This window comes from Lysinibacillus sp. ACHW1.5 (genome assembly GCF_022014815.1).
Lineage (GTDB): Bacteria > Bacillota > Bacilli > Bacillales_A > Planococcaceae > Lysinibacillus > Lysinibacillus capsici.
On the sequence record NZ_CP091777.1, the window covers coordinates 4,265,634 to 4,380,976 of the forward strand.

General features: G+C 38.1%; 121 protein-coding genes, 6 tRNA genes, 3 rRNA genes, 7 pseudogenes and 1 riboswitch (2 of these 138 cut by a window edge). Of the genes and pseudogenes, 26 read left to right on the forward strand and 111 right to left on the reverse strand.

All coding sequences use genetic code 11. From position 1 onward, the window contains the following. From L6W14_RS21425 to L6W14_RS21440, 4 genes are all read right to left on the reverse strand, one after another. On the reverse strand, nucleotides 1-483 hold the 5' portion of the coding sequence (locus L6W14_RS21425; RefSeq protein WP_237898846.1) for an ABC transporter permease. It extends 225 nt beyond the left edge of the window; only the first 483 of its 708 coding nucleotides appear in the window; the start codon lies at nucleotides 481-483; its stop codon lies beyond the left edge, outside the window. Continuing rightward, entirely contained in the window at nucleotides 480-1,391 is a 912-nt protein-coding gene (locus tag L6W14_RS21430) for an ABC transporter ATP-binding protein (protein WP_131520974.1), read from the reverse strand. The genes L6W14_RS21425 and L6W14_RS21430 overlap by 4 nt, the downstream gene beginning before the upstream one ends. A 110-nt stretch (nucleotides 1,392-1,501) precedes the next feature. Further along, nucleotides 1,502-2,875, reverse strand: a complete 1,374-nt coding sequence (locus L6W14_RS21435; RefSeq protein ID WP_237898847.1) for a HAMP domain-containing sensor histidine kinase — start codon at nucleotides 2,873-2,875, stop codon at nucleotides 1,502-1,504. Further along, on the reverse strand, nucleotides 2,872-3,540 hold the full coding sequence (locus L6W14_RS21440) for a response regulator transcription factor (RefSeq protein ID WP_016992630.1): 669 nt from the start codon (nucleotides 3,538-3,540) through the stop codon (nucleotides 2,872-2,874). Before L6W14_RS21440 ends, L6W14_RS21435 begins: the two co-directional genes overlap by 4 nt. A gap of 428 nt (nucleotides 3,541-3,968) precedes the next feature. Between L6W14_RS21440 and L6W14_RS21445 the strand changes: the two are divergent. Continuing rightward, nucleotides 3,969-4,838 (forward strand): annotated as a pseudogene (locus L6W14_RS21445) (LysR family transcriptional regulator). A 56-nt stretch (nucleotides 4,839-4,894) separates the two neighbouring features. Here L6W14_RS21445 and L6W14_RS21450 read toward each other — a convergent pair. Then, entirely contained in the window at nucleotides 4,895-5,335 is a 441-nt protein-coding gene (locus L6W14_RS21450) for a VOC family protein (protein ID WP_131520976.1), read from the reverse strand. 331 nt (nucleotides 5,336-5,666) lie between these two features. Here L6W14_RS21450 and L6W14_RS21455 point away from each other — a divergent pair, with 331 nt between their 5' ends. Then, entirely contained in the window at nucleotides 5,667-6,512 is an 846-nt protein-coding gene (locus L6W14_RS21455; RefSeq protein WP_131520977.1) for an aldo/keto reductase, read from the forward strand. A gap of 55 nt (nucleotides 6,513-6,567) precedes the next feature. On the opposite strand, the gene L6W14_RS21460 is transcribed toward L6W14_RS21455, so the two are convergent. Further along, on the reverse strand, nucleotides 6,568-6,951 hold the full coding sequence (locus L6W14_RS21460) for a winged helix-turn-helix transcriptional regulator (protein ID WP_131520978.1): 384 nt from the start codon (nucleotides 6,949-6,951) through the stop codon (nucleotides 6,568-6,570). A 110-nt stretch (nucleotides 6,952-7,061) separates the two neighbouring features. Between L6W14_RS21460 and L6W14_RS21465 the strand changes: the two genes are divergently transcribed. The 5 genes from L6W14_RS21465 (at nucleotide 7,062) to L6W14_RS21485 (ending at nucleotide 12,931) form a co-directional block, all read left to right on the forward strand. After that, on the forward strand, nucleotides 7,062-8,246 hold the full coding sequence (locus tag L6W14_RS21465) for an MFS transporter (protein WP_131520979.1): 1,185 nt from the start codon (nucleotides 7,062-7,064) through the stop codon (nucleotides 8,244-8,246). Between the two features lie 158 nt (nucleotides 8,247-8,404). Then, nucleotides 8,405-9,355: an ABC transporter substrate-binding protein gene (locus tag L6W14_RS21470; RefSeq protein WP_131520980.1), complete on the forward strand. Its 951-nt coding sequence runs from the start codon at nucleotides 8,405-8,407 to the stop codon at nucleotides 9,353-9,355. Between the two features lie 465 nt (nucleotides 9,356-9,820). Further along, nucleotides 9,821-11,392: a helix-turn-helix domain-containing protein gene (locus L6W14_RS21475; protein WP_237898851.1), complete on the forward strand. Its 1,572-nt coding sequence runs from the start codon at nucleotides 9,821-9,823 to the stop codon at nucleotides 11,390-11,392. 118 nt (nucleotides 11,393-11,510) lie between these two features. After that, entirely contained in the window at nucleotides 11,511-11,915 is a 405-nt protein-coding gene (locus L6W14_RS21480; RefSeq protein WP_227744935.1) for a YuzC family spore coat inner layer protein, read from the forward strand. An 81-nt stretch (nucleotides 11,916-11,996) separates the two neighbouring features. Then, nucleotides 11,997-12,102, forward strand: a riboswitch (SAM riboswitch). A 91-nt stretch (nucleotides 12,103-12,193) separates the two neighbouring features. Continuing rightward, nucleotides 12,194-12,931 carry a cyclase family protein gene (locus L6W14_RS21485; RefSeq protein WP_237898853.1) on the forward strand — a complete coding sequence of 246 codons (738 nt, stop codon included), beginning with the start codon at nucleotides 12,194-12,196 and terminating at the stop codon, nucleotides 12,929-12,931. Between the two features lie 30 nt (nucleotides 12,932-12,961). On the opposite strand, the gene L6W14_RS21490 is transcribed toward L6W14_RS21485, so the two are convergent. Together L6W14_RS21490 and L6W14_RS21495 are read right to left on the reverse strand one after the other, a co-directional pair. Further along, nucleotides 12,962-13,558, reverse strand: coding sequence for a DedA family protein (locus tag L6W14_RS21490; RefSeq protein ID WP_237898855.1), 597 nt, complete (start codon nucleotides 13,556-13,558; stop codon nucleotides 12,962-12,964). A gap of 61 nt (nucleotides 13,559-13,619) precedes the next feature. Next, on the reverse strand, nucleotides 13,620-14,393 hold the full coding sequence (locus tag L6W14_RS21495) for a Cof-type HAD-IIB family hydrolase (RefSeq protein ID WP_131520985.1): 774 nt from the start codon (nucleotides 14,391-14,393) through the stop codon (nucleotides 13,620-13,622). Nucleotides 14,394-14,726: 333 nt separating this feature from the next. On the opposite strand from L6W14_RS21495, the gene L6W14_RS21500 reads away from it, so the two are divergent. The 3 genes from L6W14_RS21500 (at nucleotide 14,727) to L6W14_RS21510 (ending at nucleotide 17,339) form a co-directional block, all read left to right on the forward strand. Beyond that, nucleotides 14,727-15,410, forward strand: a complete 684-nt coding sequence (locus tag L6W14_RS21500) for a DUF2225 domain-containing protein (RefSeq protein ID WP_131520986.1) — start codon at nucleotides 14,727-14,729, stop codon at nucleotides 15,408-15,410. Nucleotides 15,411-15,432: 22 nt separating this feature from the next. Further along, nucleotides 15,433-15,786, forward strand: a complete 354-nt coding sequence (locus tag L6W14_RS21505) for a hypothetical protein (RefSeq protein ID WP_131520987.1) — start codon at nucleotides 15,433-15,435, stop codon at nucleotides 15,784-15,786. A gap of 140 nt (nucleotides 15,787-15,926) precedes the next feature. Beyond that, nucleotides 15,927-17,339, forward strand: coding sequence for an erythromycin esterase family protein (locus L6W14_RS21510; protein WP_237898857.1), 1,413 nt, complete (start codon nucleotides 15,927-15,929; stop codon nucleotides 17,337-17,339). Nucleotides 17,340-17,388: 49 nt separating this feature from the next. Here L6W14_RS21510 and L6W14_RS21515 read toward each other — a convergent pair whose 3' ends face one another. The 3 genes from L6W14_RS21515 to L6W14_RS21525 all read right to left on the reverse strand — a co-directional run bounded on the left by L6W14_RS21515 (nucleotide 17,389) and on the right by L6W14_RS21525 (nucleotide 20,882). After that, nucleotides 17,389-18,564 carry a DUF4272 domain-containing protein gene (locus tag L6W14_RS21515; protein ID WP_237898858.1) on the reverse strand — a complete coding sequence of 392 codons (1,176 nt, stop codon included), beginning with the start codon at nucleotides 18,562-18,564 and terminating at the stop codon, nucleotides 17,389-17,391. A 1-nt stretch (nucleotide 18,565) separates the two neighbouring features. Next, entirely contained in the window at nucleotides 18,566-19,867 is a 1,302-nt protein-coding gene (locus tag L6W14_RS21520) for an SMI1/KNR4 family protein (protein ID WP_237898860.1), read from the reverse strand. A 184-nt stretch (nucleotides 19,868-20,051) separates the two neighbouring features. Next, nucleotides 20,052-20,882, reverse strand: coding sequence for a MerR family transcriptional regulator (locus tag L6W14_RS21525; RefSeq protein WP_131520991.1), 831 nt, complete (start codon nucleotides 20,880-20,882; stop codon nucleotides 20,052-20,054). A gap of 86 nt (nucleotides 20,883-20,968) precedes the next feature. On the opposite strand from L6W14_RS21525, the gene L6W14_RS21530 reads away from it, so the two are divergent. Continuing rightward, on the forward strand, nucleotides 20,969-21,436 hold the full coding sequence (locus L6W14_RS21530; RefSeq protein WP_131520992.1) for a GNAT family N-acetyltransferase: 468 nt from the start codon (nucleotides 20,969-20,971) through the stop codon (nucleotides 21,434-21,436). Continuing rightward, entirely contained in the window at nucleotides 21,423-22,766 is a 1,344-nt protein-coding gene (locus tag L6W14_RS21535) for an MATE family efflux transporter (RefSeq protein WP_131520993.1), read from the forward strand. Before L6W14_RS21530 ends, L6W14_RS21535 begins: the two co-directional genes overlap by 14 nt. A 42-nt stretch (nucleotides 22,767-22,808) precedes the next feature. Here L6W14_RS21535 and L6W14_RS21540 read toward each other — a convergent pair whose 3' ends face one another. The 3 genes from L6W14_RS21540 to L6W14_RS21550 form a co-directional block, all read right to left on the reverse strand. After that, the gene (locus L6W14_RS21540) at nucleotides 22,809-23,840 is read right to left on the reverse strand and encodes a S66 family peptidase (protein ID WP_237898862.1); all 1,032 of its coding nucleotides are present in this window, start codon (nucleotides 23,838-23,840) and stop codon (nucleotides 22,809-22,811) included. Nucleotides 23,841-24,068: 228 nt separating this feature from the next. Then, nucleotides 24,069-24,602 carry a GNAT family N-acetyltransferase gene (locus L6W14_RS21545; RefSeq protein WP_237898864.1) on the reverse strand — a complete coding sequence of 178 codons (534 nt, stop codon included), beginning with the start codon at nucleotides 24,600-24,602 and terminating at the stop codon, nucleotides 24,069-24,071. Between the two features lie 64 nt (nucleotides 24,603-24,666). Further along, the gene (locus tag L6W14_RS21550; protein WP_048394009.1) at nucleotides 24,667-25,719 is read right to left on the reverse strand and encodes an AI-2E family transporter; all 1,053 of its coding nucleotides are present in this window, start codon (nucleotides 25,717-25,719) and stop codon (nucleotides 24,667-24,669) included. Between the two features lie 422 nt (nucleotides 25,720-26,141). On the opposite strand from L6W14_RS21550, the gene L6W14_RS21555 reads away from it, so the two are divergent. After that, entirely contained in the window at nucleotides 26,142-26,531 is a 390-nt protein-coding gene (locus L6W14_RS21555; RefSeq protein WP_131520996.1) for a RidA family protein, read from the forward strand. An 86-nt stretch (nucleotides 26,532-26,617) separates the two neighbouring features. Here L6W14_RS21555 and L6W14_RS21560 read toward each other — a convergent pair. Beyond that, a pseudogene (locus L6W14_RS21560) lies at nucleotides 26,618-26,836 on the reverse strand (TetR/AcrR family transcriptional regulator); the annotation flags it as partial. Here L6W14_RS21560 and L6W14_RS21565 point away from each other — a divergent pair. After that, a pseudogene (locus L6W14_RS21565) lies at nucleotides 26,819-27,028 on the forward strand (MFS transporter); the annotation flags it as partial. The pseudogenes L6W14_RS21560 and L6W14_RS21565 sit on opposite strands and share 18 nt — an antisense overlap. 48 nt (nucleotides 27,029-27,076) lie before the next feature. Here L6W14_RS21565 and L6W14_RS21570 read toward each other — a convergent pair. The 5 genes from L6W14_RS21570 to L6W14_RS21590 all read right to left on the reverse strand — a co-directional run bounded on the left by L6W14_RS21570 (nucleotide 27,077) and on the right by L6W14_RS21590 (nucleotide 30,149). Continuing rightward, on the reverse strand, nucleotides 27,077-28,015 hold the full coding sequence (locus L6W14_RS21570; protein ID WP_193767365.1) for a ring-cleaving dioxygenase: 939 nt from the start codon (nucleotides 28,013-28,015) through the stop codon (nucleotides 27,077-27,079). A 75-nt stretch (nucleotides 28,016-28,090) separates the two neighbouring features. After that, nucleotides 28,091-28,684 carry an NADPH-dependent FMN reductase gene (locus L6W14_RS21575; protein WP_004231581.1) on the reverse strand — a complete coding sequence of 198 codons (594 nt, stop codon included), beginning with the start codon at nucleotides 28,682-28,684 and terminating at the stop codon, nucleotides 28,091-28,093. A gap of 137 nt (nucleotides 28,685-28,821) precedes the next feature. Further along, a complete protein-coding gene (locus tag L6W14_RS21580) occupies nucleotides 28,822-29,166 on the reverse strand; it encodes a YunG family protein (RefSeq protein ID WP_131520998.1) in 345 nt (114 codons plus the stop codon). A 22-nt stretch (nucleotides 29,167-29,188) separates the two neighbouring features. After that, entirely contained in the window at nucleotides 29,189-29,713 is a 525-nt protein-coding gene (locus tag L6W14_RS21585; RefSeq protein ID WP_237898866.1) for a GNAT family N-acetyltransferase, read from the reverse strand. Between the two features lie 16 nt (nucleotides 29,714-29,729). Continuing rightward, nucleotides 29,730-30,149, reverse strand: a complete 420-nt coding sequence (locus L6W14_RS21590; RefSeq protein ID WP_131521000.1) for an Lrp/AsnC family transcriptional regulator — start codon at nucleotides 30,147-30,149, stop codon at nucleotides 29,730-29,732. 110 nt (nucleotides 30,150-30,259) lie between these two features. Between L6W14_RS21590 and L6W14_RS21595 the strand changes: the two genes are divergently transcribed. Next, a complete protein-coding gene (locus L6W14_RS21595; protein WP_131521001.1) occupies nucleotides 30,260-30,664 on the forward strand; it encodes a carboxymuconolactone decarboxylase family protein in 405 nt (134 codons plus the stop codon). A gap of 40 nt (nucleotides 30,665-30,704) precedes the next feature. On the opposite strand, the gene L6W14_RS21600 is transcribed toward L6W14_RS21595, so the two are convergent. Together L6W14_RS21600 and L6W14_RS21605 are read right to left on the reverse strand one after the other, a co-directional pair. Further along, nucleotides 30,705-31,124 (reverse strand): Rrf2 family transcriptional regulator, encoded by a 420-nt coding sequence (locus L6W14_RS21600; protein WP_131521002.1) that lies wholly within the window; start codon nucleotides 31,122-31,124, stop codon nucleotides 30,705-30,707. A gap of 103 nt (nucleotides 31,125-31,227) precedes the next feature. Next, nucleotides 31,228-31,755 carry a cupin domain-containing protein gene (locus L6W14_RS21605; RefSeq protein WP_048393994.1) on the reverse strand — a complete coding sequence of 176 codons (528 nt, stop codon included), beginning with the start codon at nucleotides 31,753-31,755 and terminating at the stop codon, nucleotides 31,228-31,230. Nucleotides 31,756-32,000: 245 nt separating this feature from the next. Between L6W14_RS21605 and L6W14_RS21610 the strand changes: the two are divergent. After that, nucleotides 32,001-32,303, forward strand: a pseudogene (locus L6W14_RS21610) (SMI1/KNR4 family protein); the annotation flags it as partial. A 29-nt stretch (nucleotides 32,304-32,332) separates the two neighbouring features. Here L6W14_RS21610 and L6W14_RS21615 read toward each other — a convergent pair. The 5 genes and pseudogenes from L6W14_RS21615 to L6W14_RS23225 form a co-directional block, all read right to left on the reverse strand. Further along, on the reverse strand, nucleotides 32,333-33,454 hold the full coding sequence (locus L6W14_RS21615; protein ID WP_237898868.1) for a serine hydrolase: 1,122 nt from the start codon (nucleotides 33,452-33,454) through the stop codon (nucleotides 32,333-32,335). 13 nt (nucleotides 33,455-33,467) lie between these two features. Beyond that, a pseudogene (locus tag L6W14_RS21620) lies at nucleotides 33,468-33,605 on the reverse strand (hypothetical protein); the annotation flags it as partial. Nucleotides 33,606-33,679: 74 nt separating this feature from the next. Next, nucleotides 33,680-34,123, reverse strand: a complete 444-nt coding sequence (locus L6W14_RS21625; RefSeq protein ID WP_237901020.1) for an SRPBCC family protein — start codon at nucleotides 34,121-34,123, stop codon at nucleotides 33,680-33,682. A gap of 123 nt (nucleotides 34,124-34,246) precedes the next feature. Then, a complete protein-coding gene (locus tag L6W14_RS21630) occupies nucleotides 34,247-35,695 on the reverse strand; it encodes an Msr family ABC-F type ribosomal protection protein (RefSeq protein ID WP_237898870.1) in 1,449 nt (482 codons plus the stop codon). 273 nt (nucleotides 35,696-35,968) lie between these two features. Continuing rightward, nucleotides 35,969-36,013 carry an erythromycin resistance leader peptide gene (locus L6W14_RS23225; RefSeq protein ID WP_112118014.1) on the reverse strand — a complete coding sequence of 15 codons (45 nt, stop codon included), beginning with the start codon at nucleotides 36,011-36,013 and terminating at the stop codon, nucleotides 35,969-35,971. A 203-nt stretch (nucleotides 36,014-36,216) separates the two neighbouring features. Between L6W14_RS23225 and L6W14_RS21635 the strand changes: the two genes are divergently transcribed. Then, the gene (locus L6W14_RS21635; protein WP_036079667.1) at nucleotides 36,217-37,056 is read left to right on the forward strand and encodes a YitT family protein; all 840 of its coding nucleotides are present in this window, start codon (nucleotides 36,217-36,219) and stop codon (nucleotides 37,054-37,056) included. Nucleotides 37,057-37,244: 188 nt separating this feature from the next. Here L6W14_RS21635 and L6W14_RS21640 read toward each other — a convergent pair whose 3' ends face one another. The 4 genes from L6W14_RS21640 to L6W14_RS21655 form a co-directional block, all read right to left on the reverse strand. Then, nucleotides 37,245-38,153 carry a D-alanine--D-alanine ligase gene (locus L6W14_RS21640; protein ID WP_131521006.1) on the reverse strand — a complete coding sequence of 303 codons (909 nt, stop codon included), beginning with the start codon at nucleotides 38,151-38,153 and terminating at the stop codon, nucleotides 37,245-37,247. A 4-nt stretch (nucleotides 38,154-38,157) separates the two neighbouring features. Further along, the gene (locus L6W14_RS21645) at nucleotides 38,158-39,606 is read right to left on the reverse strand and encodes a MocR-like pyridoxine biosynthesis transcription factor PdxR (RefSeq protein ID WP_131521007.1); all 1,449 of its coding nucleotides are present in this window, start codon (nucleotides 39,604-39,606) and stop codon (nucleotides 38,158-38,160) included. A gap of 176 nt (nucleotides 39,607-39,782) precedes the next feature. Continuing rightward, entirely contained in the window at nucleotides 39,783-41,237 is a 1,455-nt protein-coding gene (locus L6W14_RS21650; RefSeq protein ID WP_131521008.1) for a sodium/proline symporter, read from the reverse strand. 86 nt (nucleotides 41,238-41,323) lie between these two features. Next, nucleotides 41,324-42,205 carry a LysR family transcriptional regulator gene (locus tag L6W14_RS21655; RefSeq protein ID WP_131521009.1) on the reverse strand — a complete coding sequence of 294 codons (882 nt, stop codon included), beginning with the start codon at nucleotides 42,203-42,205 and terminating at the stop codon, nucleotides 41,324-41,326. A 137-nt stretch (nucleotides 42,206-42,342) separates the two neighbouring features. Between L6W14_RS21655 and L6W14_RS21660 the strand changes: the two genes are divergently transcribed. Together L6W14_RS21660 and L6W14_RS21665 are read left to right on the forward strand one after the other, a co-directional pair. After that, complete coding sequence (locus L6W14_RS21660) at nucleotides 42,343-43,038, forward strand: L-2-amino-thiazoline-4-carboxylic acid hydrolase (RefSeq protein ID WP_131521010.1); 696 nt, start codon at nucleotides 42,343-42,345, stop codon at nucleotides 43,036-43,038. 4 nt (nucleotides 43,039-43,042) lie between these two features. Then, nucleotides 43,043-44,254 carry a Zn-dependent hydrolase gene (locus tag L6W14_RS21665; protein ID WP_131521011.1) on the forward strand — a complete coding sequence of 404 codons (1,212 nt, stop codon included), beginning with the start codon at nucleotides 43,043-43,045 and terminating at the stop codon, nucleotides 44,252-44,254. A gap of 47 nt (nucleotides 44,255-44,301) precedes the next feature. Here L6W14_RS21665 and L6W14_RS21670 read toward each other — a convergent pair whose 3' ends face one another. Next, nucleotides 44,302-44,826, reverse strand: a complete 525-nt coding sequence (locus tag L6W14_RS21670; protein ID WP_131521012.1) for a GrpB family protein — start codon at nucleotides 44,824-44,826, stop codon at nucleotides 44,302-44,304. Between the two features lie 220 nt (nucleotides 44,827-45,046). Here L6W14_RS21670 and L6W14_RS21675 point away from each other — a divergent pair, with 220 nt between their 5' ends. After that, nucleotides 45,047-45,829 (forward strand): ABC transporter ATP-binding protein, encoded by a 783-nt coding sequence (locus tag L6W14_RS21675; RefSeq protein ID WP_066037934.1) that lies wholly within the window; start codon nucleotides 45,047-45,049, stop codon nucleotides 45,827-45,829. Beyond that, entirely contained in the window at nucleotides 45,826-47,448 is a 1,623-nt protein-coding gene (locus L6W14_RS21680; RefSeq protein ID WP_066037933.1) for a hypothetical protein, read from the forward strand. The genes L6W14_RS21675 and L6W14_RS21680 overlap by 4 nt, the downstream gene beginning before the upstream one ends. 63 nt (nucleotides 47,449-47,511) lie before the next feature. Here the strand turns inward: L6W14_RS21680 and L6W14_RS21685 are convergent, their stop codons facing one another. The 23 genes from L6W14_RS21685 to L6W14_RS21795 all read right to left on the reverse strand — a co-directional run bounded on the left by L6W14_RS21685 (nucleotide 47,512) and on the right by L6W14_RS21795 (nucleotide 71,986). Next, on the reverse strand, nucleotides 47,512-48,792 hold the full coding sequence (locus L6W14_RS21685; protein WP_131521013.1) for a histidine--tRNA ligase: 1,281 nt from the start codon (nucleotides 48,790-48,792) through the stop codon (nucleotides 47,512-47,514). Nucleotides 48,793-49,043: 251 nt separating this feature from the next. Continuing rightward, nucleotides 49,044-49,475, reverse strand: coding sequence for a MarR family winged helix-turn-helix transcriptional regulator (locus L6W14_RS21690; protein WP_048393972.1), 432 nt, complete (start codon nucleotides 49,473-49,475; stop codon nucleotides 49,044-49,046). Beyond that, nucleotides 49,465-49,746: a transporter suffix domain-containing protein gene (locus L6W14_RS21695; protein ID WP_131521015.1), complete on the reverse strand. Its 282-nt coding sequence runs from the start codon at nucleotides 49,744-49,746 to the stop codon at nucleotides 49,465-49,467. The genes L6W14_RS21690 and L6W14_RS21695 overlap by 11 nt, the downstream gene beginning before the upstream one ends. 145 nt (nucleotides 49,747-49,891) lie before the next feature. After that, nucleotides 49,892-51,526, reverse strand: coding sequence for a DUF4179 domain-containing protein (locus L6W14_RS21700; protein WP_237898873.1), 1,635 nt, complete (start codon nucleotides 51,524-51,526; stop codon nucleotides 49,892-49,894). Further along, complete coding sequence (locus tag L6W14_RS21705; RefSeq protein ID WP_048393966.1) at nucleotides 51,513-52,046, reverse strand: RNA polymerase sigma factor; 534 nt, start codon at nucleotides 52,044-52,046, stop codon at nucleotides 51,513-51,515. Before L6W14_RS21705 ends, L6W14_RS21700 begins: the two co-directional genes overlap by 14 nt. Nucleotides 52,047-52,298: 252 nt before the next feature. Further along, nucleotides 52,299-52,535 carry a small acid-soluble spore protein Tlp gene (locus L6W14_RS21710; RefSeq protein WP_131521017.1) on the reverse strand — a complete coding sequence of 79 codons (237 nt, stop codon included), beginning with the start codon at nucleotides 52,533-52,535 and terminating at the stop codon, nucleotides 52,299-52,301. A gap of 153 nt (nucleotides 52,536-52,688) precedes the next feature. Continuing rightward, nucleotides 52,689-53,900 carry an MFS transporter gene (locus L6W14_RS21715; RefSeq protein ID WP_237898875.1) on the reverse strand — a complete coding sequence of 404 codons (1,212 nt, stop codon included), beginning with the start codon at nucleotides 53,898-53,900 and terminating at the stop codon, nucleotides 52,689-52,691. Nucleotides 53,901-54,042: 142 nt separating this feature from the next. Next, nucleotides 54,043-55,044 (reverse strand): LacI family DNA-binding transcriptional regulator, encoded by a 1,002-nt coding sequence (locus tag L6W14_RS21720; protein ID WP_131521019.1) that lies wholly within the window; start codon nucleotides 55,042-55,044, stop codon nucleotides 54,043-54,045. 74 nt (nucleotides 55,045-55,118) lie between these two features. Further along, on the reverse strand, nucleotides 55,119-56,117 hold the full coding sequence (gene allD / locus L6W14_RS21725) for an ureidoglycolate dehydrogenase (RefSeq protein ID WP_131521020.1): 999 nt from the start codon (nucleotides 56,115-56,117) through the stop codon (nucleotides 55,119-55,121). Nucleotides 56,118-56,132: 15 nt separating this feature from the next. After that, nucleotides 56,133-57,140 carry a zinc-binding alcohol dehydrogenase family protein gene (locus L6W14_RS21730; RefSeq protein ID WP_237898876.1) on the reverse strand — a complete coding sequence of 336 codons (1,008 nt, stop codon included), beginning with the start codon at nucleotides 57,138-57,140 and terminating at the stop codon, nucleotides 56,133-56,135. Further along, entirely contained in the window at nucleotides 57,128-58,393 is a 1,266-nt protein-coding gene (locus L6W14_RS21735; RefSeq protein WP_237898878.1) for a mannitol dehydrogenase family protein, read from the reverse strand. The genes L6W14_RS21730 and L6W14_RS21735 overlap by 13 nt, the downstream gene beginning before the upstream one ends. Nucleotides 58,394-58,405: 12 nt before the next feature. Beyond that, nucleotides 58,406-59,905 (reverse strand): UxaA family hydrolase, encoded by a 1,500-nt coding sequence (locus tag L6W14_RS21740; protein ID WP_131521023.1) that lies wholly within the window; start codon nucleotides 59,903-59,905, stop codon nucleotides 58,406-58,408. Between the two features lie 21 nt (nucleotides 59,906-59,926). Continuing rightward, nucleotides 59,927-61,192: an MFS transporter gene (locus tag L6W14_RS21745; RefSeq protein WP_112116856.1), complete on the reverse strand. Its 1,266-nt coding sequence runs from the start codon at nucleotides 61,190-61,192 to the stop codon at nucleotides 59,927-59,929. Between the two features lie 36 nt (nucleotides 61,193-61,228). Next, entirely contained in the window at nucleotides 61,229-62,062 is an 834-nt protein-coding gene (locus L6W14_RS21750; protein WP_131521024.1) for an SDR family oxidoreductase, read from the reverse strand. Next, on the reverse strand, nucleotides 62,055-63,077 hold the full coding sequence (locus L6W14_RS21755) for a zinc-binding alcohol dehydrogenase family protein (RefSeq protein ID WP_131521025.1): 1,023 nt from the start codon (nucleotides 63,075-63,077) through the stop codon (nucleotides 62,055-62,057). The genes L6W14_RS21750 and L6W14_RS21755 overlap by 8 nt, the downstream gene beginning before the upstream one ends. Nucleotides 63,078-63,086: 9 nt before the next feature. Next, nucleotides 63,087-64,151, reverse strand: a complete 1,065-nt coding sequence (gene uxuA, locus L6W14_RS21760; protein ID WP_131521026.1) for a mannonate dehydratase — start codon at nucleotides 64,149-64,151, stop codon at nucleotides 63,087-63,089. Between the two features lie 13 nt (nucleotides 64,152-64,164). After that, the gene (locus tag L6W14_RS21765) at nucleotides 64,165-64,785 is read right to left on the reverse strand and encodes a bifunctional 2-keto-4-hydroxyglutarate aldolase/2-keto-3-deoxy-6-phosphogluconate aldolase (RefSeq protein WP_237898880.1); all 621 of its coding nucleotides are present in this window, start codon (nucleotides 64,783-64,785) and stop codon (nucleotides 64,165-64,167) included. A gap of 12 nt (nucleotides 64,786-64,797) precedes the next feature. Further along, nucleotides 64,798-65,751: a sugar kinase gene (locus L6W14_RS21770; protein WP_237898881.1), complete on the reverse strand. Its 954-nt coding sequence runs from the start codon at nucleotides 65,749-65,751 to the stop codon at nucleotides 64,798-64,800. 183 nt (nucleotides 65,752-65,934) lie between these two features. Further along, nucleotides 65,935-67,293: a TraB/GumN family protein gene (locus tag L6W14_RS21775; RefSeq protein WP_237901021.1), complete on the reverse strand. Its 1,359-nt coding sequence runs from the start codon at nucleotides 67,291-67,293 to the stop codon at nucleotides 65,935-65,937. Nucleotides 67,294-67,506: 213 nt separating this feature from the next. Beyond that, entirely contained in the window at nucleotides 67,507-68,199 is a 693-nt protein-coding gene (locus tag L6W14_RS21780; protein ID WP_237898884.1) for a stalk domain-containing protein, read from the reverse strand. Between the two features lie 164 nt (nucleotides 68,200-68,363). Beyond that, nucleotides 68,364-70,034 carry a helix-turn-helix domain-containing protein gene (locus L6W14_RS21785; RefSeq protein ID WP_131521031.1) on the reverse strand — a complete coding sequence of 557 codons (1,671 nt, stop codon included), beginning with the start codon at nucleotides 70,032-70,034 and terminating at the stop codon, nucleotides 68,364-68,366. Nucleotides 70,035-70,169: 135 nt separating this feature from the next. Next, a complete protein-coding gene (locus L6W14_RS21790; protein WP_237898888.1) occupies nucleotides 70,170-71,162 on the reverse strand; it encodes an ABC transporter substrate-binding protein in 993 nt (330 codons plus the stop codon). Nucleotides 71,163-71,497: 335 nt separating this feature from the next. Then, nucleotides 71,498-71,986: a VOC family protein gene (locus L6W14_RS21795; protein ID WP_237898890.1), complete on the reverse strand. Its 489-nt coding sequence runs from the start codon at nucleotides 71,984-71,986 to the stop codon at nucleotides 71,498-71,500. 693 nt (nucleotides 71,987-72,679) lie between these two features. Here L6W14_RS21795 and L6W14_RS21800 point away from each other — a divergent pair. Further along, nucleotides 72,680-72,934 (forward strand): GlsB/YeaQ/YmgE family stress response membrane protein, encoded by a 255-nt coding sequence (locus L6W14_RS21800; protein WP_016991561.1) that lies wholly within the window; start codon nucleotides 72,680-72,682, stop codon nucleotides 72,932-72,934. A gap of 248 nt (nucleotides 72,935-73,182) precedes the next feature. On the opposite strand, the gene L6W14_RS21805 is transcribed toward L6W14_RS21800, so the two are convergent. The 15 genes from L6W14_RS21805 to L6W14_RS21875 form a co-directional block, all read right to left on the reverse strand. Continuing rightward, the gene (locus tag L6W14_RS21805) at nucleotides 73,183-73,947 is read right to left on the reverse strand and encodes an SDR family oxidoreductase (protein ID WP_237898891.1); all 765 of its coding nucleotides are present in this window, start codon (nucleotides 73,945-73,947) and stop codon (nucleotides 73,183-73,185) included. 222 nt (nucleotides 73,948-74,169) lie between these two features. After that, a complete protein-coding gene (gene glmS / locus L6W14_RS21810) occupies nucleotides 74,170-75,972 on the reverse strand; it encodes a glutamine--fructose-6-phosphate transaminase (isomerizing) (protein WP_237898892.1) in 1,803 nt (600 codons plus the stop codon). A gap of 594 nt (nucleotides 75,973-76,566) precedes the next feature. Next, nucleotides 76,567-77,082 (reverse strand): type 1 glutamine amidotransferase domain-containing protein, encoded by a 516-nt coding sequence (locus L6W14_RS21815; protein ID WP_054549732.1) that lies wholly within the window; start codon nucleotides 77,080-77,082, stop codon nucleotides 76,567-76,569. A gap of 127 nt (nucleotides 77,083-77,209) precedes the next feature. Continuing rightward, nucleotides 77,210-78,562 carry a phosphoglucosamine mutase gene (glmM, locus tag L6W14_RS21820; RefSeq protein ID WP_131521036.1) on the reverse strand — a complete coding sequence of 451 codons (1,353 nt, stop codon included), beginning with the start codon at nucleotides 78,560-78,562 and terminating at the stop codon, nucleotides 77,210-77,212. A 213-nt stretch (nucleotides 78,563-78,775) separates the two neighbouring features. Then, the gene (locus tag L6W14_RS21825; RefSeq protein WP_131521037.1) at nucleotides 78,776-79,852 is read right to left on the reverse strand and encodes a CdaR family protein; all 1,077 of its coding nucleotides are present in this window, start codon (nucleotides 79,850-79,852) and stop codon (nucleotides 78,776-78,778) included. After that, entirely contained in the window at nucleotides 79,845-80,681 is an 837-nt protein-coding gene (gene cdaA, locus L6W14_RS21830) for a diadenylate cyclase CdaA (RefSeq protein WP_009370548.1), read from the reverse strand. Before cdaA ends, L6W14_RS21825 begins: the two co-directional genes overlap by 8 nt. A 149-nt stretch (nucleotides 80,682-80,830) precedes the next feature. Beyond that, entirely contained in the window at nucleotides 80,831-81,457 is a 627-nt protein-coding gene (locus L6W14_RS21835; RefSeq protein ID WP_004225400.1) for an anti-sigma factor family protein, read from the reverse strand. A 13-nt stretch (nucleotides 81,458-81,470) separates the two neighbouring features. Continuing rightward, the gene (gene sigW / locus L6W14_RS21840; protein WP_004225410.1) at nucleotides 81,471-82,034 is read right to left on the reverse strand and encodes an RNA polymerase sigma factor SigW; all 564 of its coding nucleotides are present in this window, start codon (nucleotides 82,032-82,034) and stop codon (nucleotides 81,471-81,473) included. A gap of 133 nt (nucleotides 82,035-82,167) precedes the next feature. Continuing rightward, nucleotides 82,168-83,073: an arginase gene (gene rocF, locus L6W14_RS21845; protein ID WP_131521039.1), complete on the reverse strand. Its 906-nt coding sequence runs from the start codon at nucleotides 83,071-83,073 to the stop codon at nucleotides 82,168-82,170. A 184-nt stretch (nucleotides 83,074-83,257) separates the two neighbouring features. Then, a tRNA-Lys gene (locus L6W14_RS21850) sits at nucleotides 83,258-83,330 on the reverse strand. A gap of 13 nt (nucleotides 83,331-83,343) precedes the next feature. Next, nucleotides 83,344-83,418, reverse strand: a tRNA-Gln gene (locus tag L6W14_RS21855). Between the two features lie 14 nt (nucleotides 83,419-83,432). Continuing rightward, nucleotides 83,433-83,516, reverse strand: a tRNA-Tyr gene (locus L6W14_RS21860). A gap of 18 nt (nucleotides 83,517-83,534) precedes the next feature. Next, nucleotides 83,535-83,610 (reverse strand) — tRNA-Val (locus tag L6W14_RS21865). 56 nt (nucleotides 83,611-83,666) lie between these two features. Further along, a tRNA-Glu gene (locus tag L6W14_RS21870) sits at nucleotides 83,667-83,741 on the reverse strand. Nucleotides 83,742-83,853: 112 nt separating this feature from the next. After that, nucleotides 83,854-83,930, reverse strand: a tRNA-Asn gene (locus tag L6W14_RS21875). A 269-nt stretch (nucleotides 83,931-84,199) separates the two neighbouring features. Here L6W14_RS21875 and mbcS point away from each other — a divergent pair. Continuing rightward, nucleotides 84,200-85,786, forward strand: coding sequence for an acyl-CoA synthetase MbcS (gene mbcS / locus L6W14_RS21880; protein ID WP_131521040.1), 1,587 nt, complete (start codon nucleotides 84,200-84,202; stop codon nucleotides 85,784-85,786). A 122-nt stretch (nucleotides 85,787-85,908) separates the two neighbouring features. Here the strand turns inward: mbcS and rrf are convergent. From rrf to L6W14_RS21895, 3 genes are all read right to left on the reverse strand, one after another. Next, nucleotides 85,909-86,024 (reverse strand): 5S ribosomal RNA (gene rrf / locus L6W14_RS21885). A 191-nt stretch (nucleotides 86,025-86,215) separates the two neighbouring features. Then, nucleotides 86,216-89,143, reverse strand: a 23S ribosomal RNA gene (locus tag L6W14_RS21890). 180 nt (nucleotides 89,144-89,323) lie between these two features. After that, nucleotides 89,324-90,876, reverse strand: a 16S ribosomal RNA gene (locus tag L6W14_RS21895). Together the 16S, 23S and 5S rRNA genes form the textbook arrangement of a ribosomal RNA operon. Nucleotides 90,877-91,146: 270 nt before the next feature. Here L6W14_RS21895 and L6W14_RS21900 point away from each other — a divergent pair. Further along, nucleotides 91,147-91,803: a hypothetical protein gene (locus tag L6W14_RS21900; RefSeq protein ID WP_237898893.1), complete on the forward strand. Its 657-nt coding sequence runs from the start codon at nucleotides 91,147-91,149 to the stop codon at nucleotides 91,801-91,803. Nucleotides 91,804-91,844: 41 nt separating this feature from the next. On the opposite strand, the gene L6W14_RS21905 is transcribed toward L6W14_RS21900, so the two are convergent. Further along, on the reverse strand, nucleotides 91,845-92,519 hold the full coding sequence (locus L6W14_RS21905) for a KinB-signaling pathway activation protein (protein WP_131521826.1): 675 nt from the start codon (nucleotides 92,517-92,519) through the stop codon (nucleotides 91,845-91,847). Between the two features lie 151 nt (nucleotides 92,520-92,670). Here L6W14_RS21905 and gerD point away from each other — a divergent pair, with 151 nt between their 5' ends. Next, complete coding sequence (gene gerD / locus L6W14_RS21910; protein ID WP_131521825.1) at nucleotides 92,671-93,279, forward strand: spore germination lipoprotein GerD; 609 nt, start codon at nucleotides 92,671-92,673, stop codon at nucleotides 93,277-93,279. Between the two features lie 55 nt (nucleotides 93,280-93,334). Here the strand turns inward: gerD and L6W14_RS21915 are convergent, their stop codons facing one another. From L6W14_RS21915 to L6W14_RS21925, 3 genes and pseudogenes are all read right to left on the reverse strand, one after another. Then, the gene (locus L6W14_RS21915) at nucleotides 93,335-94,390 is read right to left on the reverse strand and encodes a P-loop NTPase (RefSeq protein WP_004233758.1); all 1,056 of its coding nucleotides are present in this window, start codon (nucleotides 94,388-94,390) and stop codon (nucleotides 93,335-93,337) included. A 72-nt stretch (nucleotides 94,391-94,462) separates the two neighbouring features. Further along, nucleotides 94,463-95,176 (reverse strand): N-acetylmuramoyl-L-alanine amidase, encoded by a 714-nt coding sequence (locus tag L6W14_RS21920; protein ID WP_004233756.1) that lies wholly within the window; start codon nucleotides 95,174-95,176, stop codon nucleotides 94,463-94,465. Nucleotides 95,177-95,307: 131 nt separating this feature from the next. Further along, nucleotides 95,308-96,174 (reverse strand): annotated as a pseudogene (locus L6W14_RS21925) (DUF4822 domain-containing protein); the annotation flags it as partial. Nucleotides 96,175-96,715: 541 nt separating this feature from the next. Between L6W14_RS21925 and L6W14_RS21930 the strand changes: the two are divergent. Further along, nucleotides 96,716-97,321: an ankyrin repeat domain-containing protein gene (locus L6W14_RS21930; protein WP_237898895.1), complete on the forward strand. Its 606-nt coding sequence runs from the start codon at nucleotides 96,716-96,718 to the stop codon at nucleotides 97,319-97,321. A 319-nt stretch (nucleotides 97,322-97,640) separates the two neighbouring features. On the opposite strand, the gene rpsI is transcribed toward L6W14_RS21930, so the two are convergent. The 34 genes and pseudogenes from rpsI to rplD all read right to left on the reverse strand — a co-directional run. Next, on the reverse strand, nucleotides 97,641-98,033 hold the full coding sequence (rpsI, locus tag L6W14_RS21935; protein ID WP_004233744.1) for a 30S ribosomal protein S9: 393 nt from the start codon (nucleotides 98,031-98,033) through the stop codon (nucleotides 97,641-97,643). Between the two features lie 25 nt (nucleotides 98,034-98,058). After that, nucleotides 98,059-98,496, reverse strand: a complete 438-nt coding sequence (gene rplM / locus L6W14_RS21940) for a 50S ribosomal protein L13 (protein WP_004233742.1) — start codon at nucleotides 98,494-98,496, stop codon at nucleotides 98,059-98,061. Nucleotides 98,497-98,674: 178 nt separating this feature from the next. Further along, complete coding sequence (gene truA, locus L6W14_RS21945; RefSeq protein ID WP_131521822.1) at nucleotides 98,675-99,415, reverse strand: tRNA pseudouridine(38-40) synthase TruA; 741 nt, start codon at nucleotides 99,413-99,415, stop codon at nucleotides 98,675-98,677. A 13-nt stretch (nucleotides 99,416-99,428) separates the two neighbouring features. After that, entirely contained in the window at nucleotides 99,429-100,226 is a 798-nt protein-coding gene (locus L6W14_RS21950; RefSeq protein WP_004233739.1) for an energy-coupling factor transporter transmembrane component T family protein, read from the reverse strand. After that, entirely contained in the window at nucleotides 100,223-101,095 is an 873-nt protein-coding gene (locus tag L6W14_RS21955; RefSeq protein ID WP_131521821.1) for an energy-coupling factor ABC transporter ATP-binding protein, read from the reverse strand. Before L6W14_RS21955 ends, L6W14_RS21950 begins: the two co-directional genes overlap by 4 nt. Further along, a complete protein-coding gene (locus tag L6W14_RS21960; RefSeq protein WP_131521820.1) occupies nucleotides 101,071-101,916 on the reverse strand; it encodes an energy-coupling factor ABC transporter ATP-binding protein in 846 nt (281 codons plus the stop codon). The genes L6W14_RS21955 and L6W14_RS21960 overlap by 25 nt, the downstream gene beginning before the upstream one ends. 426 nt (nucleotides 101,917-102,342) lie before the next feature. Next, nucleotides 102,343-102,723: a 50S ribosomal protein L17 gene (gene rplQ / locus L6W14_RS21965; RefSeq protein WP_008181938.1), complete on the reverse strand. Its 381-nt coding sequence runs from the start codon at nucleotides 102,721-102,723 to the stop codon at nucleotides 102,343-102,345. A gap of 57 nt (nucleotides 102,724-102,780) precedes the next feature. Continuing rightward, nucleotides 102,781-103,725: a DNA-directed RNA polymerase subunit alpha gene (locus tag L6W14_RS21970; protein WP_004233733.1), complete on the reverse strand. Its 945-nt coding sequence runs from the start codon at nucleotides 103,723-103,725 to the stop codon at nucleotides 102,781-102,783. A 139-nt stretch (nucleotides 103,726-103,864) separates the two neighbouring features. Further along, nucleotides 103,865-104,254 (reverse strand): 30S ribosomal protein S11, encoded by a 390-nt coding sequence (gene rpsK, locus L6W14_RS21975; RefSeq protein ID WP_004233731.1) that lies wholly within the window; start codon nucleotides 104,252-104,254, stop codon nucleotides 103,865-103,867. Between the two features lie 25 nt (nucleotides 104,255-104,279). Next, nucleotides 104,280-104,645, reverse strand: coding sequence for a 30S ribosomal protein S13 (gene rpsM / locus L6W14_RS21980; protein WP_004233729.1), 366 nt, complete (start codon nucleotides 104,643-104,645; stop codon nucleotides 104,280-104,282). Nucleotides 104,646-104,669: 24 nt separating this feature from the next. Next, nucleotides 104,670-104,783 (reverse strand): 50S ribosomal protein L36, encoded by a 114-nt coding sequence (rpmJ, locus tag L6W14_RS21985; protein WP_000868344.1) that lies wholly within the window; start codon nucleotides 104,781-104,783, stop codon nucleotides 104,670-104,672. A gap of 37 nt (nucleotides 104,784-104,820) precedes the next feature. Then, nucleotides 104,821-105,039, reverse strand: a complete 219-nt coding sequence (infA, locus tag L6W14_RS21990) for a translation initiation factor IF-1 (RefSeq protein WP_004233690.1) — start codon at nucleotides 105,037-105,039, stop codon at nucleotides 104,821-104,823. 86 nt (nucleotides 105,040-105,125) lie between these two features. Next, nucleotides 105,126-105,203, reverse strand: a pseudogene (locus L6W14_RS21995) (type I methionyl aminopeptidase); the annotation flags it as partial. A 249-nt stretch (nucleotides 105,204-105,452) separates the two neighbouring features. Then, nucleotides 105,453-106,106, reverse strand: a complete 654-nt coding sequence (locus tag L6W14_RS22000) for an adenylate kinase (RefSeq protein ID WP_004233689.1) — start codon at nucleotides 106,104-106,106, stop codon at nucleotides 105,453-105,455. Nucleotides 106,107-106,176: 70 nt separating this feature from the next. Then, entirely contained in the window at nucleotides 106,177-107,472 is a 1,296-nt protein-coding gene (gene secY / locus L6W14_RS22005) for a preprotein translocase subunit SecY (protein ID WP_004233672.1), read from the reverse strand. Further along, a complete protein-coding gene (gene rplO / locus L6W14_RS22010) occupies nucleotides 107,472-107,912 on the reverse strand; it encodes a 50S ribosomal protein L15 (RefSeq protein WP_004233670.1) in 441 nt (146 codons plus the stop codon). The genes secY and rplO overlap by 1 nt, the downstream gene beginning before the upstream one ends. A 34-nt stretch (nucleotides 107,913-107,946) precedes the next feature. Beyond that, the gene (rpmD, locus tag L6W14_RS22015) at nucleotides 107,947-108,129 is read right to left on the reverse strand and encodes a 50S ribosomal protein L30 (RefSeq protein WP_004233668.1); all 183 of its coding nucleotides are present in this window, start codon (nucleotides 108,127-108,129) and stop codon (nucleotides 107,947-107,949) included. Nucleotides 108,130-108,142: 13 nt separating this feature from the next. Next, on the reverse strand, nucleotides 108,143-108,646 hold the full coding sequence (gene rpsE / locus L6W14_RS22020) for a 30S ribosomal protein S5 (protein ID WP_004233664.1): 504 nt from the start codon (nucleotides 108,644-108,646) through the stop codon (nucleotides 108,143-108,145). 21 nt (nucleotides 108,647-108,667) lie between these two features. After that, complete coding sequence (rplR, locus tag L6W14_RS22025) at nucleotides 108,668-109,027, reverse strand: 50S ribosomal protein L18 (RefSeq protein ID WP_004233662.1); 360 nt, start codon at nucleotides 109,025-109,027, stop codon at nucleotides 108,668-108,670. 32 nt (nucleotides 109,028-109,059) lie between these two features. Further along, on the reverse strand, nucleotides 109,060-109,599 hold the full coding sequence (rplF, locus tag L6W14_RS22030; RefSeq protein ID WP_004233660.1) for a 50S ribosomal protein L6: 540 nt from the start codon (nucleotides 109,597-109,599) through the stop codon (nucleotides 109,060-109,062). A 30-nt stretch (nucleotides 109,600-109,629) separates the two neighbouring features. Beyond that, nucleotides 109,630-110,028 carry a 30S ribosomal protein S8 gene (rpsH, locus tag L6W14_RS22035; protein WP_004233658.1) on the reverse strand — a complete coding sequence of 133 codons (399 nt, stop codon included), beginning with the start codon at nucleotides 110,026-110,028 and terminating at the stop codon, nucleotides 109,630-109,632. Between the two features lie 29 nt (nucleotides 110,029-110,057). Beyond that, the gene (locus tag L6W14_RS22040; RefSeq protein ID WP_004233656.1) at nucleotides 110,058-110,243 is read right to left on the reverse strand and encodes a type Z 30S ribosomal protein S14; all 186 of its coding nucleotides are present in this window, start codon (nucleotides 110,241-110,243) and stop codon (nucleotides 110,058-110,060) included. A 21-nt stretch (nucleotides 110,244-110,264) separates the two neighbouring features. Continuing rightward, a complete protein-coding gene (rplE, locus tag L6W14_RS22045; protein WP_004233654.1) occupies nucleotides 110,265-110,804 on the reverse strand; it encodes a 50S ribosomal protein L5 in 540 nt (179 codons plus the stop codon). Between the two features lie 28 nt (nucleotides 110,805-110,832). Further along, on the reverse strand, nucleotides 110,833-111,141 hold the full coding sequence (gene rplX / locus L6W14_RS22050; protein ID WP_004233652.1) for a 50S ribosomal protein L24: 309 nt from the start codon (nucleotides 111,139-111,141) through the stop codon (nucleotides 110,833-110,835). A 35-nt stretch (nucleotides 111,142-111,176) separates the two neighbouring features. Continuing rightward, nucleotides 111,177-111,545, reverse strand: coding sequence for a 50S ribosomal protein L14 (gene rplN / locus L6W14_RS22055; protein ID WP_004233650.1), 369 nt, complete (start codon nucleotides 111,543-111,545; stop codon nucleotides 111,177-111,179). Nucleotides 111,546-111,588: 43 nt separating this feature from the next. After that, on the reverse strand, nucleotides 111,589-111,852 hold the full coding sequence (gene rpsQ / locus L6W14_RS22060; RefSeq protein WP_004233648.1) for a 30S ribosomal protein S17: 264 nt from the start codon (nucleotides 111,850-111,852) through the stop codon (nucleotides 111,589-111,591). An 18-nt stretch (nucleotides 111,853-111,870) separates the two neighbouring features. Continuing rightward, nucleotides 111,871-112,071 (reverse strand): 50S ribosomal protein L29, encoded by a 201-nt coding sequence (gene rpmC, locus L6W14_RS22065; RefSeq protein WP_004233646.1) that lies wholly within the window; start codon nucleotides 112,069-112,071, stop codon nucleotides 111,871-111,873. Further along, complete coding sequence (gene rplP, locus L6W14_RS22070) at nucleotides 112,061-112,495, reverse strand: 50S ribosomal protein L16 (RefSeq protein ID WP_004233644.1); 435 nt, start codon at nucleotides 112,493-112,495, stop codon at nucleotides 112,061-112,063. The genes rpmC and rplP overlap by 11 nt, the downstream gene beginning before the upstream one ends. A gap of 1 nt (nucleotide 112,496) precedes the next feature. Then, a complete protein-coding gene (gene rpsC, locus L6W14_RS22075; RefSeq protein ID WP_004233642.1) occupies nucleotides 112,497-113,150 on the reverse strand; it encodes a 30S ribosomal protein S3 in 654 nt (217 codons plus the stop codon). Nucleotides 113,151-113,153: 3 nt separating this feature from the next. Continuing rightward, nucleotides 113,154-113,498, reverse strand: coding sequence for a 50S ribosomal protein L22 (rplV, locus tag L6W14_RS22080; RefSeq protein ID WP_004233639.1), 345 nt, complete (start codon nucleotides 113,496-113,498; stop codon nucleotides 113,154-113,156). Nucleotides 113,499-113,520: 22 nt separating this feature from the next. After that, nucleotides 113,521-113,799 (reverse strand): 30S ribosomal protein S19, encoded by a 279-nt coding sequence (gene rpsS, locus L6W14_RS22085; RefSeq protein ID WP_004233637.1) that lies wholly within the window; start codon nucleotides 113,797-113,799, stop codon nucleotides 113,521-113,523. A gap of 60 nt (nucleotides 113,800-113,859) precedes the next feature. After that, nucleotides 113,860-114,690, reverse strand: a complete 831-nt coding sequence (gene rplB / locus L6W14_RS22090) for a 50S ribosomal protein L2 (protein WP_009373990.1) — start codon at nucleotides 114,688-114,690, stop codon at nucleotides 113,860-113,862. A 47-nt stretch (nucleotides 114,691-114,737) separates the two neighbouring features. Further along, nucleotides 114,738-115,022, reverse strand: coding sequence for a 50S ribosomal protein L23 (gene rplW, locus L6W14_RS22095; protein WP_004233628.1), 285 nt, complete (start codon nucleotides 115,020-115,022; stop codon nucleotides 114,738-114,740). After that, on the reverse strand, nucleotides 115,022-115,343 hold the 3' portion of the coding sequence (rplD, locus tag L6W14_RS22100) for a 50S ribosomal protein L4 (protein WP_004233626.1). The gene runs 302 nt beyond the window's last position; 322 of the gene's 624 nt are visible here — the last part of the coding sequence; its start codon lies beyond the right edge, outside the window; its stop codon occupies nucleotides 115,022-115,024. The genes rplW and rplD overlap by 1 nt, the downstream gene beginning before the upstream one ends.

A 115,343-nucleotide genomic window follows, 5' to 3' on the forward strand; every position in this document is an offset into this window, starting at 1 on the left:
CCACAATTGAAGTGCCAAGATAGGTAATGCTGCAAACGCAGGGAAATAGCTATATTTTGCAAGCTCCATGTAAGGTACCGTGTCACCTAATTCTAAAAACAGCCCGTAGCTCAGCGTAAAAAACATTAATAACGTTGAAGCGAAAAATAGTAAGATAGCTAACAGCGTAAATTTAGACAAATATACGGTTATTTTGGAAACAGGTAATGCAATGAGTTGTTTCCAAGCATTGGTCTCATTTTCAATGCTTGCTATGAATGACGTAAGAATGGCAATACCCAAGACTATGGCAAGCGGTGTAAATGAATGCACATTTAATAAGAAATAGCCCCAATCATCCTCACTTTGCTGTAAGAGGTACTCCTTTCTTACGCCATAATTGACCATTTGCAGAGCAACCACTCCTAAAGGGCCGATAAGCGTTAGAAGCCATAATCCTTTACGTTTGATTTTTAAGAAATCAGCAGTTAAAAGCCCCATCATATCCCCTGCTCTCCCATCGTCATTTGCAAGAATATATCCTCCAATGAGCGTTTCTCTTCCTCGACTCGGAATACGGATATACCCTCCTGAACAAGAACTTGGACAATATGAGCAACCTTTTCATCCGAGCACTCTTCTAAGAAAATCACACCACCCTGATAATCTGCCTTAATACCATTTGCTAATAAGAAACGCCATCCTTTTTCACCATTGCTTACTTTAAAGATAACCTTTGGTTGGGCAAATCGACGCATAGCTTCAATAGAATCTTGGAAAATTAATTTCCCTTTCAAAACAATCCCCACTTGTGTTGCCATTTGATCAATCTCTGATAATAAATGGCTGGAGATTATAATGGTCATGCCATATTCCTCTGGTAATCTTTTAATTAAATTACGAATCTCTATAATGCCTGAAGGATCGAGGCCATTCGTTGGTTCATCTAAAATAAGTAATTCAGGACTATGTAGTAAAGAAGCAGCAATACCAAGACGTTGCTTCATTCCTAAAGAGAAACCTTTGACCTTTTTATGGGCAGCTTCCTTCAAACGGACAATTTCCAAAACTTCATCGATTCGAGTTTTCGGTACACCTAGTATTTTTCTTAGTGCCTCTAGATTCTCATAAGCCGTTAAATGTGGATAATAAGAAGGGTTTTCCACCAACGAACCAATCTTAGCTAAAATTTGGATACGTTCCTTCGTAATATTCTTTTCAAAGACTTTAATTGTTCCAGAAGATGGCTTCATTAAACCTAGAAGCATTCGAATTGTAGTCGTTTTACCTGCCCCATTCGGACCTAAAAATCCATATATTTCACCTTTGCGAATTTGCAAGTTCAAATTTGATACAGCTTGCTCTTTCCCAAAGCTTTTTGATAAGTTTTGTGTTTGTACGATATACTCCAATGTCCTCACCTCTTTAACTATCTTAAAAAGGGAAGTTTAAAAAAAGTATGGGCTAAGTTTAAATTTTGTTTAAAAATTCATTTCTATCATAAAAAAAATCTGCGAGGCATTTATTTCTTAAGCTTCGCAGATTTTTTTATGATAATTTTTGTACCAGAGTGATCGGAATGAATATCCCATTCAAGATGCATGCCCTTTATCATGACATCAACAATTGATAAGCCAATACCAGCGCCCTTTGCATTCGACTCATTTTTCATCCCTTGCCCATGATCCTCCACAATAAATGCTGTATAATACTCCGTCGATTGCGTTCTCACACTTATATACTTACCACTATTCGCGTGGCGCAGTACATTTTGGAAAATATTATCAAATACTCTCCCTAACCATAATGGATCAACACGCCATTCAACAGGTTCAAATGGCTGTAGCTCAATATCGATTATGAAACCTTCTCGCTCGAAAACTGGATACCATGTCGTTAGATGTTCCCTTACAAATCGGATAACATTGATGTCGTTCGGTTCAAATTTATATTTACTTGCCATAAGCAATGTGTAGGACATCAAATTTTCAATTAAAGCATCAATATTCACTATGGATGCGTCCATAGCCTTTAATGCCTGCTTCCCTTCCTCAGATAACACTTCTTTGCTAATTGTATAGGATTGAGCTCTTACCTTCGTTAAAGGCGTCCGTAAATCATGTGATAGATTAGCAATCAGTTCACGTCTTAGCTGTTCTTCCTTCTGTTGACGTTGTTTACTGTCTCGCAGTTCACAAACCATTCTGTTAAAACTATGCTCCAATTGCCCAATCTCATCTCGTTTTTTCACCTGAATTTCAATAGGTAGACCATCTACATCACGTATTTCCATAGCCTCTTGCAGATGTAATAGTCTTTTTCGAATTCCCTTGAAAAATAAAAGCGACACTACAATAAAAAATAAAATAACTGCAATAACACCAAAAAATAAAAAGTTACCATAGTTATCATAGACCTTTATAAGTGGAGGATTAAATGCTACCCTTGGAATCTCTAATACAATAAAGCCATTTGATATGTCATCACCTAAGAAGGCTATAACAGTAAATGGATCATCTCCATAACGTTCTTTTATAAATTGAGTTGTATAGGCTGGTGTCCATTTTGCTGGTAACTGATCCTTCACATTCAATGTAGTCAGTAAGTTCCCCTCTTCACTTACCCAAAACATAGAAGCCGTTGGAAATTGCTCCTGCCACTTTTGAAATAACTGCGTAATCGCATCATCTGTTGCATTGGTCATATTTTTAGCCTGTGCATGCCATTGCTCTTCAATATCACTTTCTACAAGTACTCCACTTGAAAATTCTCCTGTCCCTGTCTTTGTAATGCCTAATACGAAAATAGCAACACCCAGATAGGAGATTTGTACAATAGATATGGCTAATACAATAATCAGCATATATTTTGCTAATAATGATCGAAAAAATATCATTGTTTCACCCTATAGCCAATGCCTCGGATTGTTTCAATAATCATAGGCTTTGCAGGATTGATTTCTATTTTTTCTCTTAAGTAACGAATATGCACCATGAGTGTTTTATCACCCTCTATATAGCTCTCACCCCAAACACCCTCATAGAGTTGTTCCTTCGTTAAAATTTGATTTAAATGACGAATAAAATACTGTAATAAATAAAATTGTTTTCCTGTCAAAAGAATTTCTTCTTCATCAATCGTATTGATTATTTGCATATCTTTCGTATCAATTTTAAGGTGCTGCAATGTCAGTACATCATCACTTTTTTGATATCTTCTTAATAATACTTCCAGTCTTGCTACGAGCTCATCAGGGTGAAATGGCTTTGTTAAGTAATCATCAGCAAAATGCAGCCCTTCAATTTTATCTTCAACAGCTGTTCGTGCTGATAACATTAGAATTGGCAGGTCTTTATTTTCCCGTTTAATTCTTTTACCTATGGAGAAACCGTCCAATCCAGGTAGCATCACATCTAATATAGCAATATCTTTTGAGTTAATATGTTGTTCAAGCCCCTCCCCTGATTCTAGCCATGTCACATCATAGCCTCGTTCAGTTAATTCTTTGCTTACCCATTGTCCGATTTCTTTTTCATCTTCTATGTATAATATACGAATCAATGTTCATCCTCCTTGATACATTTAACTTGTAATAAAAAATTTATAATTTCCATACATGGTTATTATAGGGGAACTGTTATTTATTTTCTTAGGAAATTCAAAAACGTTGACTAATTAAAAAAAGCAACTACTAAAAGTTGCTCTTTTATAGTATACGCTGCTACTTTATCACATGCTTCAAATTCATTTAAAAAGGTGTTGGAAATCTGTATTACAAGGCAAGCCTCAAAGCATGGGAAGAATCATATACCCCTAAAATGGAAATATCTTTCCATCAATGTTGCTCGCTTCACATTTAGGTGCTGGAAAAAAAGAAACTTCACTTCTTGTTTTTTTGATAAATATGCTAACATGGCCCTAACTATATTGGAGTATTAGAGAAATATAATTTACTTAGGTTTTCCTTATAATAGAGGGGGTGTTTATGTTTGGATATTAGACAGCTAATCTATTTTATAGCAATTGTGGAGGAAAAAAGATTTCTGCTGCGGCTGAAAGGTTACATATTTCTCAACACCATTAAGTCAGCATTTCAAAACGATGGAGGAAGAACTCGGTTCAAAGTTGGTAGAAAGGAGCGGCAAGTATTTTGAAGTAACTGAAGCGGGAAATACGTTATATAAATATGCATTGCAGGTTGCACAATTAATGGAAGAGGCAGAAGCAGAGGTCAAGGATATTGGATCAGGCCTTCATGGTTTATTGACATTGGGCATTAATACATTTTCAGTTGTTGAGCTACCTCAATTACTACAACAATTTCAACAATATTATCCAAAGGTGACTTATAAAATTCAACAAAACGAATCTTCTTTAGTAAGGGACCGTGTTTAGAACTTGCCATCATTCGCTTACCTTTAGAATTAGATGATTTCTCTGTTCTTCATATGTACACTGAACCATTTTACTTTATACAATCCAAAAAATCCGACTTCTTAGAACACGATGTATCTTTAGCTGACATGCAAAATTGGCCAATCCTTTTACCAAGACCAAGCACTGAAGGCTTAGGCGTACATTATTCGATATTAGAAGCATTTTCTCGCTGCCAGTTGCAGTCCCACATTGTTGGAGAATGCTCAGATACGGCACTGTTAATGAACTTAATCGCTTCTGGCTTTAGCTCCTCTATCATACCTGAAACTATTTTAAAGCATTATGGAGATTTACCACTTCATGCATATAAAATTCCATCAGCAGAATTATCCACCTCAGTAGGACTCGTATGGCTGAAGAATCATTATTTATCTAAAGCCGCTCAAAACTTTGTGAATTTAATGAGGGAGCATTATTGTTAATGATTAATAAAAAAGAGAACAAATTAGAAACCTTCGTTTGCTCTCTTTTTGAACAGTTATTGAATAATCAGCATATCATTCTCATCAAACTGCCACATGTCGCCATAGGCAACTTCCCAATAGTAGCCATTTGGATCTTGAAAATAGCCACTATAGCCACCCCAAAATACAGTTACGGGCTCCTTAACAATTTTAGCACCCGCCTTTTTTGCTAATGCAAAGACTCGATCTACTTCTTCTTTTGATTTACCATTATAGGCAAGCGTGATTCCACCAAAGCCTTGGCTAATTTCTGGTGGATTGGATGCATTGATATCTTTGACTAAACGTTCAATTGGAAATAACGATATTTTTGTTCCTCCATTATTAAAGAACATGACATCGGGATTCGTCTCCTCTCCGTATACCACCACTTCAAAACCCAGTCCCTCTCGGTAAAAATTGAGAGATTCCACCATATCTTTCACACCTAATGTAATTAAATTTAAACGATTCATCTTCAAAATCCCCTTTTTAAAGTATTACTACTTTAATTCTCTACCGAACGTATATTTCCTTTTATTACCGCAAGAAAAATATTTGTTTAATTGTCTCCAAAGCCTTTTGTAGACTACTCGATATTTTTACTAGTAGTTAAGACCAATCAGGTGTGACATTTTTATTTAATCGTTCATCATCAATAAATATTTTTATTCCTCTAATCATTGCCAGCTCACAAAAGTTACCTCTACGTTTCTATGACACAAAAAAGTACGTACTTTTTTTGAGAGTTTATTAGCAGCATAATGAGTAAGCAATCCAATAATCACAAAACATGGAGGACTAAAAATGATTACTCATTTACAAGATACAATCACTTTAAATAATGGCCTACAAATGCCTGGTATGGGTTTAGGGGTTTTTCAAGTAGAAAATGACGCTACTGCAGAAATGGTTAAAAATGCTATCGAGGTTGGCTATCGAAGCATCGATACTGCTGCTATTTATGGCAATGAAGCAGGTGTAGGAGAAGGTATTAAACAAGGTCTAGCATCTACTGGCTTACGTCGTGAAGATTTATTTATCACATCTAAAGTATGGAACGATGGTTTAAGCTATGATGAAACAATTGCAGCCTATGAAGAGAGCCTAAAAAAATTAGGATTAGATTATTTAGACCTTTATCTAATTCATTGGCCTGGTAAAGATAAATATGCTGAATCGTGGAAAGCACTTGAAGACTTATATGAACAAGGCAAGATCAAAGCAATCGGTGTATGTAACTTTACTGTGGCACACTTGGATAACTTATTATCATTTGCTCATATTAAACCTGTTGTGAACCAAGTGGAATTCCACCCACGCTTACAACAAGTGGAGCTTCGTTCATTCTGTGACAAGCACCAAATTCAACTTGAAGCATGGGCACCTTTAATGCAAGGTGGACTTCTTGAAGATGAAACAATTTCAAAAATCGCAACAAAATACGGAAAATCAAATGCTCAGGTTATTTTACGCTGGGATGTACAAAATGGAGTGATTACAATTCCAAAATCAGTACGTAGAGAGCGTATGATGCAAAACGCTGATATCTTTGACTTTACTTTAACAGACGAAGAAATGGCATTAATCAATGAGATGAATCGTGAACAACGTGTTGGACCAAATCCAGATGAATTTGACTTTGCTCTATAAGCATTAAAAAGAGGAAAGAGACTGTCTTGTATATGACAGTCTCTTTCTCCCCTCATTATGATGTTTGCTGCATGGCAATATCATCATCACGTTGTTTTAACAGTACATCTTCACCTTTATCCTGTAATAATTCAACATGTTTTTCACCCCACGTACAAAGCATGTTCAGAATTGGTTCCATTCCTTGTCCATAGGCTGTTAATGAATATTCAACTTTTGGTGGTACTTGATTGAAGACCTTTCGATTGATTAACCCAGCCTGCTCCAGTTCCCTTAATTGGTTTGTGAGCATTTTTTGCGAAATACCTGGGATCAATCGTCGAAATTCGTTTGTTCGAATTTTACCATGGTGGTTTAAATGACAAAGAATAACTGGTTTCCATTTACCACCAATAACTTCTAGTGTAGCTTCAACACCAATATTATAAATTTTTTGCATCGTAAACCTCCTGTAATATCCAAAAGTAACTAAAAGTACTCTACATATCTTTTTGGTATGTATGAATATTACTACACATCATAAAAAAAATCAAAGGAGATAGTAGTAAAATGTCAAAATCAAAAAAGCCAAATGCTAAACTTACCTTACTAGCACTTGCTATCAGTGCATTTGGTATAGGGTCCACTGAATTTATCAGTGTGGGACTTTTACCATTAATTACAGATGACTTTGGTATTTCTCTTAGCACAGCTGGCTTAACCGTTTCTATATATGCACTAGGGGTAACTGTTGGGGCTCCCTTACTAACAGCTTTAACATCCCGCCTTAGTCGAAAAACCGTATTATTGCTTGTCATGTCCATTTTTATAGTGGGTAACCTAGCAGTCGCTTTAGCTCCTAATTTCGCATTACTATTAATCGGACGTATTATTTCAGCATTAGCACATGGTGTGTTTATGTCCATCGCTTCTGTTATAGCAGCAGATGTAGTGGAACCAAATAAACGAGCAAGTGCTATCGCCTTTATGTTTACTGGCTTAACATTAGCTACTGTAACAGGTGTCCCACTCGGTACATTTATTGGACAAGTAACAGATTGGCGTATGTCATTCATTTTTATTGTTGTCATTGGAATTGTCGGTTTAATTAGTAATGCATTGTTAGTACCTAGCCAATTATCGAAAGGCAATCCCATCTCTATTCGTGATATCGGCAAAGTTTTAGGCAATATTCGTATGATCTTAATACTATTCATTACCGCAATTGGATACGGCGGTGCTTTTGTTGTCTACACATATGTTTCACCTATTTTAGAACAATATATGGGGTATTCCCCACATACAGTCGTCATTATTCTAGTTGTCTATGGTATTTGTGTAGCTATCGGTAATACTCTTGGTGGTCATTTTGCTAATCATAATCCACTACGTTCCATCTTTATTATTTTTGTTGGACTTGCATTGTCATTGCTTGGCATTGGCTTTACCCTAGAATCACCTATTATGGGATTAATAATGGTGCTAACAATGGGATTGTTCATGTTTATGAATGTCCCAGGATTGCAGCTATATGCTGTTCTACTATCTGAAAAATATGTACCATCAGCCATTTCAATGGCCTCGGCATTGAATATTTCTGCTTTCAACATTGGCATATTTTTAGGCTCATATATCGGAGGCTTTATTATTCGCCACCAATCGTTGGCGCATACGCCTATATACGGATTCCTGATGGTTATGCTAGCAGCAATTGTTACACTTTTATGGTTACTTTTCGATAACAAAAAACAATAACTCTCTAAATTTCATTTTGTATAAAAAATTAGTAGAGAATGTGTATTGTTTGTTAATATGTTGTATCCTATAATTTATTTGAGTCAAACGAGAATGATTATCATTCTAATTTAAGGGTATACCCTTACTGTTTTAGTAAATCTATAGGAGTGAATAAAATGCGTAGAGGTCGATATTTTTCATTTGTAGTTTTCATTGCACTAATGTTCGTATTAAGTGCCTGTGGCTCAAATGAAGTAAAAGAGGATACAGCTACAGAAGAACAATCATCTAAAGATACAAGAATTGTAGAAGACGAGTTTGGAAAAGTAGAAATTCCTACAAATCCACAGCGTGTAGCTGCTATCTATTTGGAAGACTATTTAACAGCTTTGGATGTAAAACCCGTTGTGCAATGGTATCACCCATCTTGGGGAAAACAGGACTATTTAGGATTAGATGTTCCTGAGTTCGACATTACCGGTAGCATGGAAACATTATTACAAGCCAAGCCTGATTTAATCATTGTAGATGGTGCCGCGGACCAGGCAAAGTATGAGGAATACTCAAAGGTAGCGCCTACTTACCGCTTGAAAGAAGATATTCTACAAGATCCACGTGAAATTACAAAAACAATAGCTGATGTTTTAAATATTCCCGATAAGGCAAAAGAAATGGTTGATCGATATGAGCAACGTGTTGCCGATTTAAAAGCAAAACTAGATGAATCAATTGGAGACGAAACAGTTGCCGTTGTACGACTAAATGTAGCAGATAATACATTAGCATTATTTGGCATTAAAAATCGCTACTCTGGCTATATTTACACAGAGACAGACTTAACACCACATCCATTAGCCCGTGATATGACAGAGTTCCACGAGGTTTTATCAGAAGAGGCTATCACGGAATTAGATGCGGATCATATTATCCTTTTCCCTTCAAACGGTACATGGGAGTCTAAAGAAAACCAAGAAGCCATTAAATGGTTAGATAGTACACTATGGAAAACACTCCCTGCTGTAAAAAATGGGCATGTCTATATTGCTGATCGCACATATTGGCAATCTGGCGCAATTACAGCCAACTTGCTAAAGTATGATGATTTAGAGAAATGGTTCGTCAAATAATTTTCCAAAGAAAGCTCTTAATGAGGGCTTTCTTTGGCTTAGTGTTAAAAAACAAAATAATCAATAGCACTTTTGTGAAGGAGAAAATGGATAGGTGTTGTCACTCATCACTTCTTCACATTGAAATAAGTGCCTATCCTCTCTTTAATAGACTTTTTTGTTCCCTACTGCTAGTACGAAAGAAGAAAAGACACGTTAGCAGCATGGTTGATTGGAGTGGAGCCAGCGTCACTCCTAGGGGATTTAGCGTCACAGGTGAGACCCTGGAGCGAACGCAAGTGAGTGAAGCGGCTCATCAGACGCCACCTGAAAAGGACGCTGGCGGAGGGGAAATCAACCCCTTGCCTTGCTAAAGGGGCTTTTTCTACTAGTCACATGATCTTTTTTCAACAACATGAAAGGAAGCTCTTAATGAGGGCTTTCTTTGTGTTGTTCTGCCAATTCAAAAAAAGGGGTGAATTATCAATGGGTAACTTAACACATGTTTATACGTTACAAAATATCTCTTATTCAATTCAATCATCAAAAAAGTTATTGATTAGTAGTGACTTCTATACACTTTTCATCGTAATGAATGGTAGCGGAAAGCTAGAAATAGATCATGACATCATTCATTTTAGTGAAGAAAAGTACATATTGATTCCGCCAAATAACACGGTTAGTATCCATATTCAAAGTGAGCACCTTTGTTTTTATCAATTACAATTCAACATTGTCAATCTCAGCAATAGTCAGAATTCATATAGTCATTTTACAAGTATCAGCGAACGACATCTTCTCCCCTTTTCACAATGTCATAGACTGCTAGAAGTCATCTATCAGAACAGGTTAGCGGAGGATGAACACACGATTTTTGAACAGCATGTACACTTTCAAGAGCTGATGTTATTACTCCTACATCCAACCATACCCAAGCAGATGCAAAAAAATGATCGACAATCTGTTGAGCAGTCCATTAACCATTTACATAAACATTTTGAAAAAGAGTGGACGGTTGAGCAGCTAGCACAGCTAGCTGACGTACCAAGATGGAATTATACGCGCATTTTTAAAGATATTACGGGACAAATTCCTCTTCACTATTTAACTAAACTTCGTATTGAAAAAGCTAAGCATTTATTAATGACAACAAATGATCGAGTATTTGAAATTAGCCAGTCTGTCGGATTTAATAATGAGTATTATTTCAATCGTCGCTTTAAGGAACATGTCGGCATCTCTCCAGGACAATATCGAAGAAATCAAAGCAGCCATCTACGTGTATTTGCACCATTCTTAGAAGATTTCTTTGTTGCGCTTGGGATTACGCCAATTGCTCAATTCAGTCATTCAAAATGGGGAAAACAAGACTATTTAGGTCTACAGAAAGTGCCAGATATTGATGTACAAAATAGAGAAATGGATCGACTCCTTTACTATAAGCCAACTTTAATTATGTTAGATTCTGGTGTAGAGCGTTGGGAATCCTTTCAGCACTTAGATGAAGTAGGACCCGTCTGTCATCTTTCACACCCTGGAGAGAATTGGCAATCTACGTTATTTAAGATTGCAGATCTAACAGGAAAAACCTCCTTGATACAAGACGTAATCCTACAATATGAAGATAAAGTACAACAAGCAAAAGGAATTCTTAGCAAATCAGTTTATGGGCAAAGTGTGGCATTTCTCCGTATTTCAGCCATTAGCATTACTCTATACGCGGGTCCTGAATGTGGCTATACGGGCCCCATTTTATATCGTGACTTAGGTTTAATGCCACATTCACTAGTATGGGGTATTCCGCACAATCAACGTAAAGCACAACTGACATTTGATCAATTGTTGCAATTAGATGCGGATCATTTATTTATTACATTTGATAAGCAACATTCCATTTATGAAAATGAGGAACGTGCTATTTTAAAAACTCCTACTTGGAAAAATCTAGCTGCCGTTAAAAGCAGCTGTGTCTATGAAGTAGACTTTTTAACATGGATGAATTATGGCATTTTATCACATAGTAAAAAAATTGATGATGTCTTGAATGTACTTGGCTAAAAAAAAGCTTACTTTAGCTTCCTTTTTAAATGGTGAGGAGGACAAACATTGCACCGCAAAATAACACCGAATGTAGTTTGGCTACATAAGATAGGATATCAGTTATAGGATAGGAGGAATGACCTTGTATTACAATCCTTATCCGTATTTTGTGCATCCCTATCATTATCCAACATCGCCTATCGCTAATCATTTTGCCATTAGACCCTTTTCGCAACATTTAGCAATGCCGACCAATAATCCTTTTCCACCTGTCGATACACACAAATTAAAAGCTTCAGCAACACGGATAAAGGCGATGATGCAGCAAGCCCAATTACTTACGGATAAAATAGATAGCTCCCAACAATTCGCACATGATTTAATGAATGCTGCTCAACTTTCAAATAAAACAGAGGTTGAAAAATTAATCACATCAACAGGCATTACGATGAAATTTGAAACGAACTATACACCAGACAGTTTTAGAATACGTCTGATTGATAATGATTGTTGTGGAGTCACCTTGAATTTGAATTGGTGAAAATTCCTAGTGAACTTGTAAACTATAAAAAACTATGCTAAAGTGTTTGTATTGTTATTTCTGAAAATTCTTATATTACTTTTCTTATCAAGAGAGACGGAGGGATTGGCCCGAGGAAGTCTCAGCAACCAGCTAACAGTATGGTGCTAATTCCAATTGGCAAAATGATCAGCCTTGAAGATGAGAAGAAGAACTACCGTTGTTTCAAGCAGGAGTCCTCTTCTATTAGGGGACTCCTTTTTATTTACCACTATTTTTTACAGAAAGCAGGGAAATCGATGTCTAATGAACTTTTGCAAGCATTGCAATTACTAAAATCGAAACAGTGGGTTGATTTAACACATACATTCGGCCCTAATTCTCCACATTTTTTTATGTTTGAGGACGCTAAATTTGAAACGTTATTTTCTCATAAGGATGGTTTCTTCGCTCAACAATTCACGTTCCCTGGTCAATATGGCACACATATCGACCCACCCATTCATTTTGTGCGAGATACTCGCTACTTAGAAGAATTAGAACTAAAAGAGCTTGTTCTCCCCCTTGTTGTTATTGATAAATCACAGGAGGCTGCGAGCAACCATGATTTTTCATTAAGTGTTCAAGATATTCTTGATTTTGAGGACAAGCATGGAGAAATTGAAGCAGGAACATTTGTAGCATTACGTACAGATTGGAGTAAGCGCTGGCCAGATAAAGAGGCTTTCAGTAATAAGGATGCAGATGGACATAACCATATCCCTGGCTGGGGTTTAGAAGCTTTACAGTTTTTACTACAAGAACGCAAGGTAAGCGCAATTGGTCATGAAACATTCGATACGGACTCTGCTGCTGATTTTCGTAAAAATGGCAAGCTAGATGGCGAATATTTTGTGCTTGACCAAGACACCTATCAAATTGAGCTAATGGCTAATTTGGACAAGCTACCTGCGAAAGGCGCTATCATCTTCAATATCGTACCTAAGCCAGAAAAAGCATCTGGCTTCCCTGTGCGATCTTTTGCTATTTTGCCATAACATAAAAGTCGGTATAGCGTATACCGACTTTTATTTTTGTCCATTTCTTTTTTTAAATAAAAAATAAACAATGAGCATCCCTATAATAAATAAAAGAATAAGATAGATACTGTAATGGGTTAAATAGTATCCAACAAATCGCCATTTCTCTCCAAGCATCTTTCCTAATGATATAAATGTGAACGTCCAAATAAATGCCCCTGTATAGGCAAAAAGAGCAAACTTTCTATAAGGATAATTATTAATAGCCGCAATATAAGCTGTCAAATGGCGTACCCCTGGAATAAAATAGCCAATTAATAATAGGGTAGGTCCTATTTTTGTAAACATCTTTTTCGTAAAGTCAATTTTTTGCTCGGTAATATGAATTTTAGGGCCATATTTCTGCAATAACGGTAAGCCAAAACGATAACCAATATAGTAGCTTAAGGTAATGCCTCCAATCGCACCAATCATTGCACTGACTAAAGCAGGAATGTGTTCAAGACTTTCTCGGTAAACACTATAGCCTACATAAGTCAGAAACACCTCATCAGGAAGTGGCACCCCAACAATACCTCCAATTAGAATCACGATAATCCCAAAATATCCGTAATGTTCAATTAGAGACTGCACGTGATGTGCCATAAATCATCCCACCTAAAATTTATTAAAATCTACCTGCTATATATAGTGTAGCCTCAGCGCTCTAAATGACTTGAAGCTGACGTAAAGCAAAATTGATACCGCCATCCGTAGATTTCTTTGTAACAAAATTGGCAGCACTTTTTAGAGCTTTACTGCCATTTCCCATGGCAATTCCTACTCCTACATACTCCAACATATCAATATCATTATCCCCATCCCCAAAGGCAATCGCATTCTCAGGGTCAATGTTAAAATGATCAAGCACCGCTTTAATAGCTATAGACTTCGAAACATCCTGCTGTAAGACATTCACAATATAAGGATGCCAACGCTGCAAAAATATATTCGAAAATTGGCTAGTATATCTTTTTTCAGCCAGCTCATCCGCATATAAACACATGAGAAAAACCTCTTCATCTACAATTTTTTCATTTATAAGTGGAAAATCCCGTAAAGATAAAGTTTCTTGCATCGCTCTTAAAGCTACTGGACTTTGTATGCTATTCATAGATAACTCCTCTGTAAAAAATGTTAGGCTATGCTGCTGTTCCTGTGCAAAAGCCTGTATATTGTAGACAATTTCTTTGGCAATCGGAGTTTTATGTATGACAAGTTCCTTATGTTTCACATAGGCCCCATTTGCTGTAATAAAGGTTTCAATCCCCAGCGCTTTTAATTCATAGCACATAGATAAGGGTCTTCCAGTAGCCGCTACAAGATGAATTCCCTTTTCTTGCAATAGCTGAATAGCTTGTTTTGTACTTTCTTCCACACAGCCATCCTCGTAATTAATCAATGTGCCGTCTACATCAAAAATCACGATATTACACTTCATTTTGAGCACCTCCATCATAGTCTTTTAGAACCAATTGATTTAAATTTACAATTCTTCTCTCTTGAAATATGTGAAAGTATTTTGACAAACTTTAAGCAAACTATATAACTTCCATTTACACCTCCGATAAAAACTATTACAAGCGTATTTATAATAATATTTAAATAAAAATTCTTTGAATATATTTATTTTAATAATTCTAAAGGAGTATACCAAAGAACACAAAATTGTTAAAATAAAAGATAATATCTTAAATACATTGAACGATAAAATCTTACGTATAAATAGAACAAAAGAAATAAAATTTTAGAGTACGCAAAGGAGTTGATTCTTATGGCATTTAACATTTACTACTATGAAAGTAGTGTGGATTGTAAATTTTGCAAAAAGCAGTTTACAACATATAAAGTTCGCCCTAATCGATATAAAATTATCGAAGAACAAACGGATTTCATGCCTGTTTACGATGGCCTAAACCCTTTGCTATATGAAGTTGCCGTATGTCCACATTGTGGCTATGCCTACCATAAATCTATGACACGGACATACGGACCTTTCATGCTACTCATTGATGAACTATACATTAAAGAGCTCCAGAAACCTATGGATATCTGTCAGGAACGTACAATTGATGATGCCATTATCAGTTTTAAGCTCGCCTATTTAGTATCCCGTGCGTCAATGGAAGAATCTCTTTTAATGGCGAATTTCGCTTTAAAAATCGCTTGGCTCTATCGTTTAAAAAAAGACGAAGAATCCGAAAAGCGCTATCTTTTTGCAGCGAGAGACTTTTATAGTAAATCCTTTGCCTCTAATCAAGAAGGTGGAGAGAGAATTCAGTTTTTACATGCTGAATTAAGCCTTCGACTTGATGATATTCCTGAAGCTAAAAAAGGATTTTCACGCTTAATCGCTGATCGAAATGTTTCGCCGAAATATCGCAAGCTTGCACGCAATCGTTGGGAAAATTATAAATATGACGAACAACCTATAACAATTAATGAAATCATTCATTAATGGGACGAGGAGATGATTAATTATGTTGCTATTTCAAAGGAAAATTGATGTGAGAGAAGAGGATATATTTTCAGAGCTGCATCATTTTTTATTAAGAAAAAATAATCGCTACCTAACAAACGATGAAGTTGTCGCTTTAACAGGCGTGTCATCTGAGTTGCTTTACAAATGGGTAAAAGCAGGAAAATTAAAGAACTCCATTTTTCCTAATTTAGGGGCTCCATGCGAACGATGTGGACAGATTACCCAGGCTAAAATTTGCGTAAGCTGCTCTTCCTCCATTGTTGGGACATTAAAACAAGAAGAAAAGGATCGTGCATGGTTTAACCAAATTCAACGTAACCATGTAAGAGCAAGTACTTATCACTATAAATAGCATTCCAACATCTCCATCAATTGGAGGTGTTTTTCTTTTTTTACATACTAAATTTAAACTAATTTTAAACAAATTCTTCCTAAACTTTAAACTTCCCTTCCTATAATTAGTATCAATATAAAGTGAAGGGCTGATAACTAATGAGGAAAGCTAGGAAGCATAAGGTTTTATTAAGTTTTGCACTGGCCAGTTTAATGACAATAAGTGGAGTAGTGAATGTCTCTGCTGCTGTCCCTGTAAATGAGCAGATTACGGAAAACGATTCTGCTGTCAAACAAGCTAGGACTTCTAATGAAACATTACTTGATTGGAAAAAATGGGCGAATGACCATGCATACAGCCTGGCATCCATCCAGCCTGAAACGTTTAATGGACAAAAAATTCCCGCTAACAAATTTGAGGATTTAGAGATGCTAAAACCTTTATTACATGATAAACGTATTGTCTTTTTAGGGGAAAGCTCTCATGGAGTGGCACAATTCAATCTAGCGAAAACACGTTTAATACAATTTTTACATCAAGATATGGGCTATAATGTCCTTGCCTTTGAAAGTGGTATGGGTAATGTGATGAATGCTCAAGGACAAATTGATAAACAAGCAGCTCTACAAACAATGAAAGATGCCATTTTCGGCGTTTGGTGGACAAAAGAAACTTTGCCTCTGTTTGACTATGCAAAATCAACTCAAGCAACAGAGCAACCTCTTGTACTTACTGGCTTTGATATTCAACAGCAAGGAGCATTTACGAACGGAGATTGGCTGCAAAACCCCAAGTTGGCTCAGCAATTCAATGAAGCTGAGAAGCAGCTTGCTGAATGGAGCTCGGGGAAAGATTTGAAGGGCTATCAAAAAGTAAAAACTACTATAATTGATGTGTATAAACAGGTAAAATCACAAATACAAATCAAAGAAAAAGAGCTACAGGTAGCTTATCCAAAAGAGCCTCATATTGTAAAACTAATGGATCGCACTCTAGCAGATCGTATTCGACTAGCAGACGAATATATAGAGTTAACAATTCAGTCCAATATCGACATTGAACAAAATAATATAGAATCATTTTTGCAAACTATGGAATGGCGAGATCAAGCAATGATGGAGAACTTACTTTGGCTAGCTGAAGAGGTGTATCCAACAGAAAAGTTTATTGTATGGGCTCATAACGATCATATTCGTAAAGCACAATCGAATGTAATGGGATCTCCTTACCCAGTTAAATTAATGGGGGAACGTTTACCTGATATCTATAAGAAATATAGCTATGTATTAGGTCTATACATGGCTAGTGGAGAGACAGCAAATAATATGGGAGAACCTATGCCTGTTTTACCTCCTGTCAAAGGATCTATTGAAGATATTCTGTCTTCAACAAATAACCCTTACACATTCATCGATTTACGCAATCGTCAAAATGAACGAGGCAACTCATGGATGTTTGAACCACGCTTATCCTATAGTTGGGGAATGATCCAGGAAAGTCTTGTTCCGCGCGACCAATACGATGGTATACTTTTAATAGATCAGGTGGATAAACCAACCTATATCAAATAATCTCTCTTATTAAACAATAGCAAACTAGGAAATCTAGTTTGCTATTGTTTTAAGTATTCATCGATATAGTATCCCATTCTTCGCCTTGATATCCAATCATCCAAAATAAGCCTCTACGTCTTTCCATCACAACACTTTCATTTAATGCTAAAGGAGCTTCTTGTCCATTGATGCGGCTATCTACACAAGCCCAATGTAATCTGTAAATTTTATCCGCCTCATCCACTATATCTTCCTTACTGCGCAATACCGTTTGACCATAAAATTGCTCAAATGTCTCACAACGAGAAACTACTTGAATTGCATATTCACAATCACATACATCGTCAGGGAAATTTAGCTCTTCCACAAGTCCCAATGCCCAAATAAGTGTCCAATAGGCTTCATATTGCCATGATATATTGACTGCTTCTTGAGCACCAGGATGCTGAGCCTCAAGAAAGAATTTTTCATGCTCCGTTAAAAATTCATGCACCTCATATGTACGTAGCATATTGGTAAAGAACTCTCTAGACTCCTCAATATCACCCTTCTGTGCTACATCACAAGCAAATTGAATAACAATCAACAGGGCAACCGCTCTTCTTGCAATATCCTCTTGGCTTTTAAATTGGAGATTTTCTACTGGTGGTAGCTGAGGAAGCGATGACGCATAAGGTATCTCCTTCTCTGTTAAAAAAGCTATCGTTCTATTTTTTCGTGCCTCTCCCTGTGCTGATGTGACCTCTTGTGCATGTATCTTTCTTGTGCAAGCATGTGGTTGAAAATCAGATGGACCTGATTCTCCATTAGGATAAACAATAACCATACCGTTCTGATCCAACAAAGTACCATCTGATAGGAAACCAATCCCCCCTATGCTTGCTAGTAATTTTATAAATTGCTGCATATGGTCTTCTGTCATCTCTTTGTCCATTTCGATTGCAACGACCGTATTGAGCACTGATATTTGAATCATTATGCGTTCTTTTAGCTGTTCATCTTTAAATGGAATTTTATCGTAAAAGCCCATCATCCCAGGTATATTTTTTGCAAAATAATCAGGGTTCGTATCTTCAGTTAAAATGTTTATAGAGCATTTATATTTATTAAATAAACCTCTTGATTTTAATAAATATTCGTTTTCATCTTTTTCAATAATGAAGCTTTTTGCCAATACATCGGATAGTTTATCCTGAATATCATCTGTATCATTTTTGGAAGCGAATATCGTAAACTGGTTCAATCTACTCTCTCCTTAGTCGCATATAGCATTTTAATAACCAATTTTCCAAACAACTAAGCGCTTGGCTAAACAGCTGTTTATTTTTCTGTAGCACCTCATGTTCAACCCAATACGCCAGCAAAGGACGCCATTTTTCTTCGTCTATCATAGTTGTAGGTGTGATTCCCCGCTGCATCATTTGACAAATAGCTCGGATGGATGTTAGCCTCTCTACTTCGTTGCCATTTAACCACTCATATAACGTCTCTGCACTTGGCTGTGACTCAGCCAAAAGTGTATCCCACCCATCAATAGGAAACGTGACATAGGGTCTCATCCAGTCTATAATATTTGGATGGTGAAATTGGCGTAGACGATATAGAGCAGTATAGGCATCAATTCTATCTTTTTCGATATCCATTAAGATGAAAGATTGTCCCTCATTAACTGGCAAACAATGTACTGTTACATAATCACGCAGCCAGTCTGGTATGTCACTCTGTACTTGCCAAAGTTCTCTTGCCCAATTTCCCGCCTCACTCGGACATATCTTGACTAAAACTTCACTCCACGCCTTTTGTTCTGATGGAGATTGAGCTCGCTCTAATTTATGTTGAAGTGCCTGATACACCTGTACTCCATCAAAATGCAAAAATGCCTCCTGCACGCTTGTTTTTTTGACACCATGCATGGAAACATAATGAAGTAAAGATGCTAAGCTGGATTGAGCCTGCTGTAAATTAGAGCTTAAATATTGTTCTAGCCAAGTTAGCCATAATTGTGAGCGATCCAATTCAATATCCAATCCATTTTCACTACAAAATTGACGATGCTGTCCGCAGTCTACTCCAATACAGCCTAAAGCCGTCATATTATCAACGTACGAATGAAAGCTGGCAGCAAGCAAATCAAGCTCATCTTCTTCATGGCTCCAATACCAAACGGTTTCGTCGTCAAGCTTAAGAAGAAGAGCATCTCCATTACCAGCCGTAAAAAATTGTAAATATTGCTGTTCATACGATTCATCATTTTCTCCAAAGTAAGGAAAGTCTAGAGCTTTTAGGCTCCAGCCAAACTCACCAGAAGGCGTATCTAGCAATTCAGTGGGAAGTATCGCCTCATCTGGTAATGACCAATAAATACTTACTTGCTTTGAGCAATTTTGCAACAGTTGACGAAACCCATTAGGGATTTGTACACCAAGTCTTTCCTCAACCTGCTGTAACTCTTGCTCGGTAGCGACTGGCCGTATTTCAATCGGATGTACACAAGCTCCCTGCTGCTTCAATTGCTCTACTAAATGATTCCAACGCTCAATCCACATTGTCTCTAACCTCCATATAAGGCTCATGTGATGTCATACTTCTTATTTATCGTCAGGAAATCATTTACTGATTAGGCTAACTTTAAAAAGAATGACAAAATGCTATTATTTTACTGCCATCTAAACCTTCGTATATGATAAATGTCTCAGCTATATTCATTCTTTTCTATTACGTCTTAATGAATTATTTTACTTTCTTTACTTCCATCATAATTTTGGTTACATAGTCTTCTTCTCGATTTTTCATTACGGCATCATAAATGTATTCCTCGTATACATACTGACCTAGCTCATAACCCTTTTCATGCATGACATTAAATAGCCGTGTGTATGTCTCACCAAGTTTTGAGGAGGGGCCTACATGATAACCAATCACAAATTCACCCTCTATCGCCTTAAAATAAGGATGCCCTTCTCTTGGATGAGGCTGCTCAATATACAAATAACTATAGTTATCGTAATTCCCAGCTAACACTTGCTCTCTTCTTGTTATCCCTCCAATGGGATACCCTGTATCTAACTGAGAGCGATCCAATTCCTCAATAAAGTCAGATACAGCCTTCACAAACTGCTCTTCTGTAGAATTCTCAATATTTTTACTCAAATATAATGTGTCTTCAGGAAAATACTCAATCGTGATGTCCTTAAAATTTAGATGCAGTGCTTCCTCTGTCATTTTGATTTTGACATCAATAATATTCTCAATCATTTCTAGTTCTCTACGTTTCTTCGCAACATGCTCTTTTTGTTGGTGCATCAATTCTAAAAAATTTTCAGGTGATTTCTCTTCCATATAATGCTGAATATCCTTTAAGGACATCCCTACTGCCTTTAATAATTCAATAACACCGAAAAAATCATATTGAGCAAGTGAATAATACCTATAATCCTTACTATCCTTCATGATGGGAGATAATAAACCAATTTGATCATAATAAATAAGTGTCTGTTTATTCACCTTACATAATTTAGCAAATTCACCAGTTGTAAAATACTTTACATTTTTATTAAGCATTTTTTGAGTTTCCTCCCTTGACTATATAGTTACTATATACTTTAGATTGTACCTATTCAAAATAAAAATAGAAAGGTTTTGACATTATGTTCACGGAGATTCGTGACATTACAGCTTTTAACAAGAAAGAAATTTTAGCATTACGTATCGCTGACAATCAGCAACATTTTATTGAATCTACAGAACAATGCTTAGCAGAGGCGGAAATGGATCGACACTTTACGCCTTTAGGTCTGTATAAAGATAACACCGCTATAGGCTTCGCTATGTACGGCTTATTCCCTCATGATGATTATAGTCAACGAGTATGGCTTGATCGCTATCTAATAGCAGAACAATACCAAGGACAAGGTTTGGGAAAACATTTTTTACAGCAACTTATTCAATATTTAACAGTAAAGTTCAACTGTCTTCAGATATATTTAAGTGTTTATGACAATAACGCTGTAGCTATCCAGCTGTATAAACAATTCGGTTTTATATTTAATGGTGAGCTAGATGATAAAGGGGAAAAAGTAATGGTTTTGGAGGTGCATGGTTATGACAACCATTAATCCAATTGAAACAAAGCCACTGAAACCATTATTTTTATCATACTTATTCCCTGCCATGATCGGGATGCTTTTAATGTCCGTCAATATATTGGTAGATGGCATTTTCGTTAGTCACGGCGTGGGACCTACAGCTTTAGCTGGGGTTAATATAGCTGTTCCTATTTTCTCTATTTTGCTTTCTATTTCTCTATGGATTGGTATGGGAGGAGCTACTCTTTTCTCGATTTCTCTAGGAGAGGCAAATAAGCAACGAGCCCATCAACTATTTACATTGGCGTTTTCTACAATGCTTGTGGTTGTGATCACGATTATTGGATTTCTCGCATTAAATCTAAAGGATATTTCTTATATATTCGGAGCGAGTGATGATACGTATCCTTATGTGCAGGAGTATTTACATGTAATTTTGCTCTTTGGGATATTTTACACAATTGAAAATTTATTAAGCATCTTTATTCGAAATGATGGCAATCCAAAATTGGCTATGCTGGGCTTAATTACAACATCGGCTTTGAATATACTCTTAAATTATGTTTTCATCTTTGTACTAGACTATGGTGTGACTGGCTGTGCCTTAGCGACAGCAATAGCTACAATTATAGGTACGTCTGTGCTATGTCTCCATTTTTTCCGTCCTCAATCTGAGTTAAAATTTGTCACTTCATTTTTAAATCTATCAGATTTGAAAAAAATTTTTGCTATAGGTTTACCTAGCTTTATTGTTGAAGCCTCCGTTGCAGTTATCGTTATTTTGTATAACGTTACATTTTTACATTATTTAGGTGCGAATGGCGTTACTGCCTATGCAATGGTCAATTACATCCATACTGTCTTACTGACTATTTTCCTTGGCGTCGGTATGGCTCTACAACCCTTAGTTAGCTATCACCACGGGGCAAGATTACTAGAAAGATTAACAGCTTTATTGAAAATCGGTTTAGCTACCGCGTTTATTTTAGGATTAACAACAGCTCTTATAGCTCTTCTTTTCCCTTCTCAATTAATGGCGTTATTCGGAGATAGCTCATTGGAAATTCGCAGTATGGCAGCACAGGGCTTTGTTCATTTTGCCATTGGCTATGTATTTTTAGGGATCAACATGGTGTTCGCAGAATTCTTTCAATCCATTGAAAAAATTCGTATTGCTACAACAATTATGTTACTACGCAGTATTATCTTATTTATCCCTACTCTCATCATACTACCCAAGATACTTGGCTCGCAGGCTATTTGGTGGACCTTCCCAGTAGCAGAAGGAATTACAGCATTGCTTATTTACTTGTTCATTAGGAAAAATCCAAGAACGCTTTCATCTCCTGACCATGCTTAAATGAAAGGGGACCTCATCAAGGTCCCCTTTTAATATGTTTGCCTAACAAAATTGCATTTTTAGCGTACCTCTTCCTTCTTCTACTATTACTTCCCCAACTGCTCCATTCACTAGAATTAATTGAGGGGGGACATGTCCAATATCTACTTCATAGAAAACTGGTATTCCCATCTCGTCAAAAATATCCCCTAATGCATCCACCAATGTAAAGTCCCCTAGATTTTCATATAGTCCTGCTCGCCCGATTAGAACACCATTACATTTATTGAACCAACCATTATACTTTAATTGCCACAAAGCTCGGTAGATTTTTGCTGCATCCATACCAACACTTTCTAAATACCATATTGTTCCTTCCTCAGAGCAATATTCGTTAATAAATGATTGAACGTAATCGAAGGGCGTACCTATAAGAATTTGCAATGTATTTAAACAGCCACCTATCAACCTACCTGTCATACGATTACTACGCTCTTGGTTTAGAACTTTCCATTCGGTTGCACTGTCAAAATAAAATCCTGTAGCAGGATTTTTATAAACTTGCTCCCAGCTCGATTGAAAATAGTGAGAAGAGCTTTGAGTTATTGAATGACCAGTCTTACAAGTAATTACGTCTATCCATTTAGAAGTAAGTTCATCCCATTGAGGTGCAGATAATTCAGTAAAATTTACCCCATGTGCGGATGCGTACCCCGTCATGGTTGTGTATACAAAAGATAAAGTACTAATATCTGAATACCCTAATATCCATTTGGGTCCCGCTTTTTTTAATTCGTCCCAATCGATTAAAGGTAATAACTCCATTAAAAAACTGCCTCCCCACGGTGGCATGACGACATCTATACGCTCATCTAATAAATAGTCCATAAGTTCAGAGACTCGCTTTTCTTTTGTTGTACTTCTACCTTTAAGCTGCGTCCAGGTAGTATTTCCAATAATAACTTTCATTCCTCTTTGTATTAATTGTTTTTCAGCTTCTGTTAGTAATAGATGGAGATGCTGTTCGACTCCACTAGAGGGTGCTGTCACGCCAATCGTAAGAGGTGTTTTTAAAGTAGGATATTGTATTTTCATTTACCATCTCTCCTTTGTGCCTTCAAAAAATAATTGTTTTACAACAACAAGACGATTTTGGGTCTCTTAATTAGTTTCGTATATCATTTTTAGAATACATTTTAACTAAAAATACAGCTATGTAAGTTTCAACACTATTTCTGTCCTTCACACAGAAACAGAAATTTTTACCAATTATACTTGTGTTCAGAAAAAAAACCAACACAAAAATCTGCGCTGGTTAAATTTCTACTTTTGAATTTTCATATACTCATCACGCAACAGACTCATAATGATTTCATCAGAAAACGTATTATTCATAAACAAGGCCTGCCTCAAAACACCTTCTTTTTTAAAGCCGACCTTTTCATAGGATTTAATTGCTCTACTATTGTGTGAATATACCTGTAATTCTAAGCGATTCAGATTTAGCTCCTCAAATGTAAATCTTTGAGCAAGCCTAACTGCTTCTGAACCCATACCTCTGCCACAGTTCTCTATATTATGTAAAGCTATACGGAACACTGCCTTTTTATTATCTAAATCAACCTCCATAATCGCCAAATCACCAATTACCTGATCATTATCAACTAAACAAATAGCAAAATCATAGCGAGAAGAATCTACTGTAAAGCGTTTGATTGCCTCTTTGATTTGTTCCTTTGTTAAGATGTTCCGTGTTCCTGTCATATACATGATTTCTTCATTTTGAAAGCATCTTATAATACTATCACAATCATCTTCACGTATTTCTCTTAAATAGACCTGTTGACCTTTTATCAATATAAACACCTCTTGTGCATTAAATAAGGAATCATCATGTATGTAGATGATTCCTTTGTTAGAACTATTCCATTTGTTTTTCAGTGTGTACCTTCACCGATTTCTTCGCAGGGTCTTCCGAGGAGGTTACACCTAGAATATCAAGCAGGAACATAAATAGTGGAATACCTATGATTAGTCCCCATACACCAAGGAAATGCTCAGAAAAGAGAATGACCATAAACGTATAGAAAATCGGTAAATCTGTTTTGGCAGACATAAGCTTTGGATTTAAGAAATACGCTTCAATGGCATGTAAAACCATAACAATAACTAAAATATAGACGATGTACATCAAACCACCAATGCTATATGCAATAATACTTAATGGTATTAATGAGATGATAACGCCTGCGACTGGAACTAAGCCTAAAATAAAGAGCATAATCCCAAGTGCAATCAAATGTGGGAAGCCCATAATAGAAAGGGCGATGACGGATAACACACAGTTAACAGCAGCAATAATAAATTGTGCTTCAATTACTTTACCAAATGAGCGGATGAATATTCTTGAGAAATAATGAAGCTCATCGTAAAGCGGTCCAATTTTACTATCCTTAAACTTAGCTGTAAACTCAATAATACGATTCTTTTCTAACAAGATGAATAAACTCAAAATTAGAGAAATCAATATTTGCATAATGATTTTACCAATATTCGTAATATTTTTAAGAGTTAAATCCACACCTTGCTCTAAATATTTCCCGAGCTCTATTTTCTCAAAAGTCGGTGCTAAGTATCTCGCAATCTCATTGTCATCTGGGTCGAGATTAAAACTTGCAATGAGGTCAAAAAGCTGTGTGATCTGCTGGGTCACAATCGGTAAATATTTGTAAATAACAGCTACAATACCCGCAACAAGTAAAAGATATAATGTTACCGTCACAGCTTTTTCATTCATCGGCGTATATTTTCTAATGCTTTTCGTTGTCTTGGTAGTAAGCTGGTTCATCAAATAAGTAATAATAAACGTAAGTAAAATTAGATTGATCATACTACGCATTAAATATAATGCAAGAGCAATCCCAACTAGAATAATAAAACGCTTAAATCCATTACTCCGAAAGAAATTATTCATTTATTCACTCCTTCTACAAAACGGCCTCGCTGCCTCTGCTACCTAGGGCTACACTATAAAATTGATTTATAACAATACGCATCATTCTTATGTAAAAATTTCCCTCTCATTTACTGAGTATAGCCATCTACCTTCAAAATAAGACGAAATATATGTTTCTTTTAGAAGTGTCTGTATAAAACCTAAGGCGGGGTTGAAGTGAATTGTATGTCTTGTCAAATTAAAAAGTCGAAACTCTTATCCTTTGTGAAAGCTTTACCAGCGTATTAGCCAAAATTCTATAAATCTATTATAACCCTTTAAACCAGCATATCCAATTTGTATGTTCTTTTATAATGGTATTTGTATAGAACTTTTATCAACTATTACTTTATGCTATTTTGATTAGAGATATAAATTAAACAGAGACAAGGACTGATTCTATGAAAATTGCGAGAAACCCTCAGAACATTCATCCACCCGTTGCTCCTTATGTTCATCAAATTGAGGTGACGGGGCCTCAGAGATGGTTAACACTATCTGGACAAATCGGCATGATAGCTGATGGATCTATACCTGAAGATGCAATAGCTCAATTGAAGATAGCACTTGAAAATATTAAAAGAAATCTAGATAGTGCCGATATGGAAGTTCAAGATATTACAAAGCTCGTCTTTTATTTAGTGGGGGATATGGATGCTATTCAACGAAAGGAAATTATCAGTGACTTCTTGGGGGAACATCTTCCATGTACAACATTAATGTATGTCGTTGCACTCGCTACGCCAGCTTTAAAGGTTGAGATTGACGCATGGGCTTGTAAGGATTTATAAATTCATCCTATGTTTTATAAACTAAATTTGTGCATTTTTTTTATTTTTCAATACCCCTTTAGCAGTGCTAAAGGGGTATTGCCTTATTATTTAAGTAATGTCAGCGTCGTTGCAATAGCGTTATCAGCAAACGAGCGTTGTGGCTGCGATTTCAGCATAACTGTTAACCCTATTAACGCAACAATTAATCCTTGCGCTAAAGACTTTGAATCCGTGTTCGCCTCTAGTTCTCCTGATTGAATTCCCCGTTCAATTGTCTCCTGAAAAATTACTGATAGATAGAGTTGATGCTCACTGCAAATGAGGCGATTCATATAAATCAATCATCTTCTATATCCCGCGCTGTAACATTATTATTCGCTACAGCCTGCGGAATGTCTGTTGCCAATATTTATTTTGCTCAGCCGCTGCTAGATGAATTATCGAATGATTTTGCTATTGATCAATCAATTATTGGTTTGATTATTACTATCACACAAATTTTTTATGGGCTAGGCTCTCAAAAATCTCTCCAACTTTAGCTTAGTTTGATCCTGCAAGCCTGCTTAATCAAGCTCACGTACTTTAATCGGAATTAATGTTCTTTCTAATTGTTCACGGTGCTGCTCGTACTGAGGTGGCAACATTAATTGACTACCCATTGTCTCTTTTGTCTCGTCATGAGCAAATCCAGGAGGATCTGTAGCGATTTCAAATAAAATTTCGCCAGGTTCACGGAAATAAATCGCATTAAAATAATTACGATCTTTTACTTCTGTTACATGTTGTCCATGATTCATCACATACTCTTGCCATTCTAAATGATCTGTATTATCTTGAGCTCTCCACGCAATATGATGCACAGTTCCTACACCCATTTGGCCACGTTGACCTGCAACTGTTTTTAAATCCACTGTATTGCCGATTTCTGCACTAGAAGTATAACGCGTATAGTCACCTTCCGTCGCTACCTTTTCAAGACCCATTACTTCTGTTAAAACTTTGGCAGTTTCTTCAGGGTGACTTGAGAATAGTGTAGCTCCACCAAATCCTTTGATAGCAACCTCAGGTGTTACTTCACCAAATGACCATTCGTTGAGCCCGCCTTTCGCACGTGCCACGAGTTCAATATGCAAACCATGTGGATCATCGAATTGAATGACTTGCTCACCAAAACGTTCAGCTTTTTGGAAAGGAATCGAGTATTTCGCTAAGCGATTAACCCAAAATGGCAGTGCTCCTTCTGGTACAACATACGTTGTAACGCCAACCTGACCATCACCAATACGTCCTTGATAAGCATTAGCCCAAGGGAAGAAGGTAATGATTGTTCCTGGTTTCCCACCTTTGTCACCGAAATATAAATGATATGTGCCCGGATCATCAAAGTTTACTGTTTGTTTTACTAAACGTAAGCCTAATACTCCCGCATAAAAATCAATATTCTCTTGCGGATGTCCTACGATCGCTGTGATATGGTGTATACCTGCTGTATGTTTTTTCATGTTAACAAGCCCTTTCATGACTATATTTCTCACCTATACTATGCCCTATTTATACCTACCTCAATCTGTAAAAGCTTAGCGAATTGTATACAACGCTTTAGACCATGGGATCAATTGATCTAACATTTGGTTTACTGAATCTATTTGTACTTCTTTTGGTTTAAATTCTGTGCCATTTTCAAAATCTGTGAATAATGATAGTGCTGGATGAACACGCACATCTGCGATTAAAAGCTCACCCATAATCCCACGTAAATGTTCTGCTGCACGAGCACCGCCAACAGAACCATAAGATACGATTCCAGCTGCTTTGTTATTCCATTCAACACGTAAGTAGTCTAGTGCATTTTTTAATGCACCTGTAATAGAGTGATTGTATTCTTGTACGATGAATACAAAACCATCTTGTTTAGCAATAATTTCTGACCAACCTTGTGCTCCTGAAGCATCCTGTCCTGGCTCACCTAATAATGGTAATTTATAATCAGCAATATCAATCACTGTATAATTGGCATCTCCACGTTGATCTGCAATTTCCTTTACCCACTGTGCTACTTGAGGGCTTACACGCCCCTCACGAGTTGATCCAATAATAATACCGATATTTAATTCTGCCATTGTTTGTTCCTCCTCTTTTTTTGTACGAAATAATTTATTAAAAAACCCCATAATTGTACCTCCTGGCGAAGCTAAAGGTTCGAATTCATTTATCTTGAATTTATTTATCTTGAATTCGAGATAATAATAACACGATATTTTTATAAACGTCAACAACTTTGTTTTGAAAATTAAAAAGGCAGAGATAATTAATTCTCTGCCTCCCCTAAAAGCTTATAAACTTGTGTTTTTAGATAACGATATTGACTATCATTAGTATCTTGAAAAGCCTCTACCCTATTTGAATCAATATCTTGGTAGTGGATTAGATATGGAAATTGTTCCTCGGAGAAATCCTTTCTTTCTCCATTAATAATATTATAAAAGTGCCAGCCTTCCTCAAGAAATGTCTTCCTAATTTCTCCGCCAAGAATATCCTGCACAACTAATGAAGTGACGCCACATTGTCCTTTTGCAGGGTTGTCCACACTCCATTTAGAACTTGATTGAATGGACCATGATTTTCTTAAGGCATTTAATACATCTTTTTCCATGCAAAAACTCCTTTCAAACACGTTAAAATGGGACTTCATCCATTCTTATTGGTGTTGACTTCCCAACTACCCAATCATCTTTAATAGAACCATAGACAATACTATCTGTCACAGTACCATCTTCATTTTCCCAAGCATTTCTTAAATACCCTTCCTTCACAAAGCCAGCTTTACTAAAGCATTTTCGCATTCCTATATTATCAACTCTTGTGTAGCCTTCAATACGAATTTTCTTTCTTTCGGCAAACAGATATTCTTGTAGCCAATGAAGTGCTTTGACACCATATCCTTTGCCTCGATAATTTGCCTCTAAACGGAGATCAAAAAGAGGGATCGTATCGTCTATATCATGAATAAAGATAACGCCAACTTTTTCTCCATCTTCTAGTATCCAATGTGTTTCACGATTGTTCTGATAGTATCCTTCGGCATATGCAGCTCGAATAGCCTCTTCTTTTATGTAGGAATTCGTGTGATACAACCATCTATTTTGCGTTAATAAATGAACTAAATCATCAATTTCTTCTTCAAATAATTTTATTTCCATACATATCTCCTTTCATCTAAACGTCCTCACATATATCTGAAAAAATAAAATTAGTTTTTGTATGTGCATATGGCTGTAATGCATCAATAAACTGCTCTACATCAGGAAAAGATTGAAAATGCCCCTTTAATAAAAAACATGACTCACCTGAAATGCGATAACAGAAGTCTATATTTGTATAAACCTTCAGATGTTCTTTAAAGTCTGCATAGCGGTTATTTTTGATTGTCGCCTCAACAATCGCTTCAATTGGATAACCCAATGCTTTCTTATTAATAGCCAACGTATATCTCTTAATGACCTTCTGTTCCTCTAATTGTCTTATTCTTTCACGAACTGCTGGTGCAGATAAGTGAACCCTTCTTCCTAGCTCGCTCATAGAAATTCGACTATCTTCTTTTAATTCTTTAAGTATCATTTCGTTAATGAAATCCATTTTGTAAATACCCCTTCTTTTTGAAGGAAAACAATCATATTTCCCTTCGAATTGATATGTTAACTTCGTTATGAACATTTTACACTAATTAATAGAAGGAGGAATGATTGATGACACTTATTCAATTATATGACAAGGGCTTAACACCCTTTCAACAATTATTAGGCTACAACAAGGGAATTCAGCTGCACTGGCAGCAGTTGGGGGAGGTACTCGAAAAAGACGGGCATCTATCCACTTCATTAAAAGAAGAGGTTCGAAAAACTTTAGCTCAAAAAAATGGCTGTCAGTATTGTCAGGCAAAAGGCAAGCCTGATCCCCAGAACTATGATGAGAAAACGGCAGTATGCACAGGTTTTGCGGAAGCATTCTTAGCTGCTAAGGGGCACACCGCCCCCAACGTCACGGCTGTATTAAAGGACTATTTAACAGAAGCGGAGATTAGTGAGCTACTAGCATTTATTTGCTTCACGACAGCACAGCAATATTTTGGCGCACTCATGCAATTAAAATAATAAGGAGCTAGGGGCGAAACCCTAGTTCCTATTCCAGCTGCTATCCTTTTAATTCCATTTTATTAGCTATATCTATAATAAATTTCTTACTAAGCTCTTCTTTCATATTATTTTCAGCATCCACCATCACTTGCTCAATGAGACAGCCTTGATGATGGAAGGAATCTTCGTGATCAGAAGAGCAACTAAATAATGAGGTTTGTCCTTCAATCGCATAAATAACCTCTAAAAACGAAATTTCTTGGGGGCGCTTAGAAATGCGGTAACCACCGTTGACACCTGGGTTTGACTCAATTAAGCCTGCCTTCACAAGCTTAGTTAATATTTTGGAAAGATAGGTTGGAGATAATTTTTGCATTTCTGCTAAAGACTCTACACTCATTGATTTCCCTTTAGGATTGCGTGTTAAAAACACCATTGTATGTAAAGCATAATTTGTTGCTTTTGAATACTTCATCATTCATCACCCTTCATTCAGGACCTTTATTATCTGCAATTAAAACACATTCTATCATAATTCAAGAAAAAAGCATGTTTTGTATGAAAACACGCTTTTATGATCCCTAGTCATGCTGTCCATAACCCGCTTCTCCAGCAAGAGCATCAGCCTTTGTTACTTGTACAGTCCCAAATGGATGATTTGGTGGCGCATAGATCGTGTAAAGCTTTAGTGGTTTATCCCCTGTATTCGTAACATTATGCCATGTTCCTGCTGGTACCATAATAGCCGTATCTTCTGCGACATGTCTCTGATAGTTTAAATAATCTCTAGTTGGCCCCATTTGAGTTAATCCATGCCCCTCCTCAATACAAATGAATTGGTCCACATGTGGGTGTACTTCTAAACCAATATCTTCTCCGACATTAAGACTCATCACCGTTACTTGTAAGTTTGACCCTGTCCACAATGCTGTACGATAATTTTTATTGCGCTTTGTAGCCTCTTCAATGTCGATAACAAATGGTGTTGGTCCAAAATCATTCTGGACATTACTTCTTGGCGCTCGTTCTGCCTGATTTGGATAGGCCCAATAAACAGGTTGATAACCGTAATGATACGATTGATAATTACCGTAATAAGGGTGGTACATTTATCTCAATCCTCTCATGCATGATAACGCTATAGTATGCAGCTGAATGAAAGAAGGTACTCACATGTAGTGTGACTTAATTGAGTAATCTTTATATATAGACTGGAGGTAGATACAGTGTATGCTAGATTAACAAAAAAGCTTGCAGGTAATCCTGCGATTAAATGGTTTTCTGGACACGTTGAGCAGAGTTAGGATTCGATTTACCACCATCCTATTGCTGGTGGTTAAAAAATTATGGCAATGGGCAGCTGAATGGTGGATCTATTCTCTCAATCGGCCCACCAGCATACAGAGACATCAATGATCATGATATTCTCTATATACATCGTCTTAACTTGGCTGACGAGGAGTGGTGTAAACAATTTCCGAATAGATTGGATTTATTTATTCCAGACTCTGACGAATTGTACTTCTTTGATCGTTCGTCTAAAGATGAACACGGCGAATTTCCAGTTATGTGCTATGACTTAATGAATGACATGATCTATGAATATGCCTCTTCTTTCTCAGAATTTCTTGAAAAACTGATTGATGAGCGTAGTTAATAGTATGAGTTGCCTTATCTATGGGCAACTCACAACTCGGAAAATTCCTCTTTCAAACGCTTACGAAATTTATCATCTGTAAGAAATTTCAATTGAAAACTATTCATACTATTTGAGAGCTTAATCTGCTCCATTGTATTTAAGTTGTTAGCGAAAAAGGCTATTTCTGTTTGATTTCCATCTTTATCTTCCGCATAGGCTGCTAGTGTTAACACAAATGCCGTCGATCCTCCCTTTTGACCAGCATGTTTTAACCATGCTTGATTTCTAGGATTCTGCATCAATTGCTCCAACACGGGATCTAAATATTTATGTACTTCTGCGCTAAAGAAATTTTTACCATTCAATTTTTCTAAAATAGAGATGTAATCACTTGTTGTGGCCCTTATTAAACGATCAGACCATATCTTTTGAAAATCCATATTGAGCATTTTTTGAGCTTTTGTTTTCTCCTCAATTGTTAAAGGATGTTCTATCCAATTCGAATGAATAGCCAATGCACGCTCACGATATTCAACCATATCCATTTTTCGCAAAGCAGTTAATGTTGCTTTTTTCGTTAAATTTTTTTCCTCCATCAAGTGAATGGGAATATAAAGTGCACTTACAATTGGATACAAAGGTTCATGATCCTCTACATTTAACTGTGTAAGCACATCATTAAATATTTGAAAGTCTAATACATTCATTAAATATTCCGTATTTGCATTGGAGCTATAGGCAATCATGCCATTTGCTACTTCACTTAAAGGTACACTATCTGCACCCTGAAGGTTTAACTGCGCCAACCATGCTTTATGTGCGCCGCCATCTGTTTTAGGAATGTAGAATGCCTCTAACTCCTTTAGATTTACTTGCTCTTTAGGATTAATACGGCCATCAGCTGCTTGTTGCGCATAGGCGATGGCTACGATTATTTTAACCGTACTTGCTAACGGTAGCTGTTCCTTGGTGTTTAGCTCCACCCAATGTTGTTGATTATATTGAATGGCTACAGAAATATTTTTATCCTCTTTATGTTCCTTGATAAATTGCACGATATATTCAGGATCGTTCTTCTTGATTTCTTTTTGAAACTTCCAAAAAATAATGCTACATACAAAACCTATACAAACCAAAACACTGCCAATCATCCAATACAACTTTTTCATATTCATCCCTCCATCATTCAGCTGCTTCTAACAACCATTGCTGTAATACTGTAGACGACTGGTTATTTAATCGTAATGCTATTTCTGTTTTTATTTCTGGAGGCATCACTTCAACAAGTATGCATACAGAATCCCTTGCTTGATTCACCTCGAATAACTCTTCTTAGCACAAACTAATTCAGCTCCAATTGCTCGATGATATCGATCGTTGACATACTCTCCTCCTTAATGAATTAGAGAAGCTCGTAAATTGCTAACCCCATTTTCTAAATATCCTTTGAGGCACGTTAATGTATAGACCCAACCCTCTTTTTGGCCCATCATTTTTGTCACAATTTCTGGGTCATGTGCATTTAACCCAGATTCTACAACAGTAATAATTGTTTCACTTTCTGATTCTTCAAAAGTGATGGTAACCATTGTCACTTCACCATGCTCTTCTCCCCAAACAAACACAATTTTTTTATTCATCTCCATTTCAAGCACAGTGATCACACCCTCTGCACCATACTCCTCATATTTAAGCGTGATTCTTTTACCTTCTGCCCATCTTTCGGAACTGCTAGAAAACCAATAATGACCGATTTCAGTAGGGGAAATAATGGCTTCAAATACTTTATGGGCTGGTTGATTGATTTTTAGTTTCGTCGTCACATCCGTATTTATCATCATTCATCTTCCTTTTTCATATTGTCTATCTACACCTTCGCCGAAATTTTCCATTAACCTTCCTTCCTAATAAAAATTCACTAAAAAAGGTGCGATTCTCCTAATGGAATCGCACCTTTTCACTTAAAGTATTTTTTTATTATGAACAGTCAACTGAATATCTGCTACATTGTCGATAAAATTTTTATCATGTGTGACAAAGATTATTGTTCCCTCATAAGCAGCTATAAATTGTTCAAGGGCTTCGAGTGCTTGAATATCTAAGAAATTAGTTGGTTCATCCAACAGCAAAATATTATAATTTCCTAAAAATAGGCGACAAAGCTGAAGGCGTATGGCCTCACCACCACTAAGTGTGGTAATTTTCTTTTGTAAATCAGTGCCAGCAAACTGCATGGAATGAAGTACGCTTCGTAATAAACTTTCATCATATTCAGAGCGATTCTTTAAAAATTGTAGCACTGTTTCCTCACCAGCAAATTGGTAGCTCATCTGATGAAAATAACCTATTTTAGCCTTTGGAGAAATAGTTATTCCCTCACCAGTATTAGCTATATGTTTTAGTAATGTACTTTTACCACTACCATTTTTACCCTTAAGCGCAATTTTTTTACCTAACGGGATTTGGAAGCTGACCTCGTGTAATAGTACCTTATCTTGAGCATATAAAGTGAATCGATCTGCCATAATGGGATACTTATTATGCAATGCCAATGCTTTTGATTGCCGAAAAACAATTTTTCTTTCCTCCTGCACCGCTTCTACTTTTTGAAGCTTCCCTATCCGATGTTCGATAGCTTTTGCTGCACGCTGTACAGCTTTTTGACTTGTGCCTTTGGACTTTGTCATAAACATACGATTAGGTTTAGCGTTAGCCTCTCTTTTAGACATATTGCCTGCCTGAGCAATCTTTTCAGCTTTTTTCATTTTTTCATCTACAGCTTTTTCAAGTCTGCTCTTTTCTTTCAAATATTGATCATGAGCCTGATTTTGTTGATCTTGCTCTAATTGCTTTTGCATGGCATAATTGCTGTAATTTCCTGAGTAGATCGTTACCTTACCACCATCTACCTCCCATATCGTTGTAACCAGCTCATCTAGTACAGCACGATCATGGCTGATGAGTATGAGGGCCCCATAATAATAACGTAATTCATCTAATAAAAATGAAATTCCAAGTTGATCCAAATGTGTTGTCGGCTCATCAATAAGCAAAGCTTCCTCATAAGAAGTAAATAATTGTGCTAGCTTTAATCTTGTTTGCTCTCCACCACTTAATCCTTCAGAATACGTAGGTACTGCTAATTTCCCTAATAACTGTGGATCGGCCTCTATTAACGTTGGTGCCTTCATCTGTTCAAAATATCCGAAATGAACATGACTTTTCAATTTCCCACTTATCGGTTGTATCTTGCCAGCAAGTAACTTCATCAACGTACTTTTACCTACACCATTTTTGCCAACGATACCTATCCGGTCAAATTGATGCACAGCTAATTTTTCAATATTTAATAGTTCTTTATCTAAATAAGTAACGACTACATTCTCTAACTCAAAGCAAACCTTTTCCATATTGCTACCTCCCGAAATTGATCATTCCGTATCGATAGCGATGGTATCGATACGAGCTTTTAATCAAAGCTCGTATCAAAAGAATAATAGACTATACATTTCACTTTCCTCCCCACATTCAATAAAAAAACACAGACAATTTGCCTGTGATGTAAAGTAAAAGAGATTGATTGTAAGACAAGCGTCTTTTTTCTCATGGTGATGAAGATGATTAAAAAAGGACAGACTATCCCATTTACTCTGGTGTACAAAACAGAGTTTGGCCCTATTCAGTTACTGGTTCAACATTGGGAAACGTAGTCTCATAGCATGTGTCATTTTTTAATAACCCTCCTAGCAGTGTTACGACTATTATAAATTTTAGCTATAATATGTCAAGTTTCCAAAGTTCTCTCTAAAGACACACTAATTACTGTCGATATATCACAAATGAACATTCCAAAAAGTATATCATTTGGTGAAAACCTGATATAGTATGGAATTTAAGAAAAAATAAAATTTGATTTGGTGGTGTTATGTGAATGAAGAAATACGTTATCGATATTTTAATGATTATGCTTGGATCACTGCTTTTTGCCCTAGCAGTTAACTTATTTGTTATTCCTAATGATTTAGGTGAAGGTGGCGTAACAGGCTTAACGATTATTGCTTATTATCTGTTCGGATGGTCGCCAAGTATTGTCAGCTTTGTTATGAATGCAGCTTTACTTATCGTTGGTTATAAATTTTTAAATAGACAAACAACAATTTATACAATCATAGCGGTCTCATTCCACTCTTTATTTTTACATTTAACAGAAACGTGGTCTATTTCTTCAGATGAGATTATCGTCAATACAATTTTTGGTGGCGTATTTGCAGGAGTCGGTATTGGCTTAATTATAAGAGTTGGTGGTACAACAGCAGGTTCTACAATTTTAGCGAGAATCACTAACAAATATCTTGGATGGAGTATTAGCTATGGACTTTTATTCTTCGATTTAATTGTTGCTTTTTCATCTTATTTTATCATTGGTGCGGAGGCATTAATGCTAACAATTGTTATGCTGTATGTTGGTACAAAGGTAATGGAGTTTGTTATTGAAGGGGTTAACCCTAAAAAGGCAGTTACCATTATCTCCAAAAAACCAGAAGACATTGCTGGACAGGTAACTGCTTATATGAATCGTGGGGTAACTGTACTATCAGGTCATGGTTATTATACAAAGGAACAAAAGGAAATCCTGTATATTGTTATTAGTAAGCAAGAAGTTGTAAAGCTTAAAAAAATTGTCAAGGAAGTAGACAAGGACGCATTTATTGCCATTCATGATGTAAGGGACGTTTTCGGAGAAGGCTTTATTGAATTAGCAAAATCATAAAACAGTCAAAACACCTTTTGTAGATAACAACAAAAGGTGTTTTATATTGTTGAAAAAGATTTCACTAGCAGAAAAAGAACCTTTGGCAAAGCGAAGGGTTGATTTCCGTTCCCCAATTAGAAGTAGCTTGGAACGGATATTCATTTTCACCTTTCACAAAAATTCTATTGGTGATTTTGTTTTTCTATTTACCTATTTCTATCAATCTGTAAGGAGCTTTCGATAATACTGTCTAATAGTGCTGAATAGCTGATCCCCGCTGCAAGGGCACTTTTTGGTAGGAGGCTATTTTGCGTCATGCCAGGCAATGTATTAACCTCCAACACATAAGGAACGCCATCCTTAATTAACATATCTACTCTTGCATAGACAGTGCATCTTAAAGCCTTGTAACTGATCATCGCAGCCTTTGCAACTCGGTCGTGAATTGCAAGTGGTAGTTCCACAGGCTCCTCTACTGTAGAAGCATCGTCATATTTTGCCTGGTAGTCAAAAAATACTGCTGTATGTTTGATTGACAGGATTGGCAATAGCTGTTCATTAAGGATGGGGCATGTAATTTCTTCGCCAATCAAGTACTGCTCAATAATGATTTCGTTATCCCACTTAAATACCTCTGTAACTGCAGCTAATAAGGCACTCCGGTCATGGACAATTTGAACACCCACACTAGAACCACCAGCATTTGGCTTAACTACAAGTGGATAACCCATAAGCTCTATATCCTGTAAGGGCAACTCCTCTCCTTTTATGAGATGCACCCAATCTGGCGTTGCAACACCTTCATATCGAAGGATTTTTTTAGCCATATTTTTATCCATGCACAAACTACTTGCTAGAAGACCGCTTCCTGTATAAGGAATACCCAACGTTTCTAGCACCCCCTGAATCGTACCATCTTCCCCAAACTTACCGTGAAGTGCTAACAAAGCCACATCAATATCACCCACCTTGTCAATTACCTCTTTGTTGTTATCTAATGTGATGGCCACAACTTCGTATTTTTGCTTATCTAATTGAGTGACCATTTCCTTACCTGTCATAATGGAAACCTGCTTTTCAGAGGAAGTACCACCCATAATTACGCCAACCTTCATTTTTTCAACTCCTCATAACGTTTTTCAATGTATCACCAATGATTTGAATACCTCGAACAATATCGTCATCTGCTAAACGAGAAAAGCCTAAACGAAATGTATGACTACCTCTTCCATTTGTATAAAATACATCACCTGGATAAAATACCACGCCCTTGTCATAGCATTTCTCAAGCAACAATCGTGCATCTACGTCCTCTTTTAGTTCTATAAAAAGGTGAAGCCCCCCATCCCCTGTTATCCTGCTATAGGGAATGTATTGCATACAAGCTTGACGGGCAAGCTCATATTTTTTCTTGTAAACAAATCTTGCTTTCTTTAAATATTTTTCAAAGTAACCATCCTGTAAATATTGATATAACACTGCCTGATCCAGTGTTGATGTATGAATTGTTCGAGCTCTTTTCATACTTTCCAAGCTATCAATTAACTCCCTATCTGCTAAAATCCAGCCAACACGTAAGCCAGGGAAAAGAATTTTAGAAAAGCTACCAATATAGACAATGTTATTACCTATACCGCTAAAAGCGATTAGTGGTGCCAAATGCGAGCTTGAATACCTTAATTCCTCATTAAAGCCATCTTCTATAATGGGTATTTGATATTTGGAAAAAAGCTGAAAAATAGCACTCCTTTTCTCGGAGGAAGTGACAATTCCTGTTGGATTATGATAGGACGGGATAAGATAGGCAAAATCAAAGTCCTTATCTGCTAATGTTTTTTCCACCTGTTCCATGTCAATCCCGTCATCTTGCATATCGATGCCATGTACGTCTAACCCATGCAAACGGAAAAGCTTCAATGCTGCATGATGTGTAGGATTTTCACATAGTACACGCCCTGATTTTTTAGCTAAAGAGGACAATAAAATATCTAGACCTTCTGTAAAACCATTTGTAATTAAAATATCTTTATTAGAAATGTCCACACCTTTCATCTCCATATAGCTAAGAAGGTGGTCAATTAAGGGCTTATAGCCCTTGGCATAGCCATAGTTTAAGACAATATCTCCTTCAATGGACATCCTTGTGAGAAATGCCCTTTTGAAATTTTCAACATCAAAAAGCTTTTCTTCTGGAGCTATACTAGTAAATGAAATCATGCCTTTTTTCCAGTGTATATCTTGTCGTATTAAATCAATTTCATCAGCTAATAAAGTTGTTTCATTCAGCCTTTGTTTCCAATCTATTTCAATAGAAGAAGTTTTCAATGTAGTAACCTTTCCGATAAAATGCCCTTTTCCTTTCACTGCATAGATGATGCCATCTAGCTCTAATTCGGCATATGCGTTCAGCACCGTGTTTCTACTGACCGCTAATAACTTACTAAGTTCACGGGTAGATGGAAGCTTTTGATGTTCCAACAGATGCCCCTTGACAATCATGTCTTGAACATAATCCTTCAATTGTACATAAACTGGTCGTTCATCCATAAGCTTAAAATCACTAAACACTTCCTAACCCCCTTGCTTCATTTTTGCATAAACCCTGATAACCAAAAAGGTCCACACATTATGTAATTTCCTGTTAGAGTGGTTGCTCTTCTTTCTATCATATTTCAATATGGTCATAAGCATAAAAAGAAAACTCCTCTTTTGAGAAATATATCAGCAAAAAAGGAGTTTTATTATTATTTTAAAATATCATCCAGACCGTTTTCCTTTTTATCAGGACATACTAAGGACACCACAACTCCAACAATTAAGCAAATAAAGAATGTCGCTGCCTTGGCTGACACTACAGCCTCCATAGGTGACAGGGACCATACAATCGCACTAATAAAACCGACAATAATTGTAGCAATAACCCCAATGCCTGACACACGTTTCCAGAAAAAGATTAAAAGGATCACAACCGAAAATGTATTGCCAATCCCTGCCCATGCAAAGGATACTAAGCTATAAATTACAGAACCTGATTTGAGTGAAATCATAATACCCACAATCCCACTAATAACAGCCACTAGACGCGAAAGGTGAACTAATTTTTTGCTAGAAATATTCCAACGTAATGTTTTATGAATTATGTCCTCACTTATCGATGTTGTGATGACTAACAATTGAGACGAAGCCGTTGACATAATAGCTGCTAAAATACCAGCCACAATAATTCCTGCAACCCAAGGCGGTAAAATTTCAAATACCATATGTGGCAATATCATTTCAGGATCTTCAATAGAACCTTGCTTATACAAAGTTGAGGCGAAAATCGCAGATAAAAAGGCACCCACATAGACAATTAATGTCCAAATAATCGCCATATTACGGCCAGTAATTCGCTCTTTTTCAGTCGTAATAGCCATAAAGCGAGAGCTCAATTGAGGTTGCCCCCCAAGCCAGCCAAAGAACCAGGATAGATTTGTAAATAACATCGCCCCTAAGGCAAGTCCATTTAAGCCTCCAACCCAACTATCTGCACCATTGCCCATTTGAGCTAGCTCTGTTGAAATGCTTAAACCTTGATGTTGAATTTCCATATAAGCAGCAATTGGAACAATAACAAACGAGATCAGCATTAAAAAACTTTGGATTGTATCTGTCCAAACAACGGACATAAACCCCCCCATACATGAATAGGCAATTATTATTGCTCCAATAATAATTGTTCCCCATGTGATGTTGAATCCTGAGAATGAATAAATCGTTTTACCCATCCCAGAGAATTGAGCTGCTAAATAGCAAACAAAGAATAATACCATTACTGCAGAAGCTAACCAACGAATTATATCTGCGTGCTTTGGAAATTTAACAGCAATATAATCTGTTAGGCTATTCACCATATATTTTTGTTGCTCTGTCATAAAGCGCTTTGATAAAAATAGCCATGACACAACAACGCCTAAAAGCATGCCAGATAAAATCCAAATGCCTGACAGCCCAGCCACATAAATAAAGCCAATTGCCCCTAAAAACATATAGGCGGATTCACCCGTTGCGCGCTCTGAAAAGGCTAACGCCCAGCCCGGTAGTTTATTTCCCCCTAGAAAGTAATCATTATGTGATAAATCTTTTTTACTGAAGTAAATCCCTACTCCTAGCATAGCGAGTAAATAGACAAATATTTCAACATAAACAATTGTATGCATATACCCAAAGTCCTCCATCTGATTAATCTAAACAATCCCAATTGGTTTTATCAGATAATAGTTCGGGTTTTTTTAATTGTCAATAACTAATTTTGTAAAAAGGAGGCAAAGTATTTCGATATTTCTACAAACTTCAAAGCTCCTGGAGAAAGATGAATACTGTGTTTGTGTGCAATTCCAACCTGTCTAACATATGCTTGATAAAATTTTTTTCTAATCAGGTTACTTGGTGCATGTAGTAAAAGGGAGTTGGGCACAACAGAAATGCCTAAATTTTCATTGACCATTGTCAAAATGACTTGATCAACTGATAATTCATAGACTACATTGGGATGGATTTTATGTTTAGCTAAAATCCTTGATACATCTCGATCAATCGTACGTTTAGGCATAATCCAACGTTCATCCTGCAATTGCTCTAGAGAGAGCCTTTCTTCCTTCGCCAATGGATGTTCCTGTGCCATAATGCAAACAAGCTCATCATTAAAAATCGCATCGAATACAAGATATTTAGAATTTGGCTGCACTAAAAAACCGATATCTACAACGCCATTATGAAGCCATTCTTCGATTTGATCATAATCTCCCTCCATCAAACGTATTTCTAGGTCTGGATAATGCTGTTCGAAATACGCTAAAACCTTTGGTAATAAGACCAAGGAAACACTTGGTAGAATACCAACCGATAACATCCCACCAATGAGATTCTTTAAATTTGCTACAGAGGTTTCAAGCTGCTGTTGTTGCTGCAATATTTTTGAGATGTGTTCGTAAACAATTCTCCCCTCACTCGTTAAAACAATATTATTGCGGTTTCGAATAATTAGAGAAAGCCCTAATTCTGCCTCTAAATTACTAATCGTATGACTGATTGAAGACTGTGTGAGATTGAGCTTTAAGCCTGTTTCTGTAAAATTTCCTGTATCGATAAGTGTATGGAACGCAATATATTGTGCTAATGTAGCCATGCTATTCTGCTCCTTTTATGATTTTTTTTCATATTCGATTGTGTAAATATTCATTTGATTTAAATTACTAGCCACCTCTATAATAAAAATAAAATCCAAGTAAATCAATACGATTTGTTAATGAGGGGGCTCATAAAATGGCAGAGGACAAATTAATGATGAAGGCTTTATCTATGGACATAATTACCGCAAAAATGTTTACAGAATTACATCTCTCCATTACAGAGCAGTATGGCGAGCATGGTCGGAGATTAGTACAAAAAGGCTTAGATGCGTTTGGTTTAAAGGATGCTGAAGCAATGGCGAAAAAAGCAACAGCAGAAGGGGAAAATCATACTTTCTTTGAATACTTACCCCAAATCGTTGTAGGTGAAGAGAAATTTGCCGATTTAACACCGTTTGCTCGATTTTCTAAAATGTTTGCACAGATTGCCAAGCAAGTTGTAGATGAATATGGTGAAGCTGGTGAACAAGTGATTATGCGGGCAGTAGAACGTTTTGGTCATAAACGAGGCCAAGGTATTGCTCAACGTGCTCGCACAAACGGTCTAGAAAATTCCGTGGAGCATTATTTAACTAACTATGATATGGGTCGTAGTGATTTGTTTGAAATCGATACAGTTTATAAGGAAAATGAGGTTGAACAAACGTTTACTCACTGCCCATTAGGTCAACAATGGGCAGATGATGATATGGGTAAATACGGCATTTTGTATTGTAAAGTCATCGACCCCTCTATTGCTAAAGGGTACAATAAAAGCCTAGAGGTGGTACATGATCAATTTGTTTTACGTGAAGGACAGTGCCACTTCCAATTCCAAATGAAAGAGTGATGTCATGATTAACGGAGTTAGGCTCGTACAGCATCTTCAAGACTTAAGTCAAATTGGTCGTAATGAAAAGACAGGTGGCATTAACCGCTTCTCGTTCACACCAGAAGAAAAGCAGGCAATTGAGTTAGTCACAACTTATATGGAGCAAGCAGGTATGAATGTCACAATCGATGCAGTTGGAAACCTTATTGGTACATATGGTGAAGGAAATGAAACCATTATGCTAGGTTCTCACATCGATACAGTACCAGAGGGTGGCAAATATGATGGAGCATTAGGGGTGCTAGCAGCTATTGAAGTGGTACATACTATGCATGAGCAACAGTTGATACCCTCTAAAAAAATTCAAGTCGTCGCTTTTAAGGATGAGGAAGGCACGAGATTTGGCTTTGGGCTTCTTGGCAGTAGTGCAATGGCTGGTCTTTTAACAGAGGAGCAATTACAGCATACAGATGAAGCTGGCATTTCCATCGAAGAAGCCATGAAAGATTTCCATTTATCACCTTATCCTTTAACACAAGTGCATCGTAATGACATAAAAGCTTATTTAGAAATGCATATCGAGCAAGGAAAAGTGTTAGAAAATGAAGACCTACCAGTCGGTGTTGTCACAGGTATTGCAGCCCCATTATGGCTAGAGGTAACCGTAACGGGTGTCAGTGAACATGCTGGTGCAACACCTATGCCGATTCGTCAGGATGCTCTAACTGCAGCAAGTGAAATGATTTTAGCTATTGAGCAACTATTAAACAATACAACAGATTCCGTTGCAACGGTTGGTAAGCTAACGGTCTCTCCAAATGGGACAAACGTTATACCAGGTAAAGTTACGTTCTCGATTGATCTTCGTGATATTGACGAAAATAAAGTAAGTGCATTAGAGCAGGAAATTATGCAACAGCTTCAACAAATTGCTGAACGAAGACATGTCTCATTGGCTTCCAAAGTATTACAGCGCATTAAGCCTGCAAAAACCGATGCCTTACTACAACAGCAACTTACTACAAGTATTGAAAAGCAAGGTATACGTCCTTATTCTCTCATAAGTGGTGCTGGGCATGATGCAATGAATATAGCTGAAATTGCCCCGATTGGAATGCTATTCGTCCGCTCGAAGGACGGCATTAGTCATAATCCATTAGAATACAGCTCAGATGAGGATATTGTTGTAGCAACTAATATTTTTTATGATACTGTTGTCGAACTCTCTAAATAGCCCATAATATAGAAGAAAGCCATTCTCTAAATTGTTGAGAGTGGCTTTTATAGAAAGTCTTTATTCTTCGCCTTAGCAATAGTATTTTGAATGAACGGTTCCTTTTTCTTGGTATAGGTTTGGCGATCATACTGAAAGTGAACAGCAAGCTGTTCTTTTAACGTTTCATATTCATCCGCCGTTTGAGCATTTAATCGAAGATAATCTCGGAACAGACATTTGTCAATCCATTCACTACTGTTATATTCACATATATGTAAATGACATGTTCCTTGGCCCCATAGCCCTTTTCTAAAAAATCTTCTTCTATCCATTAGCTCAGGTTTAGGAACATATTCATACCCAATTATTCTTAAAGCCTCTATTAATTCCGAGACTCCTTCTATCCTTTGGACTCCTAGAAGAATATCAATAATGGGCTTAGCCTTTAAACCTTTGATAGATGTGCTACCTATGTGCTCAATCCCTAATATTGCAGGACCAATAGCTTCTTGTATACTCCTTTTTTCATCTAAAAATTGTCCTTCCCAATTTGGATCATAGTCAGACAATACCACTTCAATTTTTTTCATGTGTCATTCACCTCACTTTTTTGAAATAAGCCAACTATAAATAAAGCGTATTTACCTTAAAATAATAAATCTATTTCGTTTTTAAATTTCCCTTTATATAAGAAGATCTCTCTATATTTGATTGAACTGGTTTCATTTTAGCATAAGGAATATTATCTCTTTTAATATGATATAGTGTAATTATGGTTAATTTTCCAAAATAATTGAAAGGGGCTATAAAATGGAAGAGATTTTAACAATTACGAATTTAACGAAGAGTTATGGAAACAAGGAAATTTTGAAAGGGATTGACCTTCACGCAGCTAGAGGTGAAATCATCGGTTATATCGGTCCCAATGGCGCGGGTAAAAGTACAACTGTAAAACTTATTCTAGGGCTAGAAGGTGATTATGGTGGCGAGATTAAGCTCTTTGGGAAAAGCATAGGACAAGACCAAATTGATTATAAACGGCGAATTGGTTACGTCCCTGAAATCGCTGATGTTTATGATAACTTAACAGGCTATGAGTATTTAACCTTCATCGGCCAGCTATATGGATTAGAGCTAGAGGAGGCGGCTGACAAATCCAAATCACTAATGGAACTGTTTGGAGTTGGTGAAGCATACCATTCTAGAATTTCTTCCTATTCTAAAGGCATGCGTCAAAAACTACTAATTATTGCAAGCCTTATACATAATCCAGACCTGCTATTTTTAGATGAACCAATCAATGGCCTAGACGCAAACAGTGTCATGATTTTTAAAGAAATCTTAACGCAACTAGCTGCCAATGGAAAGACTATATTTTACTCATCACACATTATGGATGTCGTTGAAAAAATCAGTAGCCGCATCATTTTGCTGTATGATGGAAAAATTGCAGCGGACGGAACATTTGCCCAATTACAAGCAGATAATACTGAAGGAACATTAGAAAGAATTTTTAACCAGTTAACAGGATTTCATGAACATCAGGAAATCGGAGAAAAATTTGTGTCCGTCGTTCGTGGGGGACAATTATGACAGATTTCAAAACGCTACGATTGCTTGATAAGTTCCGATGGCTTTTTATAAAAATGGGCATTGATTATGACATGATGAGAAAAATCCTCCATATAAAATTAACAATGGATGAACGGAAAGTACCTACCCTATTTAATCAAAACAAAAAGAAAGACAATCAAAAGTATGGCTACATTAAGTCTCTATGGATTTATATGTTATTCGGGCTTATACTCATCCCGCTTATGGGATTTGGTCAAAATTTTCTATTTCAGATGAGTATCGCCTTTGCAATGATCATCTTTTTGATTATGACTTCATTGATTTCTGACTTTTCTTCTGTGCTTTTAGATGTACGAGATAAAAGCATACTTTCAACTAAGCCTATTTCAGCTAAAACAATTAATGCAGCAAAATTTATGCATATTTTTATTTATTTATCCTATTTAACATTGGCCCTAACAGCCATCCCTCTAATAGTCAGCCTTTTTACTCAAGGTATTGTGTTTTTTATTTTAACAGGTCTTGAGATTCTATTAATGAATTTATTTATAGTTGCCATCACAGCCATTTTATATATTGCCATTTTACGCTTCTTCGATGGTGAAAAGCTGAAGGATATGATTAATTATGTACAAATCGCTTTATCTCTAATGCTGATGATTGGCTACCAAGTTCTTATTCGATCCTTTGAATTTGTCAATTTAGATATGGTAGTGTCGTTTCATTGGTGGAACCTCTTCTTAATACCGATGTGGTTCGCTGCCCCTTATGAACTCATACTGCATGGTGACACATCCTTATTGACCGTCATTTATACCATCTTAGCAGTGATTGTACCTATTATTTCGATTTGGATCTATATTAAACTCATACCAACCTTTGAACGCAATCTCCAAAAACTGCTAAGTACAAGTAAGTCTAAAAAGGAAAAGAACAATCGACTAAAGTCGTTTTTATTAACCATTGTGTGTAGAACACACGAGGAACGAGCTTTCTATCGCTTCGCAGCTCTGATGATGAAGCAAGAGCGAGAGTTTAAGCTAAAGGTCTACCCATCTTTAGGCTTTTCATTTATTATTCCCTTTATTTTCATGTTTACTTTTAGCAGAGGGGAAGAAGTCGATTATGCTAGTAGTATGAGCTATTTAAATATCTATTTTAGTATGATGATTATACCATCCGCTGTCCTTATGCTTGGTCACTCTGCTAAATATAAGGCTGCATGGATTTATAAAACGCTACCGCTTAAAGATTATACAGATTTACAAAAAGGTAGCTTAAAGGCATTTTTAATTAAATTGTATACTCCGTTATTTTTAGTACTAAGTATAGTCTTTAGCTATATTTATGGTATTCGAATTATCCCTGATTTACTAGCTGTTTTGGTAACAAGCTGGTTATATACCATCCTTTGTTTCGTCATGATGACAAACAAATTACCCTTTACCAAACCCTATGATGAAGTTAATGATGCACAAGGCTGGAAGATTCTTTTGTTATTGCTCCCTTTAGGTTTACTTGTAGGGCTGCACTATATAATAGCTAGTCAGATAACATACGGCTCTACTATATATTTCATTGTGCTTTTCTTCATCAACATCTTGATATGGAAACTGGTTTTTAAATCGAAAAAATAAACCAAAAAACGGCTCAAATCCTATAATAGAGTGGGATCAGCCGTTTTTTCCATGCCATGATGTTTAAAAGATAAATGCAACGATTTCTTCCTCACCGCTTTTCATATCTTTTATTTTATACATATTTTGATTGACCTCGTTATCTCCTAATACAATAACCTTCGGTGTGTTTTCACGATTGGCTTTTTCCATCGCCTTTTTCACTTTTTTCCCACTTAGCTCAACTTCTATCTTATATTTTTCTCGCCGTAATGCAGTTGCTAGCTTTAGTGCCTCTTTTTCTGTTCCCAGAGGAATAATATAAATATCCACGCTATGAGCGTTTTGCTCTATTTTTCCCGAAAGCTCTAGTGCTGTATAGATGACATCTAAACCAAATGAAATACCAACAGTAGCATAGGTTTGATTTGTCTCTAAAAGGCCACCAATAGCATTGTCATAGCGTCCCCCACTACCAATACTTGAGCGGATTGTTCCATCTGCTAAAAAAATTTCATAAATTGTTCCTGTGTAAATTTCAAGTCCCCTCGCTAAAAATGGATTGAAAATACATTGGTCACTTATTTCAAGTGCCTCTAAATAAGAAGTTAATTCCATTAATTCCTGTAAACCTTGTTGTAAAAAGACATTCTCGGTCGCGAATCCTTCAAAATACGCCATACTTATTTGAGGACGTTCATCTAAAAAGTGCTTTATTTTATGAATACTATTATCTGATAACCCCAATGCCTTCAATTCTGCGAGCATTGTTTTCTCGTCTATTTTTTCAATCTTATCTAATGTTAAAATAACTCGATTCATTTGTTCCTGTTCAACCTCAAATAATTGCAGTAAACCAACTAAAAGCTTGCGATTATTATATTGGAGATTAATTTTAAGTTTAAGCTGATCAAAGGCATCTATCGCCATCATCATTAGCTCCGCCTCAGCAGCCTGTGATTCTACCCCAACAATATCTACATCACATTGTGTAAATTCGCGAAAACGACCAGCCTTGATGGGGCCATCTCGAAACACTTTGCCAATCTCATATCGTTTAAATGGCATAGCAATCGCTGGATTCATCGCTACAACTTTTGCAAATGGAATTGTTAAATCATAGCGTAACGCTAAATCTCGCTCACCTCGATCTGTTAATGTATACATCTCCTCTAAAATCTCAGCACCACCAGCATATTTAGAAGCCATCAACTCTGTATAGTTAAGAATAGGTGTTTCTAACGGCTTGCAGCCATAGGCTATAAATGTATCTTCTAACGTACGTCGTATCACACGACGAGTAGCCTCTTGCTCTGGTAAATAATCTTGTGTTCCTCGAACATTCTGATAGTCCATTTTTTTCATCATAAGCTCCTCCTCATTTTTTGAGCAATAAAAAAACCGTATAACGATAAAGCTTCAAATCAGCTTTATTTATACGATTACATGAGAAATAGTCTTCCTATTCAATATTAATAAGTTAATAAGGATAGCAAGACTAGTGATGATGATGATGTTTTATTGTGAATGATTGGACAAGAGTAATGACCATGTTTATTCCCCCTTTTTTATTAAGGGTTACTATAAGACACACCCAATAGAATGTCAAATTTTTTCTAAAATTCACACAGTATTTTTTTCATTTTTTCTAGAGTAGCTAACATTTCAGCTAACTCTTCAGTTGTTAAGTGAGCATGGTACTTTTCTGTAATCTGTTGATTAAAGGCTTCGACTTCCTGTTTATATAATAGACCCTTCTCACCTAATTCGACAGAAAAGGCACGCTTATCCTCCTCATGCTGCCTTTTCATTATATAGCCATCCTGTTCAAGCTTGGTTAATTGCTGACTCACTGCACTTTTTGTAATAGCCATTTTATCTGCTAGTTCTGAAGGCGAGCAGGATGGATGACGCATTACTAATGTTAAAAGAACATATTGCTGATTATTTAAGGAGAAATTAGTATAAGCCCTTTCCATTTTCTCAAGCATGATCCAAATATCTTCAATGGTTTGATTTATTTGCTCTGCTACCTGGTTATTCTTCATTTTTTTGAGTGTCACCTTTTTCTCGCCATTTTTTAGGATTTAGATAGCTTTTAAATTTGTTGGCTACTTCTTTTCCAACAAGTAAAGCACCAAGCCAAAATAAGATTTCAGCCATAATAATACTTCCTGGTATAATCCCTGCCTTTACTTTTGTAGGTATCGGTGTGAAAGGTGTAATAATTGGGATTAACCATAAAGAAAGTGAAAAGATAATAATGCCTAATCCAAGCTTATAAGCAAAAGATTTTTGTGTTCTTTCGTTAGAGGTCATGTATCTTCTCCTGTAATAATTAATTTATTTAAGTTAACTAAACTATATGATACATTTCTTTTTATGTAAAGCTTTTTAATCTTTAGAACAAAAATTCCCATCTATTTGACTAGTGAGAGTCAAATAGATGGGATTACTAATTTAGTTATTTTCCAAATGTAAGGGGTATACGTAGCTCATCATTTGGCTTGTTAGTTAAATATTTATAAATGAGAATTTCTAGCTCCTCCTTGTCAAAATTCTCATAAACATCCATTCTTTTATTATTTTCAAGAATGCCCATAAATTCAGGCGTCCCATAGATTTCTTCTTTACCCTCTAAATAATAGGTTTGATTGACTCCAGCAAACCCTGGATCAGGGCTTAATGATTCCACATAAAGGTTATTGTCCTTCATATAATACGTCCATGAAATTGGATACCCTGCTATATTAGATGTTACACTTTGATGCTTTGCTGATATGTTCGTTAATTGGATTGAATTATCGTCTCCGTATAAACCTTCAACACGGTTCTTAGCAACGAAAGTTAAAGGTTGATTTTCCAAAGAAGCTGCATTTAGTCCAACTATTTCAAAGCGCAGCTCTGTTTCATTAGGATTTCCAACTTTACCCGAAATATATCCAGTCAATAATGTTCCACCTATATCCAGTTGATAATCCATATAAGGGAAAGTTTCGTATTTTTCTTGAGTAAGAACTAATCGAACTTGGGTCGGTGTAACCGTCATTTCATGAATTTTAGTGCCACCAGGCACATTGTCAATTGGAATATCTAATACTTGCTTAAATGATGTATTTTCCAGTTGTGTTTTAGAGAGATTTAGTTGCATATTCCAAGTGCTTTCTTTTGTTTCTAGTATGCGGTTATAAGAAATTTGGAATTTAGTTCCCTCTTCTTGTAAGGCTTCAGACTCGAATAGTTGCTGACTAAAATATTCTCCTTTTGCTCCCTGTCTTCCCATGAAAGATTTTTTCCCTGTTTCAATTGAATGATTCGTATTATTAATCGCCTCAATGAATATCCCTGTATTTCGGACTTTTAAATCTGTAAGTGTAACTGCCGTTTTAAGCAATATTTTACCCTTATCTTGTGCAAAAGATTGAATAGACACTGTGTCAACTCCGTCCTTTTGAATAGGGAACACTTGCGTAGTTAAGTCATTTGGATTATAGTCGATAGAATATTTTTTATCGCTGATGAATTGAATATTCTCCATCATAAGCTCCACATCTGTCATCTGTCCTTCAGCAACCCAATCCGTTTCAAAATAACCCTGAAAGGTACCAAGCTCCTCATTCCAAGAATGTGTATAATTCCCTTCAATAAAGTTACCCTTTGAATCTTTAAGCCCGGTATGTTCAAAGCCTATATCCTCTCCATCCCAAGAGGCATCAGGTTTCAAACTATACAAAAGAAAGGTTCTGTTATCATCGATAAACGCCGTATGTACGGTCAACGTAAACCCATCCTTCGTAACAGATTGTTCAATCGTCTGCCCTAAGCCCTGGTCTAATGCAGACTGAATACCAGCTCTATAAGATAGAATAGTTGACCAATCATAGTTCAGTGCTGCATAGACAGGTGTAGCCATTAGAGCGACAGCTAATCCTGCAACTAAAACAAATCTCTTTCTTTTTCGAGGTAGAAGTTCGATCGGTTCATTTACCATTTTTAGTTCATCCTGCTGGATACCATTCCACATTTGTTCAAAGTCAGGATACTTCATGTTATGGTCTGCGTTCATCTCTTTTTTCAATTTCTTTTCAATGCGTTCCAAATTGATTCTCTCCCTTCAACCATAAATTTTGTTTTTGTTCTAGTTTTTTGCGCATGATTTTCAATGCCTTATGGAGTCTCGATTTCACCGTTCCCACTGGAATCTTTAGCGTTTCCGCAATTTCCACTAATGATAGCTCACCAATGTAGCGGAGGGTGACAACAGCCATTAACTTTTCTGGTAGCTGTCTGAGTAGTGCCTCCCACTCCTCCTCAGCTGCCTTCTCCAGTACAATGGTGTCTACAGATTTAACTGATGCCGTAGTTTGCTCCTGTAGCAACTGTACCTGACTCACTTTTTTTAACTGAGCCTGCTTTCTTTTAAGCAAATTTAAACATTGATTCATCGCAATCCGTAAAATCCAAGCACGTGTATGCTCTACACTTCTCCAATCCTGACGAAAGACGGTGACAAATACATCATGGCAGAGATCTTCCGCATCTTGGGCATTCCGTAGCATGTAATAACAGGTACGGTAAACATCTTTGTTGTATGAATCGAATAATTCACGTTCTGTCAATCCAAGGCACTCCTTTCTGATGGTTCTACGTTATAAACAAATGACTACTTGAAAAGGTTCATTTTTTTAAGAAATTCATATACGTACTTTTTTAATTTAGTGTTTATGTAAAAAGATCCAGTTAATGTGCAAAAAAAACAGATGGCAATAGAGGTCCGTTATGGAACATCTAATCCATCTGTTTTTGGCTATTGGGAAATGGTGAGCGAAGGCAATATCATGAATCACATTTGATTCTTCTAGAAACTAATTTTAAACTTCACCTTTTTTTCGTGCTGTCATTTCATCTTTCATTTCATCTTTTAAAGCTTCAATTGACTGTTTACGTCGCTTATTTTTTTCCTTTAGCCTGTTACTTTCTAGAGGATCTGCAAATTCCATACTAATTTCTGCTTCCTGCACTTTCTCCTCAGTATTTTTAACAATATCACGAATGCGTTCAACATTATTGGAGCGATCATCTGATTTTCGATGTCTTGAATTAGCCATGTTAACCTCCTCAAATTATGACATAAGGTTATTTTGGAATGATTTTATCATTATATGAGTGCTAACTTTTACTAAAATAACATCCTTTAAACGCTATCTATCCAATAATTCTACCTTCATTAAAAGCAATTAAGTTTCCACCTGACAGGATTTTTAAACAATCTCTTCCTTCAAACCTTCATAGGCAGATTTTGAATGCATCAATACATATAAAACTATGGAGAGGAAAATAGCTACAATTCCAAAGACAATGCAGACCATTTGTAGGGAGAGCCATTCCGCTAGCAACCCTAAGGCTAACGTAAAGACAATCTGTAGCACATTAATGACCATCGTTGAAACACTACCAAAACGGCCCATAATTGATGTCGGTACACTTATTTGATAAAAGGTGCTGTAGCCCGCATTACAAAATGACATACATACTCCTAATGCTATAAAGCTAATAATCGCCATTGTCACATTCGGTGAAGAGTAAAACAATGTATAGCAAAGTGTGGTCAAAAGCAGACCATAGACAATATATTGTCTTGTTGAAAATCTTTTAGCATAGCGAGCAGCCATTACTCCACCAATAATAGCTCCAATTCCAGCGATACTAACGATGACACCATATAGACTATCCGAAGCTTGAAGGTTTTGTTTAATAAATGTAGCTTCCTGTGAGTCTAATGCAAATGCAATCATCAAGGCAACTTGAAAATAAAGAAATACTTTGGCAAAGACATACTCTTTTTTAATATAAGCGTAGACAATACCATAATCCTCTTTTAGCATCCTCCAAGTAATGGGTTTTCGGTGCATATTCTGATGATCTTCTACTGTGGGAAGCTTAAAAATGGAGAGCGCGCAGATAAAGAACGTCAATGCATTAAACCAAAACGCTACAGATACATCGGAAATGGCAATGATAAACCCAGCCAATGCGGGCCCAATTAAAAATGAGCCTGAGCTAAACATTCCTAATATGGCATTAAAGGATTGTTTATCTTCATCTGGTATATATTTCGAAATATAATAGGTACTACTTGGCCCAAAAAAGCTACTTGCTATATTAGATAAAAATAAAACGCAATAGATGAGCCAAAGAGAGGACGTAAAAGGTAACAATAAAATCAATATGCCACGAATAATATCACTATAAATCATTAATTTTTGTTTATTCGATCGATCAATGATGGAGCCTGCAAAAAAGCTTGTTAAAATTCGAGCAATCGGTCCTACAATAAATATACTCGCCATAGCAGTAGGCGATTCTGTTAAATGCCAAACTAATAAATTGAGGGCGACTAGATTCACCCAATTTCCTAAATACGAGAAACCAAAGCCAAATAGAATGAGCCAATACTTCTTAGCAATGCTCATAAGTCCCCTTTCTATCACCTAAATGAATGATTGGTCTTTTTTGACATAAAAGTATTCCTTTAGATAATCATATCTATTGAAGAATATCGGTGCAACTAAAAATAGCAACCCTTAGCTAAGTTCATAGCTTTGGGTTGCCTTTTTAGTTAGTTGAATCTCGATCGATTAATATCGGTTTGAAGCGATATAGTCTTTGGTCATCATCAGCTAGATGTTCTTTTTTTATTTTTGCTAAGAGCAATGATGCCGCTTTCTGTGCCATTGGTAAAATGGGTTGTTGCAATGTTGTAATGGAAGGTGTTAAAAAGTTGGCATATGGTACATCATCCACAGCGATTACTTGTACATCATTAGGCACATGTATGTTTCTTTTTTTAATATAAAGCATTAATTCTTGAAAAATACGATCATTTGCCGCAATGATTCCCCTGGGTGGTTGCTCCAATGTAAATAATTGATTAAAAATCTCTGTCATCTCAGCTGGCTCACCATTTTTTATATAGCGCTCATCAATCAACAGATCCCTATTTCTGAGCGCTTGACGAAATCCTTCTAAACGTTCGACACGAGGAGTAATCGGTAAGGCTAAAGAAGTAGTGATAAAGGCTATTGGTTGTTTTCGAAATGTCCCTACTGCCGTATCCATGGCAGAAAAATTGTCAAGCAACACTGCAGGAATATCTACTCCCTCAATAAAACGGTCAATAAAAACGATTGGCATTGCTTGTTGATGAAGTCTTATGTAGAGATTTTTGTTTTCTCCTGTTGGAAAAACGATTAAGCCATCCACCTGTTTTTCTAGTAAAGTTTCGATATGCTTTTTCTCTTTTTTAGGGTTATCCGCTGAGTTACACACAATCATATGAAAGCCTTCTTTATCGAACTCTGCTTCCAATGCATTTATTATTTTTGTTGAAAAGTCATGGATAATATTTGCCACAATAATACCAATTGTAAAGGTAGATTTCTGTTTTAAGCTACGAGCCATTAAATTCGGACGATATTGCAATGCTTCAATAGCTTCTTCAATTTTCTTACGAGTCTCTGCACTCATATATTCATATCGCTTATTCAAATATTGCGATACTGTACTATTCGAAACATTTGCATATTGTGCAACATCGGCAATTGTTGTTTTTTTCACTAAAATCAATCTCCTACCTATAATATGAAAACTCTCCTTGGTATTATGTAGCATAGCATACTTTACTGGTTAAATTAACTAGTCAAATAGTTATAGACTTGTTCAGGTAAGTCAATTCCCTTATCCATTGTTTCCACACTACGTTTCTGTTCAATTTCACCAGGCACTAGTACCTGATCAAAATTTGGTGCGGTTGGCGCATCATGTAATTCGTTCATCATTTGTGAGATATTTGCTTTGAATTGATCTACATCTCCAAAAATATTTGGATCTAATACATATAAATATTGTCCTAGATTACGTTTCTGTTCGTAATCACCATACATTTTTGAAATGTGTGGACCAAAAGCTGCACTTGCTAAAATTCCAGAAAGAACATCTACTACAAGTGCCATACCATATCCTTTTGGCCCTGCAAACGGTGTTAAAGATTTTACTTGGTGTGGGTCTGTAGTTGGTGCTCCTTGTGCATCAACTCCCCATGTATTTGGAATTGTCTCCCCTTTTTCACGTGCATATAGAATTTTCCCTAGCGCTACATTGCTTGTTGCCATGTCCAAAATAATCGGTTTATCGTTGGTTGGAAAACCGTAAGCAATTGGATTCGTACCAAAGTAAGGCTCTTTTCCGCCAAAAGGAACAACTGCGGAGTCCGTTTGAGAGCACATAATAGCAATTAAATTTTCACTCGTGGCTTGTTCAAGAAAATAGCCGAGTGCCCCACAATGGCTACTCTCTTGAATAATCGTTGTACATGAGCCATGTTCCTTAGCCACTTTAATGGTTTCATCCATCGCTTCCTTACAAATAACATGCCCAAAGCCATTATCTCCTTTAAAAAGAAGGTGATTTGTGCCTCTTTTTTCTACTGAAAAATGAGGATTTTTCGTTATGCCACCTGCCTGTAAACGTGTGATATAATGCTCCACGCGCATAACACCGTGAGAACTGACACCTCGTAAATCGGCATAAATCAAAACATCTGCTACTTGCGCTGCTGTTTCAGCTTCAACACCTTCAGTTGTGAATTTTTGAACTACTATTTTTTTTAATGCTGGTACAGAAATATTCATTGAAAATCCTCCTCATTATTTAAAATAGATTTGTGTTTTATTTGTGTTGTATTGTTTCGCCTCAAAGTAAGAAATCGCTTCATCGAATGCAATATGCTTCGTGACATAGCCTTTCTTTATAGCTCCTGACTGCATGTAGTTCATAACCGTCTCAAAATCTTCTAACGTAGCATTACGGCTGCTTTTCAATGTTAATTCCTTTGAATGAAATTCAGGATCATTAAATGTAATAGTTTTCTTCATTAAACCAATAAACACTAATGTCCCACTATTTTCTACGTATTGAAATGAGGATTCCATTGATTGTTGATTGCCTGTTGCATCAAAGACAACCGTAGGAAGTTCACCATTACATTTTTCTTGTAACTGCGCCATTATGTCATGGCTACCAACAATCACACCATCCGCTTCCGACCATGCCTGTCCTTCTTTTAAACGTTCTTCGTTCAAATCCATTAATATTGTTTTTGCACCGCGTAACTTAGCAAAACGTGCTGCTCCTAATCCAATTGGCCCTGCACCGATAACAAGTACCGTATCATTTTCTGTTAGTTCCGAACGACGTACTGCATGGGCACCAATAGCTAATGGTTCCACAGTAGCTAATTGGTCACCTGACACAGCATTATCAGTAATTACAATACTGTCATCAACTACGATATATTCGCCCATACCACCATCCATATGTACACCTAATACTTCCAAAGATTTACAGCAGTTTGTTTGACCTCGACGACATGCAGCACACTCTCCACAATGGATGTATGGAATAACTGTTGCACGATCTCCTACTTGGATGTCCTTAACTGCTTCACCGACTTCTTCCACAATAGCAGCTAGTTCGTGGCCTAACACTCGTGGATAACTAAAGAATGGTTGTTCACCTGCAAAAGCATGTGTGTCTGTTCCACATACACCAATATGCGTGATTTTTAATAAAACATCATGACTTCCTTCAATACTAGGCTTGTCTACTTCACGTTCCACCATTTGAAACGGTTCATTAATGATTAATTGTCGCATGCTATTGCCTCCAATAAACTAGTAATTGTAGATAATTGCTGAATAACCTCTGCTGCATCACACTGGAAATATTGTTCGATAAATTGTTGCATTGGCTCTGACTGACCTTGTTCAAAATAGTTATGGATTTCAGTCAGTTTTTCAATAATTTGATCAGATTCACGCACGGAAAAGCGTGTTGGATTCATTGCATATATCCCTATTGCTAAAGCTTGATAGTATATTTCTGTTTCAGCGTAAGGGGCAATACGTGTTTGCCACTTGGATAACTCATTTAATTGAATATCATATAGCTGATGCTCAATAAATGGGTTTAAAAAACGTTCAAAGACATCTTGCTGATAGTACTCATCCACTTGGAAGCGTTGGGTAAAATCGTTTGTTATTTTTTCAATAAAGGCTCGAACACCAGCATGAGAAAATGCCTCTCTTACAGTTTTATAGTTAAAAATCTTGCCGAATGCTGAAAGCAAAATATGACTACCATTTAAAATGGCTACTTTGCGTTTTCGATACATGTCTAAATCATCAAAGACAAAAGGGAAATCATGACTTGTTGGCCAATGTTTAAATGGCTCTTTTTGATCAATTACAAATAAGAAATACGGTTCACAAACTGTGTAAAGGGCATCCTCCCCCTGATAATCCTGTGGATAACCTGTTACAATACGGTCTACAAGTGTATTACAAAAAGTTAACGTCGCAAGCCAATCATTAAATGCTGTAGGCAACTTCCAGTCTTTAGCATGCTGTAGACAAATTGTTTTTAATGTAGAGCCATTCTGTTCTATTAATTCCAAAGGCACAATTGCCACTTGTTTTTCACCTTGAAAATGTTTGTAATATTGTTCTAGAAAGACGGTTAACTTTGCTGCATAGCTTGTTGGACAAGCCGTTGGATAAGGAATATTTTCATAATAAATCCCTGCCTCTGTTGTATTAGACACAATCATTTCTAATGTCTCAGACTGTGCATATTGTAAAAATGTAGGCCAGTTCTCATATGGATGAATAGTATCTTGAATAATCTTAACAGTGGTTTCTTCTTCTACGACCTCACCGTTTTTTAGCCCACGTTCCATCACAGTGAATTGCAGCTGTTGTTCTTCTAGCAGTTTAACTGTTTTTCCTCTTGCTGTTGCTGCGACAGAAACAATACTGCAAGGGACTTGTAGTTTTTCAACTGCTAGGTCAAAAAAGCCTCTGATAAAATTCCCATCACCTATTTGCATAATTTTAATAGGATGTTTCATGTCATTTCTCTCCTACATCGTCACGCCATCTTTAAAAATGGCGATTTCTTTGAATCCATATTTCTCATTATTCGTTTGCACTTCACCTGAAGCTAGCGCTACTATATAATCCATAAATTCATCGACTAATATATCCATCGGCTTCCCATCCACTAACTGCCCTGCGTTAAAGTCAATCCAATTTTTTTTTCGTTCATAAAGTGGTGTGTTTGTTGAAATTTTGACTGTTGGTGTAGGTCCTCCAAAGGGTGTTCCCCTACCAGTTGAGAAAAGGACGATTTGGCAGCCTGTTGAGGCCAGTGCTGTTGTTGAAACAAGATCATTTCCTGGACCGTTTAGTAAATGTAGCCCCTTTGTTGTCATACGTTCGCCATAATCAAGCACTTCTTTTACCTCTTGAAAGCCCCCTTTTTGTATACAGCCAAGTGATTTTTCTTCCAATGTTGTTATTCCACCCGCTTTATTTCCTGGAGAGGGATTTTCATAGACAGGTTGATTATATTTCATAAAATACTGTTTAAAGTCATTTACTAAATGCACAATATCCTCAAAAACAGAGGCATCTTTTGCACGTTCCATTAAAATCTGTTCAGCACCAAACATCTCTGGAACTTCCGTTAACACCGTTGCACCTCCAGCTGAGATCAACTGGTCAGAAAATACACCAATCATCGGATTAGCGGTAATGCCAGAGAAACCATCACTACCACCACATTTCAAACCAATTTTCAGTTCTGAAATAGGTAATGTTTGTCTGTCAAATGTCGTCACATAGTCAAAGGCTTTTTCAAGCAGTTGTTGACCCTCTTCCATTTCATCTGCTGATTCTTGAACATTTAAAAAGGAAACGCGTTGTTCATCATAATGACCAATTGTTTTCTTAAAGAGCTCAATATAATTGTTCTCACATCCTAGCCCTAATACAATGACTGCCCCTGCATTAGGGTGATGAATTAAATTAGCTAAGATTTTTTGTGTATACATTAAATCATCACCAAGTTGTGAGCAACCATATGGATGAGCGAAATGCTGTACACCATCAAAATTGTCAGCCTTCAATAATTGGTTGCCTAACTTCGCCAAGTTTTCAGCTACTTTGTTAATACATCCAACAGTATTAATAATCCAAATTTCATTTCGGACACCAACCTGACCATCTTTTCTACGATACCCTTTGAACATGCGCTGTGCATGACGAGACTCGGCTACGGGATGTGTTTTTGGATTAAATTCATAGCTTAATTCACCCGATAAATTGGTTTTCATGTTATGGGAGTGAACCCAGCCACCTGCTAGGATTTCTTCTGTCGCATGACCAATTGAAAAACCATATTTCGTGATGTGTGCATCTTTAGAAAGAGTCTTGATGGCAATCTTATGCCCACGTAGTACTTGTTGCTGTAACGTTATTTCCTTTCCATCCAATGGAAGTAAAAAGCCTTGAGGAAGATCACTCAAGGCTATGGCAACATTGTCCATCGGATGAATTTTAATAACTGATTGATTGTTCATTTGAATCCATCCTTTCTATTTCTAAGCTATTTCTTTATGAACTATTGGTGTAACAAATTTAATAACTGCTAATGAAGCGATAACCGCTAAGCCGCCTGCAAGTAGGAAAGCTGCGGAGAATGTTCCTGTTCTGTCTACTAGGAAACCTGTTAAAGTTGGCCCAATAATACCAGCTGTGTTTGCAAGGAAGTGCATAAAGCCGCCAACAGATCCAACATACTTAGATTCCACCACATCATTAATGATTGCCCAGTAAATAGCCCCTGTTAAATATAAGAAGAAAACAGAGGTAGCAACAAGCGCAACAGCACTAACCGTTGTTGTTACAATACCTGCACAGCCAATCGATACAGCTGCTAAGAATAAACATGTCACTAGAACGACTTTACGAGAGAATAAAACTCCCTTACGCATAAAGCGTTTGTAAATGAAATCTGAGACAATTCCGCTCAATGCTAAACCTAGGAATCCTAAAATCCACGGAATAACCGTTACAATACTCATATCTTTTACAGCCATTCCACGAGCTTCTACTAGATAGCTTGGGAACCAAGTTAAGAAAAAGAATAGGATATAGTTATAGGCAAAGAACGAAAAAGCAGTAAATAATACTGTTGGTTGTTTTAAATAATAAGATAGACCACGACTATGATTGATATCTTCTGCTGCAATCTCTAAGTTTGCCATTGATTCTACACTGTCTTCTTTGTTTGGCTTTTCTTTCACCACTTTAAACCATACGATTGCCCAAATAAATCCAAGGATCATGATCGCAATAAATGAATATTTCCATCCATATGCTAATGCAATATAACCAACGATTGGACCTGCGATTGCACCACCAAGTGGCGTACCACTATTGGCTAGCCCTACTACAGAGGCACGTTTATCAGCAGGAAACCAGTTATTCACCATTTTATTTATGGTTGATGACAATGGCCCTTCCGCCATACCAAATACAATACGAACAATAATCAACGATGCGAACCCAACGACTAAAACCATTGCTCCACTAAATAAAGACCATACAATCATTGCTACAAATAGCGTTAACTTGGCACCAAATTTATCGGAAGCCATTCCACCTAAGAAGTTAAAAATGGCATACCCAACAGAGAAGCTACTAAAGATAATCCCTAATTGGGTTGACGTTAGATGAATATCTTCTTGAATAAATGGTGCTGCAATTGATAAGGCTGAACGATCTAAATAGTTAATGACACCTGCTAAAAATAGCATGACAATAACAACCGTTTTGCCATCTCCAAAAATACCTTGTTGTTTCATATCATTCACCCCTAAATTTGAAATAAATCCCCTTTGTTAAACGCCTGAATAAGCCATAAATCCACCATCAACAGGAATTGTTACGCCAGTGACAAATGCTGAGTATGTATCATCAGCTAAAAATAATAAAGTTCCTAATAAATCTTGTGGTTTTCCAAAACGCTTTTGTGGTGTAGCTGTAATGATTTTTTCTGAACGTGCAGTTAATGAACCATCCTCTGTTAGCAATAAATTACGGTTTTGTTCGGTAATAAAAAATCCAGGTGCAATGGCATTAACACGTAAACCTGCTTCTGCAAAATGCACCGCCATCCATTGCGTAAAGTTATTAATCGCTGCCTTTGCCGCGCTATATGCAGGCACTTTTGTCATAGGGGCATAGGAGCTCATGGATGAAATATTAATAATTGTCCCCTTCGTTCTCAGTAATGCTTCACCAAAAACTTGGGCAGCCAAAAATGTTCCTGTAAAATTATTCGAGAAGACGCTTTCAAAACCGTTTGGTGTTAATTCAAAGAAATTTGGTGTAGCCGATTGTTCTTTATATACTTCATCAGCCGTAATGGCATCTGGATGATTGCCGCCCGCTCCATTAATCAGTACATCAATTTGACCATATTGCTGTAAAATTGCTTGTCTCGCTGCTATTAACGACTCTTTGTTTAAAACATCCACAGAAAAATTAATTGCTTCTCCGCCATTTTCTGTAATCGATCGGACGACTGCTTCTCCTTTTTGCGCCGTACGATTTAAAATAGCAACTCGCATACCTTGCCTAGCCAATTCCATTGCCATCTCTGAGCAAAGAACACCACTACCACCCGTTACAACAGCCACTTTATTTTGCAATGCTTCATGCACCTTACTCACCTACTTTTAAAATAACTTTACGTACTTCATTTTGGTTTTTTTCTATATATTCAAATGCTTCTTTTGCTTCATGTAGTGAGAAAGTATGTGTAATTAAACCTTGATGCTGTAACTTTCCAGCATCAACAAGCTTCACTACATTTTCAAATTGAAATGTTTGTAAACGTGAGCCTTTTATCGATAATTCCTTTTTCGTAATCGGTAGTGGGGCAAGCTCAATGGCTTCCTCACCAAAGCTAAGGACAACTACTCTCCCAGCAACTGAAACAGCATCGATAGATTGCTTAAATGTTAGTGGAATACAAACTGCATCAATAGATACATTGACACCTACTCCATCTGTCCAATGATTAACAGCTTCTAATAAATCTTGCTCATTTACATTGACAACTACATCTGCACCAAGTTCTTTTGCAAAAGAGAGCTTTGCTGGATCTAGATCAGAAATCATCACGCGTGCATCTATTAATTTAGCCATCTTTAAAATACAAATGCCAATCGGTCCGGCCCCTTGAATCAATAGTGTCTCACCAGCCTGTAATTCACCACGATATACTGCCTGCGCGCCAATTGTATAAGGTTCAATTAAGACTGCCTCTTCTAAAGAGGTGTTGTCTGCTACTTTATGCAATTGCTTTTCAGCAACAACAAAACGCTCACGCATGCCTCCATCTTCATGAACACCAAAAACAGAAAGTTGTTCGCAGACATTTGGTTGTCCTTTACGGCAAGCATAGCACTCACCACAATAACGAATTGGTTCGACAACAACCTTGTCACCAGCTTTTAAACCTTGTACGTCTTGACCAACCTCTAACACTCGGCCAGCAACTTCATGCCCAGGTACACGAGGCAATGTCGCTAATGGATTCGAGCCATGATAAATATGCATGTCTGAGCCACAAATACCAACATATTCTGTTTGAACAAGGACATCTGTTGACTTTGTTATTACTGGTTCTGCTACGTCAATTAAAGCCATTTCAAAAGGTTTGATTACTTGTAGTGCTTTCATACATGTCACCTATTTCTTCAGATTTTCATAAGCATCCCAAAGTCCATTTAAATACATAATGCCAAGTGCTCGATCATATAAGCCGTAGCCTGGACGACATTGTTCTCCCCAAATATGACGACCATGATCTGGACGTACATAACCCTCATAGTTTTGGTCATTTAATGTACGTACAATATTTTTAATATCGATTGAACCATCCGATGTAAAATGTGATGTTTCAAAGAAACTACCATTTTCCATAATCTTGACATTGCGGATATGAGCAAACGGAGCACGATATGCATATTTTTCAGCGATGGCTACCATATCATTTTGTGGGTCTGCTCCCATTGAACCTGAGCAGAACGTAAAGCCATTTGCATTTGAATCAGAGATTTTAATTAATTTTTCATAGCTTTCTGCTCCTGTAATAATGCGAGGTAAGCCAAAGATGGTATATGGTGGATCATCTGGATGAATTGCCATTTGAATACCTACCTCTTCCGCAACTGGTAAAATGGCTTGTAAAAAGTAAGCTAAGTTGTCCCAAAGTTTGGCTTCATCTACTTCTTTGTACTGTTCAAATAAATCTGAGAGTCGAGCTAATCGTTCTGGTTCCCATCCTGGAAGGGTTAAATCTGAAGAAGCACTTACTTCATTCACTAGTTCTTGTGGATCTAAGTTCATGACCTTTTCCTTATCAAAATAGAGAGCCGTTGAGCCATCTTCTAGTGGATGAAATAAGTCTGTACGTGTCCAATCAAATACGGGCATGAAGTTATAGCAAATAACTTTGACACCCACTTCACCAAGGTTGCGAATCGATTGTTTATAGTTTTCGATATATTGATCACGTGTGGACAATCCTAATTTAATATCTTCATGGACATTGACACTTTCCACGACATCTGTATGGAATCCGAACGATTGAATATAGTCAACTTCATCTTGAATAGCCTCTTTAGTCCATACCTCTCCTGCTGGTAGGTGATGGAGTGCCCAAACAATACCTTTTACATTTGGTATTTGCTTCACATCTTCTAATTTCACTGTATCATTGCCACGACCATACCATCTAAATGTCATATTCATACGTCATTACCTCCTAGTTTGATAGATTTTCGATATATGCTTTGGCACGTTCAACTACACCTTCATAGCCATCTTTTGCAAATGCTTTATTTAAATCACTTCCAATCCCAACTGCAACTGCGCCTGCTTCTAACCATTCATTCATATTAGCCAAACCAACACCACCTGTAGGCATAATTGTGATATGTGGTAGAGGCCCTTTAACGGTTTTAATAAAGTTTGGTTCAAATTGATTTCCCGGGAATAGTTTAATAATGTCACTTCCCCCTTCAAGTGCTGTCACCATTTCTGTAATGGTCATACAGCCTGGTAAATATGGAATGCTATAGCGATTGCAGAGCTTTGCAATTGCAGCGTTGTAGCTTGGACTAACTACAAATTTGGCACCGTTTAAAATCGCGTGACGTGCAGTTTCAACATCCAATACTGTGCCAGCTCCAATTATTGCATCGCTATTGCGTAAGGCTTTAAAAGTTTCTTCAACGAAAGGTGTTGTATACGTTATTTCAATTGCTCGAATGCCACCTGAGATAGCACCTTTTGAAATTTCCGTCGCTTCTTCAGGTGAATTTCCGCGAATAACAGCTACAATTTTCGCATCTGACAACGCTTTCAAAATTTTGATTTTTTGCATTCCTAACAACTCCTAACGCTCAATTAGTTTTTCATCACCAATAAATTGCCTTAATTCTTGTAGGGATGGAAGCCCTTCATTATCTCCTTTAATTGTTGCTACCAATGCACCTGCACCATTGGCTAAACGGAGGCGTTCTACAATATCATCACCATTTAAATAGCTATAGACATATGCAGCATCAAATGCATCCCCTGCTCCAACTGTATCAATGGCACGAATGGAAAATGCTTCTCGATTATACTGTTGAGTGGCTGTATAAACCGTGGCGCCTTCTTCACCTTTTTTCACAATAATTTCATCTATTTTATAACTCTCTTGAATGTCTTTAACTGTACGCCCTTCAAATAAAAGCTCAAATTCATCCTGTCCTGTTAAAAGAAGATTGATAGATGGGTACACTTTTTCGTATACCGCTCGGGCATCTTCTATAGTCCATAGTTTTAAACGTAAATTTGGATCAAAAGAAATTGGAATATGTTTTGCTTGTGCTAAAGCAATTAATTTCAATGCAACTTCAATGTTATGTTCACATACCGCTAAATACACGCCGCTAATATGTAATAAGTCCACATCATCCAATACTGACTCATCGATACGATCTTCTGTCAGCTCAAGTAAAGGTGATGGGTTGCGGTAGTAAAACGATTTACCTGCACCGTCTTCCCGAATCTCCTTAAAGTAGATAGACGTTGGAATATGTGGTGTTCGTAAGACATGTGATACATCAATCCCTTCACCTCGCGCAAAGTTATAAATTAATTTGCCAAATTCATCGTCTCCAATACAACTAATCCATTTTGCTTCCATATCTAAACGCGTAACACCTATCGCAAAATTTAACTCTGCACCACCCACAGCTCGCTCAAAGGAAGGAACGAAACGTAGAGGACCTGTCTTAGATGGATTAAAAACGACCATTGCATCTCCAATCGTTGCAATTCGTTTATTTGCCAATATGTTCATCCCCTTCATAAGTAAAACGTTTTAGTAAAACGTTTTACTTATACTAACACGATTTTTTTTACGTTGCAACAATAATCCGATTATTTAGATAGTTAGAATCAAATAACCATTTTTGTCTTACATGCATAAAAAAACCTCGTAAAAGACAGATAATAATCTATCCTTTTACGAGGGGAATCTATTTTATTGATAAAATGGCTTTACCTTGTAGCCGTTTTTCTCCAAATGATAGCGAATATTTTTATCGATTAGGAAGTGACCTGAACCAACAACAACAAAGTACTTACCTTCTTTTTCTTCCAATACATTCATGATTTTCTTGGCCATTTGTTCATCACGTAGACCAAATAGCATTTCATTAAATTCAGACGATGTACCTTCCATTGCTTGGAAGCTTTTTGCAAACTCTTCAACATTTCCTTGCTTCCAGCTTGTAAACCACTCTTGAAGTACTTCAGATTGATTTTCTTCCGATGGATGAATGATACTATCCAGTACAGCGACTAATGACTCTTCCTGCGCCTCTGGTGATAATCCTTCAAACATATCAACCTGTGCTCTTGTACCTTCTAATTCAATCACTGGCTTTTGCTGCAACTGTGCATTTAATAAAAAGTAGATATCGATACCGTGCATAGCCATTTCTTGAGGTGTCATACCAAATGAATCATCCATAGCCAGCATCGATAATGCACTAGAAAGCATCCATGGCTTTTGAACTGTTAGTTGGTCCATTGGTAGACCATACAGCTTTGCCACTTGTTCAAGCTTCGCATATGTTTCTGGTGCAACAGCATCTTTCAATGTTGAGCCATCTGTATACATTGCTTTCTCTGAATAGTATTCAAGTGCTTCCGTATCCAAGATATTCGCCTCTACCAGCAGTGCATCCGATTCATCAAATGCCGTTACTAATTTTTTATCGAATGGATATAAGTCTGGTGTTCCTAAATGAATAGAGCCTAATAAGTAGATAAGCGTATCCTCGTCCTCTACTACCCAGGCAACCCCTTTAGAGCCTTGTTCTGCAAGTGCATATGTACTCTGAATGAAACGAACGGCTAGCAAAACAGCCTGTTGAGTGGTTGCTTTTTTCTCTAGCTGCAGTCCATTTGGAGAGCCTTGTAATATATTTTGCTCTTTCATAAATTGCACTGCATCTGTACCAACAGGCAAATCATACCGCGCTACAATATTATACAAGCGATTGACAATATCACCACGTGTATTATCGTTTTTCACACTTAGTGGCTTGTATTGTTTATTTTCAGCTAAGCCTAGAGAGGCAACCTTCTTTTCTGTTAAAGCTAGTAGCTCATTTACTTTGTCCACTGGAATTTCCTGAAGGAAACCATCAAAGTACCATTCAGTTGAGTAAATCCCGTATTTTTCGCCCTCATTTAATGTTTCTATCGCCCATTCGCTTATCGACGGTACTAGGGGTGTTGTTTGCTCCTCAGCATGAATCACAGGAACAACTGTCGTCAGCATTAATGAGGCACCAAGCAATGCTGCACTCGTTCGTTTCATCATCTTTTTCATCAAATTCTTTTCTCTCCCTTTTCCTATTTTATGTATCAGTATCGTATGAAATTATACCATATAACATCCAACTATTTTATAAGTAAAAGTGTAAATATTGACAAATATGTATTGGCATTTCTCTATTTTGAAATAGTTATGAAGAGGTCAAATTTAATAAGACGATGACAAATTATGATGTCATCGTCTTTTTTGTTTATTAGTAGAGAAGGTTTATTGAATAAATTTAGGATCTAATATACCTAAACCACTGCCTTCAAGTTCAAACTTCACTTTTGAAACTCCATCTAAATTAACATGAACCTTTACCTTGTCTTTGATTGCTCCACTATCATAAACTAATTTCCCATCTGCGTAAATTTTCAAGAAACCTATTCCGAAAGAATTAGCTGCTAATTTTTTAATGGGTGCAAAATAGGTTTCGAATCCCTTGTAATTTCCATTAGCTAAATATTCAACTGTATGGTCTTGAACTGCGCCTCCTCCATGATAACCACCAAGCTGATAGGATCGCTCAAATTTTTCACCTGTACTAATAATGACAGAGCTTGGATTGTGGAAGAAGTGGTCTTCATCACTTCCAATAGGTTTTACATCTTTTAAAGCGATGAATTTTGGAACATCACCAATATAAACGGATTTTGTTTTCCCATCCCATGTTACTTTTTCACCTAAAGATTCAGCAATAAATCGCATTGGGACATATATCGTACCTTGATAATTAAATCCAAATTGACCTTCTGGCGGTACTTTCTCAACCTTATCTACATAGTAATTAATTGGATCCTGAAACACGCTAATTTTTTTCATGTCACTTGCTGCTTCCGTTGTTGAAAAGTAGGTAAAAGTCAAACCTCCTACTATAAAAAACCCTAAGTAACTAGTTATTATAAATAGCTTTTTCATAAAATCACTCCTTAAAATAAACATAGATATATGTAATTATACCAGAAATTTCATACAGCCTTTAAAGATTTTTATATCAGGATATTTTTTAAATTTATATGTGAGCAATTATACATTAATGGCAAAAACTCAATCCAATTAATGAATCGAGTTTTACTGTTTAATTATCGAATAACTTTCTTCTTAAAAATAGACGGTAGAACCTCTAATAACCGTTCACGTGTAATGGGATCACAATGATTCCATATAAAATCTATGAAATGAGTCTTACCAGGAGCTAGCTCGATTAACGTGGCGATTTGTGGGCAGTGAGTAATCGTTAGTAATTCTTGGGGGGAAGCCAAAATAAAATTACGCTCTCCAGCATAGTGATTTATTTGATGCTGCTGAATTTCTATCCATGCTTGCCCTTGCTCGATTAGCTGCATTACCTGAGGAGTAGGACGAAAGCCAAGAGATTCATACAAGCTTGCAGCCAATCCAGTCTGACACATAACATAATATTTAGTATCTAACTTGAGATAAACAGTAGCCGTCTCCCCAGCAACATAAACATCTGCTAATTGCCTACGTACCAATCTTACTTTGTTCTCATATGTAGAAATCCACTTCTCTGCCGCTTTACTCCGTTCAAATAGTTTAGCGATATATCGTAACCGCTCAAATAGACTAAACTTGCTATTCAGTATAATAGTAGGAGCAATCGCATCTAGTTTCTGCAAATCATGTTCAGGATGAAAATAGCTAAGCAATAATAACTCTGGCTGCAGCTGTGCGATTTTATCCGGATCTACCCAATGCCCAATACTATGAATGTTCCTTAATTTATTGTGATAAACCACGTTATCTTTCATGATTGAGATGGCCGCCCCTATAGGAGGTATGCCTAGAACAAGTAATTCCCCAAGTGTAAATTTGCCATCAGTCACAATACGTGTTGCATCTTTAGGAACATGAATCTTTCTACCAAATGAATCGATCACTGTTCTTTCTGGAGTATGAAGTTGAATGTTTGCATATTCACGTGGGGTGTTTCCAGTTAATTTATGAAAGCATCGACTAAAATAATATTCATCCTTAAACCCAGTTTGTCGAGCTATTTTTCTCAATGGCTCAGTGGAATTACTTAGAAGTTTTTTTGCCTGGTTTATCCGTACATGAGTCAAATAATCCGTCGGCTTTTTACCAGTCAATATTTTAAACTTTTGACTATATTGCCATCTTACCATACCAGCCATGTTAGCTAATTGTTCAACTGTTAAGTCCTCATCATAATGCTGTTCTATGTACTGTACAGTCTGTTGAACCAATTTTGTCTTTTCTTCGTGCTGTATCTGGTTAGCTTGTTCATCTAACTGAACCATCATAGCTAGTATTTGCTGAAGTCTACCTTGCAACATGGCCATTTCTAATGTGGATAGAGAGGAACAAAATTGATTATTGTTCGATGCTTCATTTCCTAATACCTGCTTGACTTGAGAAAATAACAGATGATAGGGATAACCATAAAGCAAGGGTGGATGAGCAATTCGGTTCAAAGTCATTCCTTCTACTTCAAAAGTTTCAAAGGTAAAGCGAGCAAGCTGTGCCTCTTTGTTACTTGACTCTACCGTGTAGCTTTGTACAGGTAAAATGAGCGTGCAGCTTCCTTGGCGTAGATCGATTGCCATTTTGTCTACATACAGTCGTATGTCATGACTAAGTGCTATCAATAACGTGCTTAAATTTGTTTCATAATTATTTATTCCCTCATTATGGCTACTAGCTGACATTAATCGATCAACTTGAAATCGATCATAGTGTTGTAGTCTAATATATAAGGATGCCAGATTCATAAGCAACTCTCCAAATATTGAAAATGATTCTCATTATCGTTATTGTAACATATAATAACTCACTATCAACGATTGTTCGAGTATGTGGTATTTAGAATACTAGCGGTTTAAAAATTGATTGCACGGATACAATTTTTACTGTTTGCGCATCCACTCTGGTAGCTTTTGGAACAATTGCTCCAAAGCTAATAAATTATCTGTATTCCATTCATTAGGAACAACATAAACTTTCCCCTTTTTGACAGCAGGCAAAGTTCCCCATATCGGGCTTTGTAGCAGCCGATCAGCTTCTGCTTCACTTTCACTATCCTCTTGTACAATAACAAACAAATGATCACCAGCAAACTCAGGAAGCACCTCTTCGGAAACCTCTAGGAAAGATACCCCTTCTACATCAATAATATTCTTCTGTACTGCTGGTGGGACAGCAAAGCCATTTTTCCCATAAATAATAGCACCTAGGCTACGATCACCCATAACATAAAGCGTCTTTCCTAGCTGATAGAAAACTGTTGCGGTTTCCCCTTCAGTTAATTGAAACTTGTCAAACATTTGTTTAGACTCTGTTTCAAACTTAGCAAGCAATTGAGCTACTTCTTCCTGCTTATCTAGGATATTCCCCATCTCTTTTACTCGTTCTGTATAAGGAAGAGCAGGATTAAAGGGAATCGTAGTAGCGATTTTTGACAATTCTTCATTAAGATTTGGATCCGCCTTGTAATAGCCATTAATAATTAGATCAGGTTTTAAAGTCAAAATCGTCTCTAAATCAGCTGGATTACCAATATCAACGATTCCTTCAAGTTTACCTTCATAGTAACTAGGAGAATCTTTAGGAAGATTATTACCAACAACCGGAATATCCATCGCCAAGAAATCACCAACTGTCTGACCAATATAAACGACTCGTTTTGGATCTGCAGGTATTTCAACCTGTTCACCTGTAATCGTTGTATATTGAACAATTGACTCACTTTCCTCTGCTTTCACATCAGATTGAGTTATTTTCTCGTTTTCCTTTTTCTGCGCATCAGATGTGTTGCCATTAGAACTACATGCCGCTAATATCAATAACAACAGGAGGAAACTCCCCCATAGTATAATTCGCTTTCCAATATACTGCTTCATATTTGTTGCCCCTTTCAGATTTACTTCAATTGAAAATGATTATCATTTACAGAGTTATTATAGATTTTATGAAAGGGCGAAACAATGGAAAAAACGCAATAATTTATTTGGATAAATGTCAATAATCAGGATTATGAAAGCCTTTTGCTTTTTTATCTTCATTTTTAGTGAAGAATTATTCATTTTAATGGTGCTTTCTATTTCGACTATATGATCAATTTAGAATCTCAAGAGAGAAAATGGTGAAATGTAAGCATAAGTATTAACTCCCTATAGAAAAAAAAGAAACCATTTCAGTGGTTTCTTTTCATATTAACAAGCTGTTGATTACTATTCTATTTGATTTCTTCAGCGAGCTCTAAAATAATTCCTTCTGGCCCACGAACGTAGCATAATTTATAAGCGTTTTCGTACCTATAAATGTCACTAATAAGTTCTGCGCCCTTCCTTGTCAATTTGTTAACGAGGGCTTCAATATCTTCAACATTGAAGGCAATATGCTGGATACCCAAAGTATTTGCTAAAGGATGCTGGATGCCTATTTCATTTGATGGCGCGTTAAATTTTACTAGTTCAATATTCGTCTCACCGTCTGGCGTTCGCAGCATTACTATTTCTAGATTTGCGTCACTATCTGACGTTCGCAATTTTGCAATGTCCTCTTTGATATCATGAAGCCCTATTACTCGCTCCATCCTCTTCACCCATTCACCCTCCACTTTTCCTTCCCCTAGCACCTCAAGGCCAAAGTCAAGAAAAAATGCTTTTGCTGCAGGAAGATCATTCACGATTATTCCCACATGATCAATCTTACGGATTTTCATATTTCATACCCCTTTCTCCTATTTTAATAATTTCCTTTTAATTGCAGAATAGCTTCCCACTGTGCTTAATCAAAAGGTTAATAGTGATTAAGTAGTATAGGCGAACCGATTGTAATTTGAATGGTAGGATTATTTTGATTAGAAAAATCTTAAGAATTTACTAAAATAGCAAAGGAAGGCCTTGTTTAAATTTTGCTTAATTTCTTGATTATACTATAATTCAAAGGGGCCTAGAATTCATTAAAACCTTAGAAGTCTCCCTTACATCGGGAGGCTTTTATATATTAAAAATATAAAAAACACCTATTAGATATTCAGATACTTTGTTTATCTAACAGGGAAGATTTAGAGATTAATTATGTGTAGTTACAGCCTTAACTAATATTTAAACCGATGATAATAGCGTGTAACAAATAATGTAAAATGAGCTGATGTATCAACACCTCCTTTTAACAATTGTATATATTGACAAAGCCGTATCTCTAGTCGGAACAAGCAAATAAATGAGGATATTTGCTTGCAGCAAACTTCTCAGTAGTTTCATGTACTGTTACTGTAACAGTTATAGAAGTAAAAATCATCCCCATTGAAACTTCCACAAATTTTTTCTCTCCTTATAGTTTGAAAGAGTTCAATAAAGGTTATAAAACACTATAACAAAATATTTAAAATACAAAATAGGAGATGGATAGTATGAGTTTCATTTGGTTTTTAATAATTGGCGGGCTTATCGGATGGCTTGCAGGTATAATTTTGGGTAAAGATATCCCAGGTGGAATTATTGGTAATATTATTGCAGGTATTATCGGCGCATGGATTGGTGGTATGCTTCTTGGAAGTTGGGGTCCTAAAATTTCTGATTTCTATATCTTCCCTGCCCTCATTGGAGCAATTATACTAGTTTTCATTTTGAGTTTAATTCTGAAATCATTGCGTAATGCTTCGTAAGCTAAATAGATCTCTTAATCTATTACTATACGATTAAGCGAATCAGATGTAACCAATAATAAATGGTGAATGTGCTTATAACAAAAAAGCGGTCTTCCACATCATATCTGTGGAGGACCGCTTTTACTTTGTTTTTAATTAACTTAACAATCCGCCGCTCCGTGAATTCAAGAAGAACAGAACAGCCTATACAACAATAGCGCCTGATTGAGGAGGATTATGCCATACAAAGCTTGATAATTAATGTTCTATAGATGTGATCCTCCACTTGCATCGAGCAATTGACCAGTTACCCAACGGCTGTCTGATGAAGCAAGAAAGGCGGCAATATCTGCCACATCCCCGGGCTCTCCCCATCTGTTGAAAATTGAAAGACCAGCCGCATATTTTTGTCCATCAAGGTTTTTCAAAGTCTCAGCATTCATTTCTGTATTAATAATCCCAGGCTGGATGGCGTTTACCGTAATATTCCGGCTCCCTAGTTGTTTGGCTAGAAGACGCGTAAACGTATCGATTGCACCTTTGGACATACTGTACGTGAAGACACTTGGTGAAGCTGCACGTGTCACAAAAGATGAAATATTAATAATACGTCCCCCATCTTTTAAACGTGGCAAAGCTTGCTGAGTAATAAAAAGTGGTGCTTTAACATTTATCTTCATTACCTCGTCAAATGATACCTCCGTCGTCTCTTCTAAACTGATAATTTGACCAATTCCAGCATTGTTGACAAGAATATCGAATCCGCAACAGCCCATATATTCCCGAATAGTATCATCCAAAGTAGTAAATAAATCTTGAATACCATCTAGTGTACTAAGGTCAGCACCAATCGCCAAAGCATTTCCTCCGCTTTGTTTGATCTGGTGAACAACTGCTTCTGCCTCATTACGTCTTTTCCCATAATGAACGACGACAAAGGCTCCCTCTTGTGCCAGACGCAATGCAATACTACGGCCAATTCCTCGACTTGATCCTGTAACTAAAGCGATTTTGCCTGTTAACTTACCCATGCTTCCATCTCCTTGTTCAATCATAGTTAGATTACATAGAGAATTATATCAAGGGACATTATTTGAAATGTTGCTCTCCTATTCTGTTTCAAGGGGTGTTTCGCTATGGATAAAAACACCCCTTTAGATTAATAGTATCCAAAGGGGTAAAATGGTGTGATTTTTTTACAAACGGTATGACTTTATTTCAAATCAACAACATATTAAATCTAATTTTTGTTCCTACTCAACAGTTACCGATTTAGCTAGGTTACGTGGTTTATCTACATCACAGCGACGGTGAAGTGCAGCATAGTAGCTAATTAATTGTAAAGGTACTACTGATACAAGTGGTGTTAGTAATTCATGAACATGCGGAATGACTAAACGGTCGCCGTCTTCATCAATGCCTGCCATCGCGATAATACATGGATATGCACCACGAGCTGCTACTTCTTTGACATTACCACGGATGTTTAATCCTACTGATGCTTGTGTGACAAGTGCAAATACAGGCGTACCTTCTTCGATTAAGGCAATTGTTCCGTGCTTCAGTTCTCCACCAGCAAAGCCTTCTGCTTGGATGTACGAGATTTCTTTTAGTTTTAAGGCACCTTCAAGGCTGACATAGAAGTCCATATTACGGCCAATGAAGAATGCATTACGTGCGATTTTTAAGTAATCTTCTGCAATGTCTTCTAGCACATCTTTAGAATCAATTATTGTTTGGATGCCATTAGCGGCAATCGCGAGCTCTTGTTTTAAATCAAATTCTAAGCCTTTGCCATTTGACTTTGCTGTCACATAGGCTGCTAATGCCAGGACTGCTACTTGTGCCACATAAGCTTTTGTAGAAGCTACAGCAATTTCTGGACCTGCATGTAATAACAAGGTATGGTCAGCTTCACGTGATAACGTAGAGCCAGGTACATTGGTAATCGTTAAAGTTGGATAGCCTAACTCTTTAATTTTTACTAGTACTTGACGGCTATCTGCTGTTTCACCTGATTGTGTAATGAAGATAAATAATGGTCTTTCTGAAAGTAATGGCATGTTATAGCCAAATTCACTAGAAATATGCACTTCTACAGGGATACCAGCCATTTTTTCGAAATATTGTTTACCGATGAGACCCGCATGATAGCTTGTGCCCGCTGCAATAATATATAAACGATCTGCTGCTCGTAATGCTTCTAAAACCTCATCATCAATCGTTAAATCACCATTGTCACCTTCATATGCTTGAATGATTTTACGAATAACTGTAGGCTGCTCATCCATTTCTTTTAACATATAGTGTGGATATGTGCCTTTTTCAATATCACTCATATCAAGCTCAGCAGTATATGGTACACGCTCTACTACAGTACCATCTAATTTTGTAATTTCCACACTTGCTTTGTGTACGATAACTACCTCTTTATCGTGAAGCTCTACGTATTGATCTGTTACCTGTAGCATCGCCATTGCATCTGACGCAACAACATTGAAGCTTTCACCAATTCCAACTAGAAGTGGTGATTTATTTTTTGCTACAAAGATTGTATCTGCTGCCTCTGCATCTAATAGTGCCAGTGCATAGGAGCCATGTAATAGAGATAATGTTTTGCGGAAAGCGTCTGCAGTGCTTAGACCATCTTTCACAAATAACTCTACTAATTGCACAATAACCTCTGTATCTGTATCAGATTTCATTGGAATGCCTTTTAAATATGTTTTTTGCAATAAGTGATAGTTTTCAATAACCCCATTATGCACAAGTGTAAAGCGTCCTGATGCACTTTGATGTGGGTGAGCATTTAAACGATTTGGCACACCATGTGTTGCCCAACGTGTATGACCAATCCCTATTTTCGCTGCAACATCTTCATCTACCGCTTCTCGTAAATCTGCAATACGCCCTTTTTCTTTGAAAACCGTTACGCCTTCCTCGTTACGTACTGCAATACCCGCTGAATCATAACCACGGTACTCTAGCTTTTCTAAGCCTTTTAATAAAATTTCCTTTGCATCTGATTCACCAATATATCCTACAATTCCACACATAATTCTCGTCCTCCGATAATGTCAATTTAATGCAATGACAAACTAGGCCTCATCCTATCGAATTTTTTGAATGCACAAGCGATGCTTTATTTTTATAAAAATAAAGCACTCCAATACACACAAGCTACTCACGCTACTCAGCCACCTGAATAGAGATCTTCGACATGTGAAGCTTCATCTATTTATCTATTGCTTTTACAATACCTTCTCCATTTTCTGTACATTCAATCACTCAAATGCTTTCAAAATGAAAAATGACAATCGGGTATGTCGATTGGGAGGCATCCGCCGAATTTTCGATAAACCTCCACCTCGTCTGCTGAAGATCTTTTCGTCCGATTTCTTCAGCTCAGGCGCTATAATTGTTTTCCGATTTTGCGCTTTCTTCCCTCCTTAGGCGCTCGTTAAAGGACAAGGTCGGACCTCATCTTCAACTTCTCCATCATACTCAATCATATGCTATCCGTCAAATTTTCGTTATAAAAAACACCTAGCCCTAAAGCTTTTTCGTGACAAATATGTAGACAAAGCGATACATAAGCACTTTGATAATACAAAATAGGCACAAGCATTTTAAATGCTTGTGCCTATCCTTTATTTACTGTCTAATAATTTAACAATTTCTCTATTAAATGCAGGAAGATCATCTGGCGTTCTACTTGTTACAAGCTGTTTTTGACAGACAAATACTTCTTCATCATGGAAGATTGCCCCTGCATTTTCTAAATCCACTTGGATGGATTTATAGCCTGTGGCGTCACGCCCATTTAATGTCTTTGCAGTAATAAGAAGTTGTGGTCCATGACAAATGGCAAAGGTAGGCTTCATTTCATCCATAAAGGACTTTGCAAATGCTACTATACGATCATCCGCACGTAATATATCAGGAGAAAAACCACCAGGAATAAATAATGCATCGTAATCTGTAGCTTTTACTTCATCAATGCCTTTATCAATTTTCACGGACTCTCCATGCTTACCCTTAACTTCCTTGCCTGCTTCGATATCAATTGTTACTAGCTGATGCCCAGCTGCTTCCAAAGCTTCTTTAGGGCTTGTAAACTCAATGTCCTCAAACATATCTGTTATAACTGTAGCAATTTTAGCCATATCAATTAAACACTCCTTGTTATTGTGACTCCTAATTACTGTTCCCCATCTCGCTTATTTAAAACATTCCTTTCAAATAAGTAAACCCGATTTCCTGTTTACGGAAATCGGGTTTACACTCTATTTCTTATTCTGTTAGGCCCATTTCTACACGTACAACATCTGCAATACGCTCGACAAAACGCTCGCAATCCGTTTCTGTTGCTGCTTCCACCATGACACGTACTAATGGCTCTGTACCTGAAGGACGTACTAAAACACGACCATTTCCAGCCATTTCAGCTTCTACCTCTGCAATTACTGCAGCTACTTTCGCATTATCAGTCACAGCATGCTTATCTGTTACACGCACATTGACAAGACGCTGAGGGTAGATTTTCATTTCACCTGCAAGTTCTGAAAGCTTTTTACCCGTCGCCTTCATAATGTTGACAAGCTGAATTCCTGTCAATAAGCCATCACCTGTTGTATTAAAATCTAGAAAGACGATATGCCCTGATTGCTCGCCACCTAAATTGTATTCATTCGCACGCATTTCTTCCACAACATAACGATCACCTACAGCTGTTTGTACACTTTGCATACCATTGTCAGCCACAGCTTTATAGAAGCCCATATTGCTCATCACTGTTGAAACAATTGTTTGCTTCTTCAAACGCCCTACCGCATTTAAATGCTTACCAATGATAAACATAATTTGGTCACCGTCAACGATTTTTCCGTTTTCATCTACAGCAATTAAACGGTCTCCATCGCCATCAAAAGCTAAACCAACATCTGCACCTTTTTCAGTAACAAACTTAGCTAGTCCTTCTGGGTGTGTTGAGCCTACACCATCATTGATATTTAAGCCAGTTGGAGAAGCTCCCATTGTAGAAATGTCCGCTTCTAAATCAGCAAATAAATGTGTAGCTAAAGATGAAGTTGCACCATGTGCACAATCAAGCGCTACGTGGATACCATCAAATTCTTCATCCACTGTTTGCTTTAAGTATTGAATATATTTTTGACCACCTTCGAAATAGTCGCTTACAGATCCTAAATCTGCTCCTATAGGACGTGGTAATTTATCCTCTTGCGCATCAATTAACGCTTCAATTTCCGCTTCCTGTGCATCTGTTAGCTTAAAGCCATCAGGACCGAAAAATTTAATACCGTTATCTGCAACTGGGTTATGTGAAGCTGAAATCATGACGCCTGCATCTGCGCTCATAATTCGAGTAAGGTATGCCACACCTGGTGTTGAAATAATACCAAGACGCATTACCTCTACCCCAATTGATAAAAGACCAGCCACAAGTGCACCTTCAAGCATCTCACCTGAAATACGTGTGTCACGACCAATTAAAACCTTTGGACGGTCAGTTGCATCTTTTGTTAAAACATAGCCGCCTATACGACCAAGTTTAAATGCAAATTCTGGTGTTAATTCACTATTCGCGACGCCACGGACGCCATCTGTTCCAAAATATTTACCCATTCTACTTATTCTCTCCTTCAATGCAAGACAGTGCCTAGTGAGTTTCTATCAAGCATTAGACACTTGTCCGCTTACTTTTGGAAAAGTCTGCCTTTGTTCATTCATTGGTAATTATTAATATTCCACTCTGCCAGTTTGTTGGATGAAACCTGAACTACAAACCTGATTGGATTTTTGATTTAGAATCAAAATAAAATTATAGTCACATATTGTTTAAGAATCAATATCTTCCGATTCCTCAGTTGACGTATTTTTATCAGTTGGAGTACTCTCATCTGTCACATCAGGTTCTTCAATTGGAGGTGGCGTTTCCTCTGTAGAAGCTGGTGTTTTCTGCTGTTCTTCTTGTTCAACCTTTGTAATATCTGCCTTCACTTTTATTTTCTTGTCAGATATTTTTGTCACACCATCTGGTAATTTTACATCAAATTCATAAGTTTTGGACTCAGTAATTTTTGACAGGTCAACTGTTATTGGAATGGATGTTAAACTGTCAATAATGGATTTTCTTCCATACACTTTAATCATTTTCGGTGAAAATGTTAATGAGTTAATGGTAATGTCCTCGGCAGCTTGCCCTGTTTCGTTAAGGACAACTGGGATCTCTCGACTATACTCCGCTATATCTACTTGAACTTTCACAATTTCAGGTTCAATAGTCACGTCTAACTTATTTAAATCTCTATCTAATACTTTTACAGCTGCTTCCTGCGTGAATGATTGCTTCAAGCCCTGCTCTCCTGTAACAGTTGCTTTTACATAACTAATGCTTTCAATAGCACTTTTTGCACCTGTTACATAAACAGTTGGCGGGTTGGCTGTCATTTCTTTTAAGATAAAACCTTCTTCAATTAAACGTTTGTTCATTTCAGGGTCCACTCGGAACTCCTGCGTGACCTTTTCCTCAATATTCACATGAACAGTTGCAGGGTCTAATGTCACTTTTAACTTTTCTGAAATATTTTCGTATTGCAGTTTTACATCATGCTCTCCTAGCAATAAATTGCTCAAATCCGCAAATATAGAAAAATCCTTAGCTCCCTTTGCTTTTAAAACCAATGCCATCGGACCTTCTATCGTTACATCCACAGTTTCAGGTAAACCTGTCACAATAAGATTTTCATTATCGTAATAAACATCCACTGGAACATCACGAATAACATCCGTTTGTTCATTTGAGGTAGCTTTATTTAAAGGTGACAACTCGGTACGCACTGAGAAGAAAAGCAAAAACGCTAAAAATAGCGCGATGATTCTAAGTACCCAAGGGCTATCCATCATTTTATCCATTCTTTTTCCCCCTCCAAGTCAACTTAGAGGATGCATTTGATTCCTGTACTGATCCGAACCACATTTTTCTTAATAATGTTTCGAACTCCTCTAGAGAAAGATTTCGATGGAGATTACCATTTAATGTTATACTAATTGCGCCTGTTTCTTCTGAAACAACAATTGTAATAGCATCTGTAACTTCACTTAAACCAAGAGCAGCACGGTGGCGTGTCCCTAACTCTTTTGAAATAAATGGGCTTTCAGATAAAGGTAAATAGCAAGCCGCTGCTGTAACTTTATCTTTTTGCATAATAACAGCCCCATCATGTAGCGGGGTATTTGGTATAAAGATATTAATCAGTAATTCTGATGAAATTTCAGCATTTAGCCCTATACCTGTTTCAATATATTCATTAAGACCTGTTTCTTTTTCAATAGAAATTAACGCACCTATTCGACGTTTAGCCATATAACTTACAGACTTCTTCATTGCCTCAATAAGTCTTGTTTGTTCTTCTTCCTCTTGACTAGATGAGCGTTGGAATAGCTTTCCTCGCCCAATTTGTTCTAAACCACGTCTGATTTCAGGTTGGAAAATAATAATAATCGCTAGGAAACCAAACTCAATAACTTGTTGTAGCATCCAACCAAGTGTTTGTAACCCTAAAAGGTCTGTTGCAATTCGTGCAATAATAATGACGAATATTCCCTTAAGTAATTGGACAGCCTTCGTACCTTTAATGAGGGTTAAGACTTTATAAACAACGTACCAAACGAGCAGTACATCAATGAAGTTAATAACAATATTCACAGGCGTTAAATCCGTGAAATGTTCGATAATTTGCACGTGGCATCCCCCACTTTTCATTACGAATCCATACACATTCAAGTATATCACATTCTTATCAAATGTAACTTTTTTCAAATAAAAAGTCTACTCAGAAGAGTAGACCTTTCAGCCTCTCACGTGCACTATTTTTTAGGACGTATAGAGTGTTATTTAGTTTCTTCTTTTTCCTCAAATGTCATGGCTGTCTTAACAGAATTTTTAATTGTATACCATAACCATTCAAATACTTCGTCAATTTCTTCGATTCTCCCTGAAACTACCGCTGAAGATGCCATATATTGCCCGTTGATTACTGTGACGTTACCATCAACTTCACCTTCAACAATCAAATCGCCATTTTTTACAACAATATCGCCTTTCACCACTTCCCCTTCAGGTACAATCACTGTTTGACCATCCACAACTAAATTAGGTTGCTTGGTCACTGAGAAATGCTGGTCATCCATGAAGCTACCCAATAATGTAGCACTCATGAATAAGCAAAATACTGCTGCTGCCACAAAGAACGGATGCCGGCGAATCCATTTTTGTATACCTACTCGACTTTTTGGTTTTGGTAAACGAGCCATAACTGCTGCTTCAAAACCCGGAGGCGCTGTAATATGGGAAGCACTCTTCACAAAGGCGATTGTTTCACTCAATTCTTGCATCAACTGTTTACAATCATTACATGTATGCAAGTGTTGTTTCAACTCTTGCTCATGCTCACGACTAATGTCACCGTCTAAATAATCATGCATATAGTCTATAATATGCTCTGGACAAGTATTCATGACGCTCCCCCTCCTACAGATTGTTTAATTGCTTACGTAATGCCTCACGTCCGCGGTGAATCCTCGTTTTCACCGTTCCAAGCGGCATATCTAAAATCTCGCTAATCTCTTGTAACGATAACTCTTCTATATATTTCAATACTATAACCGAACGGTATTTATCCGGCAATCGTCCAATTTCATATTGAATGCGATCTTGCAGCTCCATTTGTTCTAACTGCTCCTCTGGTAGCTGGTCATCTGCTGCGATTTGCGAATACATATCAAGCCCTTCTGTACCAGCTACTTCTGCATCTAAATAATAATCCGGTTTCTTTTTTCGAATACGGTCAATGCAGAGGTTTGTCGCTATGCGATAAAGCCACGTTGAAAACTTTCTTTTCTGATCAAATGTATGCAAGTTCATATAAGCTCGCACAAAAGCCTCTTGAGCAATGTCTTCAGACTCTTGTTTGTTGCCTAACATTCGATAGCATACTTGGTACAGTTTGTGCTGATAGAGACTCACAATATCGGCAAATGCGTTTTGATCGCCTTTAAGCACTTGTTTTATTCTCTTATTTACTAACGCATCCATTGTGTTGACTTCTCCACCTTTACAACTGTCTTATACTATACGAAGCACCGATAAGAAAAGTTTCGTTTTAATTCAATTATAGCAAAAGATTTTTATGCAATGTGACAACAGGCAATTTTTTGTCAAATTTTCTTTAAACTAGTGTTTCACCAAATAAAGATCCCATTAATGCAACAGCCACATTTGCTGTTGTATTCTTTTCATCTAGTATAGGATTTACCTCTACAAACTCGGCTGAAGTTACCATGCCTGATTCTTGTAACATTTCCATTGCTAAATGGCTTTCTCGGTACGTAATTCCACCTGGAACTGGTGTACCCACACCTGGCGTATAAAGTGGATCTAATCCGTCTAAATCAAGTGATAAATGTAAGCCATCAACATTTCGTTCCTTTAAATAAGCAAGTGCATCTTCCATCACACGTGTCATGCCAAGTCGGTCGATTTCATGCATTGTATATACTTTAATTCCTTGTTGACGTATCAATTCACGTTCTCCTGGGTCTACTGAACGAGCTCCAATAATAATCACGTTTTCTGGCTTAATTTTTGGAGCATAGTTGCGAATTTGCACTAAACGTTCATGTCCTAGCCCAATACTAACGGCTAACGGCATCCCATGTATATTGCCTGAAGGTGTTGTTTCAGGTGTATTTAAATCTGCATGAGCGTCATACCAGATAACACCAAGATTTTTGTAATGCTCACCTAATCCAGCTAATGTTCCAATAGCAATGCTATGGTCTCCACCGAATACGAGTGGGAATTTTTTTTGTTCCACTACTTCATGCACACTATTTGCTAATGCAGTACTAACTTCTACAACTTCCTCTAAATTTAGTAATTTTTCATCCACAGCTCCGTCTGCAAGCTTTTGACTAACACGAATATCCCCTTGATCCTGTACATCGTGTCCGATAGCCTCTAAACGTTCAACAATACCTGCATATCGAATAGCACTTGGTCCCATATCTACCCCACGGCGTGTTTGTCCATAATCTGTTGGTACTCCAATAATAGAAATATTAAGTTTATTCATGTTTTTATACCCCCTAAAAGTTATAAGAATATTGTAAAGCCTATATACCACTTGGCTCAACTCGACAAAAAGTTGTATATTTATTCATTTATAAATAACATAAAAAAATCTCCTACTGTTTTCAGCAAGAGATTAGTTATCTGTAGTTAATATAACACTTTTGAATAATTTTATTCTAAAAAAGTGAGCCATGAAGGACTCGAACCTTCGACCCTCTGATTAAAAGTCAGATGCTCTACCAACTGAGCTAATGGCTCATAAAAGAAAAAATGGCTGGGGTACTAGGATTCGAACCTAGGCATGACGGAATCAAAATCCGTTGCCTTACCGCTTGGCTATACCCCAATCATTTATAAAACTGGTGGAGGGGGACGGATTCGAACCGCCGAACCCTAAGGAGCGGATTTACAGTCCGCCGCGTTTAGCCACTTCGCTACCCCTCCGAAATAACACAATAAGAATGGTGGAGGATGACGGGCTCGAACCGCCGACCCTCTGCTTGTAAGGCAGATGCTCTCCCAGCTGAGCTAATCCTCCATAGAAACAGGTGTTATATCACAGTTTATATTCTTTATAAAGCCTAAATTTTTAAATGGTGACCCCTACGGGATTCGAACCCGTGTTACCGCCGTGAAAGGGCGGTGTCTTAACCACTTGACCAAGGGGCCAATATTACGTCTCAACAAGACAAGAATTATAATAACATTTTTAATTAATAATTGCAATGCTTTTTCACAAATTATTTTATGTATTATAGTGATTGAAAAAAGGACAAAAAAATGGCTCCGAAGGCAGGACTCGAACCTGCGACAACCTGATTAACAGTCAGGTGCTACTACCAACTGAGCTACTTCGGAACAATGCTATTCACTTCGGTTTTAAACAACCTCTTAAGTACATTTATTATTATAGCAAGCATTCTAAATAATGCAACACATTTTGTGAAAATTTTTATATTTTTTGTCGAAGTCTGCTTCTACATTCGTCTGAAAGCATAATAGTTCTCTATTAATTCTAATATTTCTATTTAACGTACTAAATATTCTTGCTGTATATTATTGTAATTGTTAAAATAAAAATAGTTTTATGAATTTTCTATCAAATTTTCTGGGGGAGGATGTTCAAGATGGTATCAAATGATTTAATTGCACCTGAATTTTATAACATCACAGAGGAATTAGAAAAATTTTCGCAAGATAGTGATCGCCAAGCAATACGTTGGTTGAATACACAACAAGAGAGACGTACAGTTTCTTATGTGGAACTTAGCCAAAAAATGAATCAATACGCAAACGCTTTTACGGAGAAGGGGCTTCAAAAAGGTGATCGTGTATTAGTTATTATTCCTCGACTTCCAGAAGCTTATTTCGTTTTTCTAGGCTGCTTAAAGGCTGGTATCGTACCCATTTCATGTTCAGAGATGCTACGTGCAAGCGATTTAGAATATCGGATGGAACATTCTTCTGCTAGTGCAGTTATTGCTTATGAGGCTTTTACTAGTGAAGTTGATCAAATTACTTCTTCTGTAGACACATTGAAAAATAAACTAGTGATTGGTGCTGCGAAAGGAGATTGGACTTCTTTAGATGAATTAGCAAGCAAGCAGCAAGCTACATTTACAGCTGTAGCTACTACACGCGATGACATGGCATTCCTATCTTATACTTCTGGTACAACTGGTAAACCTAAGGGCGTTGTTCATTCACACGGCTGGGGATATGCACATATTAGAACTGCGGCTTCAAAATGGCTTTGTGTACGTGAAGGAGACCTCGTGTGGGCAACAGCTGCTCCTGGTTGGCAAAAGTGGATATGGAGTCCTTTTTTATCAACAATCATGCTGGGCGCTACTGCATTTGTCTATCATGGTGGATTCGATGCAAAAACCTATCTTCAATTAATGCAGGATGAAAAAGTTAATGTTCTCTGTTGTACACCGACCGAATACCGGATTATGGCGAAAATCGATAATTTACAAGACTACAATCTATCATCTCTACGTAGTGCCGTTTCTGCTGGTGAGCCTTTAAACCGCCCAGTTATCGAAACATTTATGAATCATTTTGGACTAAAAGTACGTGATGGCTATGGACAAACAGAAAACACACTATTAATTGGTACACTCGAAAACACAGAATTACGTCCTGGATCTATGGGTGTTCCAACTCCAGGTAATATTGTACGTATTATCGACAATGAAGGGAATGAAGCAGCAGTTGGCGAAGTTGGTGATATTGCTGTTCACAAATCTTCACCAGCTTTATTTAAAGAATATTATAAAGAACCTGAGCGCACACAAGCTGCATTTCGTGGGGATTGGTATATTACAGGTGATCAAGCAAAATGTGATGAAGACGGTTACTTCTGGTTTGAAGGTCGTGGAGATGACATTATTATTTCATCTGGTTATACGATCGGACCATTTGAAGTTGAAGATGCATTAAACAAACATGAAGCTGTACAAGAGTGTGCAGTTGTAGCTGCGCCAGATGAAATTAGAGGGCATATTGTAAAGGCATTTGTTATCTTACGAGAAGGCTTCAAAGAATGTAATGAAGAGGAGTTAACAAAGGAGCTACAGGAGCATGTAAAAGCGTTAACAGCCCCTTATAAATACCCTCGTAGTATCGTCTTTCTTGATGAGTTACCAAAAACGACATCAGGGAAAATTCGCCGTATCGAACTACGAGCTACTACAGTTCATACACATTAAGTTAAGTATTTAAAACAAGAAGGCATCCATTGAGGATGCCTTCTTTTATGTATTGATGAATTAAAAATAGTCGGCTCAAATAAAAAAAGCCACTACTGAGTGTATCAGTAGCGACTTTTTGCGCCTAGCGACGTCCTACTCTCACAGGGGGAAGCCCCCAACTACCATCGGCGCTAAAGAGCTTAACTTCCGTGTTCGGTATGGGAACGGGTGTGACCTCTTTGCCATCATCACTAGACTTATTCGACCTCCAATACACGGCGTATTACTGCGTCAGCTGCTCTCGTTCAATCAGTCACGTACATAAGTACGCTCCTTCAATCACTCGTTTGCTTCCTTGTACTACTTGTGTCTTGAAGCTCTCTTTTTTTGTTGAAAGAGTTGTTCTTTCAAAACTGGATAAACGGTGCATTGAATGTTTCAAACGTTTTGGTTAAGTCCTCGATCGATTAGTATTCGTCAGCTCCATGTGTCACCACACTTCCACCTCGAACCTATCTACCTCATCGTCTTTGAGGGATCTTACTTACTTGCGTAATGGGAAATCTCATCTTGAGGGGGGCTTCATGCTTAGATGCTTTCAGCACTTATCCCGTCCACACATAGCTACCCAGCGATGCCTTTGGCAAGACAACTGGTACACCAGCGGTGTGTCCATCCCGGTCCTCTCGTACTAAGGACAGCTCCTCTCAAATTTCCTACGCCCACGACGGATAGGGACCGAACTGTCTCACGACGTTCTGAACCCAGCTCGCGTACCGCTTTAATGGGCGAACAGCCCAACCCTTGGGACCGACTACAGCCCCAGGATGCGATGAGCCGACATCGAGGTGCCAAACCTCCCCGTCGATGTGGACTCTTGGGGGAGATAAGCCTGTTATCCCCGGGGTAGCTTTTATCCGTTGAGCGATGGCCCTTCCATGCGGAACCACCGGATCACTAAGCCCGTCTTTCGACCCTGCTCGACTTGTAGGTCTCGCAGTCAAGCTCCCTTGTGCCTTTACACTCTACGAATGATTTCCAACCATTCTGAGGGAACCTTTGGGCGCCTCCGTTACCTTTTAGGAGGCGACCGCCCCAGTCAAACTGTCCGCCTGACACTGTCTCCTGCCCCGCTAAGGGGCATGGGTTAGAATTTCAATACAACCAGGGTAGTATCCCACCGACGCCTCCTTCGAAGCTGGCGCTCCGAGATCTCTGGCTCCTACCTATCCTGTACAAGTTGTACCAAAATTCAATATCAGGCTACAGTAAAGCTCCACGGGGTCTTTCCGTCCTGTCGCGGGTAACCTGCATCTTCACAGGTACTATAATTTCACCGAGTCTCTCGTTGAGACAGTGCCCAGATCGTTACGCCTTTCGTGCGGGTCGGAACTTACCCGACAAGGAATTTCGCTACCTTAGGACCGTTATAGTTACGGCCGCCGTTTACTGGGGCTTCAATTCGCAGCTTCGCTTGCGCTAACCACTCCTCTTAACCTTCCAGCACCGGGCAGGCGTCAGCCCCTATACGTCACCTTACGGTTTTGCAGAGACCTGTGTTTTTGCTAAACAGTCGCCTGGGCCTATTCACTGCGGCTCTCATGCGCTTGCACGCTCAAGAGCACCCCTTCTCCCGAAGTTACGGGGTCATTTTGCCGAGTTCCTTAACGAGAGTTCTCTCGCACACCTTAGGATTCTCTCCTCGACTACCTGTGTCGGTTTGCGGTACGGGCACCTCTCACCTCGATAGAGGCTTTTCTTGGCAGTGTGAAATCAGGAACTTCGTCCATACGGACTCGCCATCACAGCTCAACGTTACAGTGTGCGGATTTGCCTACACACACGCCTTACTGCTTGGACGCGCACAACCAACGGCGCGCTTACCCTATCCTACTGCGTCCCCCCATTTCTCAAACGGTGAGGAGGTGGTACAGGAATATCAACCTGTTGTCCATCGCCTACGCCTATCGGCCTCGGCTTAGGTCCCGACTAACCCTGAGCGGACGAGCCTTCCTCAGGAAACCTTAGTCATACGGTGGACGGGATTCTCACCCGTCTTTCGCTACTCATACCGGCATTCTCACTTCTAAGCGCTCCACCAGTCCTTCCGATCTGACTTCAACGCACTTAGAACGCTCTCCTACCACTGACATCGTAGATGTCAATCCACAGCTTCGGTGAATCGTTTAGCCCCGATACATTTTCGGCGCAGCGTCACTCGACCAGTGAGCTATTACGCACTCTTTAAATGATGGCTGCTTCTAAGCCAACATCCTGGTTGTCTGTGCAACGCCACATCCTTTTCCACTTAACGATTACTTTGGGACCTTAGCTGGTGGTCTGGGCTGTTTCCCTTTTGACTACGGATCTTATCACTCGCAGTCTGACTCCCGTGTATAAATATCTGGCATTCGGAGTTTGTCTGAATTCGGTAAACCGGGATGGCCCCCTAGTCCAAACAGTGCTCTACCTCCAGTATTCTCATCACGAGGCTAGCCCTAAAGCTATTTCGGAGAGAACCAGCTATCTCCAAGTTCGATTGGAATTTCTCCGCTACCCACACCTCATCCCCGCACTTTTCAACGTGCGTGGGTTCGGGCCTCCAGTAAGTGTTACCTCACCTTCACCCTGGACATGGGTAGATCACCTGGTTTCGGGTCTACGACCACGTACTATTTCGCCCTATTCAGACTCGCTTTCGCTGCGGCTCCGCCTTCTAAAGCTTAACCTCGCACGTAATCGTAACTCGCCGGTTCATTCTACAAAAGGCACGCTATCACCCATTAACGGGCTCTAACTACTTGTAGGCACACGGTTTCAGGATCTCTTTCACTCCCCTTCCGGGGTGCTTTTCACCTTTCCCTCACGGTACTGGTTCACTATCGGTCACTAGGTAGTATTTAGCCTTGGGAGATGGTCCTCCCGGATTCCGACGGAATTTCACGTGTTCCGCCGTACTCAGGATCCACTCAGGAGAGAACGAACTTTCGACTACAGGGCTTTTACCTGCTCTGGCGGACCTTTCCAAGTCGCTTCATCTAACTCGCTCTTTTGTAACTCCGTATAGAGTGTCCTACAACCCCAAGAGGCAAGCCTCTTGGTTTGGGCTCTTCCCGTTTCGCTCGCCGCTACTCAGGGAATCGATTTTTCTTTCTCTTCCTCCAGGTACTTAGATGTTTCAGTTCCCTGGGTCTGCCTTCAAGACGCTATGTATTCACGTCAAGATACTACGCGATTAAACGTAGTGGGTTCCCCCATTCGGAAATCTCCGGATCAAAGCTCACTTACAGCTCCCCGAAGCATATCGGTGTTAGTGCCGTCCTTCTTCGGCTCCTAGTGCCAAGGCATTCGCCGTGCGCCCTTAATAACTTAACCAAGTTATTAAGCCTATAAAAAACTTAAAAAATAAATGTGTTTGTTACAATTTCAATGTCGTTTTATCCAGTTTTCAAAGAACAAGTTTTGAAGTGTTTCATTCAGAAGAATGAACCTTCAAAACTGAACGCAAAACGTAATCTTACAAACCCAAGGTTTGTATTCCGAAATAATCCTTAGAAAGGAGGTGATCCAGCCGCACCTTCCGATACGGCTACCTTGTTACGACTTCACCCCAATCATCTATCCCACCTTCGGCGGCTGGCTCCAAAAGGTTACCTCACCGACTTCGGGTGTTACAAACTCTCGTGGTGTGACGGGCGGTGTGTACAAGGCCCGGGAACGTATTCACCGCGGCATGCTGATCCGCGATTACTAGCGATTCCGGCTTCATGTAGGCGAGTTGCAGCCTACAATCCGAACTGAGAACGACTTTATCGGATTAGCTCCCTCTCGCGAGTTGGCAACCGTTTGTATCGTCCATTGTAGCACGTGTGTAGCCCAGGTCATAAGGGGCATGATGATTTGACGTCATCCCCACCTTCCTCCGGTTTGTCACCGGCAGTCACCTTAGAGTGCCCAACTAAATGATGGCAACTAAGATCAAGGGTTGCGCTCGTTGCGGGACTTAACCCAACATCTCACGACACGAGCTGACGACAACCATGCACCACCTGTCACCGTTGCCCCCGAAGGGGAAACTATATCTCTACAGTGGTCAACGGGATGTCAAGACCTGGTAAGGTTCTTCGCGTTGCTTCGAATTAAACCACATGCTCCACCGCTTGTGCGGGCCCCCGTCAATTCCTTTGAGTTTCAGTCTTGCGACCGTACTCCCCAGGCGGAGTGCTTAATGCGTTAGCTGCAGCACTAAGGGGCGGAAACCCCCTAACACTTAGCACTCATCGTTTACGGCGTGGACTACCAGGGTATCTAATCCTGTTTGCTCCCCACGCTTTCGCGCCTCAGCGTCAGTTACAGACCAGAAAGTCGCCTTCGCCACTGGTGTTCCTCCAAATCTCTACGCATTTCACCGCTACACTTGGAATTCCACTTTCCTCTTCTGCACTCAAGTCCCCCAGTTTCCAATGACCCTCCACGGTTGAGCCGTGGGCTTTCACATCAGACTTAAAGGACCGCCTGCGCGCGCTTTACGCCCAATAATTCCGGACAACGCTTGCCACCTACGTATTACCGCGGCTGCTGGCACGTAGTTAGCCGTGGCTTTCTAATAAGGTACCGTCAAGGTACAGCCAGTTACTACTGTACTTGTTCTTCCCTTACAACAGAGTTTTACGATCCGAAAACCTTCTTCACTCACGCGGCGTTGCTCCATCAGGCTTTCGCCCATTGTGGAAGATTCCCTACTGCTGCCTCCCGTAGGAGTCTGGGCCGTGTCTCAGTCCCAGTGTGGCCGATCACCCTCTCAGGTCGGCTACGCATCGTCGCCTTGGTGAGCCGTTACCTCACCAACTAGCTAATGCGCCGCGGGCCCATCCTATAGCGACAGCGAGATGCCGTCTTTCAGTCTCTTGCCATGAAGCAAAAGAGATTATTCGGTATTAGCCCCGGTTTCCCGGAGTTATCCCAAACTATAGGGTAGGTTGCCCACGTGTTACTCACCCGTCCGCCGCTAACGTCAAAGGAGCAAGCTCCTTTTCTGTTCGCTCGACTTGCATGTATTAGGCACGCCGCCAGCGTTCGTCCTGAGCCAGGATCAAACTCTCCATAAAAGAAATTTGATTAGCTCAAATTGTTTTGCTGGCATCATGTTTGATGTCCAAAATTTTTGTTTTGTTCACTAACCGAAGCTAGTTACTTAAAACTTTATTGATTACGTTTTGCTTGTTCAGTTTTCAAGGTTCATGTTTCTTTATTTCGTTGTCACCTCTTGGCGACTTATACATAATAACATCGATTATTCATGAAAGTCAACACTAAATCATAAGTTTTTTTAAAGAGATTCATTTTTTATTTTAAATTTTAGAAACGAGGTTATCATTATGGTCCGTAAAACGTTGATTTCACTGCTTTTAATCGTAACGCTCTTTGCCTTTTTAAAGCCTATAAATTCAACGATGATTTCTGTATTTAATATTGCGAATGCACCAGTAGTGGTCACGAAGGGACATTATGGCACATCTCTTATTATAGAGATTTCTTTCTCTGATGACTCTCTATTAGAATGGCTCCAAACGGTGAAGGAGCCTTATCCACTTCTACTTTTAGATGCTGATTGGATAAAACGGTCACCCGATCATTTAAAAATTATCCAACAACGCAAATTGCCTACAGGATTACTTGGGCCTGATGATTCAGTAGAAGAACCCGTTGACATTGCGCTCATCCAAAAGGATATTGATACTTATGAAAAATATTTAAAAGAAAGACCTTTATGGTTTGCTACCCGAAATCACCAATATTCACAGGATTTACAGAAAGCCTTATTCCAACAACAAATGAATTTATTATCTCCTTCTCTTATTTGGCAAGGTGAGAAAACTCCAAAATTACAAAAAGGTGATTTTGTCTTTTTCCCGCTCCATCAAAATAATCAAATATCCTTTAAAGAGCTTAACATGCTAATACAACAGCATAAGTTTATGTCGATTGAAGAAAATATATTCGGTTATAAGGTTCAAACTAAAAAAGCGCCATAAAAAAATTGCCTCCACTTCAGTGAGGCAATTCTTTTTTTTCCTTATGCATTTTTAGCCTGTTCACGACGAGCTTTACGTCGTGCTTCTAATTTTTGACGATCTTCATCGGATTTTGCATTATATTTAGGTAATACTAATAATTGATACGCATTAACCGCCAATAATGGGAATAATAAAAGCGCAACATACTCATTAATATTTTCGTCGCGACCCATCAATGCAATTGTCCATTCCAACGTTGTAATGACAATCATAAAGAATAGTGCCGAAATCATTACATGTTTTTTCCCTGTTAATTTTACTTTTTGAACAGCTGTTGCTATTGCCCCAAATATGAGGACAATTAATAATCCTACATAGAACAACCAGCTTTGCCCATCCTTCACACCAGGAATAAAGCGGAAGAAAATTATATCGAAAATCGTTATGGCAATTAATACCAGCTGTACCCAATTCCATAATGTCAGTGTTCTAAAAATATTAACACCTACCTGATGAAGTGTTAAATAAGCAAAAAAGCCAGCTTGCGCTATAACACTCATTGTAAACCCTAAGAAAACCATCCATAAAAGTCCAGCGAAAAACTCACCCCATTGACCGTTTGCTATGTATGGTTGGAAGAATTCCCAGCGAATAAATAAACTAAAAACTCCGTTGACTGCACCACCAACGAGCATTGCAAAGAAGAAAAACTTTGCCCAATTTCGTATCGTCACAACTAAAAGTCCCCCAATTTCTCAATATATCTGTCCTTATTTTATCAATGCCTTGTTAAAAAAGCTATTTCTCATCCTAACCAATACATAAAGTCCTGAGAAATGTGAACAATAATTGAAAGAGTCTATCTAGAGAAAGGACTGATTGTCGATGCGAAAATTCACCTTATTACTGATTCTAATGCTTTTTCTTTCTGCCTGTTCACAAGATAAAACCTCTACCATGTCCTATGATGAAATAAAAAAAATCATGATTGACTCTTTACAAACAGAGGATGGTAAAAAGGCATTGCGACAGCTTTTAGAAGAGCCGAGTTTCCGTGAGCTCTTGATTTTAGAGCATGATGAAGTGAAAAAGGCTACCGAGGAAACTTTACTTTCCAAGGAAGCAGAAGACTTTTGGAAAAAAACCTTTGAAGATCCAAAGTTTAAAGAAACTGTTGCGAAAAGTATGCAAAAACAGCAACAGGATATTATGAAGAACTTAATAAAAGATCCGACTTTCCAAAAGGATATGGAGGCATTTTTCGGGCAACCCGATATGCAAAAGCAGTTGGAGACTATCCTTAAATCATCCAATATGCGCAAGCAAATGGAGGAAGTTGTAAAGGAAACGATCGAAAGCCCTTTAATGCAATCTAAATGGCAGGAACTTATTAAGAAAAGTGGCGAAGCAGGTTCATCAGGAAGTGGCGATAAGAAAGAAGCGAGTGGCGATAGTGGTGGCGGATCGGATAAGGGACAAAAAAGTACCGAGTAACCTTGGTAATGTAAAAACGGATTTCCCCATAAAACTGGTGGAAATCCGTTTTTTATTATTTATTTAATTTATCGATGATTTTCGTCGCGATGTCTAAATAAATTTGTCCTGTTGTATGTTTTTCAGCGTATACAGAAGGAGCAAAATCTTCATCTGTCCAATCTGGTTGCCCAAGCGGGATTTGTCCAAGCAACTCTGTACGTAGTTCGTCAGCTAGCTTTGGTCCTCCTCCTTGCCCAAAGACAAATTCTCGGTCACCTGATTTAGATTCAAACCAAGCCATGTTTTCGATAACTCCTAAAATTTCATGGTCTGTTTGAAGCGCCATTGCCCCTGCACGAGCTGCAACAAATGCTGCTGTTGGGTGTGGAGTTGTTACAACAATTTCTTTTGATGATGGCAACATTTGATGGATATCTAATGCAACGTCACCTGTGCCAGGAGGTAAATCTAATAATAGATAATCTAATTCACCCCACTCAACATCACGGAAGAATTGATCTAATACTTTACCAAGCATGGGTCCGCGCCATACGATCGGTGCGTTATTTTCTACAAAGAAGCCCATTGAAATCATTTTTACCCCAAAGCGATCTACTGGGAAAATACGATTATCGACTACCTTAGGCATATCCGTTACACCCATCATATCAGGTACACTAAATCCATAAATATCTGCGTCAATTAAGCCGACTTTCTTTCCTAGACGAGCTAAAGCAACAGCTAAGTTAACTGATACTGTCGATTTACCAACTCCACCTTTACCAGAAGCAATTGAAATTACTTGGACTGTGCTTAATGGAGATAAAATATCTTGTGCTTCCGACTCTGTTGCTGTGCCACGGAAGCTTTGCAATTTTTCTGTTGATAGTTCTTCAAAACGAATACCAACCGTGTTTACACCTGCTTCTTTCAACACCTCAACAACTTTCATTTGTAGTTGTAATTGTTCCGGTGTATTCAGTTTAGCAATGGCAATTTTTACACTGACATGATTTTTTTCTTCTTTTATTGCTACGTTCGTAATACCATCTGTTTCTGCAAGCGATTTATGTAAAAATGGATCTTGTAGTTGTCCCAGTATTTCTCGTACTTGTTGTTCAGTAATCACGACGAACACTCCCCTTATATTGTCTCAATATTAGTATATCATAATGATTTGATTTACGTTGTAGATGTTGCTCTACTCAATTTTGGCTAATAAATAGTCTTCTATACCTTCAACTATGGCATCTGCCATTTTTTCTTGATAGTTTTTGTCCACTAATAATGCTCGTTCCTCATCATTACTAATAAAACCAGTCTCCACTAAAGCTGCAGGTACTTCCGCTTTCTTCAATAAATAGATTTGCTTAATAGACAATGCTTCACGGTCTGTATTTTTTAAATTAGTGCGAATGGATTGTTGAATACTCTTGGCAAGAATCTCTCCGTCAGCATGTCCTTCCTTATGGTAAAATACCTGTGCGCCACGCCATTTTGTTTCAGGTATGGCATTTGCATGAATCGTTATAAATACATCAGGCTTTTCCTTTTCCACGATATCCTTTCTTAGGAAGATATCTTGCTTTTTCCGTTCTCTCATTGTTCCATATTTTTCTGATGGCGCATGCTCATCGATTACATCACCATTTTTTGTTCGTGTCATTATAACCGTTGCGCCTTTTTTCTTTAATTGCTTCTCTACATGCTGAGCAATTGCAAGTGTAATATCCTTTTCAATCACTTCGCCCTTTGAAGCTCCTCCGTCCTCACCACCATGCCCTGCATCAATGACAATTTTTATGCCACCAAGTGGGTCCGGTAAGAAGAAGTTACGGTCCGAAGCATTTGTTTCATATGCCACGACCACTATACTCATAAGCATAATTACTCCTAGTGCAAGCCAGCGCTTCACCCATATACACCACCCTTTTACATTTAGTGTACGAAATTAGTGGATGAACTATGCCAGAAAGTAAAAAAAACTCCCAAGTCACAAACTTGAGAGTTTTCAATTTCTTCTATATTAAGGGAGGAAGAACAATTTTATTGGTTTGTAAAAGTAGGTTTGAATTCACCTGTATATGGCTCATGCTCTACAAATACAGTTATATCATTGCCATCTTTGTCTTTACCTGTTCGTTTATACGTGAACTTCTTATCGTTGATTTCTGTAATTTCAAGAGCTACACCATACTTATTATCACCGACAGAAACATGCGCTCTTATTTTATTATCATGAATGACATTAAAGTAACCATAGTCTCCACGACTTTCACCTGTTTCAGGATTAAAGAACTCATATTTATTTGTATTTGCGTCATACTTTGCAATGCTGATGAAATTTGAATTGAATTCTGTTACATCATTACCCGCTTCATCTAACACAACGGTTCCATGCCACAGTGTATCAGCGAGAATTTTATCTCCGTCAACGTCTGTAACAATTTGACCTGTAGAAGCATCTAACGTTTTATCGGAATCAGTAAATGCCAGTTCTTTTTCTTTATATGGAATATGTTCCACGAATACTTCTACATCATTGCCTGCAGCATCTTTACCCATTCTCTTATAAGTAAAGATACTATCGTTGAGCTCAGTGATCTCGACAACTGCTTGGTAGTTTTTTGATTCGGAAATTAATATTCTTTGTTTCCCATCATTTGTGATAAAGAATGTCCCTTTATCCTCACGGCTTTTACCTGTAGCCACGTCAAAGAATTCATAATGACCTGTCTGGGCATCATATTTTGCTAAGCCAATGAAGTTTGCGTTCTCCGCAGTTAAATCATTGTTAGCTTGATCATAAACTTTTGTACCTTGCCAATTCGTACTATTTAGAATGTTAGCCATTTCTTGTCCCTTTGTTAATTGCTCTTTGGTAGTATTATCTGTTGCAGCACTTTCTGTTTTAACTTCCTCACTATTCGTCGTATTGCCTTTTGCAGGTTCCTTATCTTGACATGCTGCAAGTAATGCAATTGCTGCAACAGATACTATTAATAATTTTTTCATACCTACTTACCTCCGTCGGTTAGTTTATATTTTGAGTTACTTCAAACCCATAATGACCATTTTTTAAAATGAAAGGTTTGTTGTACCTTCTAAAAACTATATTAAAGTGGAGTGTTAAACTCCCTCTAAATAATTTCTTAAAAAAACATAAACTTATACGAAAATATTTTTAATATATATTAAATCTGCACACTAATAGTGAGTTTTGTAAAAAAGATACTTATTTTTTTACATATACTTAATTTATAGGTGAACGACACTTCTCACAAACGAGTATCTCAACATTATTAATTATAGGAAAAAGCTAAGCCTAGCTATCTTTTTAATAGTACTCGTACAATTCACTCCGTGTTACCATATTTGTATAAACGGAAAAGTAGGCTACAGTGATATACCACTAGTCATTTGGCCTTTTAACTAAAGAAAAGAGGGTGGAAAAATGAATGATCAATTAATACTTTCAGCAGCGAACGGTGATACTGATAAAGTATTAGTACTTCTGCAAAATGGCATCAATATTAATACAACGGATCGGTATGGAAGAACCCCTGTCTTAGCTGCAACTTATAATAATCAGGTGGATACTGTGAAGGTGCTCATTCAACATGGTGCTGATATTAATATTAGAGATAATAACCTTGAGAACGTACTTTTACATGCAGGGGCATCAGGCTATTTAGAAATCGTTAAACTTGCTATATCTGCAGGGGCAGATACAAAGCTAACTAATCGCTTTGGTGGAATTGCCATTATCCCTGCATCCGAACGGGGACATGTTGAGGTGGTCCGAGAGCTACTTAATCATTCAGACATTCATGTCAATCACATTAATAATTTGCATTGGACAGCTCTATTGGAGGCAGTCATACTAGGCAATGGCGGGGAGAAACATCAAGAAATTGTACAATTATTGGTGGATCATGGTGCTGATATAACTATTGGAGATCGAGATGGTGTTACACCATTACAGCATGCAATAAAACTAGGCTTTTATGAGATTGAGCAAATTTTAAAAGAAGCAGCATCCGAACGAAATAACAGTTAACACTATAGGAGGTTTTTTCATACTTTTCTAGATGTCCTCACTTCGGAATTAGCTGTTTCATAAGAAATAACGTTAAGCAATCTTTGAGGTTACTTCACAGATTGCTTTTTATGATGGAATGACAAAAAGACTCTTTCCTCGAAAGTAGAAAGAGTCTTGGGGTAGATGTTTAAGTTTAAGTTTAAGTTTAAGTTCAAGTTCTGAAAGGGGCGTGCTTGAAGGATTTTATAATGTTTCATATAGTTTTTTCAGTTAGCACGTTTTCAAACATAAAAAACCCTGTCCCATAAAAATGGGGCAGGGTTTGAAAATGCTGATATTAACGTTTTGAGAACTGAGGTGCACGACGAGCGCCGCGAAGACCTGGCTTTTTACGTTCTTTCATACGTGAATCACGAGTAAGTAATCCAGCTGATTTTAATGCAGCACGGAAATCTGGGTCTACTTGAAGTAGAGCACGAGCGATACCGTGACGAACAGCACCAGCTTGACCAGTGTATCCACCACCATTAACGTTTACGTGGATATCATAGCTTCCTGTAGTTTCAGTAGCTACTAATGGTTGTTTAATTACTTCGCGTAATGCAGCGAATGGTACGTATTCTTCGATTTCACGTTTGTTGATAACAATTTTACCTGTACCTGGTACTAAACGTACGCGAGCTACAGAGCTTTTACGGCGACCAGTGCCGATGTATTGAACTTGTGCCAAAGTAATATCCTCCTCTTAATTTATATTATCCGCGAAGCTCGTATGCTTCTGGTTTTTGTGCAGCATGTGGATGCTCTGTTCCAGTGTAAACATTAAGTTTAGTGAACATTTTGCGACCTAAAGAGTTTTTAGGAAGCATTCCTTTAACTGCTAATTCGATCATTCTTGTTGGGTACTTATCTAGCATTTCACCAGCAGTACGTGTTTTTAAACCACCCGCAAATTGAGTGTGGTGACGGTATAATTTACCCTCTAATTTGTTACCAGTTAAATGGATTTTGTCAGCGTTGATGATGATTACGTGATCACCTGTGTCAACGTTTGGTGTGAATGTTGGTTTATGTTTACCACGTAAGATTGCAGCTACTTCAGAAGCTAAACGTCCAAGAGTTTGGCCTTCTGCATCAACTACTAACCATTTACGGTCTACTTCGTGACCTTTAGCCATGAATGTTGTACGCATGTATATATCCTCCTAATCGATTCGATTACCGTTATTTTTCATTAGACTACACTATAAGTTTCGGGGCTTATTTGTGGTGGTAATGAAAATACCATCTGTTATCATATAATGAATGACTTTTAAAGTCAAGCAATTTCATTAAACACCTGGTGAAGTTGTTCAGAATTGTAGAACGCCACTAATAGAACACTTTTTCTAAGTATAGCCCTTGTGGTGGAGCGGTTTTTCCCGCCTTATCACGATTACCTGAAGCAACTACCTGGGACACATTGTCAATCTTACGTCGACCTATCCCAACCTCCCAAAGAGTACCTGCAATAATACGTACCATATTATATAAGAAGCCATTCCCTTCAATCACCATATGTAGCTCTTCGCCATGCCATTCAAATTGTAACGATGTTACTGTGCGTACTTTATCTTTCACGCTTGTATTCGCCGCGCAAAAACAAGAAAAGTCATGTGTACCAATAATAGCCTTAGCTGCCTCTTGCATCGCCTCTACGTTAGGTTTGACCCCATTTGTCTCCACAGTATAATATCTGCGGAATGGACTTTGGATAGGCTCACAAGACCAAATATAGCGATATCTTTTTCCAGCCACGTCGTAGCGTGCATGAAAGTCATGTGCCACTTCCTCAACCGATAATACTCGAATATCTCTTGGCAGCTGCACATTCAAAGCCTTACTATATTTTTCTGCTGGAATGGCAAGAGGTGTGTCGAAATGCACTGTTTGCCCTGTCGCATGTACCTTAGCATCTGTACGACCACTTGCAGTTACCTTAACCTGTTCTCCCTTATGCATAATGGCTAGAACACGCTCAAGCTCAGCCTGCACTGTGCGTTCCCCTGGCTGTACCTGATAGCCCGAAAAAAGTGTACCATCATAGCTTATAATTACTTTTAATCGTCGCATATAGCCTACTCCTTTAACTTCTATAGAAGAATAGCAATACGCCTATTGCTACTAATAACACAATCGCAAATGTGTCCCCCATATCCCATTTTAACCTACGGTACCTAGTGCGTCCTTCACCACCGCGATAGCCTCTTACTTCCATCGCTGTTGCTAAATCCTCAGCTCGTTTAAATGCACTGACAAAGAGAGGCACAAGTAATGGTACTACTGCCTTTATACGGTCCTTAATTGGTCCAGATGATAAATCAGAGCCCCTTGCCATTTGTGCCTTCATAATTTTATCCGTCTCATCCATTAAGGTTGGAATAAAGCGTAATGAGATGGACATCATTAAAGCCAATTCATGTACAGGTACTTTTATTGCTTTTAATGGATTCAGTAGAACCTCGATACCATCAGTAATAGAAATCGGTGATGTAGTTAACGTTAAGATTGACGTCATAAATACTAATACTAGAAAACGAATTGAGATAAATATTCCTCGCCTAATCCCTTCGTCATAAATCGTAATGAATTTAGATTCAAACACAGGGACGCCTTCCTTCGTCATAAAAATATGGAGAAGGAATGTGAAGGCCATCAAAAAGAGTACTGGTTTGAGTCCATTTATTAAAAAATATAGACGAATGCGCGATACTAATACAATCAGTAGTGTGAATGCGAGTAACATAGCATATGTCACGGTATTATTGGCTAAAAACACAATAATAATAAAGGCGAACACAAAGATCAGCTTTGACCGCGGATCAAGCTTGTGAACGGGTGAATCACCAGGTAAGAAGCGACCAAAGATCATTTTTTCCATCATGACTCTGCACGCTCCTCTCTAAGTGCTTGAGCAATTTCCACAGCAAGCTCTTCCTCTGTTAAGCAAACTTTAGAAAAGGAATGCCCCATCATATGCTCAATCTTTTGTTGGAAGCGGACAATACGTGGTGGCTCTAAACGGAAATTCTTTAATGTTGCAATATCTTTAAAAATAACCCGTGGTGATCCACTTAAGACATTCTTTCCTTCATGCATGATCACAATATTATCTGCATATCGAGCTGCATCCTCCATACTATGGGTTACTAGAATGGTTGTAAGATGACGTTCTTGATGGAGCTGATAAAACATATCCATTATTTCCTTTTGACCTCGTGGATCAAGACCTGCTGTGGGTTCATCTAAGACAATAACCTCAGGGTCCATTGCCAAAACACCTGCAATCGCTACTCGACGCATTTGACCACCTGATAAATCAAACGGTGATTTATCCAAAACGTTATCTGGTAAACCGACTAAGTTGACAAGTTCTCTAGCACGAGCTTCGGCCTCCTCCTCTGATATACCAAAGTTCATTGGGCCAAACATAATGTCCTTCAACACGGTTTCTTCAAATAGTTGATGCTCTGGAAATTGAAAGACAATACCGACCTTTTGTCTTACAGCTTTTAAATCCTTTGCTTTTTTCCCAGCTACAATAAGACGATCTCCTATATGTACTTCTCCTGAAGTAGGTCTTAGAAGCGCGTTAAAATGCTGCAAAATCGTTGATTTTCCAGAACCCGTATGGCCAATTATCGCTTGATAAGTATGAGATGGAATGCCAAAATCCACATCGAATAATGCCCGTTTTTCAAAGGGTGTACCTTGTGCATAGGCATAGCTTACTTGTTGAAGTTTGATGTCCATAAATCATTCACCAACTCTTGTTCTGTCATATGTTGCCCCATTAATGGAACACCTTCCTTTTGCAATAGCTTTGATAACTTCAAGGCAAATGGCAAATCTAGTCCAAATTCAACTAGCTTGTCCCCAAGTGCAAAGATTTCAGCAGGTGTACCTTCTGCAAATTTCTTACCATCATTCATAAAAAGAATACGATCCGCTAACATTGCCTCTTCTAAATCATGGGTAATAGATAAAACTGTTAATCCTGTTTCTGCACGTAATGTTTGAACCGTTTGTAACACCTCTGCACGCCCCTGAGGATCTAACATGGATGTAGCCTCATCTAAAATTAAAAGCTTCGGCTTTAATGCAAGTGCGCCAGCAATGGCTACACGCTGTTTTTGTCCACCAGATAAATGATGTGGCTCATGGTCTAAAAACTGACTCATTTTTACCTGTTCGAGTGCTGCATGTACACGTTTCACCATTTCTTCAAAGGGGATCCCGTTGTTTTCTAAAGCAAATGCTACATCATCCTGTACCGTTGCTCCAACGAATTGATTGTCAGGGTTTTGAAAGACCATTCCCATTAAGGAGCGAGATTCCCAAAGATTTTCTTCATTCAAGGGTTCTCGCAATATTCGTACATCTCCCTGTTGAGGAAACAATAAACCATTCATCAGCTTGGCAATAGTGGACTTACCAGAACCATTATGTCCTACTATAGCAATCCACTCACCTTCTTCCACAGCAAAACTAACATTTTCAACAGCATTACGACTATTTGGATTTTCTGGTGTATATGAAAAAGTTACATTATTTAAAGATAAAATTTCAGGCATATCTAGAACTCCTCTCCCTACGCTCAGCTCTACTAATTAACTTACACTTTTTTATGTATGAATTCTACTACAATCCGTATGTCGATAAAAGAAAAATACTACAATAACAACTCAAATTGATATTGGTTTAATAAATAACAAAATAACACCCATATATTAAAAAAAGCACCACAAATTGGCGCCATCTAATCTAATAAAAAAGCGCGCACCTCATTCGATAGAAATGCGCTAGTCGTTACATTTACAAGAAATATGGGTGCTCAAGCCCTTATTTCTCCTGAATGAGGTGCGGAGAGCTAAACGAGACGCCACACTAATAAGTGTCCGCTCATCATAACGCTCAGCTTAATTATTTGTCGTATAAATCATTTATAAAGAAAGAGGGTGGTGATTCCCACCCTCTTCACCACAAGTTTTCTCTTATGATTAAACTAGTTCAATCACAACAACAGGTGCACCGTCGCCACGACGAGGACCTACTTTAAGAATACGAGTGTAACCACCTTGACGCTCAGCATAACGTGGTGCAACATCATCAAATAACTTTTGAAGTGCAAATGATGTTGATTCGTTACCTTCTGCATCAGTCGTTGTTACTAGTTCACGACGGATAAATGCAGCAGCTTGACGGCGTGCATGTAAATCTCCGCGTTTACCTAAAGTAATCATTTTTTCAACAGCTTTACGTACTTCTTTAGCGCGAGCCTCAGTAGTTTCGATACGCTCGTTGATGATTAAATCAGTAGCTAAGTCACGTAACATCGCTTTACGTTGAGAACTTGTACGACCAAGTTTTCTGTAACCCATGGATGTTTCCCTCCTTTATAGAAAAAAATCTGATCTTGTTAGTTGTGTTTAAATCGCTTAGTCTTCTTTGCGTAATCCTAAACCAAGCTCTTCTAACTTCGCTTTTACTTCTTCTAATGACTTGCGTCCAAGGTTACGAACTTTCATCATGTCGTCTTCTGATTTATTCGCAAGTTCTAGTACTGTATTAATACCAGCGCGTTTTAAACAGTTATAAGAACGAACAGAAAGATCAAGCTCTTCGATAGTCATCTCTAAAACTTTTTCTTTTTGATCTTCTTCTTTTTCGACCATGATTTCAGCAGTTTGTGCCTCATCTGTCATGCCAACGAAGATGTTAAGATGCTCGGTTAAAATTTTTGCTCCGAGCGAAATCGCCTCTTTCGGACCGATGCTGCCATCTGTCCACACATCAAGAGAAAGTTTGTCGTAGTCAGAAGACTGACCAACACGAGTATTTTCCACTTGGAAATTGACGCGTGATACTGGAGTGTAAATAGAGTCGATCGGGATCACGCCGATAGGAAGATCCTCACGTTTGTTTTGATCAGCAGGAGTGTAACCACGGCCGCGTTGTGCATACATACGCATACGTAAATGACCGTTTTTAGCGATTGTTGCAATATATAGATCTGGGTTTAAAATTTCTACGTCACTGTCATGTGTAATGTCAGCAGCCGTAACTGTACCATCGCCTTTAACATCAATCTCAATAACTTTTTCTTCGTCAGAGTAGATTTTAAGAGCTAGTTTTTTCACGTTCAAAATGATTGAAGCTACATCTTCTACTACGCCTTCTACAGTTGAGAATTCGTGAAGAACACCATCAATTTGAATTGAAGTGACAGCAGCTCCTGGTAATGAAGACAGAAGGATACGACGTAAAGAATTACCCAAAGTGTTTCCATATCCGCGTTCAAGCGGTTCTACAACAAACTTTCCATATTTGGAATCTTCGCTGATCTCCACCGTTTCAATCTTTGGTTTTTCAATTTCGATCATTTTATTTACCCTCCTTCAAAACATCGAATGTATAGGTTCTTTCCATCATAGATTCGATCGTCAATGACGTATCGTTTATTATCTGCACAAGACAGTCTGTACAAAAAATGATGTTCTCATACAATATGAGACGCACCCATTACACGCGACGACGTTTTGGCGGACGGCAACCATTATGAGGAACTGGAGTAACGTCTTTAATAGCAGTTACTTCTAAACCAGCAGCTTGAAGTGCACGAATAGCAGCTTCACGACCAGCACCAGGACCTTTAACAGTTACTTCCAACGTTTTCAGACCATGTTCAAGGGATGTTTTAGCAGCAGTTTCTGCAGCCATTTGAGCAGCGAATGGTGTAGATTTACGTGAACCACGGAAACCAAGAGCACCAGCACTTGACCAAGATACAGCGTTACCTTGCATATCTGTAATCGTTACGATTGTATTGTTAAATGTAGAACGAATGTGTGCGATACCAGATTCGATATTCTTTTTCACACGACGTTTACGAGTTTGTTGTTTACGAGCCATGTTAAGAAGGAACCTCCTTTACCAATTATTTTTTCTTGTTCGCAACTGTTTTACGAGGACCTTTACGCGTACGCGCATTGTTCTTCGTATTTTGACCACGAACAGGTAAGCCACGACGGTGACGGATACCACGGAATGAACCGATTTCCATCAGACGTTTAATATTTAATGAAGTTTCGCGACGTAAGTCACCTTCAAGTTTGTATGAATCTAATTGTTCACGGATTTTGTTTAACTCATCTTCAGTTAAGTCGCGTACGCGTGTATCTTCTGAAATACCTGCATCAGCTAGTACTTTCTGAGCTGTAGTTTTACCAATACCGAAAATGTACGTTAATGAAATTACCACGCGTTTGTCGCGAGGAATATCAACACCAGCAATACGTGCCATGTACGTTGTGCACCTCCTTTAGAATTAACCTTGTTTTTGTTTATGTTTAGGATTTTCACAGATTACCATTACTTTACCGCGTCGGCGAATTACTTTACATTTTTCGCAGATCGGTTTCACAGATGGTCTCACTTTCATCTAACCTAACCTCCTTAGTAGTCCGGAGCGCAAAAGATTATTTAAAACGGTATGTGATACGACCGCGAGTTAAATCATAAGGAGATAACTCAATAGTAACCTTATCTCCAGGTAGAATACGGATAAAGTGCATACGAATCTTACCAGATACGTGTGCTAGAATCACATGTCCATTTTCTAATTCTACCTTAAACATCGCGTTTGGCAAAGTCTCAACAACTGTCCCTTCGACTTCAATTACATCATCTTTCGCCATCTACTCTGTCTCCTCTCTATATGCAAATTAAAGTTCTCATCGTTACATCAAACGGATATCTGCTGCAACTTTAGAAGCAACCTCGTTTCAACATATGTTTGGATTGTATGAGAGATGTTTGAAAGACGCTCGTCTGGTTTCGCTTCACACAATCCACGGAATATACAGAACCAGTAAGGGCACTGAATCTCCCATGTTTACACGAATACCGGAATGTCTTGGATGAGATATTCATACCCGTTACACAGATGCTTCCACGAAACCCATTATACTCCTCCAAAAGGTATGTTGCACTTTTAAGAAGAAATATATACCGGGCACAATATGCTTTTGCAACTCTCAAAAAAATTATGTTTCGTTGTTGCTCCCGCATGCCTCCCGCGGAAGCAGTACTCTGCGCCCGGAGCCGGGTATCAGCTGCGGCTGCTCTGTAATAGAGCATCAAGATCAGCAAACACTTTGTTAATATCTTGCTGTCCATCTATATTAGTTAACACGCCTTTAGCTTGATAGAAATCAAGTAGAGGTTGTGCTTGTTTCATATTTACTTCCAGACGGTTCGCAACCGTTTCAGGATTATCATCTGCACGTGTATAAAGCTCGCCACCATCTTTATCACATTTTCCTTCCTCAGCAGGAGGATTGAAAATTAAATGATAGGATGTACCACAAGTTTTACAAATACGTCTACCTGAAAGACGAGCAATTAACTCATCCTTTTCAACTTGAATGTTTAATGTATGCTCAATAGCTTTACCTAGGTCAGCAAGAATGCTATCTAAGGCTTCAGCTTGAGGAACAGTACGTGGGAAACCATCTAATAAGAATCCTTTTTCACAATCAGGTTTAGCCAGTCGCTCACGAACAATACCAATCGTCACTTCATCAGGTACAAGTGCACCTTGATCCATAAACGACTTAGCTTGTAAGCCTAGTTCAGTACCTTCTTTAATTGCAGCACGGAACATATCGCCTGTAGAAATATGAGGAATTGCGTACTTCTCAACAATTTTATCTGCCTGCGTACCTTTACCAGCACCTGGCAGACCCATTAAAACGATATTCATTAGGAAATATTCCTCCCACAAAAGGTTTGCTGATTAAAGGAAACGATGGAACGTTCCCTAAAAACCAACATTATTTCATAAAGCCTTTGTAGTGACGTTTAACAAGTTGAGATTCTAGCTGCTTCATCGTTTCGAGCGCTACGCCGACTACGATAATAATACTAGTACCACCGATCTGCACTGAGGCAGGTAGATTCATAAAGTTTATGAATATAACCGGCATTACTGAAATAACAGTTAAGAAAATCGCGCCGACAAAAGTCAGACGATATAACACGCTTGTTAAATACGTTTGAGTGTTTTCACCAGGACGAATACCTGGAATATAAGCACCTTGCTTTTTCAAGTTATCTGCCACATTTTCTGGATTCACTTGTACGAATGCATAGAAATATGTGAATGCGATGATTAATGCCACATAAATAATCATTCCAACAGGTTTTGTATGATCAAACGTGTTGTTAATGAATGTTGTAACATTATTTTCACCGAAGAACGGAACTAACGTACGAGGTGTCATCAGAAACGCTGAAGCAAAGATTACAGGAATAACCCCTGCAGCATTTACTTTTAACGGTAAATGCGTTTGTTGACCACCAGTTTGTTGATTTCGCCCAGTAACTCGTTTTGCATATTGAATTGGAATTTTACGTAGTGCTTGTTGCACATAGATAACTCCAATAACAACCGCAAGCAAGATTAAAACAAGTAGACCAAGGATAATTAGGTTGATAAATAGCTTATCACCCGCACCCTCGATTTGTTGTGCATAGATTTGGTTGATACCTGTAGGTAATGCCGCAACGATACCTGCGAAGATTACAACAGAAATACCATTACCAACGCCATGCGCAGTAATTTGATCAGCAAGCCATACTAGGAATGCTGTACCCGCTGTTAATACAATAGAGATTATAACATATGTTAAAACCCCTTCTTCCTTAATCAATGACCCACCATACATTCTATTAAAACCAAATGACATCGCGAATGATTGAATAAAAGCAAGAATAATAGTAAAGTAGCGTGTAAATTGCGCAAGTTTACGTCTTCCGACTTCACCTTGCTTTGCCCACTCAGCAAATTTCGGTACTACGTCCATTTGCAATAACTGAACAATAATTGAGGCTGTGATGTAAGGCATAATCCCCATTGCAAAGATGGAGAAGTTCTTTAAAGCACCACCGCCAAAAGTATTGAGGAAACCAACGAGGTTAAACTCATCAGTTGCCTTTAATACATTAGCGTCAACGTTAGGTACTGGAATGAAAGTTCCAATACGAAAAACGATTAACATTAAAAGTGTGAAAATGATTTTATTTCTTATATCTCGAACACGCATAAAGTTAGAGATTGTCTGAAACATTAAATCACCTCAGTAGTTCCGCCGGCATTCTCGATTGCTTCTTTCGCTGAAGCTGAGAATTTATGAGCTTTGACAGTAAGCTTTTTATTAAGAGTTCCGTTGCCTAGAACTTTAATTCCAGCTTTTTCATTGCTCACGAGACCAGTTTCAAGTAATAATGCAGCAGTTACCTCTGCACCGTCTTCGAAACGGTTTAAAGCATCAAGGTTAACGATCGCGTATTCTTTACGGTTAATGTTCGTAAAGCCACGTTTTGGTAAACGACGGAATAATGGGTTCTGACCGCCTTCAAAGCCTGGGCGAACACCGCCACCAGAACGAGCGTTTTGACCTTTATGACCTTTACCTGCTGTTTTACCGTTACCAGAACCGATACCACGACCAACGCGGTTGCGTTGCTTACGAGAACCTTCTGCTGGTTTTAACTCATGCAGTTTCATAGTGGGTGGCACCTCCTTGTTCAATAATTGGAAATTAAATTTCTTTTACAGTAACTAAGTGAGCTACTTTATCAAGCATACCGCGAGTAGCTGCGTTATCAGCTTTCTCTACAGTTTGGTGTAATTTACGTAAACCTAAAGCTTCAACAGTTTTGCGTTGTGCAGGTTTAGTACCAATCACAGATTTAGTAAGGGTGATTTCTAATTTGTTAGCCATTATCTTTCCCCCCTTATCCTAATAGTTCTTCCACTGATTTACCACGTAATTTAGCTACGTCCTCTACGCGTTTTAATTCAGTTAAACCTTGAATTGTTGCACGCACCATGTTAATTGGTGTGTTAGATCCAAGTGATTTTGAAAGAATATCAGTAATACCAGCAAGTTCTAGTACAGCACGTACTGGACCACCAGCGATAACCCCTGTACCAGGAGCAGCAGGTTTGATTAGGATTTCTCCTGCACCAAAGCGACCTTGCACTAAGTGTGGAGTTGTTCCACCTACGCGTGGCACTTCGATTAAGTTTTTCTTCGCATCTTCAACAGCTTTGCGGATAGCATCTGGCACCTCTTGAGCTTTACCAGTACCGAAACCTACATGACCGTTTCTATCGCCAACTACAACTAATGCTGTGAAGCGGAAGCGACGTCCACCTTTAACAACTTTAGCAACGCGGTTAATAGTAACTACGCGTTCTTCAAGTTCTCCAAGTTTGTTTGCGTCAATACGACTCATGAAATGTGTCCCTCCTTCTTATTAAAATTCTAAACCGTTTTCACGTGCAGCTTCAGCTAAAGCTTTAACACGTCCATGATATAAGTAACCACCACGGTCAAATACTACAGCAGTAATATTTTTTTCCGCAGCGCGTTTTGCGATTGTTTCACCGACTTTAGTTGCTGCGTCAACATTGCTACCAGCACCTTCGAAACCATTTTCTTGAGAAGATGCGCTAACAATTGTTACGCCTGCTACGTCATCGATAAGTTGCGCGTAAATGTTCTTGTTAGAACGGAATACGTTTAAGCGTGGACGCTGAGCAGTACCCGAAATTTTAGAACGAACGCGAGCATGACGTTTTTTACGAACCTGATTTTTATCTTGTTTCGTAATCACAAGGGTCACTCCTTTCTAATGCTTAAGCTGCATTATTTACCTGTTTTACCTTCTTTACGACGAACATATTCGCCTTCATAACGAATACCTTTACCTTTATAAGGCTCTGGTGGACGAACGTCACGGATGTTAGATGCAAGAGCACCAACGCGTTCTTTGCTGATACCTTTAACAATGATCTTTGTATTTGAAGGAACTTCAATTTGTAGACCATCTTCAGGTGTGAACTCTACTGGATGAGAGTAACCTACGTTAAGTACAAGTTTATTACCTTGTAATTGCGCACGGTAACCAACACCGATAAGTTCTAAAGCTTTTTCGAAACCTGCAGAAACACCAGTAACCATGTTCGCAAGAAGCGCACGAGTAGTACCGTGGTTTGTGCGGTGTTCTTTTGAATCAGAAGGACGTACTACAGTGATTACGTTACCTTCTTGCTCAATTTTCATATCTTGGTGGAAAGAACGAACAAGTTCGCCTTTAGGACCTTTAACAGTAACAGTGTTGTTTGCATCAACAGTAACAGTTACGTTAGCAGGTACCTCGATAATTTTTTTACCTACACGAGACATTTAGCTGCACCTCCATTCATTTATTGCTAATTACCAAACGTATGCTAGAATTTCTCCGCCAACTTGTTTAGCGCGAGCTTCTTTATCTGTTAATAAACCTTGTGAAGTTGACACTAAAGCGATACCAAGACCGTTCAATACTTTAGGTACTTCATTTGTTTTAGCATATACACGTAAACCAGGTTTAGAAATACGTTTTAAGCCAGTGATAACGCGCTCGTTATCTTTTCCATATTTTAAGAAAATACGGATGATACCTTGTTTGTTGTCTTCCACGTATTCTACGTCACGTACGAAACCTTCACGCTTTAAAATTTCAGCGATTTCTTTTTTCACGTTGGAAGCTGGTACTTCTAACTTCTCGTGACGAACCATGTTCGCATTACGAATGCGAGTAAGCATATCTGCAATCGGATCAGTCATTGTCATTACATTTACCTCCTTCCCAAATTAGGGGATTACCAGCTGGCTTTTTTCACGCCAGGAATTTGTCCCTTATATGCAAGTTCTCGGAAACAAATACGGCAAAGTTTGAATTTGCGATATACTGAATGTGGACGACCACAGCGTTCACAACGTGTATACTCTTGCACTTTAAACTTTTGCTTACGTTGTTGTTTAACGATCATAGATTTTTTAGCCACGTTTTCGCCCTCCTTGTTTGATTACTTTTGGAACGGCATACCGAATTGTGTCAATAACTCGCGAGCTTCTTCGTCAGAGTTCGCTGTCGTTACGATCACGATGTCCATACCGCGTACTTTTGAAACTTTATCGTAATCGATTTCTGGGAAAATTAATTGTTCTTTAACACCTAGAGTGTAGTTACCGCGACCATCGAATGCTTTTTTAGAAACACCACGGAAGTCACGTACACGAGGTAGTGAGATAGAGATTAATTTGTCCAAGAATTCATACATACGCTCACCGCGTAATGTAACTTTAGCACCGATAGGCATACCTTCACGAAGACGGAAACCTGCGATCGATTTTTTAGCTTTAGTTACTACTGGTTTTTGACCAGTGATAATTGTTAATTCTTCAACAGCTGCATCTAACGCTTTAGAGTTTTGAACTGCATCACCAACACCCATGTTGATAACGATTTTCTCAACTTTCGGTAGTTGCATAACTGATTTATATCCAAATTTGCTCATAAGAGCTGGAGAAACTTCATTTAAATATTTTTCTTTTAGGCGGCTCATGTGTGTACCTCCCTTCTATTTATACTAATTAGTCGATTACTGCACCTGATTTTTTTGCTACACGAACTTTTTTACCGTTTTCGATTTTATAACCTACACGAGTCGGCTCGCCAGATTTAGGATCGATTAGCATTACGTTCGAAACGTGAATTGCAGCCTCTTGGCTAACAATACCACCTTGTGGATTCAATTGGTTAGGTTTAACGTGTTTTTTCACGATATTCACACCTTCAACAAGAACGCGATCTTGTTTTGGGAAAGCAGCAAGGATTACGCCTTCTTTGCCTTTATCCTTACCAGTGATTACCTTAACCTTGTCACCTTTTTTTACATGCATGCTGTCGCACCTCCTTGATTGGCACTGTCATGAAATTAAAGAACTTCTGGAGCTAGAGAAACGATTTTCATGAAGTTGCTGTCACGTAGTTCACGTGCAACAGGTCCGAAAATACGAGTTCCGCGTGGTGATTTATCATCACGAATAATTACACAAGCATTTTCATCAAATTTGATGTACGTGCCGTCTTTACGACGAACGCCTGATTTAGTACGAACGATAACAGCTTTAACAACGTCACCCTTCTTGACAACGCCACCTGGTGTTGCTTTCTTAACTGTACAAACAACGATATCACCGATGTTAGCAGTTTTACGGCCAGAGCCACCAAGCACTTTAATTGTAAGAACTTCACGTGCACCTGAGTTGTCAGCAACTTTCATACGACTTTCTTGTTGGATCACTTAGGTTACCTCCCTTCGGAAATTGGTTGTTCCGAAATAGTTATTAAATAATAACCGCTTTTTCTACAACTTCTACTAGACGGAAACGTTTAGTAGCTGATAGCGGGCGAGTTTCCATGATACGTACGATATCACCGATTTTCGCTGTGTTTAACTCATCATGAGCTTTAAACTTTTTAGAGTATTTTACACGCTTACCATAAAGCTTGTGCTTTTTGTAAGTTTCAACTAAAACAGTAACAGTTTTGTCCATTTTATCTGAAACAACGCGGCCCGTGTAAACTTTGCGTTGATTGCGCTCAGTCATACTTGAAAACCTCCTTTATCAGTTATTTGCACTGATTTCTCTTTCACGAATAACAGTTTTCATACGCGCGATTGCTTTACGCACTTCACGAATACGAGCTGTGTTTTCTAATTGACCAGTCGCCAATTGGAAGCGAAGGTTGAAAAGCTCTTCTTTCAGTGATTTCACTTTTAATTCTATTTCAGAAGTAGCAAGGTCACGGATTTCATTAGCTTTCATTAGATTCACCACCAGTTTCTTGACGTTTTACGATCTTACATTTAACAGGAAGTTTGTGTGATGCTAAACGAAGTGCTTCACGTGCAACTTCTTCAGATACGCCAGCAATTTCGAACATTACTTTTCCTGGTTTAACTACTGCTACCCAACCTTCAGGAGAACCTTTACCAGAACCCATGCGGACTTCTAGAGGTTTTTTAGTGTAAGGTTTATGTGGGAAGATTTTAATCCAAACTTTACCGCCACGTTTCATGTAACGAGTCATCGCGATACGAGCAGATTCGATTTGACGGTTAGTAATCCAGCTAGCAGTTTGAGCTTGTAAGCCCCATTCGCCGAAAGTTACTTCTTTACCGCCTTTCGCTTCGCCACGCATGTTGCCGCGGTGTTCACGACGGTATTTAACGCGTTTAGGCAATAACATATTATTTGCCTCCTTCCACAGATTTCTTCGTAGGAAGAACTTCACCACGGTAGATCCATACTTTAACGCCTAATTTACCGTAAGTAGTATCAGCTTCTGCGTGTGCATAATCGATGTCAGCACGTAGAGTATGAAGTGGAACAGTTCCTTCACTATAGTGTTCAGCACGCGCGATATCAGCGCCACCTAAACGACCAGATACTTGTGTTTTAATTCCTTTTGCACCAGCGCGGATTGTGCGTTGGATCGCTTGCTTTTGCGCACGACGGAATGATACACGATTTTCTAATTGACGAGCGATGTTTTCAGCTACTAGACGAGCGTCAAGATCTGCACGTTTGATTTCAATGATGTTGATGTGTACACGTTTACCAGTTAAATCGCTAAGGTATTTACGAAGATTTTCAACTTCAGTACCACCTTTACCGATTACCATACCTGGTTTCGCAGTGTGAATTGTAATGTTTACACGGTTTGCAGCACGTTCGATTTCTACTTTAGAAACTGAAGCGTCTTTAAGAGCCGTTTCAATATATTTACGCACTTTGATGTCTTCGTGAAGTAGAGTTGCATAGTCTTTTTCAGCGTACCATTTTGACTCCCAGTCACGAATAATACCAACGCGTAGTCCTATTGGATGTACTTTTTGACCCACGGATTAACCCTCCTTCTTCTCAGATACCACTAGAGTAATGTGGCTTGTGCGTTTGTTAATTGCGCTTGCACGTCCTTGTGCACGTGGACGGAAACGTTTTAAAGTTGGACCTTCGTCAACAAATACTTCAGAAACTACTAAAGAGTTGATGTCAAGATCGTAGTTGTGCTCAGCGTTAGCAACTGCAGATTTTAATACTTTCTCAACGACTGGAGACGCCGCTTTTGGAGTATGACGTAAAATTGCAACTGCTTCACCAACTTGCTTACCTCGGATTAAGTCTACAACTAGACGTACTTTGCGAGGAGCAATGCGTACTGTACGAGCGATAGCTTTAGCTTGTGTCATTAGGATTTACCTCCTCTCAAAATTAGCGTCTTGTTTTCTTGTCGTCTGCACCGTGACCTTTATAAGTACGTGTCGGTGCGAACTCACCAAGTTTATGGCCTACCATATCTTCTGTTACGTATACAGGAACATGTTTACGTCCATCATATACAGCAATCGTTAAACCGATGAAGTTCGGGAAGATTGTAGAACGGCGTGACCAAGTTTTGATAACTTGTTTTTTCTCAGAAGCCTCTTGCGCTTCCACTTTTTTCATTAAGTGGTCATCGACAAAAGGTCCTTTTTTCAAGCTGCGACCCATGTAGGAACCTCCCTCCGTGATTCCACCACGGCTCTCACATAGAACCGTAGTTTAACCACTTTATTTTTTACGACTACGGATGATAAATTTATCCGATTTGTTTTTCTTCTTGCGAGTTTTGTAACCAAGTGCTGGTTTACCCCAAGGAGTCATTGGTGATTTACGTCCGATTGGAGAACGTCCTTCACCACCACCGTGTGGGTGATCGTTAGGGTTCATTACAGAACCACGAACTTCTGGGCGTTTACCTAACCAACGGCTACGACCTGCTTTACCGATGTGTACAAGTTCGTGTTGTTCGTTACCAACTTGACCGATTGTAGCGCGGCAAGTAGCTAAAACTAAACGTACTTCACCAGATTGTAAACGAACGATAACGTACTTATCTTCACGACCAAGTACTTGCGCAGAAGTACCAGCTGAACGTACTAATTGTCCGCCTTTACCAGGTTTTAACTCGATGTTATGGATTGTAGTACCCATTGGAATGTTTGCTAATGGTAATGTGTTACCTACTTTAATATCAGCATCTGGACCAGAAACGATTGTTTGACCAACCTCTAGACCTTTTGGTGCTAAGATGTAAGCTTTTGCTCCATCAGCGTAGTTGATTAATGCGATATTCGCAGAACGGTTTGGATCATATTCAATAGTAGCAACTTTTGCCGGAATGCCATCTTTAACACGTTTGAAATCGATAACACGGTATTGCTTCTTATGACCACCACCATGATGACGAACAGTGATTTTACCTTGGTTGTTACGACCAGCTTTGCGTTTAGTTGGTTCAAGCAATGATTTCTCAGGCTTGTTAGTTGTAATTTCCGCAAAGTCTAATGACGTCATGTTACGACGACCATTAGAGGTAGGTTTATACTTTTTAATCGCCATTGTGTTTTCCCTCCTTCTTGAGTGTTCAAATCATAAATCCGTTAGGATTACATTTCGAATAATTCAATTTCTTTGCTATCAGCAGTTAGTTTAACGATCGCTTTACGACGTTTGTTAGTGTAACCACCGTAACGGCCTACGCGTTTGAATTTACCTTTGTAGTTAAGAACGTTTACTTTCTCAACTTTTACGCCAAAGATTTCTTCTACAGCGTCTTTTACTTGAGTTTTGTTAGCGCGAGTGTCTACTTCGAAAGTATACTTTTTCTCTGCCATAAGTTCTGAAGAACGCTCAGTAATGACCGGACGTTTTAAAATATCACGTGCTTCCATTATCCAAGCACCTCCTCAACTTTTTCTACTGCAGACTTAGTGAATACAACTTTATCATGACCTAATAGATCAAGAACGTTGATTCCGTTTGCAGTTAAAACTGTTACACCAGGGATGTTACGAGCAGATAATGCTACGTTTTCATCTAGGTCAGCAGTTACGAATAAAGATTTTTTCTCTAAAGAAAGATCTTTAAGGATTTTTGTGAATTCTTTTGTTTTTGGTGCTGCTAGAGTTAGAGCATCAAGAACTAAGAAGTTTTGTTCTACTACTTTAGCTGATAAAGCAGATTTAAGAGCTAAACGACGAACTTTTTTAGGT

Bases quoted from the DNA above. Each gene is read 5' to 3' on its own strand.
- L6W14_RS21625 (WP_237901020.1), bottom strand. From the start codon at position 34,123: ATGATAAATACGGATGTGACGACGAAACTAAAAATCAATCAACCAGCC.
- L6W14_RS21630 (WP_237898870.1), bottom strand. From the start codon at position 35,695: ATGGAAAAGGTTTGCTTTGAGTTAGAGAATGTAGTCGTTACTTATTTA.
- L6W14_RS21650 (WP_131521008.1), bottom strand. From the start codon at position 41,237: ATGCATACAATTGTTTATGTTGAAATATTTGTCTATTTACTCGCTATG.
- L6W14_RS22000 (WP_004233689.1), bottom strand. From the start codon at position 106,106: ATGAATATCGTTTTAATGGGTCTGCCAGGTGCTGGTAAAGGTACGCAG.
- L6W14_RS21550 (WP_048394009.1), bottom strand. From the start codon at position 25,719: ATGAATAATTTCTTTCGGAGTAATGGATTTAAGCGTTTTATTATTCTA.
- rpsE (WP_004233664.1), bottom strand. From the start codon at position 108,646: ATGAGTCGTATTGACGCAAACAAACTTGGAGAACTTGAAGAACGCGTA.
- L6W14_RS21500 (WP_131520986.1), top strand. From the start codon at position 14,727: ATGGCATTTAACATTTACTACTATGAAAGTAGTGTGGATTGTAAATTT.
- L6W14_RS21495 (WP_131520985.1), bottom strand. From the start codon at position 14,393: ATGAAGTGTAATATCGTGATTTTTGATGTAGACGGCACATTGATTAAT.
- L6W14_RS21695 (WP_131521015.1), bottom strand. From the start codon at position 49,746: ATGACCTCTAACGAAAGAACACAAAAATCTTTTGCTTATAAGCTTGGA.
- L6W14_RS21555 (WP_131520996.1), top strand. From the start codon at position 26,142: ATGAAAATTGCGAGAAACCCTCAGAACATTCATCCACCCGTTGCTCCT.
- L6W14_RS21540 (WP_237898862.1), bottom strand. From the start codon at position 23,840: ATGAAAATACAATATCCTACTTTAAAAACACCTCTTACGATTGGCGTG.
- L6W14_RS21755 (WP_131521025.1), bottom strand. From the start codon at position 63,077: ATGAAAGCACTACAAGTAATCAAACCTTTTGAAATGGCTTTAATTGAC.
- L6W14_RS21580 (WP_131520998.1), bottom strand. From the start codon at position 29,166: ATGGAAAAAGATGTATTAAATGCCTTAAGAAAATCATGGTCCATTCAA.
- rocF (WP_131521039.1), bottom strand. From the start codon at position 83,073: ATGAATAAACTTAATATTTCTATTATTGGAGTACCAACAGATTATGGA.
- rplV (WP_004233639.1), bottom strand. From the start codon at position 113,498: ATGACACAAGCTAAAGCTATCGCTCGTACAGTACGCATTGCTCCTCGC.
- L6W14_RS21825 (WP_131521037.1), bottom strand. From the start codon at position 79,852: ATGGATAAAATGATGGATAGCCCTTGGGTACTTAGAATCATCGCGCTA.
- L6W14_RS21670 (WP_131521012.1), bottom strand. From the start codon at position 44,826: ATGAAAAAAATTGAAGTGGTATTGTCTGACTATGATCCAAATTGGGAA.
- L6W14_RS21680 (WP_066037933.1), top strand. From the start codon at position 45,826: ATGACAGATTTCAAAACGCTACGATTGCTTGATAAGTTCCGATGGCTT.
- L6W14_RS21790 (WP_237898888.1), bottom strand. From the start codon at position 71,162: ATGAAGCAGTATATTGGAAAGCGAATTATACTATGGGGGAGTTTCCTC.
- glmM (WP_131521036.1), bottom strand. From the start codon at position 78,562: ATGGGTAAATATTTTGGAACAGATGGCGTCCGTGGCGTCGCGAATAGT.
- allD (WP_131521020.1), bottom strand. From the start codon at position 56,117: ATGAATATTTCTGTACCAGCATTAAAAAAAATAGTAGTTCAAAAATTC.
- L6W14_RS21770 (WP_237898881.1), bottom strand. From the start codon at position 65,751: ATGAACATATTGGCAAATAAACGAATTGCAACGATTGGAGATGCAATG.
- L6W14_RS21480 (WP_227744935.1), top strand. From the start codon at position 11,511: ATGACCTTGTATTACAATCCTTATCCGTATTTTGTGCATCCCTATCAT.
- L6W14_RS21590 (WP_131521000.1), bottom strand. From the start codon at position 30,149: ATGGATTTCATTAACGAAATGATACTTAAAGAATTAAAAGAAGATAGT.
- L6W14_RS21685 (WP_131521013.1), bottom strand. From the start codon at position 48,792: ATGAAAAAAATGGACTATCAGAATGTTCGAGGAACACAAGATTATTTA.
- L6W14_RS21575 (WP_004231581.1), bottom strand. From the start codon at position 28,684: ATGGGGTTTTTTAATAAATTATTTCGTACAAAAAAAGAGGAGGAACAA.
- truA (WP_131521822.1), bottom strand. From the start codon at position 99,415: ATGCGACGATTAAAAGTAATTATAAGCTATGATGGTACACTTTTTTCG.
- L6W14_RS21795 (WP_237898890.1), bottom strand. From the start codon at position 71,986: ATGAAAATCCGTAAGATTGATCATGTGGGAATAATCGTGAATGATCTT.
- L6W14_RS21505 (WP_131520987.1), top strand. From the start codon at position 15,433: ATGTTGCTATTTCAAAGGAAAATTGATGTGAGAGAAGAGGATATATTT.
- L6W14_RS21490 (WP_237898855.1), bottom strand. From the start codon at position 13,558: ATGGCACATCACGTGCAGTCTCTAATTGAACATTACGGATATTTTGGG.
- sigW (WP_004225410.1), bottom strand. From the start codon at position 82,034: ATGGATGCGTTAGTAAATAAGAGAATAAAACAAGTGCTTAAAGGCGAT.
- rpsM (WP_004233729.1), bottom strand. From the start codon at position 104,645: ATGGCACGTATTGCTGGTGTTGATATTCCTCGCGACAAACGCGTGGTA.
- L6W14_RS21525 (WP_131520991.1), bottom strand. From the start codon at position 20,882: ATGCTTAATAAAAATGTAAAGTATTTTACAACTGGTGAATTTGCTAAA.
- L6W14_RS21800 (WP_016991561.1), top strand. From the start codon at position 72,680: ATGAGTTTCATTTGGTTTTTAATAATTGGCGGGCTTATCGGATGGCTT.
- L6W14_RS21595 (WP_131521001.1), top strand. From the start codon at position 30,260: ATGACACTTATTCAATTATATGACAAGGGCTTAACACCCTTTCAACAA.
- L6W14_RS21775 (WP_237901021.1), bottom strand. From the start codon at position 67,293: ATGAAAAAGATGATGAAACGAACGAGTGCAGCATTGCTTGGTGCCTCA.
- L6W14_RS21955 (WP_131521821.1), bottom strand. From the start codon at position 101,095: ATGGACATCAAACTTCAACAAGTAAGCTATGCCTATGCACAAGGTACA.
- L6W14_RS21900 (WP_237898893.1), top strand. From the start codon at position 91,147: ATGGTCCGTAAAACGTTGATTTCACTGCTTTTAATCGTAACGCTCTTT.
- L6W14_RS21570 (WP_193767365.1), bottom strand. From the start codon at position 28,015: ATGAAAAAACATACAGCAGGTATACACCATATCACAGCGATCGTAGGA.
- L6W14_RS21970 (WP_004233733.1), bottom strand. From the start codon at position 103,725: ATGATCGAAATTGAAAAACCAAAGATTGAAACGGTGGAGATCAGCGAA.
- rpmD (WP_004233668.1), bottom strand. From the start codon at position 108,129: ATGGCTAACAAATTAGAAATCACCCTTACTAAATCTGTGATTGGTACT.
- glmS (WP_237898892.1), bottom strand. From the start codon at position 75,972: ATGTGTGGAATTGTAGGATATATTGGTGAATCAGATGCAAAGGAAATT.
- L6W14_RS21450 (WP_131520976.1), bottom strand. From the start codon at position 5,335: ATGAATCGTTTAAATTTAATTACATTAGGTGTGAAAGATATGGTGGAA.
- L6W14_RS21605 (WP_048393994.1), bottom strand. From the start codon at position 31,755: ATGTACCACCCTTATTACGGTAATTATCAATCGTATCATTACGGTTAT.
- L6W14_RS21600 (WP_131521002.1), bottom strand. From the start codon at position 31,124: ATGATGAAGTATTCAAAAGCAACAAATTATGCTTTACATACAATGGTG.
- L6W14_RS21785 (WP_131521031.1), bottom strand. From the start codon at position 70,034: ATGAATCTGGCATCCTTATATATTAGACTACAACACTATGATCGATTT.
- L6W14_RS21585 (WP_237898866.1), bottom strand. From the start codon at position 29,713: ATGGAAATAAAATTATTTGAAGAAGAAATTGATGATTTAGTTCATTTA.
- rplB (WP_009373990.1), bottom strand. From the start codon at position 114,690: ATGGCGATTAAAAAGTATAAACCTACCTCTAATGGTCGTCGTAACATG.
- L6W14_RS21535 (WP_131520993.1), top strand. From the start codon at position 21,423: ATGACAACCATTAATCCAATTGAAACAAAGCCACTGAAACCATTATTT.
- rplQ (WP_008181938.1), bottom strand. From the start codon at position 102,723: ATGGGTTACAGAAAACTTGGTCGTACAAGTTCTCAACGTAAAGCGATG.
- L6W14_RS21470 (WP_131520980.1), top strand. From the start codon at position 8,405: ATGCGTAGAGGTCGATATTTTTCATTTGTAGTTTTCATTGCACTAATG.
- L6W14_RS21780 (WP_237898884.1), bottom strand. From the start codon at position 68,199: ATGAAAAAGCTATTTATAATAACTAGTTACTTAGGGTTTTTTATAGTA.
- L6W14_RS21665 (WP_131521011.1), top strand. From the start codon at position 43,043: ATGATTAACGGAGTTAGGCTCGTACAGCATCTTCAAGACTTAAGTCAA.
- L6W14_RS21740 (WP_131521023.1), bottom strand. From the start codon at position 59,905: ATGAACAATCAATCAGTTATTAAAATTCATCCGATGGACAATGTTGCC.
- infA (WP_004233690.1), bottom strand. From the start codon at position 105,039: ATGGCGAAAGATGATGTAATTGAAGTCGAAGGGACAGTTGTTGAGACT.
- L6W14_RS21530 (WP_131520992.1), top strand. From the start codon at position 20,969: ATGTTCACGGAGATTCGTGACATTACAGCTTTTAACAAGAAAGAAATT.
- rplO (WP_004233670.1), bottom strand. From the start codon at position 107,912: ATGAAACTGCATGAGTTAAAACCAGCAGAAGGTTCTCGTAAGCAACGC.
- L6W14_RS21730 (WP_237898876.1), bottom strand. From the start codon at position 57,140: ATGCGACAATTAATCATTAATGAACCGTTTCAAATGGTGGAACGTGAA.
- L6W14_RS21640 (WP_131521006.1), bottom strand. From the start codon at position 38,153: ATGAAGGTTGGCGTAATTATGGGTGGTACTTCCTCTGAAAAGCAGGTT.
- rpsS (WP_004233637.1), bottom strand. From the start codon at position 113,799: ATGGGTCGCAGCTTGAAAAAAGGACCTTTTGTCGATGACCACTTAATG.
- L6W14_RS21510 (WP_237898857.1), top strand. From the start codon at position 15,927: ATGAGGAAAGCTAGGAAGCATAAGGTTTTATTAAGTTTTGCACTGGCC.
- L6W14_RS21765 (WP_237898880.1), bottom strand. From the start codon at position 64,785: ATGCAAAAAATCAAAATTTTGAAAGCGTTGTCAGATGCGAAAATTGTA.
- rplP (WP_004233644.1), bottom strand. From the start codon at position 112,495: ATGTTATTGCCTAAACGCGTTAAATACCGTCGTGAACACCGCGGCAAC.
- L6W14_RS21950 (WP_004233739.1), bottom strand. From the start codon at position 100,226: ATGATGGAAAAAATGATCTTTGGTCGCTTCTTACCTGGTGATTCACCC.
- rpsQ (WP_004233648.1), bottom strand. From the start codon at position 111,852: ATGACTGAGCGCAATCAACGCAAAGTTTACACGGGCCGCGTTGTTTCA.
- L6W14_RS21960 (WP_131521820.1), bottom strand. From the start codon at position 101,916: ATGCCTGAAATTTTATCTTTAAATAATGTAACTTTTTCATATACACCA.
- gerD (WP_131521825.1), top strand. From the start codon at position 92,671: ATGCGAAAATTCACCTTATTACTGATTCTAATGCTTTTTCTTTCTGCC.
- L6W14_RS21615 (WP_237898868.1), bottom strand. From the start codon at position 33,454: ATGAAAAAGTTGTATTGGATGATTGGCAGTGTTTTGGTTTGTATAGGT.
- L6W14_RS21520 (WP_237898860.1), bottom strand. From the start codon at position 19,867: ATGTGGATTGAGCGTTGGAATCATTTAGTAGAGCAATTGAAGCAGCAG.
- rpmJ (WP_000868344.1), bottom strand. From the start codon at position 104,783: ATGAAAGTGAGACCATCTGTGAAACCGATCTGCGAAAAATGTAAAGTA.
- L6W14_RS21735 (WP_237898878.1), bottom strand. From the start codon at position 58,393: ATGAAACATCCTATTAAAATTATGCAAATAGGTGATGGGAATTTTATC.
- L6W14_RS21710 (WP_131521017.1), bottom strand. From the start codon at position 52,535: ATGGCTAATTCAAGACATCGAAAATCAGATGATCGCTCCAATAATGTT.
- L6W14_RS21815 (WP_054549732.1), bottom strand. From the start codon at position 77,082: ATGGCTAAAATTGCTACAGTTATAACAGATATGTTTGAGGACATTGAG.
- rpsK (WP_004233731.1), bottom strand. From the start codon at position 104,254: ATGGCTCGTAAACAACAAACTCGTAAACGTCGTGTGAAAAAGAATATC.
- rpmC (WP_004233646.1), bottom strand. From the start codon at position 112,071: ATGAAAGCTAATGAAATCCGTGACCTTGCTACTTCTGAAATAGAATTA.
- L6W14_RS21715 (WP_237898875.1), bottom strand. From the start codon at position 53,900: ATGAGCATTGCTAAGAAGTATTGGCTCATTCTATTTGGCTTTGGTTTC.
- rplW (WP_004233628.1), bottom strand. From the start codon at position 115,022: ATGGAAGCACGTGATATTTTAAAACGTCCGGTCATTACTGAGCGTTCT.
- L6W14_RS21465 (WP_131520979.1), top strand. From the start codon at position 7,062: ATGTCAAAATCAAAAAAGCCAAATGCTAAACTTACCTTACTAGCACTT.
- L6W14_RS21655 (WP_131521009.1), bottom strand. From the start codon at position 42,205: ATGGCTACATTAGCACAATATATTGCGTTCCATACACTTATCGATACA.
- L6W14_RS21660 (WP_131521010.1), top strand. From the start codon at position 42,343: ATGGCAGAGGACAAATTAATGATGAAGGCTTTATCTATGGACATAATT.
- L6W14_RS21460 (WP_131520978.1), bottom strand. From the start codon at position 6,951: ATGCAAAAAATTTATAATATTGGTGTTGAAGCTACACTAGAAGTTATT.
- L6W14_RS21435 (WP_237898847.1), bottom strand. From the start codon at position 2,875: ATGATATTTTTTCGATCATTATTAGCAAAATATATGCTGATTATTGTA.
- rpsH (WP_004233658.1), bottom strand. From the start codon at position 110,028: ATGACAATGACTGATCCGATTGCAGATATGCTTACTCGCATTCGTAAT.
- L6W14_RS21455 (WP_131520977.1), top strand. From the start codon at position 5,667: ATGATTACTCATTTACAAGATACAATCACTTTAAATAATGGCCTACAA.
- L6W14_RS21690 (WP_048393972.1), bottom strand. From the start codon at position 49,475: ATGAAGAATAACCAGGTAGCAGAGCAAATAAATCAAACCATTGAAGAT.
- L6W14_RS21635 (WP_036079667.1), top strand. From the start codon at position 36,217: ATGAAGAAATACGTTATCGATATTTTAATGATTATGCTTGGATCACTG.
- rplF (WP_004233660.1), bottom strand. From the start codon at position 109,599: ATGTCTCGTGTAGGTAAAAAAATTATCGAGGTACCTGCTAACGTAACT.
- L6W14_RS21475 (WP_237898851.1), top strand. From the start codon at position 9,821: ATGGGTAACTTAACACATGTTTATACGTTACAAAATATCTCTTATTCA.
- rplE (WP_004233654.1), bottom strand. From the start codon at position 110,804: ATGAGCCGCCTAAAAGAAAAATATTTAAATGAAGTTTCTCCAGCTCTT.
- secY (WP_004233672.1), bottom strand. From the start codon at position 107,472: ATGTTTCAGACAATCTCTAACTTTATGCGTGTTCGAGATATAAGAAAT.
- L6W14_RS21805 (WP_237898891.1), bottom strand. From the start codon at position 73,947: ATGGGTAAGTTAACAGGCAAAATCGCTTTAGTTACAGGATCAAGTCGA.
- rplX (WP_004233652.1), bottom strand. From the start codon at position 111,141: ATGCATGTAAAAAAAGGTGACAAGGTTAAGGTAATCACTGGTAAGGAT.
- L6W14_RS21835 (WP_004225400.1), bottom strand. From the start codon at position 81,457: ATGAATACTTGTCCAGAGCATATTATAGACTATATGCATGATTATTTA.
- L6W14_RS21485 (WP_237898853.1), top strand. From the start codon at position 12,194: ATGTCTAATGAACTTTTGCAAGCATTGCAATTACTAAAATCGAAACAG.
- uxuA (WP_131521026.1), bottom strand. From the start codon at position 64,151: ATGAATATGACATTTAGATGGTATGGTCGTGGCAATGATACAGTGAAA.
- L6W14_RS21675 (WP_066037934.1), top strand. From the start codon at position 45,047: ATGGAAGAGATTTTAACAATTACGAATTTAACGAAGAGTTATGGAAAC.
- mbcS (WP_131521040.1), top strand. From the start codon at position 84,200: ATGGTATCAAATGATTTAATTGCACCTGAATTTTATAACATCACAGAG.
- L6W14_RS21745 (WP_112116856.1), bottom strand. From the start codon at position 61,192: ATGAAACAACAAGGTATTTTTGGAGATGGCAAAACGGTTGTTATTGTC.
- rplM (WP_004233742.1), bottom strand. From the start codon at position 98,496: ATGCGTACAACATTCATGGCTAAAGGTCACGAAGTAGACCGTAAATGG.
- L6W14_RS21930 (WP_237898895.1), top strand. From the start codon at position 96,716: ATGAATGATCAATTAATACTTTCAGCAGCGAACGGTGATACTGATAAA.